The following is a 114305-nucleotide window of genomic DNA, read 5'->3' on the forward strand; positions in this document are numbered from 1 at the left end:
GCCAGTTACCACTTCAGCCGATTTACGGCTTATATTTTTTGAAATACAGATTTTGGCGGCGATATCAAAGATTTAAGCGCCGCGGATCGGATCGACGATAATAAGATCCGGATCGATGAATTGAACTTCAATCGACATGACAATTACGGCATAAACCGACAGCAGTTGTTCAATTAATTGATCCAATACTGGCAAATTCTTTATTAAAGAAAATAAATATAAGAATGATGCCTAGGAGCGAAACATCCGCCACAACCGCCATTGTCATAATGTTTGCATCGAAATCAACCCTAACGGCATATTTAATTTTATTGATAATGGGATAGGCTGACCGATCGCATCGGCCATCCGCTCAGGATCAGAGCAAGGGGAAGCGCTTAGCGACAACTTGGCTTGAAAGGATGCTTCGGCGCGCCGCGGGGAGAGATAGGAGAGAAGAAGGGAAGCAATGCGTACGCCGGAGAACGGACGATAAAATGAAGCGCCGCCCCATGAGCGAGGCCGGCGCTGTTCCTCATGTCACAGGGCGGCAAGCGCCCATCCCCGCGTTGACGCGCGCCAGCCCAGGACGGGCGGCGCGCGGACTTTGAACCGCTGCTTACTCCGCGGCGGCCTGGGCGCGCAGCAAAGCCGCCAGTCTAGCGATGCCTATCTCGATACGCTCTGGAGAAGCATGACTGAAATTCAGGCGCATATAGCCGAGGTTCTCTTCCGGCTCCGGAAAAAATGCTTCGCCCGGCATGAAGGCGACATTCTGCTGCAAAGCCAGCGGCAGCAGCTTGCGGGTATCCATGAGCTGCTTCAGCTTGAGCCAGAAAAACAAGCCGCCCCGTGGCAGCTGCCAATCGGCCAGATCGCCGAAATGGCGCTGCAGCGAAGCCTGCATCGCGTCGCGTCCGGCACGATACACCTCGCGCAACCCCAGCAAGCGTTGCTCATAGCCGGGATCCCGCAACTGGCGGGCAATGAACCACTGCGCCGGACGGTTGGTGTGCAGATCGGTCGCCTGCTTCAGCCGCATCAAGTAGGGGTACAGCTCCGGCGAGGCAATCAGGAAACCGACGCGCAAGCCGGGCGCCAGAGTTTTGGAAAAGGAACCAGAGTAAATCCAAGGCGCGTTCTTCAAATGGCTGACCAACGGCGCCGGCGCCTCGCCGTCGTAACTGAGGGCACGGTAAGGATCGTCTTCGATCAAGGGCACTCCAGCGGCGTCGATGGCGGCCGCCAGCGCTTGCCGGTCTTCGGCGCTGTAACAGCTGCCCGCCGGGTTCTGAAAACTGGGAATCAGGTAACAGCAGCGCGGCCGCGCCTGTTCCAACGCAGCGGCCAAGGCCTGCGGCTCCAGCCTGCCGTCCCGTTGCCCCACCGCGTGAACACGGGCGCCGAAGAGCTTGAAAGCCTGCAAGGCGGCTAGATAAGTCGGTCCTTCGGTCACAACCGGCGTGCCGGGATCGATGAATAGCTTGGCGCACAAATCGATGCTCTGCTGCGAACCAGACAGCACCAACACCTGCTCAGCCTTGCAGCTTATGCCCATGCGCCGCGCCTGCTCCGCGATCAGCTCGCGCAACTCCGGCTCCCCTTCGCTAGCCCCGTACTGCGCCATGGCCGCCGGCATCCCGGTAAAATCCAACGGCGGCAGGCACTGGCTGGCCGGCAGGCCGCCGGCGAAAGAGATCATCTGCGGCTGTTGCGCCGCCGCCAGTATTTCCCGGATCAGCGAGCCGCTGAGCCGTTCGATGCGCTCTGAAAACATGGTACTCTGCATAGGCTTGTCCGCAGCTTTCTTACTAATGTCAATAATATTGACTCAATCTACCGACCACAGCAGGTTCCGTCAACATGGCTGACCTATCTCCGTCCGATGACATGCGCGCCGCCATGGAAGCCTTCTTCCATGCCTACAAAGCTTTCACCGATAAACCGGATGAAATGCTGGCTAAACGCGGCCTGGCCCGCGTGCACCACCGCATCCTTTTCTTCGTCGCCCGCTACCCCGGTTTATCGGTCAAGGATTTGCTGGCCGCGCTGGGCGTGACCAAGCAGGCCATCAACATGCCTCTGCGCCAACTGCTGGAAATGGCGCTGGTGCAAAGCGTGGCCGCGCAGCACGACAAGCGGGTCAAGCAACTGACGCTGACCCCGGAAGGACGCAAGCTGGAGGAAGCCCTTCACCGCGAGCAGCTGAAATTGCTGCAAGCGGCGTTTGAGCAAACCGGCAAGCCGGCCACCGCCGGCTGGATGCAGATCAACCGCACCCTGGCCGCGCAATCGCGGCCCGACGACGCGCCTCCGCGCGGCAAAACTTGACCCTGTAGCCGCTTCATGGTTTGCAATGCGCTGGCGAGGCCGAGCCTGCGCATTTTCCTGACCCACCGCGCCGCTCCGGCGCGCCAAGGAGCACGCCATGAATTGTCCCAGTTGCCAAGTCACCCTGCTGATGGGCGAGCGTCTGTCCGTCGCCATCGATTACTGCCCGCAGTGCCGCGGAGTCTGGCTGGCCCCCGGCCAGCTTGAGCGCTTATTGCAAACCCAAACTCCCGCCGCCTACGCCCCGTCCGCGCATGCTCGCGGCCATGACGACGAGCGCCGCCGCGGGGGTCACCACGACGGCAAACACGGCTGGCTGCGCAAGCTATTGGACTGATTCCGCTCCGCCAAATAAGAAAACGGCCCGGACTGATGTCCGGGCCGTTCTCCCTCGCGTTTGCGAAAATCTCAGTCTATGCGTTCATAACGCACTTCCAGCACCTCGATGTCTTCATCGCCGTCCGGCCCGCGGAACAACACCGAGTCGCCCTCGCGCGCCTTCAACAGCGTCCGCGCGATCGGCGAGATCCAACTGATATGGCCGCGCGCCAAATCAATCTCGTCGACCCCGACGATGCGCAACAATTGCTCGCTGCCGTCGCCGCGTTCAATCAGCACGGTGGCGGAGAAAAATACTTGGTCGGTCGCCTCCCGGGTTTCCGGATCCACCACTTCGGCGATTTCCAGACGCTTGGTCAGAAAGCGGATGCGGCGGTCTATCTCGCGCAGGCGGCGCTTGCCGTACAGATAGTCGCCATTCTCCGAACGGTCGCCATTGCTGGCCGCCCAGTTCACAACCTGCACCATCTCCGGCCGCTCGCGGTTGACCAGGTGATAAAGCTCATCCTTCAAGCGCTGCCAGCCGCCGGGCGTGATGTAGTTCTTAGTGGAGGCGGGCAAGCGCCGCTCAGCCGGAAGATCCTCTTCCGCCTCGTCGTTTTCCTTGGTAAACGCCTTGCTCATCTTCGTCCATCCATCCATGAAAAACGCCAGCCTCAACGGCCGGCGGCGGGTTCCAACAAGGCCAGGCAATGCGGCAGCAAGCCCTTGGGCTTCAGCTTGACCCGCCGCAGTTGCTCGCGGTCCAGCCACTCAAGCTCGTAAAGATTGTCGGGCCCCATCTTGGCCAACTCCGGCCCGCCCAGTTTGAGCTCCCCGGCGTGGCTGGCCGCCAGGAACACGTGCTCGACCCTATCCTTGGCGTCCAACACGCACAACCTGCCGCCCAGACGAACGTTGAGCCCGGTTTCCTCGCGCGTCTCGCGCACGCAGGCAATGGCGGCCGTCTCGCGCCGCTTGATGCCGCCGCCCGGCAAAACATAGTAGTCCTTGCCGGGTTTGACGCGATGCATCAGCAAGATGCGGCCGCCGTCGACGATGGCGATGGCGGCGCGCTGACGCTTGCCTATCGCCGGCGGAGCCGGCTCAACCGCCGGCGCCGCGCCGCGCAAACGCGACCAGGCGCGGGCAGCCAGGCTCCACAACATGGCGCGCACGCTCAGCGGTGCGCCTTGGCCGAGGCCTTCTTGACCGGCGCCGCCTTCTTGCCGCCGGTGACGGTCAGATTAGACCACTTCATCACCGCGGCCACCTCAGCGGAGTTCAGCTCGTAAAACTGACCGCGCTTCAAGCGCGGAGGCAAACCGATATTGCCGAAGCGCACGCGGATCAGCCGGCTGACCGTCAAGCCGAAGTGCTCGAACATGCGACGCACTTCGCGATTGCGGCCTTCCTTGATCACCACGTTGAACCATTGGTTGGCCGCCTCTTCCGGGCCGCCTTTCTGGAAGACGCGGTCAAAACGCGCTTCACCGTCTTCCAGTTCCACGCCGGCCACCATCTGCTTCATGATTTCCGGCGTCAGTTCGCCCAACACGCGCACCGAGTACTCGCGCTCCACTTCGAAGCTGGGGTGCATCATGCGGTTGGCCAGTTCGCCGCTGGTGGTGATCAGCAACAGACCCGAAGTATTGACGTCCAGACGGCCTATCGCCACCCAGCGGCTGGACTTGGCCTGCGGCAAACGGTCGAACACCGTGACGCGGCCTTCCGGATCGTCACGGCTGACGATTTCGCCTTCTTCCTTGTGATACATGATCACGCGCGGCAGACGGTCCGGCCATTTCAACTTGATCTGGTCGCCCTTCACCATCACGCGGTCGCGCGGACCGACGCGGTCGCCCAGGCTGGCTTTCTTGCCGTTGACGGTGACCTGGCCGGCTTCGATCCATTCTTCCATTTCGCGACGCGAGCCGACGCCGGACGCCGCCAGCGCTTTTTGCAGTCGCACCGGTTCGATATCGTCCAGATCCACGCGGACTTCGCGCAAACGCTTGGCCTTGTCCTTGATGTCTTGGTTGGGGCTGCGCAAACGCAGTTTCTTGGCTTTTTGCACCAGTTGCTTGCCGCCGTCGGGCTTGCCCTGACGCGGCGGCGCGCCGTTCTTGCCCGCGGCCGGCTGGCCGGCCGGCGCGGCGGCGTTTTTGTTGCCGAAGCGGCGTTCGTGATCCAGCGCCACATTGCCGTTGATATCCCCGTTGCTGTCGCGCTGGTAGACGGGTTTGTTGCGGCCTTGCGCTTGCTGCATCCTTTGCTGTTCCTGCTCGCGGCGGCTCAGTTTGAACAGCGGCGTGCCCTCGTGCATCAGCGGGTTGCCGTAGGCGTCGCGCGGGGTGCGGCCACCCTGGCCGCCCTGGCCGCCGCTGCGGCCTTTGCCGCCGGGCTGGCCCTGACGGCCACTGGGATCCGCCTGGCCGCTGCGGCTCTTGATCAGGCCGCCTTGGGTCTTGCCGCGCGGCTGAACGCCGCCGTTGGCCGGCTGGCGCGGTTGGGAAGTTTCGCGACCTTTGACACGCGCCACCGGCTGGCGGGCGTGATTGCGTTGTCCTTTAGACATATGTGCTTTGCTCTTTCCGTGCGAGCAACCTGCAGAATGTCGATGTTATTCTGCGATGGGCTCGAAATTATCCGCCTCATCGTCGAGGGGGATGTCGTCTGTGGCCGCTGCCGGGCCTTGATCCCGAGGCGCCGCCTCGGGCACTACCAGGCTTCCCAGCTCTGCCAATGGCGGCAGATCCTTGAGCGAGACAAAGCCCAAGTCGTCCAGGAATTTTCGGGTAGTGGCATATAAGCCCGGCCTGCCGGGTACGTCCTTGTGGCCGATGACTTCGATCCAGCCGCGTTCCAGCAGAGTCTGCATCACGCCGGTGGACACCGATACGCCGCGTATCGCTTCGATATCGCCACGGGTCACAGGTTGTTTGTAGGCGATGATCGCCAAGGTTTCCATTACCGCGCGCGAGTAACGCGGCGGCTTTTCCGGGTTCAAGCGGTTCAAGTATGGCGTGAACTCCGCTCGGGCGCGAAAGCGCCATCCCGACGCCAATTTGACCAGTTCGACGCCCTTGCCTCTCCAGTCGCTCTGGATATCGTCGAGGATGTCGTTGATCAACGCGGCTTTCACCTCTTCGGTGAACAGCTTTTTGAGCATGGCAACCGACAGAGGTTCCTGCGCGGTCAGTAACGCCGTCTCCAGCACGATCTTCAGGTATTTTAGGTCGGTGATGGTGGACATTGAGCCGTGAAGCCGAAACACGTTTGCGCAGGAAACCGGACATTCTACATGAACTCTCCGTCCGGAGCTAAATTAATCCTTCCGCCATGTCGTCCCAAGCCGCCAGCGCGGTCAGGCTGTAACGCCGGAACGCTCGCCCTCCGTTCTCCATCGTTTCCAGCAACTGGCCGCCGCAGGCTTCCACCGTGCGCACCGCGGCAGGCCGGTCCGCCGGGCAAACCAACACCCAATTCCCATGCGCGGGCTTCTCGCCCAGCGTCTGCACATATTGCAACAGCACCCGGCCGTAACCATGGCCTCGCCAAGCCGGCAGCACTTCGAAAGCAATATGGCCGATGCGCTCCACAATCAGCGCGCTGTCCGCCAGCCGCTGTCGGATCGCACCGATGATCTCGGTGCGGCCGTTGATCAGAAACCAGGTGCGGCACGGCACCCAGCCTTCGGGCAGCGCTCGCCCTTCGGCGTGTTGCAGCAATTGTCCAAGCCAGGCGTCCGGGTCCGATCCGGCGCGGCGGTAATAATCCAGCCCTTCCTCATGACAGGCCAGGAAAAAAGGACGATAGGCTGGCAGATGTTTCTGGTCGGCCGCTTCAATGTGCATGGCATGCTCTCGCAATGGATACCTGTATCCTAATCGCTGCCGCGCCAACATCAAGTGCAAATCGGCGCGCCCCCACTTTCAAACCAGCGCTATCCTCACGTAAATGGGCTGATACGGCGCCTCCTGGCTGACCTTGACCAAGCCCTCCTTGACCAGCTCCAGCACCGCGATGAAGTTAACCACCAGGTGGGCGACGCCCTTGTCCGCGTCGAACAGCTCCTCGAAAGGCACGTACTCGCGGCCGTCCAGGTAGCGCAGAATCCAGCTCATCTGCTCGCGCACCGACAATTCATCCTTCTCCACCTTATGGTGGCGGTGGTGGCGCGCGCGCGACAGAATCGCCATCCACGCTTGGCGCAGATCCGCCGGGCTGACGTCGGGCAGCCGCTGCTCGGCAGACTGTTCGATCAAGACCGCCAGCCAGGCGAAGTCTCGATCGGCCTGCGGCAACTTGTCCAGCTCCAGCCCCGCCAGCTTCATCTGCTCGTACTCCAGCAAGCGGCGCACCAATTCGGCGCGCGGATCATCCGGCTCGCCCTCCTCGTCCAACTGCGGCCTGGGCAGCAGCAGCCGAGACTTGATCTCGATCAGCAGCGCCGCCATCAGCAGATATTCGGCGGCCAATTCCAAACGCCCATCGCGCATCGCATCGATATAGGCCATGTACTGAACGGTGATCTCCGCCATCGGAATGTTCAGCACATCCAGGTTCTGCTTGCGGATCAGGTAAAGCAGCAGGTCCAGAGGGCCTTCGAAACTGTCCAGAATCACTTGCAGCGCGTCCGGCGGGATGAATAAATCCTGCGGCACTTCCAGCACAGGCTGGCCGAACACGTGCGCAATCGGCACGCTGGGCGGCAATTCCGGCGCGGTCAGCTGAAAATCGTCGGCCGAAGATCCGGCCTCGGGAAGGGGGGGCTTGCTCATGGCGGCAAGGATACCAGCACTGGCCGGCTGCGTGGCGGAACTTGCCCGCCGCCCTGCCCGCCGTTCAAGCCTGCGCGTCGGCGGGCAGCAGCTCGTCTATCTTGATCTCCACAAATTGATAATGCGCGGTCTGCTGCAATAAGCGCACCGCGCGCACCCGACATTCGCCATCGGCGCCCCGCAGATGAAACGGCCGTAAAGCCTGATATAAACGGCCCGGCAACACCAAAATGCCGGAGTGGCGGAAATGCCGCTCGGCCTGCATGCGCAACGCCGGCTCGAAGCCTCCCGCCGCGTGGCTGGTGACCGCGGCGACTTCAACCGCCTGCGGTCGTTTGCCGATGAACTCGACCCCGCACTCGGTCTGCATGTCCTCCCCCCCGAAGCTGACCCAGCGCACTAGGCCCAATTGCCAGCCGAAACCGCGGCGGCGCAACATGACCACCTCGCCGGCGCGCAAGGGTTGTTGCAAGGACTCTCCCTGCAGCAACAGGCCGGAAGCGCTGAGGTTGCTGATCTGCAAACGGCAGGGCTCCAGTTCTCCGTCAGCCGGCTCGCCGGCGGCCAGCCGCCAGCAACGCGGCAACAAGCTGACCAGCTCGACGGTTTCGACGCTGAGCCGGCGCAGCCTGACGTGCCGCCGACGAGGCGGCGCCCCCCACTCCTGACGCAAACGCGCCAGCAACCAGGCTTCGTGGCCGCCGTCCAATCCCTGTCGCTGGCGCTGGCGGCTCAATTCATCCAAGCGTTCCAACAAACGACCGGCGTCCAGTCGCCACCACACGCCGTCGCCGTCCAGATCCAGCTCGGCGCAGAAGCGCGCCGGCCGGTCGGCGTCGGCGCGGAAAGCGAGCGCGCCGTCGTCCCCCAGCGGCTGATCCAACTGCTCCACGCGCAGCAAGCCGGCATGCTGCTCCAGCCATTGCAGCAGCAAGGCGATCTTGGCCGTCTCCAGCCGGTTGCTGGCGGTCAAACCCAACAACATCAGCCGGCGGTAGCTAAGCCCAGGCGCCGCCACGCCCCCCGCCGCCTGCCGCCCCTCCCAGCCCTGGGCCAGCGCGTAGGCGTACAAACGGTGGCAATCCCGCCAGAAGCCCTTGTGCAACGGCGCGTAGCTGCGCGCGTGCAGCGCCAGCAAATCGTAGCCGCTCGCCAACGCCAGTTGCAGAGCCTCCAACCGCGGACGAGAACTGGAAAAACGGCCGGCTTCCTGCGCGCTGAATGCCTGAGCCAGCAGCTTGCACTGCTCATGCCATTGCCGCAGCAATTGGCGGGCCGATTGCAATGCGGCGCGCGCCTCCGGGGTGCAGGACAATTCCTGCCGCGCCGCCGCGCGCTCCAGCCTGGCAACCAGCGCGGCCAACGGCGCCCGCAGCGCCTGCAAGAGCTGCAGGCGTTCCGCCGGCGCCAGGGCCGAGCGCCGCCATTGCTCCAGCCACTGGCCGGCCTTGTCCGCGGCGAGGGCGGCCGGCTGCGCCGCCAGCGTCTCCCATTGCGCCTGGACCGCCTTGAGGTCCAATGTCAGCCAGGGGCCTTCCGGCAAGGCGTGAATCAGCGACAGTTCCATCATGACCAAGTCATAGCGAGAGAGAAGCCGCCGATGATACGCCCAGCCATGATTTTTGGCGCGGCATTATTGCCAGCGCAAAAAAAATGCCCCGCGCGCGGCGGGGCATTCCGATCGGAGCGGTCTCAGGCTTAAGCCGACAGCTCCAGCATCAGCTTGTTGATGCGCTTGACGAAGGCCGCCGGGTCTTCCAGCTTGCCGCCTTCGGCCAGCAAGGCCTGATCGTACAGCACCTGGGCCAGATCGCTGGCGCGGGCCTCGTCGGCCTCGTCGGCCAGTTTTTTCACCAGCACGTGCTCGGGGTTGATCTCCAGCGTGGGCTTGCTAGCCTCCACCTTCTGCCCCGCCGCTTTCAACATGCGCTCCAAGTGGGCGCTCATATCATGCTCGCCGGCTACCAGGCAGGCCGGGCTCTCGGTCAGGCGGGCGGTGGCGCGCACTTCCTTGACCCGGTCGGCCAAGGCTTTCTGCACTTTCTCCACCACCGGCTTGGCGCTTTCCTCCACCTGCTTTTGCGCTTCCTTGTCGGCTTCGTCTTCCAGCGCGCCCAAATCCAGCGCGCCCTTGGCCACGGACTGCAGCGCCTTGCCGTCGAACTCGAACAGCGAGCCCACCACCCACTCGTCTACGCGATCGGTCAGCAACAGCACCTCGACGCCCTTCTTCTTGAACACTTCCAGGTGCGGGCTGTTCTTGGCCGCGGCCAGGGTATCGGCGGTGATGTAGTAGATCTTGTCCTGGCCTTCCTTCATCCGGGCGACGTAGTCGCTCAGCGTCACCGTCGGCTCAGTGCCTTCGGACGCGGTGGAGACGAAACGCAGCAGCTTGGCGATACGTTCCTTGTTGGCCATATCCTCGCCGACGCCCTCTTTCAGCACTTGGCCGAACTCTTGCCAGAACTCGGCGTATTTTTCCGGCTGATTGGCGGCAAGGTCTTCCAGCAGGCCCAGCACTTTCTTGACGCAGCCGTTGCGGATGGCGTCGATGTCCTTGCTTTCTTGCAGGATCTCGCGCGACACGTTCAGCGGCAGGTCGTTGCTGTCTATCACCCCGCGCACGAAACGCAGGTAGTGCGGCATCAGCTTCTCGGTGTCTTCCATGATGAAGACGCGGCGCACATAGAGTTTGACGCCCTGTTTGCGCTCGCGATCGAACAAGTCGAAGGGCGCGCGCGACGGGATGTACAACAGTTCGGTGTATTCCTGGCGGCCCTCAACGCGAGCGTGGCTCCAGGCCAGCGGGTCGGTGAAGTCGTGAGCCACATGCTTGTAGAACTCCTTGTACTGCTCTTCGCTGATCTCGCTCTTGCCGCGGGTCCACAGCGCGGAAGCGGAGTTCACGGCTTCCATCTCGTCGCTGACGATGACTTCGCCGTTTTCGCCGTAGCTATTGCCCTTTTTCATCTCAATCGGGATCGAGATGTGGTCGGAGTACTTGCGAACGATGCCTTTCAGCTTCCAGTCGTTCAGCAGTTCGTCCTCGCCCTCCTTCAGGTGCAGCACGATTTCCGTGCCGCGGCCGGCCTTCTCCACTTGCTCCAACGTGTATTCGCCGGCGCCCTCGGATTCCCAGCGAGTGGCGGAGTCGGCGGCGTCGCCGGCGCGGCGGGTGGTCAGCGTGACTTTATCGGCCACGATAAAGGCGGAGTAGAAGCCGACACCGAACTGACCAATCAGGTTGGCGTCTTTCTTGGCGTCGCCGGACAACTGCTCGAAAAAGGCCTTGGTGCCGGACTTGGCGATGGTGCCGATATTGGCTATGACTTCGTCGCGGCTCATGCCGATGCCGTTGTCGGCGATGGTCAGCGTGCGCGCCTCGGCGTCGTAGCCGATGGTGATCTTCAGCTCAGGCTCGTTTTCGAACAGCTCGGGCTTGGCCAAACCTTCGAAACGCAGCTTGTCGGCGGCGTCGGAAGCGTTGGAAATCAGTTCACGCAGGAAGATCTCCTTGTTGGAATACAAGGAGTGGATCATCAGCTGCAGCAGCTGCTTGACTTCGGTCTGAAAACCCAGGGTTTCTTTCAATGCGCTCATGGTGACTTATCACAAGAGTTGGTCAACGATGCGCATCAGATAAGGGCTGTCCCGGACTTTTCAATACCCCTGCCCTCAACACAGGATCGCTCCCCCGCGCGAACATGAAAAAGCCCCGCGGGGGACCACGGGGCTGGTTTGGCGTCGAGGCCGCCGGGCGGGCTCAGGCGCGCTTGTCTTCGCGCAGCGCCGGCGGCAACGCAAACACCGTGTTCTCCTCCACACCGTCCAGCTCGCTGACGCTGTCCGCGCCGAAAGCCTTGATCTGGTCTATCACCGCCTGCACCAGCACCTCCGGCGCGCTGGCTCCGGCGGTGACGCCCACGCGCCGCTTGCCGGCGAACCAGGCTTCCTCCAATTGACCGGAGTTGTCCACCATATAGGCGTCCACGCCCTTGAGCGCGGCCACTTCGCGCAAGCGGTTGGAGTTGGAGCTATTGGGCGACCCCACCACCACCACGATGTCGCATTCGTCGGCCAGCACCTTCACCGCGTCCTGCCGATTTTGAGTGGCGTAGCAGATATCGTCTTTTTTCGGGCTGGAGATCTCCGGGAAACGTGCCTTCAACGCGGCGATGATGTCGCGGGTCTCATCCACCGACAGCGTGGTCTGGCTGACGTAGGACAAGGCCGCCGGGTTGCGCACCTGCAAACCGGCGACGTCGGCGACGTTTTCCACCAGATACATGCCGCCGTCCACCTGGCCCATGGTGCCCTCCACCTCGGGGTGGCCGGCGTGGCCGATCATAACGATCTCCATGCCCGCCTTGTTCATGCGCTTGACTTCGACATGCACCTTGGTCACCAGGGGACAGGTGGCGTCGAACACCTGCAGGCCCAAAGCCGCGGCCTCTTCGCGCACCGACTGCGGCACGCCATGAGCGGAATACACCAGGGTGCTGCCTCTGGGCACATCCTTCAATTCCTCAATGAACACCGCGCCCTTGGCGCGCAGGTTCTCGACGACAAAACGGTTGTGCACCACTTCATGACGCACATAGATCGGCGCGCCGTACAGTTCAATCGCCCGCTCGACGATGGCGATGGCCCGGTCCACGCCTGCGCAGAAACCGCGCGGGTTGGCCAGCATGATGGTCTTCGTCATCACAAATCCTTGCTCAAGCCGCTGCGCTCAGGCGCGCGGCTTTCTGAAACTATCCAGCACCATCAGGGCGGCTCCCACGCAAATGAAGGAGTCCGCCAGATTGAAGGCCGGGTACGACCAGCTGCTGTAGTAATGCACCTGGATGAAATCGATCACATGGCCGTGGACGATGCGGTCGATCACATTGCCAAGCGCGCCGCCCATGATGAAAGCCGCGGCCAGATTCATCAGCCCGCTAAAGCGGTTCTTGAAGATATTCCAGCCCAGCCAGCCGGACACGGCGAAAGCCAGGCCCGAGAACAGATACTTCTGCCAGCCGCCGGCGTCGTGCAGAAAGCTGAACGCCGCGCCCGGATTGTACAGCAAGGTAAAACCGAAAAAGCCGGGAATGACTTCCCGGACTTCGCCGTACTGGTAATTGCCGTTGAAATAGATCTTGGACAATTGATCCAGCAACACGATTACCGCCGCCAGCGCAAACCACTTCGGCCATTGTTTGGCCTTGGGCATAGTCATTGCAGATTCCATCAGACCTTTCCACGACGCGAAGCGGAACTCCGCGCACTCTATATCAAAGCGCCGGAAGTCGGGAATGCTGAGCGCTCCCATCCTTCCGGCCCAGCCGTGCCGCCGCGTCGTCGACGCGGATCAGGCGAAGCGGCGCGTCTCGCCCTTGCCGTCGATATTGTCCACGCAACGACCGCACACCGCGCCGTGGCCGGCATGGCTGCCGACGTCTGCGCGGTAGTGCCAGCAACGCTCGCACTTCTGCTGCGTCGACGACGCCACGCTGACGCGGGTTTGCTCGCCTTGCTTGACGCTGGCTTTAGAGACAATCAGCACGAACTTGAGTTCATCGCCCAAGGCGTTCAGCCACTGCAACAGCTCGCCGTCGGCTTCGATCTCGATCTCCGCCTGCAAGGAGGAGCCCAGCTGATCGGCGCTGCGCAGCGCTTCGATCTGCTTGTTGACCTGAGCGCGCAGTTCGCGAATGGCCAGCCACTTGGCGGACAAGGCCGCTTCGCGCTCGGCGGACTGGGCCGGGAATTCATGCCAGACGTGATACAGCGGCGACTCTTCCTCGCTGTCCACCAGCACGTTCCACGCCTCGTCGGCGGTGAAGCACAGGATGGGCGCCACCAGTAGCAGCAAACTGCGGGTGATGTGGTACAGCGCGGTCTGGGCGCTGCGGCGCGCATGGCTGTCCGCCTTGGTGGTGTACAAACGGTCCTTGATCACATCCAGATAGAAGGCGCCCAGATCCTCGGAGCAATAGCCCACCACTTCCTGCACCACATGGTGGAAGGCATAGCGCGAGTACAGTTCACCCGCCGCCTTCTCCTGCACTTCACGGGCGCGCAGCAACGCGTACTGGTCCAGTTCCACCATATTGGCCAGCGGAACGGCGTGTTCAAGCGGGTCGAAATCCGACAGATTGGACAGCAGGAAGCGTATGGTATTGCGCAGACGGCGATAGCTTTCCGTTGTGCGCTTCAAGATTTCCTGCGACAGCGACATATCGCCGGAGTAGTCAGCGCTGGCCACCCACAGACGCAGGATGTCGGCGCCCAAGGTGCCGCAGATCTCTTCCGGCGCAATGCCGTTGCCGCGCGACTTGGACATCTTGTAGCCCTTGTCGTCCACGGTGAAGCCGTGGGTCAAGAGCTGCTTGTACGGCGCGCGGCCTATGGTGGCGCAACCGGTTTTCAGCGAGGACTGGAACCAGCCGCGATGCTGGTCCGAGCCTTCCAGGTACAGGTCCGCCGGCCAGGCCAGCTCCGGGCGCTGCTTCAGCACCGCGAAGTGGGTGGAGCCGGAATCGAACCACACATCCAGAGTGTCGGAGAGCTTGCGGTATTGCTCGGCTTCTTCGCCCAGCAACTCCTTGGCGTCCAGGCTGAACCAGGCTTCGATGCCCTGCTGTTCAATGCGCAGCGCCACTTCTTCCAGCAGTTGGACGGAACGCGGATGCAGCTCGCCCGACTCCTTGTGGATGAAGAAAGTCATCGGCACGCCCCAGTTTCGCTGGCGCGACACGCACCAGTCGGGGCTGTTCTTGATCATCGCGTCCAAACGCGCGCGGCCCCAGGCCGGGAAGAACTCGGTGGCATCGACGGCGCGCTGGCTGATCTCGCGCAGCGTCTCGCCGCCATTAGCCTGGCGGTCCATGCTGATGAACCACTGCGGCGTGGCACGGAAGATGATCGGCGTCTTGTGGCGCCAGCAATGCGGATAGCTATGCTCCAGCTTGGCCTTGTGCACCAGCGTGCCGCGCTCTTCCAGGGTTTCGATCACGCGCGGGTTGGCGTCCCATACCAGCATGCCGGCGAACAGTTCGGTGGTGCTCTTGTAGCGCCCGTCGTCGGCCACCGGGTTGGCCACCGGCAGTTTGTACTGCAAGCCGGCCTGGAAGTCTTCCAGACCATGGGCCGGCGCGGTGTGCACCAAGCCGGTACCCGCGTCGGTGGTCACGTGGTCGCCCAGAATCACCGGCACCTGGCGGTCGTAGAACGGATGGCTCAACTGAATCCGCTCCAGCGCCTCGCCCTTGGCTTCGCCCAGCACGCGGAACTCTTCGATGCCATAGCGCTTCATCGCCGACTCGACCAGATCCTTGCCCAGGATCAGCTTGCCCTTGGGGGTGTCGATCAACTGATAATCCAGATTGGCGCCGGCGGCGACGGCCTGGTTGGCCGGCAGCGTCCACGGCGTGGTGGTCCAGATTACGGCCATCGCGCCGGAAGCGTCGGCATCGAAGGCGGCCGAAGCCTTGTCGGCGTCAAGCACCTTGAAGCCGACATCGATCGCCGGCGACACTTTGTCTTCGTATTCCACTTCGGCCTCGGCCAGCGACGAGCCGCATTCGATGCACCAGTGCACCGGCTTCTCGCCCTTGCTCAGATAGCCGTTCTCGAAGATCTTGCCGAGGGTCCGCACGATATCGGCCTCGGTCTTGAAATCCATGGTCAGATAGGGATTGTCCCAATCGCCCAGCACGCCAAGGCGAATGAAGCCCTTCTTCTGGCGCGCCACCTGCTCTTTCGCGTATTCGCGACACAGTTCGCGAAACTTGGCGGCGGGAATGTCCTTGCCGTGCAGCTTCTCCACCATCAGTTCGATGGGCAGGCCGTGGCAGTCCCAGCCCGGCACATAAGGGGCGTCGAAACCGGCCAGCGTCTTGGAGCGGACAATGATGTCCTTCAACACCTTGTTGACCGCGTGGCCCAGGTGGATGTCGTTGTTGGCGTACGGAGGACCGTCGTGCAGGATGAACTTGGGACGGCCGGCGGAGAGCTTGCGCAGCTTGTCGTAGCGCTTCTCTTCCTGCCAGCGCTTGACCCAGGCCGGTTCGCGTTTGGCCAGATCCCCGCGCATGGCGAAGGGTGTATCCAGCAGGTTTACGGTTTTACGATAATCGATGCTCATGCCTGCTCTCGCTGCAAACTTGTCAAATAGGTCTTGGCGCTGCCCGCGTCTTTTTCAATCTGAGCGGTCAGCGCCGATAAATCATCATACCGCGCCTCGTCGCGCAGTTTCTTCAGGAATCGCACCGTCAGCCGCTGCCCGTAGAGATCGCCGGCGAAATCGAACAGATGCACTTCCAGTTTGTAGTCCGGTGTGTCGCTGACCGTCGGGTTCAAACCCAGACTGGCCACGCCGCCCAACACGCCGTCGGCGGTTTCCGCCTGCACGACGAATACGCCCTGCAAGGCCGGACGCAAATGCGGCAAATGGATGTTGGCCGTGGGAAAGCCTATGGTGCGGCCCAGCTTCTTGCCATGCACCACACGACCGGAAATCTGATACTCGCGCCCCAGCAGGCTTTCCGCGCCGCTCAGGTCGCCTGCGGCCAGCCGCTCTCGCACCAAGGTGCTGGAGGCGCGTTCGCCCATGGCCAACACCGTCGGCATCGCCTCGGTGACGAAATGGGGACAGGAGCTCAGCATCTCAAAATGGCCCTGCCGCTTGGCGCCGAACTGGAAGTCGTCGCCGATCAGCAAATACTTGGTCTGCAGCCCCAGGACCAGAACCTTGTCGATGAAATCCGACGCCGACATGCCGGCGAAGCCGCGATTGAAGCGATAGACGAACACATAGTCGACCAGGCCCAGCCGCTGCAAGAACGCCAGTTTGTCGCGCAGCGTGGACAAGCGGCCCGGCGGATTGTCGCGCGCGAAGAACTCCCGCGGATGGGGCTCAAAGGTCAACAGGGCCGTCGGCAGGCCTCGGGCGTCGGCTTCCAGCCGCAGACGCTGCAGCATTTTCTGATGGCCAAGGTGCACGCCGTCGAAATTGCCGATGGTCAAGGCGCAGGCTGGCAGCTGATAACGCCGCGGATCTCCAAAAAATACCTGCATGTGCTGGTCTTATTGCGTCCTGAAAACCTTCGATTGTATCTGCCAGCTACGGATAGCGTCCATACATGAAACGCAATTGGGCCGGCAACGACAAACAGAGCCGGCTATCCGCGGTACTATGCAAAAAGCCCCGCAATCTTGCGGGGCTTTTTGAACAGAGCAGCTAATCGAGATTACTTCTTCTCAACCAGGGACTCTTTAACCGCGTCGATGGTCAGCTCAACGCGACGATCAGACTCGATGCATTCCTTGATAGCCAGGTTCTGCTTGGAACCTTTCTTCTGGTATTTCGGGAATTTGGCCTTGCACTCGGCAGTCATCTTGGCTTCGGCGGCGCCGCGACCTACGGAGGTCACTTTGTCGGCCGGAACGCCGGCGGCTACGAAGTAGCCTTTAACTGCGTCGGCGCGCTCTTGCGACAGACGGTTGTTGTAAGCGGCGGAACCCATGAAGTCGGTGTAGCCAGCAACTTCAACGGACTTCAGGTAGCCTTTGCCAGCATTGGCTTTTAGCTTTTCAACCAGCGGGTCCAGTTCGTTCTTGGCGTCAGCGCGCAGCTTGGCCTTGTCGAAGTCGAACAGCACTTTAGCGGACAGGGTGACTTTTTCTTTTTCGGAAACCAGCACCGGCTTCGGAGCTTCTGCTACCGGCTTGGCAGCTTCGCGATCGCCACATTCAACCAGGCCGTCTTTAGCCTTGTCGAAGAAGTTGGTTCTCCAGCACTCGCCATAGTTGTTGCGAGTCACGGATTCGGTGGACTGGTCAACGGCATAGCCAGGTTTAGCAGCAAAAGCGCTAGCGGAAACCAACAGAGCAGCAACCAGGGCGCTCAGTTTCAGCTGTTTAGTCATGTTATTCCCTCTTTAATCTATAAAATGGGTAGCAATGCGGGCTGACGCAAAGACCACACGAACAATTTTACTGCAAACAACAGGGTGATCTGCAAACTGTGTTTATGCAGTTAACCCGCACTATAGAAACGCTGCAACCCCATGTCAACTTAGGACGCCACAGATTGAGAGCAATCCGTTGCAAAAAAACGTCAAAAAAAGCGTTTTTTTGTGGCCTCTGTCTCGCATAAACCACACATTACAGCGATGTGACGCGCCTACGAAACAGTGGCAGCGGATTCAGCACAGTAGCCTGATAGTTTTCGCTAAAAGTATTAAAACCATCCAGCGAAGATTCCAGCGCCTTGCCGTCCTTAATGGCGAATGCATCAAAACCGACTTGCGCCATGGAGTGCAGTAAGTCTTGCCAGACATCCCCAATCGCGCGCAGTTCCCCACGGTAGCCGTAACGCTCACGCAGCAAGCGGGCATGACTGTAGCCGCGGCCATCGGTAAAGGCCGGAAAATCGACGGCGATCAGCTCCAGCTCTGGCAAATCGGCCAGTAGTCGCGCGGGATCCTCGTCCGGCCCTAGCCAGACGCCCACCCGCGCGGCATGGCTGCGCCAGAACGCGCGCCGCTCCAGCCAATCGGATAGCGGCACGATCACATTGCCGCCCGCCGCGGTTTCCGGCAACTGGCCGTTTTCATCCTGGCGCAGCAGATTCCAATCGTCCGGCCGGACTTGTCCCTGTTTAATGATGTTTGGCATATACCCGCTCCTTGAAGGGTTCGATGCCGATGCGGCGCACGGTTTCGATGAAGCGCTCGCCCGGACCGCGTTGTTCCAGGTAGACGCTCATGATGGTGGTGAAAGCCTTGGGCACGTCGGCCTGGGCGAACGAGGGCCCTATCACCTTTCCTATGCTGGTGGCGCTGCCCTGGCTGCCGCCCAGCGTGATCTGGTACCACTCCTCCCCGTTCTTGTCGACGCCGAGGATGCCGATGTTGCCGATGTGGTGATGGCCGCAGGCGTTCATGCAGCCGGAGAAATTGCAGTCAATGTCGCCGAGGTCGTACAGATAGTCCATGTCCTCGAAGGTTTGCTGAATCGCCTCCGCCACCGGGATAGAGCGCGCGTTGGCCAGCGAGCAGAAGTCGCCGCCCGGACAGCAGATGATGTCGGTGAGCAGGCCGATATTGGGGGTGGCGAAGCCGTGCTCGCGCGCCAGCAGCCACAGCGCGTGCAAATCCTTCTCCGGCACGTCCGGCAGCACCAGGTTCTGTTCGTGGGCGACGCGCAGTTCGCCGAAGCCGAAGCGGTCGGCCAAATCCGCCGCAGCGTCCATCTGCTCCGCGCTGATGTCGCCGGGCGGCACGCCGGCGCGCTTCAGCGACAGCACCACCGAGCGATAGCCCGGCCGCTTGTGGGCGCGGGTATTGCGCTCCGCCCAACGGGCGAAGCCTTTGTCCTCTTCGAGCGGAGCTCGCAGTTCGGGGGGATTGGCCGGCAGCGTCTGATACGGCGGGTCAGTGAAGAAGCTGGCGTAATGCGCGACATCCTCGTCACGCAGGGTGGCAGGACCGCCCTTGATATGCAGCCATTCGTCCTCGACCTTGGCGGCAAAACCCTCCACCGTCATCGCCTTGACCAGAATCTTGATGCGCGCCTTGTACTTGTTGTCGCGACGGCCAAAGCGGTTGTAAACCCGCAGCACCGCGTCCAGATAGGTCAGCAGGTGCGGCGTGGGCAAAAAATCCTTGACCACGTCGCCGACGATGGGGGTACGCCCCAGACCGCCGCCCACCATCACTCGGAAGCCCACTTCGCCGGCCTCGTTGCGCACCACGTGCAGGCCGATGTCGTGCACGCGGGTGGCGGCGCGGTCTTCCACGCTGCCGGACACCGCGATCTTGAATTTGCGCGGCAGGAAGGTGAACTCGGGGTGCAAGGTGCTCCACTGCCGAATGATCTCGCACCAAGGCCGCGGGTCCAGCAGTTCGTCGCCGGCCACGCCGGCGAAGGCGTCGGTCGTCGTGTTGCGCACGCAGTTGCCCGAAGTCTGGATCGCATGCATCTCCACCGTGGACAGCTCTTCCAGGATATCGGGCACCCGAGCCAGCTCCGGCCAGTTGAACTGAATGTTCTGGCGGGTGGTGAAATGGCCATAGCCCTTATCGTAGCGGCGGGCGATGTCGGCCAACTTGCGCAGCTGGCCGCTGCGCAGATGGCCGTAGGGAATGGCGACGCGCAGCATCGGCGCGTGGCGCTGCACGTACAGGCCGTTCATCAGGCGCAGCGGGCGAAACTCGTCCTCGCTCAGCTCGCCGGCCAGATAGCGCCGGGTCTGATCGCGGAACTGGACCACGCGCTCGCGGACGATGCGGTGATCGACTTCATCATATTGATACATGGTGCTCTTTCAGACGGCGCTATGCCGGACGTTTCAACGGGCTGGCCTTGACGTGCAGGCCGCACTCCTTGGAATCGGGGTTTTCCCACCACCAGCGTCCAGCTCGGACATCCTCCCCCACCGAAATGGCCCGGGTACAGGGCGCGCAGCCGATGGAAGGATAATGGCGGTCATGCAGGGCGTTGTAGGGCACTTCGTGCGCGCGCAGGTAGTCCCAGACATCACGCTCGCTCCAGTCCAGCAGCGGGCTGAATTTTTGCAGGCCGTTGTCGGCGTCGTATTCGCTGACCTGCAGGTCCTGACGCGTCGGCGACTGTTCGCGCCGCAACCCCGTGATCCAGGCGGACCGCCCGGCCAGCGCGCGCCGCAGCGGCTCCAGCTTGCGTACCTGGCAACAGGACTTGCGCGCGTCCACGCTGCGGTAAAAGCCGTTGATGCCATGGAGACCGACGTACTGCTCCACCGCGGCGGCCTGAGGGAAATACACGGCAACTGGGTGGCTGGGGTAGCGCTCTTCCACCCGTTGCATCAGATCGTAGGTTTCCGCCGGCAGGCGGCCGGTGTCCAGGCTAAAGGCCGCTATGCCCAGACCCAGACGGGCGATCAGATCGGTCAGCACCATGTCCTCCGCGCCGTAGCTGTTGGCCAGCACGGCGTCCGGATGCGCGGCGGCGATCGTCCTGAGGCAGGCGACGGTGGCGTCCAGTTTTGCTTCCAGGCTCATCAGAGACTCCAGGCAGGAAATTTCATGACAATCCTACCCAAGCCGCTTATAAACTGAAAAGAATATTGTGTTAGTATTTAATTACTACAGGTTTTATAGAGGATGGCGTCGCATGAAGCTGCAACAACTGCGTTACTTGGTGGAGGTGGCCAAGCAAGGGCTGAACGTCTCGGAAGCCGCGGAAAAACTGCACACCTCGCAGCCGGGCATTTCCAAGCAGATCCGGCTGCTGGAGGATGAGTTGGGCATCCAGGTCTTCATCCGCAACGGCAAGCGGGTGGTTTCAGTGTCCGAGCCGGGCAAAGAGGTGCTGCGCATCTCGGAGCGCATTCTGCGCGAAGCGCAGAATCTGAAACGGGTGGGCGACGAATTCTCCAAAGAGGCGGAAGGCGCGCTGACCATCGCCACCACGCACACCCAAGCACGCTACGCGCTGCCGCCGGCCATCGCCGAATTCGTTCGACGTTACCCCAAAGTGAGGCTGTCGATCAAGCAGGGGAGCCCCACCCAGATCTGCGAAATGGTGGTGTCCGGCGAAGCCGACCTCGCCATCGCCACCGAAGGCATCGCTTTGTACAAAGAATTGGCGATGCTGCCCTGCTACGAATGGAACCGTTCCATCGTGGTGCAGGAAGGACATGAGCTGACAAAGTTGGATCGCCCGTTGACGCTGGCGGACATCGCCCGCTACCCCATCGTCACCTACGACTTCGCCTTCGCCGGCCGCTCCAAGATCAACAAAGCTTTCGCCGACCAGGGCCTGGCGCCCAACGTGGTGCTGACCGCGATCGACACCGACGTGATCAAGACCTATGTCGGCCTGGGACTGGGCATAGGCATCATCGCCAGCATGGCTTACGAACCGGAGCGCGACGTCAATCTGCAATTGCTGGACGCCAGCCATCTGTTCGAACCGTCCACGACCAAGATCGGCATCCGCAAGGACGCCTATCTGCGCGGCTTCGCCTACACCTTTATCGAGCTGTTCGCGCCGCATTTGCACCGACGCGAAGTCGAAGCCGCTCTGCTGGCCCGGGACCCGGACAGCGAGGATTGAAGCCTCCGTGGCCCGACAAAGCAAAACGCCCCGATATCGGGGCGTTTTCACGTGCGGGCGCGAAGAATTCAGAGCGTCAGGCCGCCAGTCACTTCGATGGCCGCGCCGTTGATGTAGCTGGCTTCGTCGGACGCCAGGAAGGCGTAGACGTTGGCGATCTCGGTCGGATCGGCCATGCGCCGCATCGGCACTTTGTCCTCCATCGCCTGAATCACCTTCTCCGGCATCGATTGCAGGATGGGGGTGGCAACGAAGCCCGGGCACACCGCGTTGGCGCGAATGCCTTTTTTGCCCAATTCCTTGGCCCAGGTTTTGACGAAGCCAATGACGCCGAACTTGGACGCAGCGTAGTTGGTCTGGCCGAAGTTGCCGTAGACGCCCACCACCGAGGACGCGTTCAGAATCACGCCGCCGCCCTGCTCCACCATGGTGTCGATCACCGCGCGGGCACAGTTGTAAACGCCTTTCAGATTGATGTCGATCACCTTGTCGAACTGGTCTTCGGTCATCTTCATCAGTTGAGCGTCCATGACGATGCCGGCGTTGTTGACCAGAACGTCGATGCGGCCGCGGCGGTTTTTCAGATCAGCAACCATGTCCGCGATCTGACCCTTATTCGTCACATCCACCTTGTAGCCGATGGCTTCGCCGCCGGCCTGCTGCAACTCCTGTACCACCGCGTTCACCGCGTCCAGATTGAGGTCGCAAACGGCGACGACCGCGCCTTCTTTAACGAATTTCTCGGCTGTCGCCTTGCCGATGCCGCTGGCGGCGCCGGTGATGATGGAGACTTTACCTTTCAAGCGCATGGATTTTCCTTACTGACTTTGTAGATGACAGGCAATCCGCCCAGAGGCCGGACTCACAACTCCACCATCGACCACCTATGGCCAAACACCTGTTTTTATTGGTTATTTTTTAAAGCAAAAAGAAAAGCGGAAGTTTGTGCGCCGCAGCCATTGCAGTGCACAAGACGCACTGCAATATAGCGCACTCACTCCCGCCGGTAAAGCAACTGCTCTACAGGTCAGTTACCAAGTGTAACCGACCATAAGCAGCAACTTACTCCAGGCCTTTGCTGGCCAAGTAGTCTTCGTAATTGCCGGTGTAGTAGTCGTACCCGCCCTTGCCGTCCAGCTCCAACACATGCGTCGCCAGCGAGCTGACGAACTGACGGTCGTGGGAAACGAAGATCAAGGTGCCCTTGTACTTCTCCAGCGCCATGTTCAGGGATTCGATCGACTCCATGTCCATATGGTTGGTCGGCTCATCCATAATCATCACATTCGGCTTTTGCAGGATCAGCTTGCCGTACAGCATGCGGCCCTTCTCGCCGCCGGACAGCACGCGAACCGGCTTGCCCACCTCGTCGCCGCCAAACAACAGACGGCCCAGCGTGCCGCGGATCACCTGCTCGTCGTCGCCCTCCTGGCCCCATTCGCGCATCCACTCGGTCAGCGTCATGTCGCTGTCGAAATCGGCCTCGTGGTCCTGTGCGAAATAGCCCACCTGAGCTTTCTCCGCCCATTTGATCGAGCCGTGGTCAGCGCTCAGGCCTTCGGCGAACTGCGCGTCAAAGGCGCCGGCCAGCAATTTGACCAGCGAGGTCTTGCCCGCGCCGTTAGGGCCGATAATGGCCAAGCGGGCCCCTGCCTCGAGGATCAGGCTCAAATCCTTGAACAGGACTTTGGTATCGTAAGCCTTATTGAGGTGATCCACCTCCACTGCCTGACGGTGCAGTTTGAACTTGTCGTCCATTTCAAAACGAATGAACGGGTTTTGACGACTGGACGGCTTCACTTCCACCATTTCGGACTTCAGCTTGTCCACCTGCTTCAATCGGCTAGTCGCCTGGCGCGCCTTGGACTTGTTGGCGGAGAAGCGGGCCACGAACTCCTGCAGTTCCTGGATACGTTCCTTGGCCTTGCTGTTGGACGACAACTGGCGTTCACGCGCCTGGGCCGACGCGATCATGTAGTCGTCGTAATTGCCCGGGTAGATGCGAATGGTGTTGTAGTCCAAATCCGCCATATGGGTGCACACCGAATTCAGGAAGTGACGGTCGTGCGAAATGATGATCATGGTGGAGTTGCGCTCGTTGAGCACGTTTTCCAACCAGCGGATGGTGTTGATGTCCAGGTTGTTGGTGGGTTCGTCCAGCAACAGGATGTCTGGATTGGAGAACAGAGCCTGAGCCAGCAAAACACGCAATTTCCAGCCCGGCGCCACTTCGCTCATCGGGCCGGCGTGCTGTTCCACCGGAATGCCCACGCCCATCAGCAGTTCGCCGGCGCGCGCCTCGGCGGTGTAGCCGTCGTATTCGGCGAACTTGGCTTCCAGTTCGGCCGCGTGCATGTAATCGTCTTCGCTGGCTTCCGGGTTGGCATAGATGGCGTCGCGTTCGCTCATCGCCGCCCACATTTCGGAGTGCCCCATCATCACCACGTCGATGACGCGCTGATCTTCATAGGCGAACTGATCCTGGCGCAGCTTACCCAGGCGCAGGCCGTTCTCAATGGCCACCTCGCCGCTGGTCTGCTCCAGGTCGCCACCCAGAATCTTCATAAAAGTGGATTTGCCGGAACCGTTGGCGCCGATCAGGCCATAACGGTTGCCTTCGCCAAATTTGACGGAAACCTTTTCGAACAAAGGTTTGACGCCAAACTGCATGGTAATATTGCTTGTGGTAATCACGCTTAGGGATCCTTCAGCCAAATAGCCGTAAGTATCGGAAAAACGTGGGATTCTAGCACAGTGCAGGCGTTTTCCCGAACCGTCCGTCAAGGAAACGCCGCCTACCTTTTGCCAGCTTCTCGAATTCCGCTACAATCGTAAGCCTTGTTTTCTATTCCCTGAGATAGGCTGAACTATGCTTACCGGCAGCTTGGTCGCCCTGGTCACCCCGATGTCCGCAGACGGCTCGGTCGACTACGAGGCACTGCGACGACTCGTCGATTTCCATATTGAGAATGGCACCGACGGCATTGTCGCGGTTGGCACCACTGGCGAATCCGCCACATTGAACGTGACCGAGCACATCGCCGTGGTCAAGGCGGTTGTCGAATACGCCGCCGGCCGCGTCAAAGTCGTCGCCGGCGCCGGCGGCAACTCCACGGCCGAAGCGATCGAACTGAGCCACTTGTCTCAGGAGGTTGGTGCCGATTACGTGCTGTCGGTTGTACCTTATTACAACAAGCCCACTCAGGAAGGTCTTTACCAGCATTTCAAAGCCATCGCCGACTCCAGCAAGCTTCCGGTCATCCTTTATAACGTGCCCGGCCGCACCGTTGCCGACATGAGCAACGACACCGCGCTGCGCCTGGCCGCCCATCCCAACATCGTCGGCCTGAAAGACGCCACCGGCGACATCGGCCGCGCCTGCGATTTGGTTATGCGCGTTCCGGAAGGATTTACCCTCTACTCCGGAGACGACGCCACCGGCATGGCTTTCATGCTGTGTGGCGGCCACGGCGTGATCTCGGTCACCGCCAACATCGCCCCCAAATTGATGAGCGAGCTTTGCAAAGCCGCCACCGGCGGCAACGCCAAGCTGGCTCGCGAGATCAACGACAAGCTGCAAGGCCTGCACAAGCAACTGTTCATCGAACCCAACCCGATTCCGGCCAAGTGGGCGTTGACGCGGATGAACCGGATTCCCTCCGGCATCCGCCTACCGCTGACCCCGCTCTCCATCGGCGCGCAAGCCTCCGTGGAAGCGGCGATGAAACAAGCCGACATCCTTTAACCTTTCCCCTGCCGAAACGATGGGAGACCGCATGAAACGAACCGCGCCCGCCGCGATTCTGCTGGCAACCGGCATTATCGCCGGTTGCAGCTCGCAACAGCCGCTAACCAAGAAGCTGGACTACCAGTCCGACAAGCCTAAAGCCGTCAACACTCTGGAAGTGCCGCCCGATCTGACCGCGCCGCAAGTCCAGAATAAATACACCATCCCCGGCGCAGCCAGCGCCGCAGCCCAAGGCGCCAAAGCCGACTCTCAGGCCCAACAGCCGGCGGCAGGCAGCTCGGTCGCCCTGAACCGGCTGGACAACGTGAAGATGGAGCGGGCCGGCACCCAACGCTGGCTGGTTGTATCCGGCAAGAGTCCGGAACAGCTATGGCCGGCTTTGAAAGCTTTCTGGCAGGACAACGGCTTCGTCATCAAGAGCGAAGATCCGGCCGTAGGCGTTATGGAAACGGACTGGGCGGAAAACCGCGCCAAGCTGCCCAACGACGGCCTGCGCAAACTGCTTGAAACCGTCGGCCTCGGCAGCGTCTACTCCACCGGTGAACGCGACAAGTTCCGCATTCGTCTGGAAAAGACCGCCAACGGCACCGAAGTCTACTTCTCCCACCGCGGCATGGAAGAAGTCTATGCCGACACGACCAAGACCAACACCATCTGGCAGCCGCGCGCTACCGACCCAGGCCTGGAAGCCGAGTTGCTGGGCCGCTTCATGATGAACTTGGGCATGGCCGAGGACAAAGCTCGCGAACAGGTCAAACAGACGCTGAGCGCGCCGACCAAGCCGCAAACGCCCATCGTCGACGGCCAATTGGTGCTCAGCGATGAGTTCGACCGCGCCTGGCGCCGCGTCGGCTTGGCGCTGGATCGCGTCGGCCTGGTGGTAAGCGACCGAGACCGCTCCCAAGGCGTTTACTTCGTCAAACCGGCCAAGAGCGAAACCGACAAGAACGAATCCGGCGGTTTCTGGTCCAGCCTCGCCTTCTGGAAGAGCGATGACGGCAAGTCCGCCAAGCCCACCGAGCAGGAATACCGCGTGCAAATCAAGGAAACCACGCCGGGCTCCAGCACAGTGTCCATCCAGGACAAACAGGGCAAACCTCTGTCCGACGCATTCAGCAAGGCCGCGCTGTCGAAACTGCAAACCGAGCTGCAATAAGACGCGAAGTCAGCGCGTTCTTACAAAGAAAAAGCCCGCTGCCGCGGGCTTTTTCTTTGTACCTTAATTATCAAACGGCCAATCAATTAATCCGACCATAGATAATCAGACGAAATGTAACACTTTGTAGCGAACAGACAATTGTGTTGTTTTCATGTTGCAACACCCCTTGTTCCATTTGCTACAGATACAAAAAAACCGGCCATAGCCGGTTTTTTTGTCGCAGGCCAAGAATTACTTGGCAGCGGAAGCCTCTGCAGCCGGAGCGGAAGCAGCAGCCGGAGCGGAAGCTTCAGCAGCCGGAGCGGATGCCGGAGCGGCAGCCGGAGCGGATGCTTCAACAGCAGGAGCGGAAGCTTCAGCCGGAGCTTCTGCTTTCTTACCGCAAGCGGACAGGGCTACAGCCAGCAGGGCAGCAACGAGGAGCGACTGTTTCATTTTTTCATTACCTTTGAGGATAAGTTGAACAAGACGTCAGTTATCGCACGGTCTTCGAAATAAGCCGGGCGACTGAAAATCCATCAGTGCGCAAATTGTATCACGAAAAAAAAGGCTGTATAGGGGGCAAAATTCCAAAAAAACACCTTTGCCTATAATCCTCTTCCGCAAAGCAGCATAGCCACAAAAACGGGCGTTTACCCCTGTCGTTGAGGCCAGAATTTGTCGATACCACTTGCGCATCCGAACAATTTCTGTGGTTATTTTGCTACATTCGTCGCCAAATGCCAATAGCCTGCCAGGTATCCCTCGTACAAACATTCCTGCATGCCAGGTCCAAGTGCCGCGCCGGCTATGCGCCTGGCATTGGCGAAGGCGCGCCAGGCCGCGAAATCCCTCTCATCCGCCTCCAGTCTCTCGCCATTGCAATAGAAACTGTCGCCACAGAACAGAATCTGACTCTTGCGATCCAGCTCCAATCCACGCTCGGCCGCCTCGCCCTCGAACTCTCCTTCGTCCAACTCCTCTTCCGGCGCCTCGTAAAAGACATGCGCCTTGGGTTCGGTCAGATAGTGACCCAAAAAGTCGCCCACCGCGGCCTTGTCCCAACGGATCTGCTCCAGCAGCCGGCTAACCTGCTCCACCATCTCGTCGCTTATTCGCGCCGGATCTTGCTGCAGCGTGAGGTCAGGGTCGGCGTATACGCCTTCCGCGCAAATGCGGTCCTGCAGATGCACCAGGAATTGTGTCGCCAGTTCCTGCGCCGGCGGGGCGCGAAAACCGATCGAATAAGTCATTCCAGGGTCCAACGCCACACCGTGATGCGCGCACTTTGGCGGCAGGTAGAGCATGTCGCCGTGCTCCAACACGAACTCCTGCTCGCAACGGAAATCCTTCAGCACCCGGATCGGCGCATCTTCGATGAAGTCGTCGTCGTGCTGAGTCGAGATCTGCCAACGTTTGCGCCCGCCCACTTGCAGCAGGAACACATCGTAGGCGTCGAAATGCGGACCCACGGTACCGCCCGGCGGCGCGTAGCTGATCATCAAATCGTCCAGCCGCGCGTAGGGAATGAAATTGAAGCGCCACAGTAGCTCGTCGATGTGCGGCAAGTGCTGGTTGACGCCCTGCACCAACAAGGTCCAGTCGGTCTCCGGCAGGCGGCGGAAGCGCGCAGAACGAAACGGCCCGCGCTCTAGGCTCCAGCGTCCGTCGCGGCATTCAATCAAACGCGACTCAGCATCTTCGCGGGTCGCCAACTGCGACAGCACCGAAAAATCCGCCAGCGGCCCCACCTCGGTCAGGGCGCCGCGAATCAGCAAAGGCTTCTTGTGCCAGTACTCGGCGAGGAACTGTTCGGGCGACATCCCGCCCAGCAAAGTTGTTGTGTTCATGGCAGTTTCACGGGCTGAAACGCCCGGCAATGGTTTACAATATGGGATGCGCGCAATGGCGGCGCATCTGAAAATCGTTTTCGATGGCCGGCTTGCGCCGCCATCTGCTTTATTGACCTTCCTTCACGGATCCGCACTCATGCAAATCTCCAAAAACACCGTCGTTACCCTCCACTACGAGATGTTCGACGCTGACAACAACCTCCTCGACAAAACCGAAGAGCCGATCAGCTATCTGCATGGCGGCTACGACGGCATCTTCCCGCTGGTGGAAGAAGCTTTGGAAGGCAAGGCCGTTGGCGATTCCATCGACGTCAAGATGACGCCGGACGACGCTTTCGGCGACCCGGAAGAAGAACTGATCCGCCTGGAAGACCTGGACGTGTTCCCGGCTGACGTCGAAGTCGGCATGATGTTCGAAGCCGACGATCCGGAAACCGGCGACGTGCTGCTGTTCCGCGTCACCGACATCGCCGACGGCAAGGCAGTTGTCGACGCCAATCACCCGCTGGCCGGTCAAAGCATCCGCTTCGCCGCCAAGGTAGTGGAAATCCGCGCCGCCAGCGCCGATGAAATCAGCCACGGCCACGCCCACGGCGAGCACGGCCACCATCATTGATCAGGCAGCCAGTCAAGCCGGCATTGTAATACTTTTGCCGGTTCGCCGGCCTGATTTCGACAAAGGCGGCCCATTGGGCCGCCTTTGTCATCCTGCGCGCGGAATCCGCCTCGCTATCTCTAACGAGCGCGCCTCCAGCGCCGGCAGCCAGCAACAAGCACCAGCGCGCACACCGCCAGCCTCAAGCCGTACTCCTCATGGCTGCCGGGCTTGTACAACAACCACAGCAACTGCAGCACCAGAGCAGGCAGCATCAACGATTGCAGCCGCGCGCTCAAACCCGCCGCCCCCCCATGGGGCCAGGCCCAGCGACAGGCGCCCCACATCGCCGCCCAACCCAGCAAGGCGCCCACGACCACGTCCAACGGCCAATGCACGCCTATCGCCAACCGCGACAACATCACCAGCACCACCGCGACCGTGAGCAGCGCTCCGCGGCGCAGCATGCCGGAATAGTAAAGAAAGCTCGCCAGCGTGGCGGAAGCCATCGCGTGGCCGGAAGGAAAGGAGCCGTTGCCGGGCAAGTCGTCCAGCAGCCGCACCGATCCCGGCGGCAACACCAGCGGCGGCCGCGGCTCGGCGAACCCCGCCTTGAGCGCGATGGCCAGAAACACGCCCGTCCCGCAGCCGACCAGCAAGGCAGGCAGCTTGTCCGGCCGCCGCCAGCTCAAGGCCAGCAGCAGGACCAGCACCGTGGGCCAGTCTCCCAACACGCTCAGCATGCGCCAGAACGCGCCGGGCGCGATGCGGCCGGCTTCGTGCAAGATCAGGAAAAGTTCGCGGTTGGAGGCGGGCGACAGCGCCAGCAGAATAGCCAGCGGCGACAACAACAACGCCGGCCACAGCCGGCGCAAACAGGACCACTTAAACCACATCAGTCAGCTTTCATCGTTGCAAGGGTGATTCGATCCAGACCCGCCAGATCGACAATGGTTTCCGCTTGCAGCAAACCCGCTTCGGTGAAAAGCCGGCGCACCGCCTCGCCCTGATCGTAGCCATGCTCGACAATCAGCCAGCCGCCGGGCGCCAGCCGACTCGGCGCGTCGGCGGCGATGGCGCGCAGACAGGCCAGGCCGTCGGCCTCGTCGGTCAAGGCCATCCGGGGCTCGAAACGCACGTCCCCCTGCCCCAGATGCTCGTCGTCGCGCCGGATATAGGGCGGATTGGACACGATGAGATCAAACACCGCGTCCGCCGGCAGCGCCTGATACCAACTGCCCTGATAAAAATCGACGCGCGCGCCCAGACGCTCGGCGTTGCCGCGCGCGACGGCCAGCGCCTCGGGCGACAGATCGACAGCGCTCACCCGCCAAGCCGGCGCTTCCAGCGCCAAAGTCGCGGCGATGGCCCCACTGCCGGTGCCCAGGTCCACCACGCGGGCGGCGCCTCGGCCGGTCCGTTCCAACGCAGCCTCGATCAAATGCTCGGTTTCCGGCCTGGGGATCAGCACCTGCGGCCCCACGGAGAAATCGCGGCCGTAGAACTCGCGCCGGCCGATCAGATAAGCCACCGGCTCGCCTGCGGCGCGGCGCGCCCCCAGCGCGCGGAAACACGCTTCCTGTTCCGCGCTCAGTTCCTGCTCCGGATAAGCGGCGATGCGGGCGTGGCTCAGTTCCGGCGCCGCCTGCTGCAACAGCATGCGGGCCTCCAGACGGGGCAAGGGGTATAGGCGCAGCGCCTCGGCTATCGTCAACATGGTCGTCACAACAGGAACAGGGTGGCGAGCCCCAGGAAAATGAAAAAGCCGCCGGAATCAGTGCAGGCGGTGATCAGCACGCTGGAGCCTAGCGCCGGATCGCGGCCGGAGCGCTGCATCAGGCAGGGGATCAACACCCCCATGGTGGCGGCCAGCATCAGGTTGAGCAGCATCGCGCCCAGCATTACCAAACCCAGCGAGAAGCTGCCGTACAACAACCAGGCCACGCTGCCTATCACCCCGCCCCACAACACGCCGTTGATCATGCTGACCCGCAGCTCCTTGCGCCACAAGCGCCAGGCCTGGCTCAGCTGCATCTGCCCCATGGCCAGCGCGCGCACGATCATGGTGATGGTCTGGTTGCCGGAGTTGCCGCCGATGCCGGCAACGATGGGCATCAAGGCGGCCAAGGCCACCAATTGGGAAATGGAGTGTTCGAACACGCCGATCACGCGCGAGGCGACGAAGGCGGTACATAGATTGATCGCTAGCCAAGCCCAGCGGTTCTTCACCGAATCTATCACCGGCGCGAACAGGTCTTCTTCCTCTTTCAAGCCGGCCAGGTTCAGCACTTCGCTGTCGGACTCTTCGCGGATCACGTCCACCATCTCGTCCACGGTCAGCCGGCCAATCAGCTTGCCGGCCTCGTCCACCACCGGCGCGGTAATCAAGTCGTAGCGCTCAAAGGCCAGCGCAGCGTCGGCGGCGTCTTCGTCCGGGCTGAAGCTGACCAGTTCGGTGGCCATTACTTCGGCTACCAGCGCATCGGGGTCGGACACCAGCAGTTTACGGATAGAGAGCACACCCTTGAGCAGGCCCAGGTCGTCGATGACGAAAATTTTATCGGTGTGCGCCGGCAACTCGTCGAAACGGCGCAGATAGCGCAGCACCACTTCGCAGCTGACGTCGGCGCGAATCTTGACCAGGTCGAAGTCCATCAGCGCGCCGACCTTGTCCTCGTCGTAGGACAAGGCCGACTGCAGTTGGGCGCGCTCCTCTTCGTCCAGGCCGCCCATTACTTCGTACACCACCTGACGCGGCATGTCCGGCGCCAGTTCGGCCAGTTCGTCCGCGTCCAGTTGCTCAGCGGCGTTGACGAGCTCGCCGTGCTCCATCACTTCGATCAGCGACTCCCTGACCGCGTCGGACACTTCCAGCAGGATGGCGCCGTCGCGCGCGCCGTCCACCTGGTCCCAGACCAGCAGGCGGTCTTCCAGCGGCAAGGCTTCCAGGATATGGGCGACGTCGGCCGGGTGCAGCTGTTCCAGCTTCAGGCGCAGCGCTTCCAGATTGTAATGCGGGGCCAGCGGGTCCGTCGGCGGCTCGGAGGCCTCCGGACGGGATACAAGATCTTCCAACTGCCGCTGGCGCTCGAGCAGGCGCTGTACCAGGGCCAGGCTTTCTTGCAGACGATCGGCGGATTGTTGCTTGAAGGCAACCGTCATGCACGTCTCCTTCCGCCCAGATGGCGCACGCGGCGCGGGCGGTCTGAGGCGGGCTTATTCTCTAACGGTAAATCGGGATTGGATTACGGGGTAACTGGGTAAGTCCATTGCGTAGCCGCCATGCCTCGCGCATGGCGCGCTCTAAAAAGAAAGTCGCGATTGTAACATGCCGCCTGCGCCGCTCCAATCCGCTCTCCGGACGCTCATGGCAGTTCCACATAGCTCATGCGCCGCTGGATGATGCGGGTCTTGCGCGCCAGGCCCGGCGCGGCGCGATGGGTGTCGTAATAGCGCGGATTGGGCACCATCGCCGCCAGCTTGGCCGCCTGCGCCGAGGACAGCCGCGCGGCGCTGCTGCGGTAGTAATGGCGCGACGCCGCCTCCGCGCCAAACACGCCGTTGCCCCATTCGATCACGTTCAGGTAAATTTCGAAGATGCGCCTCTTGTCCAGCACCGCCTCCAGCATCACCGTGATCAAGGCTTCCTCCAGCTTACGCCACGGCGTCTTGCTGCTGGACAGGAACAAATTCTTGGCCAGTTGCTGGCTGATGGTGGAGCCGCCGGCGACGATCTTGCCCTTCTTCAAGTTTTTTTCGAACGCGGCCTCAATGCCATCCCAGTCGAATCCCTCGTGATCGACGAACTTGGCGTCCTCGGATGCGATCAGCGCGCGCTTGAGATTGGGAGAAATCTGCTCGTAACTCACCCATTTGTGGCGCAACTCCGCTTCGGGATCCTCCTGCTGCAGCTTGGCCAGCTGTTCGTTCATGAAGGAACTGGCCGACGGATTGTGGCTGCGCCAATAGACGATATGGCCGAAGATCCACAGGTTATACAGCAGAAAGGCGGCCATCAGGGCCGCCAGCACTTTCAGGAAGAGACGCATTATCTGACTCGCGAAGCGAGCCCCCGCAAGGCGGGGGAATTGGGATTCAAACCGCGGGAGGAAACCGGCGGCGCCGCGCTTCCGGCGCCGGCCCGGCCGGCTCCGGGAAGCGTCAGGCCAGCACTTCGCGCAGCATATTAGTCACTTTGCGGGTGGCCGGCTCCACGCCGCGCCAAATGGAGAAGGATTCGGCCGCCTGCTCCACCAGCATGCCCAGGCCGTCGGCCAGCATGCCGGCGTTTTCCGCCTGCGCGCGCTGCAGGAAGGGGGTCAGGCCCTTGCTGTACACCATGTCGTAAGCCAGAGTGCGCGCGGTGAACAGGCCGTAGGGAATCGGCGGCAGTTCATTGCTGAGGCTGGTCGAGGTGGCGTTGATCACGATGTCGAAGCTGCGGCCCTTCAATTGCTCGTAGCCGATCGCCTCCACCTTGCCCCAGGGCGCGAAGTGGTGCGCCAACGCCTCGGCCTTGATCAGCGTGCGGTTGGCGATGGTCAGGGAGGCCGGCTTTTGCGCCAGGATGGGTTCCAGCACGCCGCGCACCGCGCCGCCGGCTCCTAGAATCAGCACCTTGGCGCCGGCGATCGGGTAGTCCAGATTATCGACGATGTCGCGCACAAGGCCCACGCCGTCGGTATTGTCGCCGTAGATCTTGCCATCGCGGAAGCACAAGGTGTTGACCGCTTCCGCCGCGCGGGCGCGCTCGGTCAGTTCGTTGGCGAAACGGTAAGCGTCCCCCTTGAACGGCAGCGTAATGTTGAGGCCCTTGCCGCCGGCGGCGACGAACTCGGCCACCACGTCGTTGAAACGCCCCAGTTCCGCGAACAATTTGTCGTAAGCGATATCCTGGCCGGTGGCCGCCGCGAATTCATTATGGATGAACGGTGACTGGCTGTGCGAAACAGGATTGCCGATAACGGCGTAACGGTCGGTCATGAGTCAGTTTTCCAAGATTGGGTATGTTTTTGGTATCGGATTAGAGAGTGGCTAACAAAACCCTCGCGCCGCGTCGCGCTTGGCTTTGTTGGCGGCTCTCGCCGCGTCCGCGCCGACGTAGCGGCGGCGCTATGACACTTTGCCGTGGAATACGCCAAACATCAACCACGACATCGCCGCGCAGCTCCCGGTTCAGCCTTGTTGCCAGGGCAGCCCGCGCGCTTTCCAGCCCCCCACGGTGTTGCGGTGGCCTGCGGCGTCCTTGTCGCCTTCAAAACCCTCCAACACGTTGTAGGCCTCGGTGAAGCCGGCGGCGGCTGCCATGCGCGCCACCTCGTCGGAGCGCACGCCGGATCGGCACATCAGCATCAGTACGCCCCCCTTGGGCAACATGCTCTGCAATTGCTCGAGGAAACGCGGATTGGGCTGCATGCCGGGAAAGCTGCGCCATTCCAGCCGCTGGGCATAGGGCACCACGCCAACGAACTGCCATTCCGCCGCACTGCGCACATCCAGCAGCACCGCTTCCGGCATGGCTTGTTTCAACTGATGCGCCTCCTGCGGCGTCAAGGCACCGCGATAGGGCAAGCCCTGTTCTTCCCCTCGGCGCTGAGCCTGCTGCAATAGCTGCGTCATCTGATCCATGCATGCTCTCCTCGCGGCCGGGCCGCTTTGTTTAGCCGCTCCCCCCGATGCTGCGCCGACCGGCCTTAACATCTTAGAACCTGTTCAGCGCAGCAGACATTGAACCGACTCTCAGCGGGGTTTTGTGAGCCGCTCTTGTTACCTTATATACGGATTATCCATATCGACGAAGACGGCCGCAACGCCGTCAACGCCCTATTTTGGTGCATCAACCAGACCCAGGCACCACCCTGGTTCATTCAACTTCGCTAGCGCCCGGTTTTGGGCTATGACACAATGGAATCTCAGCGATTTCAAAGCTGGCACGCTTAATGCTTAAGCGCTAGCCATCCACTCATTCGCACATGATGCATGTAGCCTTTCAGGAGAAAACCATGGCGGTTGCAGACGTAGTCAAGCTGATTACCGAAAATGATGTCAAGTTCATCGACCTGCGCTTTACCGACACCCGCGGCAAAGAACAACACGTGTCGATTCCGGCCCATGTCCTGCTGGACGATCCGGACGCATGGTTCGAACACGGCCACGCTTTCGACGGCTCCTCGATCGCAGGCTGGAAAGGCATCCAGGCATCCGACATGCTGCTGATGGCCGACCCGGCCACCGCCCGCATCGACCCGTTCTACGACGAACCCACTGTCTTCATGCACTGCGATGTGATCGACCCGGCCGACGGCAAGGGCTACGACCGCGACCCGCGCTCCATCGCCAAGCGCGCCGAAGCCTATCTGAAAGCCTCCGGACTGGGCGACACCGCCTACTTCGGCCCGGAACCGGAATTCTTCATCTTCGACAGCGTGACCTGGGGCACCGACATGTCCGGCTGCTTCGTCAAGATCAAGGCGGAAGAAGCCGCCTGGGCCTCCGCCGAGGAGTTCGAGGGCGGCAATATGGGCCACCGCCCCGGCATTAAAGGCGGTTACTTCCCGGTGCCGCCGGTGGACTCCTCCCAAGACATCCGCTCCGCCATGGTGTTACTACTGGAAGAACTGGGCATCCCCGTGGAAGTTCACCACCACGAAGTGGCCACTGCCGGCCAGAACGAGATCGGCACCAAGTTCAGCACGCTCACCCAGCGCGCGGATTGGACCCAGATTCTGAAATACGTGGTGCACAACGTGGCTCACAGCTACGGCAAAACCGCCACCTTCATGCCCAAGCCCATCGTCGGCGACAACGGCTCCGGCATGCATGTTCACCAGTCCATCTGGAAGGACGGCAAGAACCTGTTCGCAGGCGACGGCTACGCCGGCCTGTCCGAAACCGCGCTTTACTACATCGGCGGCATCATCAAGCACGCCAAGGCGTTGAACGCGATCACCAACCCGGGCACCAACTCTTACAAACGCCTGGTGCCGCACTACGAAGCGCCGGTGAAGCTGGCCTATTCCGCCAAGAACCGCTCCGCCTCCATCCGCATCCCGCACGTGGCCAGCCCCAAGGGCCGCCGTATCGAGGCGCGCTTCCCGGACCCATTGGCCAACCCCTACCTGTGCTTCTCCGCGCTGCTGATGGCCGGCCTGGACGGCATCCAGAACAAGATTCACCCGGGCGACGCCGCGGACAAGAACCTGTACGATCTGCCGCCGGAAGAAGATAAGCTGATCCCGACCGTGTGCGCCAGCCTGGACGAGGCCCTGGCCGCTCTGGACAAAGACCGCGAATTCCTGACCCGCGGCGGCGTGTTCTCCAATGACTGGATCGACGCCTACATCGAGCTGAAAATGCAGGAAGTCAACCTGACCCGCATGACCACCCACCCGGTGGAATTCGCGATGTATTACTCGCTGTGATTCGGAAAGACGTCTGAGGACGTCCGAAAAAGTCCACGAAACCCGCACGGCGTAAGGCTTTGCGGGTTTTTTCATGTCCAGCACAATCCGACCAAATTCAGCCAAATCCGGGCAAAATTGCCCCCGTTTTGCCCCCGTTTTACAATCCGGTCAAATTTTGCGAAAAAACGGGGGCAGAAATGGCGCTAACCGAGCTGCAATGCAGCAGGGCCAAGCCTGACAGCAAGGAGCAACTGCTGTCCGACGGCAATGGACTCAACCTACTCATCCGCGTCAAAGGTACCAAGACCTGGGTCTACCAATTCAGGCTCAATGGCAGCAAGTACAAACTCAACTATGGCAACTATCCTGCCATTGGCCTGGCAGATGCCCGCAAGCTGCATGCCTTTGCCAAACAGATGCTCGCGCTAGGCCAACACCCCGCCGAACTGCTGGAGAACGATGAAGCCCGGCGCATGATCCTGGCCGGCCACAGCAGAAGCGAAATCGAGGCAGTGCAATACCAAGCGGCACTGGCATCCCAACAGGCCGCGCGGATGACTTTCTCTCAGGCGGCACAACGTTATAAAGAGGAATGGGTAGACCACAACTGGAAAAGCCCAGACAAAGGCTTTGCACCGGTCCGGCTGCACTTGGAACCCAAAATAGGCAACCTTGCCCTAGACGATATCGACGCCCCCTTACTGCGAGAGCTGCTGTACGACCTGCGAGAGCGGAGGGGCGTGCAAGCCTCGCTCAGCACTCACGGTTGGGCTACGCGCGTTTTTGGGTATGCCCTTGAACACAATTGGTGCAATCACAATCCCGCCCAACAGATCAAAGCCATGCGGATAGGCCAGCGCGGCAAGAGAACGCGCTGGCTAACGGTTCCTGAAATTCGTCGCTATCTTGCCGCGCTATACCAAGTCGATTGCTATCGAGGCTACAAGCTGGCGCTCCATCTGCTGCTGATGCTGGCTTTACGGAAAAATGAACTGGTCGGAGCCAACTGGCGCGAGTTCGACCTTCCGGCCGGCGAATGGCTGATTCCCAAAGAACGGATGAAGGGCAAAAAGGAACATCGCGTGTTCCTGCCCCGGCAAGCCATCGCGATACTGCAAGAGCTGCAGCGGCTAGGAGATAACAGCCCCTGGGTCATGCCAATGCCCACAGACCGCAGACGGGCAATGAATGGCAACAATCTGAATGGAGCCCACGCGGCCGCCATCAATGCGGCAAAGATCGAAGACTACGTGATACACGACCACCGGCACACAGCCAGCACACTGCTCAGGGAAATGGGCAACCTTCCCGAGGTGGTGGAGGCCGCACTCAGCCATGCCATCCCCGGCATTGCGGGCGTCTATGCTCATGCTCAATACAAGGAACAGCGCCTGGCCATGTTGCAATCATGGGCGGACTTCCTAGATAAAACGATGAATGAACAGACCGTAATACAAGCCACTTTCCGTAAGTTGGCATAAGAAGATATGCTATAAAAGTAATCAATAATAGGATGGCAACGTCCGGCCAGGAGCGGTACTTCCTGTGCATGTCCATAAAACGGACATTAACCTTGAGGAAAATGCAATAAAGATAGATGCTTGGCTGTCCGTCTCCTTTTTCGTAAATACGTTATGCGCAGAAAACATAGTGAACTTTTGTGATTTCGATGTTTATTTGGCATTCGCTCAAATTTGCATGGAAGGACGAATGGCACCACCTATTAACAGCAAGTTATTCAGGGAGTATTTAATGCTAATTGAAAGCGCATTTTCGATGCTGCCGGAGTCAGTCGCTGGATACGGTTTTCAGCGCGTGCGAAGGGAAGCAAACGCAGTTGGAAGTTTTTCCTTCTCGCTGCTCAATGCACTTCACGCAAAAAACATTCTTGATCCAATCCAAAGAATTCAACTGGAGAATAGCTATGGAACCAAAACGGTCCCGCTACCCGTAGGCGGAAATAATAGAAGCTGTGACATTTTTCTGGATTATGGCGGCTCAAAACTAGGAACAGCTCGTCTTGCTAACTATGGCTGGCGTTACCGGAACTTCGTTGAAGGCAAGTTTTTTAAGTCATACCGGCAAACCACCAGCGGGCAAGACTCTCGTGCTTCAACTAATTCCGCAGAGACGGTCGCTGACCTTATCCGGTTAATTTCCTTGGTACCAGAGCCTCAAGCACAACTAAATCAGCCCCAAGCAAAAACGTCTTCGGCCCGGTATTTTTTATGTCTTTCGGACTACCCTCCTGCAATATTCATCAATAAATACCTAACTGACCTGCACTCAACCTTTGATAGCCCAAAGAAGAGTGCATCTATCGCCTTGGATCTAACAACTGGAAAAGCTTCTAACGCGTTCGCAAATAGCGTTGGGGTAGGGTTCAACTGTCTTAACATCAACGTTTCACATGCAACTTGTTTTTCACATTATCCGCTCGATCCGACAGCCCCCGATTCTATTTGGATGCTGCTTATTAGAATTGACAGTGCTTCAATCACAATGACTACTGGTGGAGTTGTGCAGTCATTTAGTCTGGAGCTAGACCGAAGTATTACACAATCAAATCCAGGAGCCTATTCTACTATTCGTAATTTCGTGGCCACCAACATCAAGTAACGGCTAGAAAATCCTTCAAACGGACACCATGTAGGTGGCGCTCAAGTCGAACACGTCCTGAGTGTCCGCTTCTACCAGCGGATAACTTCCGCTTTGGGTCGATTCCTGCCATTCCATGCTAACGTTCAAGTTACACCACCTACTTGCCACATAAACGCCCGATGCTAAACGCTTCCCTGCAATGAGCTGTCGTTCAACATCATGCAGGTTTACCGCGCCTGGCAGCGCTACGTGGAGCTAACGGCTTCTTTTTGCCCTCAACCCCCAGCGCGCGCTATCGAAGCCCCGCCTCGCCCCCGCACTTCATAGGCCGCTAATCATGCAGCTGCATGAACCCGTGCCAGGCCCTTGCCGTATGGCCTGGCACGCCCTTGTCCCCCTGCCCGGATTCATGCGTTTTCATGCACGCTATGCATGCAGTCGCCGTGTTCGCTGACCGTCCCCGCTTCGCGTTTTCCTGCTGTCCCCCGTTTCCTTGCCGCTGAGTGCGTCCTAGTCCGTCCACCGCCATCCGATGCCGTTCCGTGGCGGGCCATTTTGCGCCCGCGTTCCGGTTTTCCCGCCCATCGTCAATAGCAAAATCCGCCTTTTTTTGGCATTTCAAATTTTTTTGTTGTGTGGGAGCGCGGCACAACCCAACCCCCAAACCCGGTTTGTCATTTCTGAAATACTGCGTTCGCTGATCGGCGTATCCGATGCCATCCACTGATATCCACCTCCACCGACAAGGACGCTTCATGACCGCTGTTGCCGCTTCGCCCTCTTCTCAACCGCTGCGCTTTCTGCGCTTGCCGGAAGTCATCGCCACTTGCGGCCTGTCCCGCTCGTCGGTGTACGACGCCATCAAGCAGGGCCGCTTCCCGGCTCCGGTGCCGCTGGGCGGCAAGAGCGTGGCCTGGCTGTCCTCTGAAATCGAGAGCTGGATGGCTGGACGCATCGCAGCCCGCCGCGCCTAACCCCACAACCTCCCGGACTCAGACCATGCATATCCAGAACCCCACCACCCAAACCCGCCTCGCCGCCGCCGTGGCCGAGCTGGCCGAACACCAGACCGCCTTTGAACACGCGCTCGACGCCTGGCAGCAATTGACCAGCCAGACCACGCGCCGCGAGCACACTGCCGCCGCGCTGCGCATGGAGGCCGAGCAGGCGCGCAAGGATTGCCGTCAGGCGATGCGCTCGACCTTGGGCATTCCCACCAAGGCAGTGCGTGAGTTGAAGCACAAGGAGATGGCCAACCTGGAATTGGCCGAAGAAACACTGAAGATCGCCGAGGAAGAGAAGATTCAAGCCGAGATCCAGCATGAAGCGCTGTTCGAGCAGCGCAAGGCGCTGGCCGAGGCGCGCGAAGCGCTGCAGCGCCAGTACTGGGACGCGGTACTCGACGACCACCTGCCCCAATGGGGCGAGCAACTGCCGGTCCTGACGCTGTTGCTGACCCAAGCGCCGCCGGCCTGCATCGAGCGTGTGTTCGGCTGCGCCGACTGGCACCGCGAAGAAGAGCAAGTCCATGCCGTGCTCAAGCCCGGCGCGCTGCAGCAGACGCTGTGCAACGCTTCGCCGGCGGCCCCGGACGACCTGCTCGCCCGCTTGAACCAACCGCTGCCGCCGCTGGCCACCCCGCCGCTACAGCAACACAACGTGATTGCCCGGCAGCGATACCAAGCCCAGCGCGACGCGCAGTATCAAGCCCTGATCAACCGCTAACCGAGACGAGATATGCAGAACCCCACCCGCCACGCGCTAAACCAGTTCATCGACCGCTATTACCACGAGCTGGAGCAGTACCGCGCCCAGGACAGCCTGTTCGCCACCCCGACGCCCCAGGCGGCGCAAGCCCGCCTCAACGCGCTGAAGGCCCGCAGCCGGCTGCTGTCCGCCATCAACCTGCTCGGCGTCTCCGAGATCCGCGGGCAGGCCAAGCACTTCGAACTCGCCGGCACCTTGGCGGCCACCGTCGACACCCAGCGCCATGAACGCCAGCCGGCCGGCAAGACCTGGCGGCCGGCGCAGTACCACTGCCAGCAAACCAACTTCGACGCCGCTTTCAGTTACGACACGCTGGACGCCTGGTGGAGCGAGAGCCAGACGCCGGCCGGCTTTGAAGCCCACGCGCGGCAGGCGCTGGAACGCCGCATTCTGCTGGACCGCATCATGATCGGCTTCCACGGTCTGCAGCGCGCGCCGAACTCGAACCGAGAGACCCATCCGCTGTTGGAAGACGTCAATATCGGCTGGCTGCAGCAGATCCGCGAGCAAGCGCCGCAACACTGGATCGAGGGCGCCCGCATCGGCGAGAGCGAACGCTTCCGCTCGCTGCATCGCCTGGTGCGCTATGCGCTCAAGCAACGCCTGGCGCCAGCGTGGCGCGATGACCCCGGCCTGGTGGTGCTGGTGGGCGCGGACTTGCTGCCGGATGCGGTCTGCGACGCGAATCCCCAGGACGACCTGGTGTTTCACAAACAGCGCCTGGGCGGGCTGCAAGCGGCGACGGCCGCCTTCTTCCCCAGCGACAGCATCTTGATTACCCGGCTGGACAACCTGTCGCTGTACTTCAATCCACACGCCAGCCGCTACCACTACCACGAAGAGCCGTCGCTCAACCGGGTGGAGTTCTACCACTCCAGCCACGACGCCTATGTCGTCGAAAACCTCGCCGCTTGCGTGTTGATTGACACGGTTGAAATCGTTGACTGAGGAGACTGCATCATGGCCTTCCCTTGCCCCTTGTGCGGCGCGGTGTCGCGGGTGCGGACCAGCCGCATGCTCAGCGCCGCGACCAAGGAGATTTACTACAACTGCAGCAACGATGACTGCTGCCACCAGTACAAGACGCTGGAAGGCGAGCCGATCACCCTGGCCCAGCCCATCCACGGCGGCGCGCGGATTCCGCCGGAGCGGCTGCGCCCCTTGCCGGGCCTGTCGCCCTCGCCTCGGCAAGCGCTGATCGTCACGCCCGGCCGCGTGCGGCATCGCGTCCTGGACTAAGCGCCATGGCTCGCCGGCCGGCGGGCCATGTAGTCCCCCTGAAATTGAACTTGAATAGCGTCGGCTGAAATGGATTTAATTCACTTATTTAATATTGAGTGGCGGCTTCATTTTTATGCCCGCTAAAACCCGGCCCCATTCCCGATGACTCTGCTCCACGCTTTAGAAATATAACTCCCGATGAACTGCGCGAACCCGACACCCCACCCCCGCCAGCGAATTGACAAGCCCGCTCGATTGCTGCACCATCTTTACATCGCATTCAAAACAGCGACCGGGCTTGGCGGCCCGAACACTATGGCGGACAGCCGCCTTTTTATTATCGCGGCTATTTTTACGTCCGTTAGAAACACCATTGGTGCGTCCATTTCTATGGCGGGCAGTGGTGGGGGCGTGCTTGCACGCGCCGGTTCCATAGTGCCGGTCCGCCAACCCTATCATCTGCCTGTCTCCTCGCTTGGCGGCGAGGAGTTGGGCTTAATCGCACACTATGGAGGCATCCATGCCTAAGCTTTCCCGCGTCTTATCTCGCTTATTCCCCGCGTCCGTTATCCCTGTTTCCGTCTTGCCCAACGAAGCCGAAGCCCGTGCGCTCGCCGCCTTGCTGGTCGCCCAGGGGCAACGCGCCTTGATTCATCGCACCGCCGCCGGTTTCGCCGTGGAGGTGTTGGCATGAACGCCCTGATCCTGTCCGCCGTCCATCACCAACTGGCCCAGCTGCAGCAGCTGGCCGACACCCCCGAACATGCCGCGCTACGCGAGCCGCTGAGCCAGCTGGCCAGCCTGTGCCGCCGCATCGAACACACCGTCAGCGCCGGCGTCTCTCGCCTGACGCGCACCGGCGACGGCCTGCAGGGCCTGGTCGAGCTACTGGACCACGCCGAGAACCAGCCATTGCCGGCGCAACGCCTGGCCGGGCTGCTGGCGCCGCTGCAGCAACAAGTCATCGACGCCAGCGCCGACATCGGCCAACTGCTCTAAGGACAAGACCATGCATGCTAGAAACCCTCTCCCGCGTACCGGGCGAGACGCCCCCGGCTTGTCTGGCGGCGCGCCGACCGCCCTGGGCCAATGGTTCGACCAGCTCAAGGCGCAGATCGACTTGCACGACCTGGCGGCCCGCCTGGGCCTGAAGCGTCAGGGCAAGGGCAACTATCACAGCCCGTACCACCCGGACAGCCAAGCGTCGCTGTCGATCTTCGCCGACGGCCGCGGCTGGAAGGACTGGAGCGGCGACGCCGGCGGCAGCTGCATCGACTTGCTGCGCTACTGCCAGCCGGAACTCGACACGCCGTTGGCGGCCGCGCGCTTGCTGGGCGACTGGTACGGCCTGCCGCAACCGAAACCCGCAATGAAGGACAAGGCCGTGCCGGTGCGCAAGTCCACCCTCGACTACATCGGCGAGCGCTGCCTGGCCCAAGCCGATGCGGCCATCGCCTATCTCACCGGCCGGGGCATAGACGAGGCAGTGATTCGTCGCGCCCTGCGCTGCAAGACGCTGGGCTGGAACGATTGGCACAGCGCCAAGATCGCCGCCGGCGAAGTGGGCCACGGCGGCGCGGCCGTCGCCTTCCTGGTGCGCAGCGGCGGCCGGCTGGCGGCGGTGGATCTGCGCTATGTCGATCCCGCCTTGAACGGCGGCGTGAAGACCCAATGCCAAGGCGCGCGCGAGGGCCACGGCTGGTGCAGCGACCCGCAACGGCTGCAGCGCGCCCGCCTGGTCTATCTGGTGGAAAGCCCAATCAATGCGCTGTCGGTGGAGAGTTGCACCCCGCCGGACGTGGCGGCGCTGGCGCTGCGCGGCGTCGGCAACGTGGACAGCCTCGATTGGACCGTATTGCGCGGCAAGGCGGTGCGGGTGGCGCTGGACCATGCCGACCCGGTCAACCCGACCAGCGGCGTGCGGCCGGGGCTGGCGGCGGCCTGGCGCTTGTCGGAGAAGCTGACGGCGGCCGACATCGGTCATCTGCTGGTGGACATGCAGGACTGGGACGAAGGCGAAGACCTCAACGACGTGTTGCGCCAGCATGGTTCCGACGTGCTGCGCGGCCGGCTGCGCAAGCTGGAGGCGTGGCTGTTGCCCGGCATGCCCGGCGGCGGCGAACGGCTGGAGGGCACGCGACAGGTGCAACTGCCCGGCCATGACTGGGCGGTGTACTGGCGTTTCCGGGTGAAGGAGGACTTCACCCAGTACGTCGACGAGTTCAAGACCGACGACGACGGCAACCGTTCGGAGACACTGGGCGACCTGTGTTCCTTCCGCGTCGCCAGCCTGTCGCGGCTGCGCATCCAAAGCCACCTGGCCACCATCAGCGGCGCGGCCGACCATCAGCCGGAAACGGTGTTCGGCGTCAGCGCCCAGCTGGCGCGCCATGGAGTGACGCTGCAGCGCGAGGTGGCCACCGACGACAAGCTGTACAACCTCGAATGGTGGAAAAGCCGTTTCGGCGCGATCTGGAAGCCGGCGCAGTTCCAACGCCTGGTCAACCTGATGGAGCGGGCCGCCGACCTGGGCGCGCGCGACGTGGTCAACTTTGTTGGCCTGGCGTGGAAGGCCGGCGCGCTGACGGCGCAGGAGGGGCAAGACTGCTATTTCGTCGAGCCGCAGAAGCAATGCCTGTACTACAACCTGACGTTTCCGCGCGGCACGCAACAACAGGCGCGGACGGTGATTCAAGCCTATCAGGACACCTTCCGCGACAATGCGGCCGCCATCCCCCTGGTGTGGGCCCTGGGCGCGCACCTCAAAACCTTGCTCGGCTTCTATCCGCACTTCCAGATGCAGGCCGAGAAGGGCTCGGGCAAGTCCAAGCTGCTGGAGAGTCTGCAGACCACCCTGGCGTTTCAGGTGCTGTCCGGGCAGATGCTCAAAACCGACCACCGCCGCCGCGCCTCGGTGTCGTTCACCTCGCAGCCGGTGGGCTGGGATGAATTCTCCAAGCTACCCAAAGCGGTGCTGTCGGATATCGACGCGCTGCTGCAGTCGACCTATCGTTTCGAGTTCACCCGCGTCGGGGCCAGCCTGACGCCGTATCTGATGTGCGCGCCGGTGCTGCTGGCCGGCGAGGAAGTGGACGTGCAGAGCCTGCAGTCCAAGCTGTGCCGCAGCAGCCTGTCGGTGGCGCGACAAGGCGCGCTGATTCCGCATGATCTGCCGGCCTTCCCGCTGTGGGCCTGGCTGCAGTTTCTGGCCGAGGTCGAGCCGGCCCGGCTGCGCGACCTGCACCGCCATTACCTGGGGCTGTGCGAACGCCACAGCCGCGCCCCCACCGGCGACGCCACCGCGCGGCGGATGATGGAGAACTACGCCGCCCTGCTGTGCAGCTGGGCCTTGCTGTGCGAGTTCGCCGACCTCGACCCGCAGCAAGGCGGCTTCATCGAAGACCTGCTGGCCGAGATGAACAGCCACATCGTCGACACCGACGGCAGCCGGCTGCCCTGGGTGTGGATCATGGAAATCCTGCTGTCCGAGCTGGAAGCGCGGCGCTTCGACTACCCGCACTGCTGGGACCGGGTCAAACTCCCTGACGACCGCAGCGAGATGGCGCTGTTCCTGCGGCCGAATCACGTGATGGACCATCTCTCCACTGCGCCGCATCTGCGCGCCAAGTTCGACGCGCTGCCGGTGAAGACGGGCCGCATCTTCAAGCATCAGCTGCTGCAAAGCCCGGTGGTGCTGGCCGACGGCGTCGAGAAGACCATCCACGGCCGCCGCCAGGGCCATCTGACCGCGATCAGCCTGCCGCAACTGGAAAAGCTCGGCCTCTACGCCGCGCCGGACATCCAGCCCTAACCTCCCCCCCGGCTCTCCTCGACAGCCCGCCTTGTGTGGGCTGTCACGCATTCCCCCGCTCAAACTGCAAAATGGCGGAGCCTTTTACACACCAAATATGACATTGACACAACACTTTCGACGAAAACGGCCGGAAATCGCCGGTTTCCGCGCCATTGGGTAGGGGAGGATGTAAAAAAATTCCGTGGATTGACCCCGTCTCACGACCTAAGTCATTGATTGTTGAGAACAACCCATCCACGGTTTACCCTCCGAAATCCACGGTTTCCCCTCAAACTTCCACGGTTTGCCCCAATTCTTCCACATCGGGGTTTTACTCTTTTATGGCCTCTAAGTACTTCTTCTTATTTAAAAAACAAAGAGATAGAGATAAAAAGCAATGAAAAAGGAAGGAAGGGGCCATCCACGGTTTCGGAGCGCTGCTTAAAAATTAATCCACGGGTTTGGCAGCGGAAGTCGTGGAAATGGTGGATTCGCCCTTCCCTTCATCGCATTGATTTTATTGAAGTTTATGCGGCATCCACGGAATCGGTGGGTGAGACCGTGGACAAACCGTGGATGAAAAGCCGTTACAGGACAACAACTTAGGACTCAATCCACGGTTTCGGGGGGATTTTAGGTGTGTGTGTCTGGCTGAGCGGCGAGAAAGACGCGGTTTACAATCAACTGCTAACGACCAAGAGCAGGCGTTACCAAATTCAACCGAAGAAAGTATTGAACACGTTCGGTAAAATCAGATGGATCAATAATTTAAACTAACACCAAGGGCGCTTATGATTGATATTTTTTATAACGCAATCATTTCATCTTTCTCTTCAATTGCTGTTGTATCTCTTCTAGCTTTTCTAGTAAAAAATTGGTTTATAGAAAGACTCAAGGCCAGTGTTGGATATGAATACAGTGCGCAACTGGAAAATCTGAAATCCGAGCTGAGCATGAAGAACAATGGAAGTATTGAGTCTCTTAAGCATGAAGTGGCTAAGGAATTTTCTGCCATATCAATGGCGCACAAAACTCTAGAAGGCAGCATTGCTATTTCACAGCAGAAGAAGGTAGAGAGTGTGGAGAAGCTATGGAGTGGAATTGTGGCATTGAAAAATGCTACACCATCTGCATTTACTACTGTTGACATTTTACTTGAAGAAGAGTTCGATAAATTTAATTGCACAAAAATTAAAGATGCACAAACCTTTAAAACAGGAGAAATTTTTGGAAAATTAATATCACTGACAAATACTGATGGGACAGCTGAATTAACTCGCCTCCATGTCGGGGAAAAATTGTGGTTCCTCTTTTTTGCATACAGGGCACTATACCTTAGATTATCTTTTGAGATATCAGAAGGCATTAAAAAAAACTCACTTAGCCCATGGTATAAAACTACTGGCATGAGAAAAATGTTGGAGAATTTTTTCAAACAAGAAGATCTTGACAAGATGGACGCTATGGAACTGAGCAAATTCTCATATTTAACAACCATCTTGGAGGGTAATTTTTTAGATGAAGCAAGGCGTATTGTATCTGGCCAGGATGTGAGTGGGGATGCGATAAAATACGCAATGCTTTTAAGAGAATATTCTAAACCATACGAAAGTACTTAAAAAATGATATTGAGTTAAATTGACTTAATCATGATTGTGCGGATAAAAAATACAGTAAAACCTAGTCGATACTTTCTACACTGCTGACGGTAGGTTTAGCCAACATGCTATCAGTGGGCTGACATTATGAAGGGGAGTTCTAAGCGGGTATTGCAATAGCTGGGGATGATAGCTGGGTGCAGCAATAATGCTGCGGCTTGCTGATTTTATCGCAATCAAACCGCCCAACTTCAGCCTTCTTATCTGGCGAATTCGTGCTTCAGACCTAGAGCTGTCACTGCCCCCTGTGGCGAAGTGCTGCCAGCTTAGCTCCTCATTAACTGTCACACAAAACGTAAGAAATTAGGCAAGCAGTAAAATGGCCATGCTATCTGCTAGATTAGCGGATACGGGCATTGATGTCCGTTTAAATGCTATTTGACGTCTTAGCAACTAGGAGTAGCTATGTCAAAAGAAGAGAAAACCAAAGTCTGCTTTGTAATCGCACCGATAGGCCCCGACGGCTCGGCCGATCGAGTCAGATCAGATCAAGTACTCAAGCACATTATCGGTCCATCAGTAAGAGAGTGCGGATACGAGCCAATCCGTGCCGATCACATCTCAGAGCCAGGTCTCATTACGTCTCAAGTCATCCAGCACATCGTCGAAGACCCTCTTGTCATCGCAGATCTAACAGGGCGCAATCCAAATGTTTTCTACGAGTTGGCGCTGCGCCATGCAATCAAGAAGCCGATAGTCCAAATAATTCATGCCGCCGAAACAATACCGTTTGATGTTGCGGCAAGTCGTACCGTTCATGTAGATCATAGGGATCTAGACAGCGTTGCGAAGGCCAAGGAAGAGATCACAAAACAAATTCGACATGTCGAGAACTATCCTGAGGATGTTGATACCCCAATCTCCGTAGCGGTGGAGCTCCAGTCACTTCGGAAAAGCGACAACCCGTTGGAGAAGAGCTACGCCGAGATTCTTGGGATGCTTACCGATATTCGAGCAGGGATGTCCGACATGCGAGACGGAGTACGCGGTCGTCTCATGTTCGGGCCAGTTCTGGAAGATCTCATGCTTTCTTTCGACCGCCTAACCCGCGTTATGGAGTTTGAGGATGGACAGCCACTCAGTCCCGAACAAGCCGACATTTTGCGCTCGACTGTTCGACGGCTGGAGCGACCAATCGAACACCTGTGTATGGAGTCAGGAATGCCACCAGATATTTTCATGCGCAAGATTCGCTCTCGTAGGGGAAAGGAGTGAGACGTCGCCCCCTTCTTTCCAGAGAACGGCCCTGGACAACTTCTGAATACGAACGTTACGTTTATTCAGTCTGCCACGCGCACCTGCCTTTACAATATGCAGGCTTCGGCAATGACTTCGGGCCACGATCTCTCAGAGCCTGTTCACGATCTCGCGAGCAAGCGCGAGACAAGGCGAAAACAAGCGAAAAAGCGGAATGTACAGAGCACTTTGAGCTTGTTTTTAACGCTGTATCGCTGCAGCACAGCAGATCGTAAACAGGATCTCAGATGAAATTCAATACGTTCCTGGCTTGCTATGTAGTTGGTCGCTCAGGGATGGTGGTGGCAAAGTCACAAACATGCCGAAAGATTGCTTGATATTAAATTTTCTAAAAAAATAGTCCAATAATTTCAATGACTTGAACGATTTTTTCAAGAGAGACTTTGGCAAGACAGACTTGAACTGCACTAGCTCAGAGCTCTCGCACCAAAACAGTGCAACACGCGAATCTGCCCCCGTTTTGCCCCCGTTTTCTCAAAATTCACCGTAACCAATTGATTTTAAATGACACAGATATTACTCGCTGAACGGCGCGACGAAAAACGGCAGCCCCTGGGCTGCCGTTTTCATATATGACTTGTCCGGCGGATTTGCATATCATTGCAGTGCTTAAACCCGGAACTCGACACGCCGCCCATGAAAACTCTATCGCTTTGTCTGATGCTGTTGCTGAGCGCCTCTGCTCAAGCCACTGTTTACAAGTACGTGGACAAAGACGGCAACGTCACTTTCACCAATGTGCCGATTCGCGGCGCGCAGGCAATCCGGCTCAATCCGCTCTCTTCCTATCCTAGCCAACACAAGAAAAACAATGCCCCCGGCAACAGCAGCGGCGGGAACGGCGACGCCAAGCCCGCCGGCAGCTACCCCAGCGTCGACCCCGGCACCCAGAAGCAGCGCGACAACGGCCGCCGCAAGATCCTGGAGCAGGAGCTGGCCAATGAGCAGAAAGCGCTGACCGAAGCGGAAAAAGCGTTGGCCGACGGCAAAGCCACCCGCAACGGCGACGAAACCCGCAACTACCAGAAATACCTGAACCGGGTGCAGAAGCTGCAGGACGAAGTCACCGACCGCCAGAAAAACGTGGAAGCCTTGCGCCGCGAGTTGGGGCAGAACTAGTTTGACGCACCACATTGGTGCATACTGACGATGAATGGGCCATTCCCGGGCGCGCGGGCATGGCCCGAATTTTGCTCAGCCTGCGCAAGCCCTTCGCCCCAGCCTACAGGACACACCGCACCATGCCGCCGACCAGCTTCGCCGGACTAGAACTGCTGGACACCCCCGTGCTGATCGTCGATCCCGACGGCGCGCTGTATTTCGTCAATCCCGCTTGCGAAAACCTGCTGGCGCTCGGTAGCCGCGAATTGCTGCGCCACAGCCTGTTCGATCTGTTCCAGCCCTGCCCGGCGCTGCGTCAGGCGCTGTCCACCGCGCTGCGCCACAACGCCAGCTTCATCGAACACGACTTGGAACTGGTCCCGCAGCACAGCGAGCAGCCGCTGCACATCGCGTTGTCGGTCGCACCGGTGGACGCGGACGGCGGGCTGGCGTTGATCGAGCTGCGGCCGCTGGATCAGCAGTTGAAAATCGCCAACGAAGAGCGCCTGCTGCTGCAACACCAGGCCAACCGTGAACTGATCCGCAACCTGGCCCATGAGATCAAAAACCCGCTGGGAGGCATTCGCGGCGCGGCGCAGTTGCTGGAGCACGAACTGCTGGATCGCCCGGAGCTGAAAGAATACACCGCGGTGATCAAGGAGGAGGCGCTGCGGCTGCAATCGTTGGTCGACCGGCTGCTGGCGCCGCACCGCAGCCATGTTCGCGGCGAGATCAATATCCACGAAGTGCTGGAGCGCGTGCGCAGCATCGCGCTGGCGGAATACCCGCAAGGCCTGCAAATTCGCCGCGACTACGACACCAGCCTGCCGCAGTTGGTGGCAGACAAGGAACAACTGATCCAGGTGGCGCTCAACATCGTCAAGAACGCGATCCAGGCGATGAGGGGCCGCGGCGAACTGGTTCTGCGCACCCGGGTGGCGCGCCAGGTGACGCTGGCGCGCAAACGCCACACCCTGGCATTGAAATTGCAGATCATCGACGACGGCCCCGGCATCCCCGACGAGATCAAGGACCATGTCTTCTACCCGCTGGTCACCGGCCGCGCCGAAGGCACCGGCCTGGGCCTGACCCTGGCCCAGGCCTTCGTCCACCAGCACGGCGGCAACATCGAATTCGACTCCCGGCCGGGACAGACCTGCTTCACCGTGACGCTGCCTTTCGCCACGGACTGAGCCGGCCCGCCCACAAACACATTGCCGCCGCCCGCTTCGCCGGCGGCGCCGAGCACAAGGATTTCGCGATGAACCAAGCGGTATGGATTATTGACGACGACAAGGCAATACGCTGGGTGCTGGAAAAAGCGCTGGGACGCGCCGGCATCGGCTTCGACAGTTTCGCCAGCGCCGACGACGCGCTGAACGCGCTGTACGACCGCGCTCCGCAAGTCATTATTTCGGATATCCGCATGCCGGGCACCGACGGGCTGAAATTCCTGTCCAAGGTCAAAGCCGAGCACCCGGCGCTGCCGGTCATCATCATGACCGCGCACTCCGACCTGGATTCCGCGGTGGCGGCCTTCCAGGGCGGCGCCTTTGAATACCTACCCAAGCCCTTCGACGTCGATCAGGCGGTGCTGCTGATCGAACGCGCGCTGGCGGAAAGCCGCCCGGACATCGCGGTCAGCGATCATCAGGAGGCGATGCCGGTGCTGCTGGGCCAGGCTCCGGCGATGCAGGACGTATTCCGCGCCATCGGCCGGCTATCGCAGTCCAACGTCACCGTGCTGATCACCGGCGAATCCGGCACCGGCAAGGAGCGCGTGGCCGAAGCCCTGCACCGCCACTCTGTGCGCGCCGGCAAACCCTTCATCGCGCTCAATACCGCCGCCATCCCCAAGGACTTGCTGGAGTCGGAACTGTTCGGCCATGAGAAAGGCGCGTTCACCGGCGCGCAAGCCACCCGCCGCGGCCGCTTCGAGGAGGCCGAGGGCGGCACGCTGTTCCTGGACGAGATCGGCGACATGCCCACCGAGCTGCAGACCCGTTTGCTGCGCGTGCTGTCCGACGGCCACTTCTACCGCGTCGGCGGCCACACCCCGATCAAGGCCAACGTCCGTGTCATCGCCGCCACCCACCAAAACCTGGAACAGCGTGTGCGCGACGGCCAGTTCCGCGAAGACCTCTACCACCGCCTGAACGTGATCCGCCTGCGGCTGCCCCCGCTGCGCGAACGGCGCGAAGATATCCCGCTGCTGGCCCGCCACTTCCTGACCAAAAGCGCCACCCAGTTGGGCGTGGAGCCCAAGCGACTCAGCGATGCCGCCATGGAGGTAGTCAAACACAGCCTGTTCTCCGGCAATGTGCGCGAGCTGGAGAATCTGTGTCAGTGGATTAGCGTGATGGCGCCCGGCCAAACCGTGGAAGCGGCCGACCTGCCCCAGGAGCTGCGCGATCCCTCCGCCGGCGCCCGCCATCCCGGCGGCGCCGAAACCGGGCAACTGGACTGGCCGCAATTGCTGGCGGAGGAAGTCAGCCGCCGTCTGCGCGCCGGCGAGGTCGGCATCATCGACGAACTGACTCGCCGCTTCGAGATCAGTTGCATCCGCAGCGGCCTGGCCCACACCGGCGGCCGCAAAGTGGAAGCCGCTCACCTGCTGGGCTGGGGTCGCAACACGCTGACTCGCAAGATCCAAGAGTTGGGTTTGGAAGCTCATGCGGATGAAATCCATGACAAGGCCGATCTCGGGCTCATAAAATGAATCCATGATCATTCCGCAAGGACCTACCCATGCCCAAGTCCACGCTAGCGCTGCTCACCCTGCTGGCCGGCGGGTGGGTCCATGCGGCCCCCCTCTTGCGCATCGTCGTCGGTAGCGCCGAACCCGCCCCCTTCATCCAGCATACCTCCACACAACTATCCGGCCCCGTGATCGACCTCACGCGGCAAGCGGCGGAACATTGCGGCCTGAACGCGCAGTTCCGACAACTGCCGGCGCGACGGCTGTTGCGCGGCCTGGCCCTGAACCAGGCCGACGCCGCCGCCATGCTGTCCTTCCAGACCGACCGCGCCAAACAGATGCTCTACCCAATGCGCGACGGGTCAGCGGACAGCCGGCTCAGGCTGACGGCCCTCTCCTACGTGCTCTACGTTCCTCAAGATTCAACGCTGCGTTGGGACGGCTATCGGCTGGACCTGCCCGAGGACGACAGCGTCGGCGTTAATCGAGGCTGGTCCGTCACCCGCGTGTTGAAGGCCCGCCGAATTCCCACCGAGGCCGGCGCGGATCTGGAGGAGAATTTCGCCAAATTGCAGGCGGGCCGCATCGCCGCCTTCGCCATGCACGAGCCCGGCGGCGACGCTTATCTGGCGCAACACCCGCAGCTGCGCATGAAAAAACTGCTGCCGCCGCTAAAAACCGAAAACAATTATCTAGTGTTCGCCAAAGCTTACGGCCAGGCGCATCCGGAACGCATGCGCTGCGTCTGGAGCCAATTGCCGTCGCTGCGCCGGCAACTGGACCTGCCCTAAGAATGTGTTTACGATCTCGCGAGCTAATGCGAAAGCGGCTGAGTAGAACGGAATGGTCAAGTGGCACATGAGCATTTCGAAGACGCCGCTCATCGCGCAATCCCTCCACCAACGCGCAGCAGATCGTAAACAGGCCCCAAGTCAAGCCGCGCCCAGCGGCGTCAGCCCTGGCAAGGTGGCGAAACTCTGCTCCCTCACCGTGGCCAGAAAATCCTGCATATAGGCCAGGCCGCCGTCGTCGCCGCGCACCGCGGCGTACAACTCGCTGCTCAAGCCGCGCTCGCCTATCGGCCGCGCCACCACGTAGCCGCGCTCCAGATAGGGCTTGACCGCCCAGTAAGGCAAGGCCGCCACCCCGCGGCGGCTGGCCACCAGCTGGATGATGGCGATGGTCAGTTCGCTGCTGCGCCGCGCCGGATTGACGCCCGCCGGGCGCAATACCTTGCGCACCAGGTCCAGCATTTCGTCCGGCACCGGGTAATGGATCAGCGTTTCTCCGGCAAAGTCCTCCGCCAGCCAGCAGCGCTTGTTCGCCAGCGGATGATCCCGCGCCACGATGCCCACCATTTCATAAGCGAACAGCGGCTGGTAATCGATGCCGGCCTGCGGCTCCGCCTCGGATACGATGGCGAGATCCGCCCGGTGGCTCAGCAACAGGCTAACCGGATCGGTGTGAAAGCCGGACACGATATCCAGCTCAACGCCCGGCCAATGCTGACGAAACGCGTCCATCGCCGGCATCAGCCAGTCAAAGCAGGTATGGCACTCCACCGCCACCCTCAGTTCGCCGACCTCCCCCTGCCGCAGACGCGCCAGATCGCGCTCCGCCGCGGCCACCCTGGCGTTCAGATCATGCGCCAGCGCCAACAGCCTTTCCCCGGCGGCGGTGAAGCGCAGCGGCTGGGTCTTGCGCTCGAACAAGCTCATGCCGTAGCCCTGCTCCAACTGTTTGAGCTGGTGCGAAAGCGCGGACTGGGTCAGGAACAAGCGACTGGCGGCCAAGGACACGCTGCCGGTTTCGGCCAGCGCCAACAGGGTGCGCAGATGTCTAATCCCCAGAAAGCTCATTATGAATTCATTTCATGTTAAATGGCAAAATAATGAGTTTGTATCATACAACAGCTTGCGTAATGCTAGGGACATCACGAACGAAGGAGTCCACCATGACCACCCTGCACCTGCTCGGCTTTCCCCGCATCGGCGCCAAGCGCGAACTGAAGACCCTGCTGGAAAACTACTGGAAAAACGAAATCGACGAAGCCGCGCTGCTGGGCGGCGCGCGTGAACTGCGCCAGCGCCATTGGCTGTTGCAAAAAGGTGCCGGCGTTGAATTGTCCCCGGTAGGCGACTTCTCCTTGTACGACCACGTGCTGGACGCGCAACTGCTGGTGGGAGCGGTGCCGCCGCGCTTCGGCTTCGACGCCTCCAAGCTGAGCACAGAGCAGTATTTCCAGCTGGCGCGCGGCAATGCCGGCCAGCCGGCGCTGGAAATGACTAAATGGTTCGACACCAACTACCACTACCTGGTGCCGGAATGGCATGCCGACACCGCATTCCAAGCCCAGCCTGAGCGCTTGCTGGCGCAAGTTCGAGAAGCCCAGGCGCTGGGCCTGCGCGCCAAGCCGGTGCTGCTGGGGCCGCTGTCGCTGCTGTGGCTGGGCAAGGCCAAGCACGCCGGCCTGGACAAGCTGTCCCTGCTGCCCGCCCTGCTGCAAGCCTACCGCGACTTGCTGGCCGCGCTGGCGGCGGCGAAAGTGGAATGGGTGCAGATCGACGAACCCATCCTGACCCTGGATCTGCCGTCGGAATGGCTGGCCGCCTTCGAACCCGCTTATCGCCAATTGCAAGACTCTCCGCTGCGGCTGCTGCTGGCCACCTACTTCGGCAGCGTCGCCGAGCATGCCGAACTGCTGCAACGCTTGCCGGTGGCCGGCCTGCACCTGGACTTGGTGCGCGCGCCGCTGCAACTGGCGGCTTTCGCCGAGGGCTGGCCGCAAGACAAGGTACTGTCCGCCGGCATCATCGACGGTCGCAACATCTGGCGCGCCGATCTGTCCCGCGTGCTGGCCAGTCTGCAACCCCTTGCGGCCGATTTGGGCGAGCGCCTGTGGATCGCTCCCAGTTGCTCGCTGCTGCATACGCCCTTCGACCTGGCCGCGGAAACCCAGCTCGACGTCGACGTCAAAACATGGCTGGCCTTCGCGGTGCAAAAGCTTAATGAACTGAAAGTGCTGAAACGCGGCGTGGAGCAAGACCGCGAAGCCATCGCCAACGAACTGGCCGGCAGCGACTACGCCCGCCAGCAACGCGCCGCCAGCCCGCTGATACACCGCCCCGAAGTCCAGCAGCGCCTGGCCACGCTGCCGGCCAACGCCGACCGCCGCCACAGCGCCTATCCCGTTCGCGCCGCCGCGCAGCAAGCCTGGCTCAAACTGCCGCTGCTGCCCACCACCACCATAGGCTCCTTCCCGCAAACCGCATCCATCCGCGGCGCTCGCGCCGCCTTCAAACGCGGCGAACTGCCCGCCGATGCCTACCGTCAGGCAATGCAGCAGGAAATTGAACTGGCGATACGCCGCCAGGAGGCGCTGGACATCGACGTGCTGGTGCACGGCGAGGTCGAGCGCAACGACATGGTGGAATACTTCGGCGAACAGTTGTCCGGTTTCGTGTTCACCGCCGGCGGCTGGGTGCAAAGCTACGGCAGCCGCTGCGTGAAGCCGCCCATTTTGTTCGGCGACGTGGCGCGGCCGCAGCCGATGACCGTGGAATGGGCGGAATACGCACAAAGCCTGACCTCCCGTCCGGTCAAGGGCATGCTCACCGGACCGGTCACGATCCTGCAATGGAGCTTTGTCCGTGACGACCTGCCGCGCGACGAAGTCTGCCGTCAGATCGCCCTGGCGCTGAACGACGAGGTACGCGACTTGGAGACCGCCGGCATCCGCGTGATCCAGATCGACGAGCCTGCCATCCGCGAAGGACTGCCGCTGAAGCGCGCCGATCGCGCCGCCTACCTGGACTGGGCCGGCCATGCCTTCCGGCTGTCTTGCCACGGCGTGGCGGACTCCACCCAGATTCACACCCATATGTGCTATTCCGAGTTCGGTGACATTCTGCCGGCCATCGCCGCGCTGGACGCGGACGTGATCACCATCGAAACCTCGCGCTCGGACATGGAGCTGCTGCAGGACTTCGGCCACTTCCGCTACCCCAACGCCATCGGCCCCGGCGTCTACGATATTCACAGCCCGCGGGTGCCGCCTGAGGCTGAAATCCAGCAGCTACTGGAAAAGGCGCTGCAAGTGATCGAACCGGAAAAACTGTGGGTCAACCCCGACTGCGGCCTGAAAACCCGCGGCTGGCCCGAGGTGGAGGCGGCCCTCTCCAGCATGGTCAAGGTCAGCAAGACGCTGCGCAGACGTCTGGCTCAGGAGGCCGACGCCACCGTCTGAAACGTTTGAGACTGACAAGAAAAAGGCCCCTCGGTCGAGGGGCCTTTTCGCGTGCCGACTCAAGGCTGCAACATGCCGGGCGTCATCATCGCCTTCAAACGCGTCTGCTCGATGCCGTGGCGGTCGCGGTGACTCAACCACCAGACCGATCCCTTCTTCACGCTCCACAGTTGCTGCTGCTCCGACAGCAGGGTGGATGCCAGCCAGCCGATATAAGGCTGATGGCCAACCAATACCACGGTGCGGTTCGCCTCCGGCCAGCCTATCGCCTCCAGCACCTCTTCCGGCGACGCCGTCGGATTCAACGCCGGCACCGTCTGAAAGCTTTTCGCCAGCAAGGCCGCTGTCTGCTGCGAACGCTTGGCCTCCGAGGCCAGCAGCAGATAATCGCGCGGCAGGCGCACCCGCAGCCAAGCTGCCATCTGGCTTGCCTGCTGCTGCCCGCGCCGCGTCAGCGCCCTTGCCAGATCATCGGAGCCGTCCTCCGCCTCCGCGTGGCGCCACAAAATCAAATCCATACACACCCCTCGTTAAAATATTTTCAATCCAGACGCAAGCGGGCCAAGTCGAGCGCCCGCCCCAGGCGGGATGCGCGGCTTGGCGCGACTACGAAATAAAAGCCGCCGGCCCGCTACAAGGGAAACAGCGCCAGCAACACAGGCACCAACAAAGCGGTGAACACCCCGTTCAAGCCCATTGCCAGGCCCGCGAAGGCGCCCGCTGTCTCCGACAACTGAAACACCCGCGCCGTTCCAATCCCATGCGCGGAAATCCCCGTGGCCACGCCCAGCGCCATGTCGTTGCGCAGACGCAGACCGTTGAACAGCGGCCGCGCCGCCACCGCGCCAAAAATGCCGGACAGGATCACGCACATCGCCGCCAATTCCGGCACCCCGCCTATGCTTTGCGACACGCTCATCGCAATCGGCGTGGTCACCGCCCGCGTGCTCAGGGATAGCAGCACCTCATGCGGCAAACCAAATAGCCAACCCAAGCCCACCGCGCTGACGACGCCGGTGACCCCGCCCAAGGCAATGCTCAAGGCCAGCGGCCCCGCCGCGCGCTTGAGCCGGCTCAGGTTGCCGTACAAGGGCACCGCCAAAGCCACCGTCGCCGGACCCAACAACATTTGTATCCACTGCGCGCCCTGCATGTACTGGCGGTAATCGGTGCGCGTCAGTACCAGCCAGCCCAACACCAGCAATACCCCGATCAACACCGGGTTGGACAGCGGATGGCCGCGACAGCGGCGATTAAACGCCAAGGCCAGGCGGTAAGCCAGCAAAGTGACGAAAACCCCCGTCAACGGCGACTCCCGCAGCGCGGACAACACGTCGGCGCTAATCATCTCCTCCTCCGCCCCGCCGCCCCAGCATCCAATGCAAAGCCAGCCCCGGCACCAGCAAGGTGGTGAGCGTCGACAAGGCCAGCACCGCCGCCAGACGCGCGCCGTAATCGGCCAATAGCGTCTGGTAGGCCAGCACCGCTCCGCCGGCCGGGATGAACAGCAAGGACATATGCGCAAGAAAGCGCGGCACATGGGTCTGCAGCGTCGTCGGCACTCCGCGACGCGCGCACAAGGTGGCGAACAATAGCAACATCCCCATGACCGGCCCCGGCACAGGCACGCCCAAACCGCGCACCAAGACTTCTCCCGCCAATTGATAGCCCAACAGCCACAGCGCCGTCTCCATCATGTGATCTTTCCTCCTTCCGCCTTGATGACGTCATGATAATGCCCCGGCTCGCGCTTGGGGATAGACAGATGGACTCGCATCGCGCCGCAGAAGGGCGGGACAAGCCCCCGCCGGCTTTGGCATAATGCGCGCCATGTCCCATCCCCCTCTCTGGCTGCCTCAGCCGCCCGCGCTGTCCGCCGCGGCGCAATCCTGCCTCACCGAAGCCGGCTCGCTGACCGAACGGCTGCAAAGCACTGGTCGCCGCTTCGCCGTGCGCGTGTTGCGGCAAGGTCCCGACGTCTGCCTGGAAGACGAGGCGCCGCAGCTCGGCCTGGCCGCCGGAGCGCCGCTGCAAGCGCGCGAGGTGGCTCTGACCCTAGACGACATCCCGGTGGTGTTTGCCCGCAGCGTCACCCGCCTGGACTGCGCGGCCTGGCAGCCCATTCTAGACCGAGGCAGCCGCTCCCTGGGTCTGACATTGTTCGGCGGCCTGCCGGAATTGCTGCGCGACCCGCTGCGCTATCGCCTCATTGCCGCCGATCATCCGCTGTTCGCGCCGGCGGCCCAACTCAGCCCGCACCCCAGCTACCCGGCGCGGCGCTGCCGCTTCCTGCTGCGGCAAGCGCCGCTGCTGGTGTGCGAACTCTTTTTGCCGGAGCTGGAGAATTTCTTGCTATGAACGCCGCCCGCCTTAATGAACGCTTGACCGTTTACATGCAACTGATGCGCATGGACAAGCCCATCGGCACCTTCCTGCTGCTGTGGCCGACGCTGTGGGCGCTGCTGATCGCCGGCCAAGGCCGGCCCGACCCGCTGATCGTGCTGATCTTCATCATCGGCACCTTTTTGATGCGTTCGGCCGGCTGCGTGATCAACGATTACGCGGACCGCGACTTCGACGGCCACGTGGAACGCACCCGACAACGGCCGTTCGCCCGCGGCGCGGTTGGCAAGAAGGAAGCCTTGCTGCTGGCCGCCGGCCTAGCGCTGCTGTCGCTGCTGCTGATCCTGCCGCTGAACAGCCTGACCCTGCTCTTGAGCGTGCCGGCGCTGTTCATCGCCGCAAGCTACCCTTTCACCAAGCGCTTCTTCCCGGTGCCGCAAGCCTATCTGGGCCTGGCCTTCTCCTTCGGCATTCCGATGGCCTTCGCCGCCCAGACCGGCGCCGTTCCAATGCTGGCCTGGCTGCTGCTGCTGGCCAACGCTTGCTGGACGCTGGCCTACGACACCGCCTATGCCATCAGCGACAAGCCGGACGACCTCAAGATCGGCATCAAGACCTCGGCGATCACCTTCGGCGACTACGACGTGCCGGCCATCATGCTGTTCCACGCCGTCTTCCTCGCGCTGATGGCCGGCATCGGCCGGCACCTGGCGCTGAGCTGGCCTTTTTACCTGTCCCTGCTGATCTCCGCCGTCTTGATGGCCAGGCAGTACCTGGACATCCGGGAACGCGACCGCGCCGCCTGCTTCAAGGCTTTCCTCGACAACAACCGTGTTGGCGCGGCCATCCTCGCCGGCGTGGCGCTCAGCTACTGGCTGCCGTAAAACCCAATGCCATCATTTTTCGGCGCGACGACATTATGTGAATCTTTGTGAACTTTTCGAAAAGGGTTTAATCCCAGAAAAGGCATATTCCACCCATTTGGAATTGCAGCCGACATGCACCACCGGCTTCACACAAGAAAGGACATATCATGAAACTGATTTCCGCTCTGATCGCCGCTGCTTTCGCCACCAGCGCCCTGGCCGCCACCCCGGCGTCCGCGCCCGCCGCCGAAAAGAAAATGGAGCACAAGGCCGAACACAAGCAGGCCGCCAAAAAGCACCACAAGAAGCACGCTTCGGCCCCCGCGCACCACAAGAAATCCGGCCACAAGCATTCGGGAAAGAAAGCTGAACACAAGGCGGCTTCCGCCGCCAAGTAATTGACCGCCGGGCCGCCGGCCCAGCGCAAAAACGCCGCGGCTCATGGCGAGCCGCGGCGTTTTCATATCCGGGTACGATCATAGGGCCGGCCAGACGCCGGCGCGGGCCTCAGCCGGGCGGCGACTTATTCGCCGAAGCCACAGAACACCTCGCGCATCATCTTCAAGACCTCCAGCGTGCGGATGTCGCCAACGCGGTAATAAACGCGGTTCGCGTCCTTGCGCGTGCGCAACACGCCCTTGTCGCGCATAATGGCCAAATGCTGAGAAATATTGCTCTGCGACGTGCCCACCTGCTCGACTATATCCTGCACGCTCACTTCCTGGTCTTCCAGCACCGATATGATCTTCAAACGCAGCGGGTGCGACATGGCCTTCATCGCCCTCGAGGTCTGCTCGATCTGGTCATCGTTGAACAGCAAGGCTTCTCTCCCTGTAGAGTCATTTTATTTAGTCTGACTGCGGTACAATACTACACAAAATCCAATACCATCAAGATTTTCTAATATTCAGAATGTGAATGCCATGAAATCCATCAAACCGGTGTTGTTGTTGATTCTCGACGGTTTTGGCCATCGCACCGAAGGCGATGACAACGCTATTCTTCATGCCTCGATGCCTAATTGGCATCGTCTGCGCCAAACCTTCCCCTACGGCACCATCAACGCCTCGGAAAACTTCGTCGGCCTGCCATCGGGCCAGTTCGGCAATTCCGAGGTGGGCCACCTCAACATCGGCGCCGGCCGCGTGGTGCAACAGGACATCAGCCGCATCGACTGCGACATCGAAGACGGCCGCTTCGCCGCCAATCCCGCGCTGGTTTCCGGTATCGCCAAGGCCAAGGACTCGGCGCTGCACATCATGGGCCTGCTGTCCGATGGCGGCGTTCACAGCCATGAAAACCACATTCATTCGCTGATCCGCGCGGCCCAGGCCGCCGGCGTCGCGCGCATCCTCGTGCACGCCTTCCTGGACGGCCGCGACACGCCGCCGCGCAGCGCCAAGACCTATCTGGAGCGGCTCGACGCGGTGCTGGCCGAATGCCCCGCCGCGCGCCTGGCGTCCGTGAGCGGCCGCTACTGGGCGATGGACCGCGACAAGCGCTGGGAACGCGTGGAGCCAGCTTACCGGCTGCTGGTGGAGGGCGAAGGCCTGTACCACGCCCGCAGCGGCCTGGAAGCGCTGGAAGCCGCCTACGCCCGCGACGAAAACGACGAATTCGTCAAGGCCACCGCCATCGGCGAAGCCGCCAAGATGCGGGACGGCGACGTCGTGGTGTTCATGAACTTCCGCGCCGACCGCGCGCGCCAACTGGTCAGCGCGCTGACCGACCCGGCCTTCGACGGCTTCAAGGCGCGCCAGCCCAAGTTCGCCGACTTCGTCACCCTGACCTCCTACGGCGAAGCCTACAGCCGCCTGTCCATCGCCTACCCGCCGCAGAAAATCAGCAACGGCTTCGGCGAATACCTGGCCAGCCAGGGCCTGAAGCAGCTGCGCATCGCCGAAACCGAGAAATACCCGCACGTCACCTATTTCTTCAACGGCGGCGAGGAGCAGGTCTATCCCGGCGAGGACCGCATCCTGGTGCAGTCGCCCAAGGTGGCCACTTACGACCTGCAACCGGAAATGAGCGCCGGCGAAGTCACCGACAAAATCGTCGCCGCCATCGCCTCCGGCCAATACCAAGCCATCATCTGCAATTACGCCAACGGCGACATGGTGGGCCATAGTGGCATCTTCGACGCCGCGGTCAAGGCGGTGGAAGCGCTGGACGGCTGCATCGGCCGCTGTGTGGAAGCGATGCGCGCCGCCGGCGGCGAGGTATTGATCACCGCCGACCACGGAAACTGCGAACAAATGTACGATGCCGAGCACCACCAGCCGCATACCCAGCACACCTTGAGCCCGGTGCCCTTCCTCTATGTCGGCCGTCCGGCCCGGATCCGCTCCGGCGGTTCGCTGCGCGACATCGCGCCGTCGCTGCTGGCGATGATGGGCCTGGAACAACCGGCGGAGATGAGCGGTCAATCGTTGATCGAATTTCAATAAGACCCGCCGCCGCCGGCTCCGCCGGCGTCATCGACCCAAGCGCGCCGCCCGCGGACGGCGCGCTTGTTGGTCCGCGGCCCAAGTAGAAAGCATATTCCCGGCAATGAAACCTTATGTCCTGATGGCGGCCTTGATCGCCGGAGCCAGCCACGCCGCGCCTCCGGCTTCCGCCGCGCTGTCCACCGCCCCGCACCAGCAAGACCTCAAATCGGTGCGCAAGGAAATCGATACGCTGAAAAAAGACATCGCCCAAAAACAGGCGGTGCAAAAAGAGGCGCAATCGGCGATCAAGGAGTCGGAACAAGCCATTAGCCAGACTACCCAGGCACTGGTGAAGCTGGAGAAAAAACAAAGCAGCTCAGAGCAGCAGCTAGAGGCGCTGCGCGCCCAGATCAACGCCAGCCGCAACAGCCTGGCCGCGGTGCGCCAACGGGTAGGCCAAATGCTGGCACGCCAGTACAAGAGCGGCCAGCACGACGCGATGAAGCTGATGATGAACGCGAACGACCCCAATCAGAGCGCTCGCGACCTCGCCTACTATCAACACATTGCCCGCGCCCAACAGCAGCTGGTCGCCCAGTTGATCACCCGCCAGCACGAACTGGAAGCGCTGTCCTTCCAACTGGAACAGGAACTGGCCCGCCTTAACTCGCTGTCTAACCGCAAGAGCCAGGAAAAGAGTTCATTGCAGCAGGACAAGGCTAGCCAGCAGCAAGAACTCAACAAGGTCACCGGTGAAATCAAGACCGGGCAGAGCAAACTGAGCCAGCTGCAGGAAAACGAAAAACGCCTGACTGGCCTGATCGCCCAGATCAATCGGGAAATCCAACGCCGCCGCGCGGAAATCGCGCGCAAAGCGGCTGAAGAGCGCAAAGCCAAGCTGGCCGCCGCCCGCGAAGCGGCGCGCAAAGAGAACGAGCGCCGCCGCAAGCTGGCTGAAAACGCCAAGAAACAAGGCAAGCCTGTGCCGGAGGAAGCCAAGCAGACCGTCACTGTGAAAGAGGAAGCGATCACCGACGTGGCCGACGACAGCGCCGCCGGCCGCGCCTTCGTCAGCCTGCAGGGCAGAATGAAAATGCCGGTGGCCGGGCAATTGGTCGGCCGCTTTGGCAAACCGCGCCAGCAAGGCGTCAGCTGGAAAGGCGTGTTCATCCAGACCGCCAACGGCACCCCGGTGCGCAGCGTGGCCGACGGCACCGTGGTGTTCGCCGATCAATTGCGCGGCTTCGGCAATGCGATTCTGGTCGACCATGGCGGCAATTACATGACGGTCTATACCGGACTATCGGTGATAGGCAAATCCGTGGGCGGCAGCGTCAAGGCCGGCGACACGATCGGCAACACTGGAACACTGGACAGCGGCGAATCCGGCCTGTACTTTGAAATCCGACACATGGGACGCCCCCTAAACCCGCAAGCCTGGGCGCGCTGAGCCAGGCAACGGAGACAGATAACAAACATGAGCAGCCAAAGAATGAAGAAGATTGCCTGGCTAGTGGCCGGCGCCATGGCCGGCGGCGTGCTGACGCTCAGCATGCAAGCCTTTGCCGACAAGGGCGAATCCCCGCTGCCGCTGAGCGAGCTGCGCACCTTCGCCGAAGTGTTTGGCCGCATCAAGCAAGACTACGTCGACCCGGTGGAAGACAAGAAGCTGATCACCGCGGCCATCAAGGGCATGCTGACCGGCCTGGACCCGCACTCCGACTATATGGACCCGGAAGCCTTCAAGGAACTCAAGGAAGGCACTCAGGGTGAATTCGGCGGCCTCGGCATCGAAATCGGCGCCGAGGACGGCTTGGTCAAGGTGGTGTCGCCTATCGAGGACACCCCGGCGCAGAAGGCCGGCATCAAGAGCGGCGACCTGATCATCAAGATCGACGACACCCCGGTGCGCGGCCTGTCTCTGACCGACGCGGTGAAGAAAATGCGCGGCAAGCCGGGCACCAAGGTCACGCTGACCATCGCCCGCAAAACTGAAACCAAGCCCCTGGTGTTCACGCTGGCGCGCGCGGTGATCAAGACCAAGAGCGTCAAATACAAGCTGCTGGAACCGGACTTCGGCTATGTGCGCATCACCCAGTTCCAGGAGCACACCTCCGAGGACCTGGCCGCCGGCGTGCAGGCGCTTTACAAGGAAAACAAACAGGCGCTGAAAGGCCTGGTTCTGGATCTGCGCGACGATCCGGGCGGCCTGCTCAACGGAGCGGTTGGCGTGTCGGCCGCCTTCTTGGCCAAGAACCAGTTGGTGGTCTACACCGAGGGCCGTACGCCGGACGCCAAGATGCGGCTAACCGCCAATCTGCAGAACTACGCCCGCCCCAACGGCAGCGACCCGCTGGCCCGGCTGCCAGTGGAAGCCCGCAATGTGCCTCTGGTCGTTCTGGTCAACGGCGGCTCCGCCTCGGCGTCGGAAATCGTCGCCGGCGCGCTGCAAGACCACAAGCGCGCGGTGTTGGTGGGCACACAAACCTTCGGCAAGGGCTCGGTGCAATCCATCATGCCGCTGGGCAACGCAGGCGGCATCAAGCTGACAACCGCCCGCTACTTCACGCCGAACGGCCGCTCGATCCAAGCCAAGGGCATCGTGCCCGACGTGGTGGTGGAAGACGGCACGCTGACCGCGGCGGAGCAAGCCATCCGCGTGCGCGAAGCGGACCTGGAAAACCACTTGGCCAACCCCAACGGCGAGGACAAGCCGGCGCCCAAGAGCAACGCCAAGCCCGCGCCAGCGCCGCAACCCGCCCCCGCCCCCGCCAAGCCGGACGACGGCAAGGACAAGGCCAAGCCGGAAGAAAAGAGCCAGTTCGGCCCGCGCGACCCCAACCCCAAAAACGACAACCAGCTGTCGCAGGCGCTGAACATCCTCAAGGTACAGCAGATCCTGCAGAAAAAAGGCAGTTGACCCCGCCTCCGCAGCCACAACGCGCCCCTGGTTTCGCCAGGGGCGTTTTTCATGCGCGCGCTATATTGTCCTCCTGCAAAACACCGTCATTCCTGCTACGCTATCCGGCTCAACCCTAGTTTTCCGGCCGGAGCCGCTGACCCCATGCTTACCCGCGAATTCGTGCTTTCCTTTCGCGAAGCCGCCCCCTATATCAACGCCTACCGCGGCAAGACCTTCGTGCTGGCCGTCAGCGGCGAAACCTTGCAAGACGGAGAATTCGCCAGCCTGGCGCAGGACATCAACCTCTTGGTCAGCCTGGGCGTGCGCATCGTGCTGGTGCACGGCATCCGTCCGCAGATCGAGGGCCTGTTGAAACGCCACGGCATCGCCCGCCTGTTCCACCGCGACCGCCGCGTCACTGACGCCGCCACCATGGACGTGGTCAAACAAGCGGCCGGCGCCACCCGCTGCGACATCGAAGCACTACTGTCCATGGGCATGCCCAATTCTCCAATGCACGGCGCCCATCTGCGCGTGGCCGGCGGCAACTTCGTCACCGCCCAGCCTCTGGGCGTGCTCGATGGCGTGGACATGCAATACACCGGCCAGGTGCGCCGCGCCGATGGCGCCGCCATCCGCGCCCGCCTCGACCATGGCGAGCTGGTGCTGCTGTCCCCCATCGGCTATTCGCTGACCGGCGAGGCCTTCAATCTAACCATGGAAGAACTGGCCACCCACGTCGCCATTACCCTGAAAGCGGAAAAACTGATTTTCGTGATCGAGCAGCGCGGCGTGATGCTGGACGAGGAACTAATCAGCACGCTGACCGCACAGCAGGCCGAAGACCTGCTGGCCTCCGGCCGGCTGCAGGATGACGTCAGCGCCTACCTGCCCTACGCCATCCGCGCCACCCGAGAAGGCATTCCCCGTGCCCACTTGATTAGCCGTCACGCCGACGGCGCGCTGCTGGTGGAACACTTCACCCGCGGCGGCAATGGCACCATGATCGCCCGCGACCCGCTGGTGCGAGTGCGCAACGCCAGCATCGAAGACATCGGCGACATCATCGGCCTGATCCAGCCGCTGGAAGAGCAAGGCGTGCTGGTCAAGCGCAGCCGCGAGCATCTGGAGGTGGAGATCGGCGAATATTCGGTGCTGGAGCACGACGGCAAGATCTATGGTTGCGTGGCCATGCACCCCTTCCCCGACGCCGGCACCGCCGAACTGGCCTGCCTGGCGGTGGCTCAGGACAAACGCGACGGCGGCTTTGGCGAGATGCTGCTCAAACACGTGGAATACCAGGCCCGCACCCAAGGCTTGCAGTCGCTGTTCGTGCTCACCACCCAAACCGCGCACTGGTTCGTGGAGCGGGGCTTCGCCGAAGCGGACAAGAGCGCGCTGCCGCTGGCGCGGCAGCAGTTCTACAACTATCAGCGCCGCTCCAAGGTTTTCGTCAAGGTCTTGTGAGTCCAAGAAACGGTTCCAAAGCCGCGCCGTGGTTGGAAGCATTTCATCTCTGTGACACAATATTGAATTAACCTTTTTCCGATATTTTAAGGATTGCGCCATGAGCAGAACCGTCAATTGCGTCAAGCTGGGCCGCGAAGCCGAAGCCCTCGACTTCCCGCCGCTGCCGGGCGAACTGGGCAAGCGAGTGTTTGACAACGTCTCGAAAGAAGCCTGGCAAGGCTGGCTGCGCTATCAGACCATGCTGATCAACGAAAACCGCCTGAGCCTGGCCGACGCCCGCGCCCGCCAGTATCTGGCCGCGCAGTTGGAAGCCTACTTCTTCGGCGACGGCGCCGACGCTCCCGCCGGCTACACTCCGCCGCAGAACTAATCGCCATGCCCAGCCCTCCAAGCGAGGGCTTTATTTTTCCCTGAACTCTCCACTGTTGGCTTGAACCTCGTATGTCACACACGCAAGACCTGCTGATCAACCGCGAACTTGGCCTTCTAGAATTCAACCGCCGCGTGCTGGCCCAGGCGGAAGACGCCAACCTGCCGCTGCTGGAACGGCTGAAATTCCTGTGCATCGTGTCCTCCAACATGGATGAGTTCTTCGAAGTGCGAGTGGCCTGGCTGCAGGAAACCGCCGTGGCCACGCCGGAGCGCATCCTGGCGGACGGCACCACGCCTGAGCAGGCGCTGGCCAAGGTGGCCACCGCCGCGCACCAACTGGTGCGCGACCAGTACGCCGTGATGAGCGAAGTGCTGTTTCCGGCGCTTCGCGAGGAAAACATCATCTTCCTGCGCCGCAACGAATGGAGCCCCGCGCAACAGCAATGGGTGAAGGACTTTTTCTTCCGCGAGTTGATGCCCATCCTCACCCCCATCGGCCTCGACCCGTCCCACCCCTTCCCCAAGGTGCTGAACAAATCCTTGAACTTCGCGGTGGAGCTGGAAGGGCGCGACGCCTTCGGCCGCGCCTCCGGCATCGCCATCGTCCAGGCGCCGCGCATCCTGCCGCGGGTGATCAAATTGCCGGCGGACGTCAGCGACGGCCATCGCCACACCTTCGTCTTCCTGTCCTCCATCCTCCACTCCCATGTGCATGAGCTGTTCAGCGGCATGGCGGTCAAGGGCTGCTACCAGTTCCGCGTCACCCGCGATAGCGAGCTGACAGTGGAAGACGAAGACGTGAAGAACCTGCGCACAGCCTTGCAGGGCGAGTTGCGCCAGCGCCAGTTCGGCGACGCGGTGCGGCTGGAGATCGCCGATACCTGCCCGTTGCATATGGAAGAATTTCTGCTGACCCAGTTCAACCTGAAGCCGCGCGACGTCTACCGCGTCAACGGCCCGGTCAATCTGGTGCGGCTGATGCAGGTGCCGGACCTGGTGGATAGGCCGGACCTGAAATTCACTCCCTTCATCCCCACGCTGCCGGAGATACTGCGCAAGAAGACGCCACTGTTCGATGCCATCCGCAAGGGCGATATTCTGCTACACCACCCGTTCCAGAGCTTCCAGCCGGTGATTGACATGCTGACGCTGGCGGCTTCCGATCCGCATGTGGTGGCCATCAAGATGACGGTGTACCGCACCGGCACCGACTCGGTGCTGATGGAATCGCTGATCGCCGCCGCCCGCGCAGGCAAGCAGGTGACCGTGGTGGTGGAGCTGATGGCGCGCTTCGACGAAGAAGCCAACATCAGCTGGGCCAGCCGGCTGGAGGACGCCGGCGCCCACGTGGTCTATGGCGTGATCGGCTACAAGGTGCACGCCAAGATGCTGATGGTGGTGCGCCGCGAAGAACACGGCCTTCGCCGCTACGTCCACTTGGGCACCGGCAACTATCACCCTCGCACCGCTCGCCTCTACACCGACTTCGGCCTGCTGACCTGCAATGAACAGATCGCCAGCGACGTCAACGATATCTTCGTACAGCTGACCGGCCTGGGCCGCGCCAGCCAGCTCAAGCTGCTGTTCCAGAGCCCGTTCACGCTGCACAGCATGGTGATGGAGGCGATAGACCGCGAAATCGCCCACGCCCAGGCCGGCAAGCCGGCGCAGATTATCGCCAAGATGAACGCCTTGCTGGAAAGCCAGGTGATCCACGCGCTGTACCGCGCCAGCCAGGCCGGGGTCAAGATCCAGCTGATCGTGCGCGGCGTGTGCGCGCTGCGGCCGGGCGTGCCGGGGCTGTCCGAGAATATCAGCGTGCGCTCCATCGTCGGCCGCTTCCTGGAACACCCGCGCGTGTTCTACTTCCACAACGACCGCAAAGAAGACCTGCTGATCGCCAGCGCCGACTGGATGGGCCGCAACTTCTTCCGCCGCATCGAAACCTGCGTGCCCATTGTCGACGCCAAGCTCAAGCGCCGGGTGATCAAGGAGGCGCTGCGCCTCTATCTGGACGACAACGTCAACGCCTGGGACATGCTGCCGGACGGCGGCTACAAGCGCCGCACCTCCCGCGGCAAGCCGCATTGCGCGCAATTGCAGCTACTGGAAGAGTACACCCGCTGACACCCGGCCCGCGGCCACGCCGCGGGTGCCTCCCCCGCAAGGACCACCATGGAAATCGCCGGCTACAGTCTCGCCGCCCTGCTCATCGTCGCCGGTCTGGCCGGCACCATGCTGCCCATCATTCCAGGCCTGCCGCTGATGTTCGGCGGCTTGCTCCTGGCCGCCTGGCTGGACAACTTCAACCACCTGGGCGCGATCAGCCTGATCATCATGGCCCTGCTCACCGCGCTGGGTCTGGTGATAGATTTCTTCGCCGGCCTGCTTGGCGCAAAAGCCAGCGGCGCCAGCAGTCAGGCGTTGTGGGGCGCCTTCATCGGCGGCATCGTGGGCATGTTCTTCGGCCTGGCGGGCGTGCTGCTCGGCCCGCTGGTCGGCGCCGTCATCGGCGAGTTCATTGCTCGCAAGGATGCCTTTCAAGCAGGCAAAGTCGGCATCGGCACCTTCATCGGCTTCATCGTCGGCGCGGTGGCCAAGGTAGCCTGCGCTTTCGCCATGCTGGCCACGGCGGCGCTGGCGCTACTGTTCTAGCGGCCGGCTCCGCGGCCGCGCGGCTGGCCTAAACCGGGGGATTTGGTAGAATCCCGGTTTATCCCCTTCAATCCAGCGTGAATACCGATGGCACAATATGTAATGTCCATGCTCCGCGTGAGCAAGATCGTTCCGCCCAAGCGCCAGATCATCAAGGACATCTCTCTGTCCTTCTTCCCCGGCGCCAAGATCGGCCTGCTGGGCCTGAACGGCGCGGGTAAATCCACCGTGCTGCGCATCATGGCCGGCGCGGACAAAGAATACGAGGGCGAGGTGCAACACCTGGCCGGCGTCAAAATCGGCTACCTGCCGCAGGAACCGCAGCTGGACCCCGAAAAAACCGTGCGCGAGGAAGTGGAAAGCGGCATGGGCGACGTAATGGGCGCGCAAAAGCGCCTGGAAGAAGTATACGCCGCCTACGCTGAAGCGGACGCCGACTTCGATGCGCTGGCCGAAGAACAGGCCAAGCTGGAGGCCATCATCGCCGCCGGCGCCAACGACAACGTCGAACACCAGCTGGAAATCGCCGCCGACGCGCTACGCCTGCCGCCGTGGGACGCCAAGATCGGCCCGCTGTCCGGCGGCGAGAAGCGCCGCGTGGCGCTGTGCAAGCTGCTGCTGTCCAAGCCCGACATGCTGCTGCTGGACGAACCCACCAACCACCTGGACGCGGAATCGGTGGAATGGCTGGAGCAATTCCTGGTGCGCTTCCCCGGCACCGTGGTGGCCGTCACCCACGACCGCTACTTCCTGGACAATGCCGCCGAGTGGATTCTGGAACTGGACCGCGGCGAAGGCATTCCGTGGAAAGGCAATTACTCCAGCTGGCTCGAACAGAAGGAGGCCCGCCTGGCGCAGGAAGCCAAGAGCGAAGGCGCCCGCATGAAGGCGATGAAGCAGGAGCTGGAATGGGTGCGTCAGAACCCGAAAGGCCGCCAGGCCAAGTCCAAGGCGCGTTTGGCCCGTTTCGAAGAGCTGTCCAGCTACGAAACCCAAAAACGCAACGAGACCCAGGAAATCTTCATCCCCGTGGCCGAGCGCCTGGGCAATGAAGTCATCGAGTTCAAAGGCGTGTCCAAGGGCTTCGGCGACCGCCTGCTGATCGACAACCTGAGCTTTAAAGCTCCGCCGGGCGCCATCGTCGGCATCATCGGCCCCAACGGCGCCGGTAAATCGACCTTGTTCAAGATGATCGCCGGCAAAGAACAGCCGGACAGCGGCGAAGTCAGCATCGGCCAGACCGTGCAAATGGCCTTCGTCGAGCAGACCCGCGAGGGCCTGGACGGCGACAAGACCGTGTTCGAGGACGTAGCCGCCGGCGCCGACATTCTCACCGTCGGCAAATTCGAGATGTCCAGCCGCGCCTATCTCGGTCGCTTCAACTTCAAGGGCGCCGATCAGCAGAAGAAAGTGGGCATGCTTTCCGGCGGCGAACGCGGCCGCCTGCACCTGGCCAAAACCCTGCTCAAGGGCGGCAACGTGCTGCTGCTGGACGAACCGTCGAACGACCTTGACGTGGAAACCTTGCGCGCGCTGGAAGACGCCTTGCTGGAATACGCCGGCACCGTCTTCGTGATCTCCCACGACCGCTGGTTCCTGGACCGTATCGCCACCCATATTCTGGCGGCGGAAGGCGAGTCGCAATGGACCTTCTTCGACGGCAACTATCAGGAATACGAAGCCGACAAGAAGAAACGCCTGGGCGAGGAAGCCGCCAAGCCCAAGCGTATCCGCTACAAGCCGATCACCCGTTAAAACAAAGCCCGGGTTCTCCGGGCTTTTTTCATGCGCTCACAGCGTCTTCAGCCGTCCGCGGAACTCATCCAGCCGCTGGTAGCCCTTGGCCTGCATGATGGCGACCAGCTCCGCCTCGATACGATCGAAAGCGCTGACGCCCTCCTCGTGCAGGCAGGTGCCCACTTGCACCGCGGTGGCGCCGGCCAGGATGTGCATGAAGGCCTCGGCCCCGCTCTTCACGCCGCCGCAGCCGATCACATGCTTGTCGGCCAGCAGCACGGCGAACTCGCGCACATTGGCCAGCGCCGTCGGCAGCACGTAATCGCCTCCCAGGCCGCCCAGCCCGCCCTTGGGCTTGATCACCGCCGACTCGCTGTCCAGATCTATCACCAGGCCGTTGCCCACCGAGTTGATGCAGGTGACGAAGCGCAGCAGCGGGAAGGCGTTCAACACCGCGGCCATGGCGGCGAAGTGGGCCGGGTCGAAATACGGCGGCAGCTTGACGCCGAACGGCCGCGCATAGCGCCGGCTGATCGCCTCCAGGGCCTCGGCGCTGGCGGCGAAGTCATAACCCAACTGCGGCTTGCCCGGAAGATTGGGGCAGGACAGGTTCACCTCCGGCAGGCAGGGCAGCTTGAGCGCCGCCAGTTCGGTCAGGATGGTCAGGGTGTCGTCCAGCGTCATGCCGGACACGGACAGGAACAACGGTTTGGCGTCGTCGTAAGCCTGGGCGTAGTCCAGGTAATAACGGTAGCCCTCGTTGGGCAGGCCCATGGAGTTGATGCTGCCCAGCGCGGTGCGTCGGTAACGCGGCTCCGGATTGCCGGCGCGCGGTTCCAGCGTGCAACTCTTGGTCACCACCGCGCCGGCGGCGGAACGGCGCACCTGCTCCAGTTCCTCCCGCGTGCGGCAATAGACGCCGGAAGCGTTGAACAAGGGGCTGGACATCTTCATGCCCAACCAGGAAACGGATAGATTCAGCGACATCGCGCCCTCCGGCGAATTCATCTGCCGGCGATGATAGACGGAGGCGGTCCCAGCCATGCTGCGCCATGTCAAAACCCGCGCGGTCGCCGCAAAAAAACGGCCGCCCGAAAGGCGGCCGTCTCAAGGTCAAAATACCCTGCGCTTACATTTGCGACTGAATATAGTTCTGCTCGCCCACCATATCGATCAGGCGCAGCTGCTGCTCCAGCCAGTGAGCGTGATCGTTCTCGGTTTCTTCCAGCAACACCATCAGTTCCTGACGCGTCACGTAGTCCTTCACGCTCTCGCAGTGGGCCACCACTTTTTTCAACAGGTTGCCGACGCGGTATTCCACTTCCAGATCGCTGGCCAGCATCGCCCGCACGTTCTCGCCCACCACGATGGGCACGCGCTTGGCCACATTGGGCTTGCCTTGCAAGAACAGGGTGCGCGCGATCAGCACCCGCGCGTGCGAAAGCTCGTCCTCGCGTTCATGGTCGATGCGCTCGAACAGCTTGTGCAGACCGAAGTCCTTGTACATCTCGGCGTGGATGAAATACTGGTCCGCGGCGGATAGCTCTTCCGCCAGCAGTTCGTTCAGCAACTCGATGGTTTTGGGATCACCTTGCATAACGACCTCTTGTTGTTGTAGTTCAATGACGCCGGCTATCCGCCGGCGCGAACGGAATTCGCGAACCATTCATTCTAAGCTCTCAAGGCCACAGATGCACGCTGGCTTGATAAAACACGAACGACAACAGCCAAGCCAGGCTCACCGACCACGCCACCGCCATCGCGGTATAGGACTTGCTGCGCGACTCGCGGTACATCGCCGCCACCGTGGACAGGCAAGGCACGTAGATCAAGGTGAAGATCAGGAAACTCATCGCCGAACGCCAGTCCAGATGTTGCAGCAAGACAGCGCCCAGACCTGCCTCGGACACCCCGTAGATCACAGCCAGGCTGCCCAACAGAATCTCCTTGGCGATGAAACCGAACAGCAAGGCCGCCGCCAGTTCATGGCGAATGCCGATCGGGTCCAACACTGGAGCCAACAGGCCGCCCAAGACGTCGGCCAGCGTCTTGCCATCGCCGGCCGGCACATGAGTCAACAACCAGACCAACACCACCCCCAACAGGATGAAGCTGGAAGCCAGCTGCAGGAAGGCCCGCACCTCGCCCACCGCCCGGCCCAGCAAATGGCTCAAGCCGGGCAGCCGATACGGCGGCACTTCCAACAAGAAGGCTTCGCCCCCGGCGTAGCGACGCTTGAACACCCAAGCGGTGAACACCGCGACGGCGAAGCTCATCAGATAAAGCCCCATCAGCACCCACGGCGCCTGCGCCGCAGTGAACAGCAGCCCGGCGAAGAACACCACCACCTGCAGCCGCGCCGAGCACAGCGAGAACGGAATCACCAGCATGGTCAGCAGCCGCTGTTTGCGTTCGCGCATCACCCTGGTGCCCATGATGGCCGGCACATTGCAGCCAAAACCCATCAACTGCATCACGAAGCCGCGGCCATCCAGCCCCAATCGAGCCATAAAGGCATCGGTCAGATAGGCGGCGCGCGCCAGATAGCCGGAATCCTCCACCATCGCCATCAGTACGAAGAACACCAGCAAAATGGGCGCGAAGGTCAGTACCGTCGACACCCCCTGCCAGATCCCGTCCAGCGCCAGGCTCTGCACAATCTCAGGCAACGGCGCGAGCAAGGGCGCCAGCGCCTGCTCCTTGACCCAGTCCAGCCCGGCCCCGGCCAGCTCCTGCAAAGGCGTGCCGATCTGATAAGTCAGATTGAACAACAGCGCCATCAATGCGAAGAACAGCGGCAAGCCCAGCCACGGATGCATCAGCCAGTGGTCGATCTTTTCGGTCAGCCGCGCCGGCAGCATAGCCGGCAAGGCCCAGCAACCGTCCAGCAAGCGTTTGGCCTCCGCCATCGCCGCCTGGGTACCCGGTACCGCGTCCAGCCCCGCTCTCACGGCCGGAGCCTCGTCATTGGCCAGTCGGTTCAAACTCGCCATCAGCGGCGGCCAGCCTTGCATATGCCTGGCCGACACCAGCGATACCGGCGCACCCAGACGTTCCGACAAACACTCCACATCCAGGCTCACGCCCAGCGCCTTGGCCTCATCCGCCATATTCAGCACAACCTGGCAGTTGAGACCGCTGGCCAGCACCTGCAAGGCCAGCGGCAACTGCCGGTCCAGCTGGCTGGCGTTGAGCACCAGGATGGCGCCGTCGAAAGCGCTGGCCTGCAATACGTCGCGCACCACCGCCTCATCGTCGGAATAACCGGTCAGATCGTTGACGCCGGGCAGATCCACCAGTTCCACCATGTGGCCGCCCAACAGCAGGCGGGCGCTGCTCAATTCTATGGTCAGGCCCGGCCAGTTGCCGACGCGCTGCGACATGCCGGTGAGACGGTTGAACAAGGTGGACTTGCCGGTGTTAGGCAAGCCGATCAAGGCAAAGCGCTTCATGCCTCCATCCTCGCCAGGATGGAGCGCGCCAGGCTGCGGCGCAATAAAAAGCGGGTGGCGCCCACATCCAGCAGCAGCGGCCCGCCCAGCGGCGCCACCCTGCGCACGTAAAAACGGCTGCCTGGCGCCAGGCCAAAGGCGGCGACGCGGCGGAAGGCCTCTTCGGCCAGCTCCAGCCGCTCGACCACGCCGTGGCGGCCTGCGGGGAATGCATCCAGAGTCAACATGATGATCCGATCAAGAACGAGAATGGTTTGCATTAGTATATCCAGCCCATTCGCGTCGATCTGCGGCAAATCGCCGCAATTCCAGCCTCGCTTGACCTGTGTCAATGGCGCCCCGCTCTCGCCGCTACGCGCGGATTAGCCATAGCCGCATGCCGCGCTTGCGGTTAAAATCGCGGACAATCAATCGACAAGCTACGGGCCAAAGACAATGAGCATCAAATCGGACAAATGGATTCGCCGGATGGCGGACGAGTACAACATGATCGAACCCTTCGAGGCCAACCAGATCAAGATGGTGGATGGCCAGAAGGTGATCTCCTACGGTACCTCCAGTTACGGCTACGATATCCGCTGCGCCGACGAATTCAAGGTATTCACCAATATCAACAGCACCATCGTCGACCCTAAAAACTTCGACCCCAACTCCTTCGTGGAAGTCTCCGGCAAGGGCTATTGCATCATCCCGCCCAACAGCTTCGCGCTGGCTCGCACCGTCGAATATTTCCGCATTCCGCGCTCGGTGTTGACCGTATGCCTGGGCAAGTCCACTTACGCCCGTTGCGGCATCATCGTCAACGTCACCCCGTTCGAGCCGGAATGGGAAGGTTACGTAACCCTGGAGTTCTCCAACACCACGCCGCTACCGGCCAAAATCTACGCTAACGAGGGCGTGGCCCAGGTGCTGTTCTTCGAATCCGATGAAATCTGCGACGTGTCCTACAGTGACCGCGCCGGCAAATACATGGGCCAGGTGGGCGTGACGCTTCCGCGCCCCTGAACCGCTTCCCGCCTGCAAAAAAGGGATGGCCAAGCCATCCCTTTGTCATTTAAACAACGCCAAATCCGTCCTCGCAATTTCACCTTAATGTTCTAGGATAAACAGAGGGTTAGCTGACTTTCCCGGTTGGTCGGCCCTTGTACAGCAATTGATTTCTTCTTGGGGCGTAGCGGTTCCCCCTTGCCGTTGCGCCCCTTTTTTTATCTCCCTGCCCAATTGCCCTTCTTCCGGTTTCTTGCCATGATCTTCGCTTTGGCGAAGGGCGAAAATATGCCGGACATATATGATTTTTCCATTGAGACTTTAAACGGGCAGGCACTGCCGCTGGCGGGCTATCGCGGCAAAGTGCTGCTGTTGGTCAACACCGCCAGCGAATGCGGCTTCACCGCGCAATTGGGCGGCCTGGAACAACTGTACCAGCGCTACCGCGATCAAGGCCTGGAAATCATCGGCTTTCCCTGCAATCAATTCGGCGGCCAAGAACCGGGGAATGCTTCCGCCATCGGTCAGTTCTGTCAAAAGAACTTTGGCGTCAGTTTCGCCTTGTCCGCCAAGATTGATGTCAACGGAGCGAATGCGCATCCGCTATGGCGCTATCTCGCCGCCGCCAAGCCTGGTCTACTGGGCAGCCGGCGCATCAAATGGAATTTCACCAAGTTTTTGATCGATGGCGAGGGGCGCATCCGCGGGCGTTTCGCCCCCTACGTCAAGCCAGCGGCGCTGGAACGCGTGATCGAAAGCCTGCTGCCGACATCCGCCGCCTGAACCGAGTTCAGCTCAACTCGCCGGACACGTAGAACCAGCGGCCGTCCTCGCGCGCAAAGCGGCTGCGCTCGCGCATGCGCTCGGCCTTGCCGCTCACTTTGTAGCGCGCGGCAAACTCCACCCACCCTTCGGTGTCGGCCTCGGCGCCGGCCTCTGTCGCCAGTACCTCCAGGCCCAGCCATTTGACCACGCCGGCATCCGCGGCCAGGTCCAGCGCCTGCGGCCGGGTGCTTGGATGCCAACTCGCCAGCAGATACGCCTCGTCGCCGCGCGCGTAAGCGGTATAGCGCGAACGCATCAAGGCTTCCGCCGTGGGCGCAGGTTCGCCGCCCTCGCTCAGATAACGGCCGCAACAGACCGCGTAATCGCCGCCCAGTCCGCAGGGACAGCCGGCCGCGTCCGGCTTGGCTTTCTTGCCCATGTTCAAGCTCCCAAGGCCGGCAAGCCGTAGAGTTTGAGCAGGAAGTTAGTGAACGCGGGATCCGCCGGCTTGGGATTCATCTTGGGCCAGCGCCTCATCCACTCCCGTAAACGCTCATCCATCTTGGCTCGGAACGTATCCTGATCAATGCGCCCCGCCTCGCGCTCCACCGTCAGATAGCGGTACATGGCGAAGGTGTTGTCGTCGACGGGGTTGGCCCCCACCGCCTTGAGCCGGAATGCGCCCAACTGATCAGCAGCCGCCAGCCTGGTCAGTTCGCCGCTCTTGACCTTGTCTGCCAAACGGTTGGCCTCACGCAACAAAGCGTCCGACTTGGCGCTGGGCGCCGGAGCCGTCTGCTGCCGGCCCTTGGCCGGAGAGGAAGGATGCGAACTGATGGGCGCGCCCAGTTGTTGCAACGCGCTGCAAGCGGACAAGCTCAGGGCCATGGCGGCCCACAAGAAAAGACGTTTCATGCCGGGTATTCTACTCCTGTCCTGATTCGGCGCCGCCGCGCGGCGCGTTCTGCTGCGACCGCCTCGCCGGTGCCAATGTTCCGCCTCGCCAATGCAAAACAGCCTGACAAACGGATCTGTCAGGCTGTTTACGTTCTTGCCACGAGGCCGCGGCACGCTTATTCCGCGGCGTCGCCAGCGGGTTCGGCCGGAGCCGCAGCAGCCGGGGCCGGCTTGGGCGCGGACATTTGTTCCGCCGCCTTTTTCTCTTCCGCGCTCACCTCGCCCACCGGCTTGTTGGCCAGATCGAAACGCTTGCCGCCGCGCGCCAGTGACTTGACGTAGCGCGGCTTGCGACAGTGATTGGCCACTACGCGGGAGATCAGCGTCGAGTCGAACTGCGGCAAAGCCGCGATCAGGCTCTCATGGATGCCCAAGGCCAGCGGACGAAACTGGCGGAAAACGTCGAACTTGCTGTAGACATGATCCGCGATCATCTCGGTCTGCTTTTTCTTGGACAGACTTTGTACAGCGGACTTAAGTGCAGCACCGAGTGCCGTTTCAGTATTTGGCTTCATGAACTTCTATCTAGATCCATTGATGCAAAAGCAGCGCATGCTGCCTAATCAAGCGAAGCGCTGCAACCAGCCGCCCGACCAGCTTGACAGCCGGCGAAAAAATGACGACATCGTAATCAGGCTTGACCAACACGTGCAGACAAGACGTCTGCGCGCCGTGAAAAATCGCCGATCATGGCGGGTGTCCAGGAGCCATACCCAAGCGGCGCGGCCTACCAGGACGGGTATGCGGCCCCCGTACCCATCGGCCCGCCCTGCTTGCCGACGGCGAAGCCGAAGCCGACTTGACGGCAATGAATGAAAGCGCCAAGCGGAATCCTCCGGGCACTCCATAGCCGGGCTGGCGCTCACGAGGGTGGGAGAGTACTAAGTAATGCCCCTTTATGTCCAGCACTTGACGCCAATTGCGGCGTTTCCACCCCTATCCGTCTTTCTTTTGCCACTTTCCCCGCGCCAAACCGGCCTCCGGGCCTCAAACACGCTCTACGCGGCTCACAGGCAAGCGGCGGGAAAGCGGCGGTTCAAGCTGTCCCAATCCGTCGCCGCGTCCGGTCCGGCGCTCGCCACCACACAGGCGGCCAGCCGATTGCCCAGATCCACCGCATAATGCAGCGGCCAGCCGCTGGATAAACCGGCCAACAAACCGGCGCAATGCGCGTCGCCCGCGCCTATGGTATCCACCACCGACACTTGGTAGCCAGGCAGATGCCATGGCTCGTCGGTGCCCGGACAGACCCAGGCGCCATCCTGACCCAAGCGACAGATCAGCGTCAGTTTGTAGTCCTTGGCGAAACGCTGCGCAGCCGCCACCGGATCGCCCTGGCCGCACAATATGGCGATCTCGTCCCGGTTCAACGTCAATAAGGTTTCCGTGCCGCTCAAGCTGGACAGAAACGCCGGCTCCAGCAAGGCGACGCGCGGACCGGGGTCGATCACCCGCAACTGTTCCGACGGCAAGGCCAACAGCCAGGCGCGCAGAGCCCGCCCGCCTTCTCCCGCCAGTTCATAGCCGTTGGCGTACACCAAGGCGTCGGCGGGCAATGGCAACGCGTCCAGTTGCTCGCGACTCCACTCCCCTTCGCAGCCGGTGATGGAGATGAAGCTGCGCTCCCCGCTGGGCTCCACCATGGCCACGCACCAGCCATTGTCGCGATTCGCGTTGCGCAACAGCACCGGCAGTCCCAACTCCCGCATCGCCCGGTCTACCGCCGCGCCCCAGGGCCCGTTTCCCACCGGCATGCCGTTGATCACAGGAGCGTTCAACTGACACAGCGCCCTCGCCACATTGAAGGCGCAGCCGCCGATTTGGCGCTCCTGCTGCAAGGCCTCTACATCGCCGCCGCTTCGCGGCAGTTCCGGGAGAGTCAGCACCACATCCCCAACGGCGCCGCCCAAAGCCAGAATCGCCTTGATCGGATGATAACTTGGACACGGAATGGTCATGCGCGTCGCTCCTTCAGCAACAGATACAATCCATAAGCCAGCAAGCTGGTTCCAAAAGACACAAACAATCCAAGGCTGGAATCCGCGAAGACCCCCACCGCCAACGGACCGTCGACAAAGCCGGTCTTGCTCACCAGCAGACCGCAGGCGGCGCCCAGCAGCCAGCACAGCAACGGCCCGCCGCGGAAGGCCTGCCGCCCATCGCCGGACAAGGCCACATCGTCATAGCCTTGACGATGACGCAGCAGCAGGTAATCCAGTACGAACACCGCCTCCCAGGCCGCCAGGAACACGCCGCAAAACAGCAAGAAGGAAATGAAGGGCCCCAGGAAATCGCTGGATACGAACAAAACGTAAGCGGCGATCGCCAACACGATAAGCGCATTGATGGAAACCGCCTGTGCCTGCCTGACCTTGACGCCTATGGTCAACAAATTGAGGCTGGCAGAATACAGACTGAGCACCGCCATGGTCACGATGCCCGCGGTCGCGGTCAGCAGATAGGGCACCGCCATCCAGGCCGGCAGCACCGCGCCTATCTTGGCGATGGGATTGGCCGCGCTGGCCAGGTCTGGAATCTGCGCAGACAGCAGCACGCCGGTAAAAATCAGCAGCATCAAGGGCAGCGATGCCCCCGCCATCACCGCCCCGAAAATGCCGCCGTTGGATGAGCCGGACCGCTGGTAACGACTGTAGTCCGCGCCGGCGATCGCCCAACTAATGCCGGTGCCTGCGGCGATCACCGATACCGCCGGCCAGAAGCCGGTCAGCCAGTCGCCGTCCGGCCGCGCCATGATGGCGCCCCAGTTCGCAGTCGACGCCACGTACAGGATCACCACCAGAGTCATGCTGCCGAAAATCCGGCTCAACCAGCTTTGCATCCACACCACGGTTGCCTGTCCCAGCAGGCTGACCACGATGGTCAAACCGATGAACAAGAACAAACACACCGCGGTCAGCAGACGGCTCTCCGCTATGCCCAGCGCCTGGCACAGCGCCGCCAGCGTCAAAGCGCCGGTCACCACGTTGACCGCCTCCCACCCCATCAGATTGAACCAGCTGAAGGCGGTAGGCGCGGCGTTGCCGTGCAGTCCAAAGATGGCCCGCGACAAGGTCAGCGTGGAAGTGCGGCCGCGCCGGCCCGCGATGCTGGTCACCCCCACCAGGGCGAAACTGGCCACCCCCAGCGCCGCGGCCAGTAAAGACTGAAAGAAGGACAGCCCGAAGCTGGTGACGATGCCGCCGTAAACCACGCCCAGAATGCCGATATTGGCCGCCAGCCACACCCAGAACAACTCAACGGGCCGGCCCTTGCACTCGTGCTCCGGCACCAAATCTATACCTGAGTTCTCCAGTCGCCAGCCCTCTACTGCTTGTACATCGCTCATCTGCTCACCCCCTAAACCGCAATGCGCTCAAAGCCCGCGCGTAAGATTCGAAATCAACGCCATTCACTTTCCGGATGCGCTCCCGCCATTCGGCGGGCAACGCGTCCGCGCCTCGCAAGGCGCCGCATACCGCGGTGGCCATCGCGCCGATGGTGTCGGTGTCGCCGCCCAGATTGGCCGCCAGCACCGCGCAACGGCGTGGGTCGCCTTGCGCGCAATCCACTAAGGCCAAGGCGGTCGGCACCGACTCTATCGTGTCCATGCCGGCCCCCAGCGTGCGGTACAGCTCGGCAACCACGGCCGCATCGCCCCGCCCCCGCAAACGCGCCGCCAGTTCGAATCCCCAATCCAAACGCCGGCTCAGCAGAGGACTGAAAGTGGTGACGCGCTCCAGCTGCGCCTGCTCGGCGACCCCAGGCAGTTCTGCCTTGATGCAGGGCCAATCCGCCCCCTCCACCGCTCGGGACACAGCCCAAGCAATAGCCGCGGCGCCGGCCACCGCGATATCGGACTGATGGGTGGGGCTGCAGCTTAGCCGCACCGCATGAATAAAAGCCTCGCGGTTCCCGCTGGGCAATAAGCAGCCCAAGGGAGCCACTCGCATCGCCGCCCCGTTGGTAATGCCGTTGGCACCCAGCGAGTCGATGGACCGGCCGGACAAAATCGCCCTCAACGCGGCCTTCGAACTGGGTCCTAAAATGTTCTTGTTGAAGGCGTCGACGCACTCGGCCCAAGCGATGATGTTGGCGGCGATGCGCTCCGGCTCAACCGCGCCGTCGGCGGCAATCAAGGCGTCCATCAAGGCAATGGCCTGCTGGGTGTCGTCGGTGAATTCCCCGGCGACAAACTCGGAAGCGGCGAAGTTCTCGGCAGGGCCGGGCAGGAAGTTGTCGATCCAACCAAAGAACGTCTGCACCTGCCGTTGCGGCCACAGCTCGGAAGGCATGCCCATCGCATCTCCCACCGCCTGCCCGTAAAGAGCCCCAAGAATGGACTGGTAGCCCTTGCTAATCATTGTCAAACCACTTCTCTCCGCCTGGATGCCAACGCCGAAGTCCGTTTAAGGCCCTGCTTATGGTCTGCTGCAAGCGAGCGATACGGCGCTGAAAACGGCTTCAAAATACTCATGTACCGTCTGTACACTCCGCTTTTTCAGCCGTTTTCGCCTTGTCTTGCCCTTGCTCGCGAGATCGTAAACACGTTCTAAGGACTTTGATTGGCATCGTATGATAAGTCCAATGCAAATCCAATAGCACATAACCATACTATTGATCAGGGAAGCATGCCAGAAAGCTTGAGCCGCTCTCCCCATGCCTTCCGGCATTGATTTAGACTGGAACGCGCACGCACAGGAGCTTTCATACGATATGAGCGATATTCTGGAATGCTTGGTCGCCAGCCTACGGCAGCCTGGCACTATGCCGCGTTATCTGATGATCGCCGACGCGCTGGAACAAGCCATCCGGCGACATCAGTTGGCCGAAGGGACTTTCCTGCCGACAGAGCGGCTGATGGCGGAAAAACTGGGGCTGTCGCGCGTCACGATCAGCAAAGCGATGGCGGAGCTGGAGCGCAAGCGGCTGATCACGCGCCAGCAAGGCCAAGGAACACGCGTCGCGCAGGCTTTCCTCTACTCGCTCAATGACAAAGGTGGCTTCACCGAGCAAGTGCTGCGCAGCGGCGGCAGCGTGGCCAATCAATGGCTGCTGCGGCAGCGTGAACGCGCGCCGGCCGCCATCGCCGGTCTGCTGCGGCTGCCCGCCGGCGCGGACATCGCCAAGCTACGCCGCCTGCGGATGATGGACGGCACGCCGGCTGCGCTGGAGACCACCTACATCCCGCTGACCTATTTGCCGGAGCCGGAGCGTCTCGAACACTCGCTCTACCAGTGGTGGGAACAGCATGGCGTGGAAATCGGCCATAAGCACTTCCGCCTGGCCTCCTGCCCGGCAGACCCAGACAGCGCCGCCCTATTGCATGTCCAGACCGGTACGCCGCTGCTGCGCATCCAGCAGACTAGTTTGAACTCGGCGGAACAGGTATTGGAATTCAGCGAAGTTTTGTGCCGCAGCGATCTCTATGAATTCGAGGTGCGGCTTTAAGAGAGACCGAAAAAAACCCGCCCAGCGCCTGGCTGTGCGGGTCGTTTTCGTCTCGTGGACGGTTTGCCATAGTGGTGCCCCGGGCCGGAATCGAACCGGCACGACCGAAGTCGAGGGATTTTAAGTCCCTTGTGTCTACCAATTTCACCACCGGGGCGGGCAAAGAGACGGCGATTCTATCCCAGAGCCGGCCCGCTGGCAAACAGGGATGGCGATCAAAGCCGTGGCACGCCGCTACGGAGAACTGCGGACTTGATTCCAATCCGGGATATAAAGAGAAAAAACCACTCTGAGCTTGGCGATTACGAGTGCGGGCCAAACAAAGCAAAAGCCCCGCAAGTCTTTGACTTGCGGGGCTTTAACTGGAGGCGGGGGTCGGAATCGAACCGGCGTAGACGGATTTGCAATCCGCTGCATAACCACTTTGCTACCCCGCCGTTACCGGCGAACTGTCAGCTTACGCTGACCGTTATGAATTTGGAGCGGGAAACGAGGCTCGAACTCGCGACCTCAACCTTGGCAAGGTTGCGCTCTACCAACTGAGCTATTCCCGCAGGGTACGACAACAACAAATATCTATACGCTGGAGCGGGAAACGAGGCTCGAACTCGCGACCTCAACCTTGGCAAGGTTGCGCTCTACCAACTGAGCTATTCCCGCGTCGCACAATGCTATTGCAGAAGTTTTGGAGCGGGAAACGAGGCTCGAACTCGCGACCTCAACCTTGGCAAGGTTGCGCTCTACCAACTGAGCTATTCCCGCGTCGCATAACGCTATTGCAGAGGATTTGGAGCGGGAAACGAGGCTCGAACTCGCGACCTCAACCTTGGCAAGGTTGCGCTCTACCAACTGAGCTATTCCCGCATTCAAAACTGCCGCAATACTTCTGCTTTCTCTTCGCTGCTGCTGGAGCAGCGCTGAGAGATGCGAATTATAAGGATTTATCAGGCACTGTCAACACTTCAAACATCAATTTTTTTCCCGGAAAACTCCTTGGCGGCCATCCGAAGATAATAAACCATTGACCACAAAGTCAAAATCACCGCCAAAACCATGAAGGCGTTGCCCAAAATTAATGTGGAGACGCCGGGAAGCAGCGGCCCGGCATAGAGCAGCAATAGAATCGCCACCATTTGCGCCGTGGTTTTGAGCTTACCGATATAGGCCACCGCCACACTCTTGCGGGTGCCCATTTCCGCCATCCATTCGCGCAGCGCGGAAATCGCGATCTCTCGGCCGATGATGATCATCGCCATCCAGCCCTCGGTGCGCCCCATCTGCACCAGCAGGATCAAGGCCGCGGCGACGATCAGCTTGTCCGCCACCGGGTCTAGGAAGGCGCCGAAGGCCGAGGTCTGCCCCAGCTTGCGCGCCAGGTAGCCGTCCAGCCAATCGGTGATCGCCGCCAATGCGAAGATGGCGGCGCCTACCTGATTACGGCTTTGCAGCAGCAGAACGGAATCCGGCAAAAAGAAAACCGCTACGCAGATAGGGATCAGGGCAACCCTGAGCCAGGTCAGGAATATCGGCAAATTGAAGGGCATCGGTGTCAGTAATCTTATTGTTTGCGGCTCGGTCAAAAACTGCGCGTTCGCCCCAAGCCACAACGGGACGCACAGCGATGGTTACAGTGTATAAACGATGGCGCGCCGGCAATCAATGCAGCGCGTTGTAAATCTTCTCCGCCAGCGTGCGACTGATGCCGTCCACCTGAGCCAGATCGTCCATGCTAGCGGCGGCCACGCCGCGCAGGCCTCCAAAACGCATCAGCAGCTGTTGCCGCCGCTTGGCCCCCACCCCCGGAATCTCCTCCAATGTGGACGCGGTGCGCGCCTTGGCGCGCCGCGCGCGGTGGCCGGTGATAGCGAAGCGGTGGGCCTCGTCGCGCACCGTCTGGATCAAATGCAGCGCAGGATGGTCCTGCCTCAACTGCAGGCTCTTGTCCAGATACGGCAGGATCAACGTTTCCAGCCCCGGCTTGCGCTCTTCTCCCTTGGCGATGCCGACGATGGGCAGGTTCAGGCCGATTTCGGCGAACACCTCCAAGGCCACGCCCACCTGCCCTTTGCCGCCGTCGATGAACACGGCATCCGGCAACTTGCCCTCTCCCGCCGCCAGCTTGCCGTAGCGACGTGACAGAACTTCGCGCATCGCGGCGTAATCGTCGCCGGGCTTGGCGGTTTCAATATTGTAGCGCCGGTATTCGCTTGGCTGCATCGCGCCCTTGTCGTAGATCACACAGGAAGCCACCGTGGCTTCGCCCATGGTGTGGCTGATATCGAAGCATTCAAAGCGGCCTGCGCCCTCCAACTCCAATACCTCGTTGAGCTGGGTCAGCCGCTGGTTCTGGGTGGCTTTGCTGTTGGCCCGCTGCATGATGGCCAGCTCGGCGTTCTTTTCCGCCATTTCCAGCCATACCCGCCGCTCCCCTATGGGGTTGCTGGCGATGGCCAGCTTGCGCTCGGCTTGCCGCTCCAGGTGCTGACGCAAGGTATCGGAAATTTCGCCGTTGATGATGATGGCCGGCGGCAAGGGCGCGCCCAGATAATGCTGGGCCAGGAAGGCCTCCAGGCTGTCCGCCAGTTCGCCCTCCTCCCCGCTGACCGGGAAAAAGCTCTTGTCGCCCAAATGACGGCCGCCGCGAATCATCACCAGATTGACGCAAAGCATGCCTTCCCGCTGTGCCGCGGCCACCACGTCGCAATCTTGCTGGCTGGAGTTACTGGAAACGAACTGCTTCTCCTGCACCCGCGCCAGCGCCTGAATCTGGTCTCGCAGCTCCGCCGCCTGCTCGAACTCCATCGCCTCGGCCGCGGCCATCATGCGCTGGGTCAAACCGTCGATCAGCTCGCTCTGGCGGCCTTGCAGGAAAGCCACCGCGCTGGCCACGTCGCGCGCGTAGTCTTCCTTGGAGACATGATCGACGCAAGGGCCGGAACAGCGCTTGATCTGATACAGCAAACAGGGGCGGGAACGGTTGGCGAACACCGCGTCTTCGCAGGTGCGAAGCCGGAACACTTTTTGCAGGATCTGGATGCTTTCGCGCACCGCGTAGCCGTTGGGATACGGGCCGAAATACTGGTTCGGACGCTTGGGGTCGCCGCGGTAATAGGCCATCTGCGGAAATGCGTGGCCGGTCAGCATCAGATAGGGATAGGACTTGTCGTCGCGGAACAGAATATTGTAGCGCGGCGTCAATGCCTTGATCAGATTGTTCTCCAGGATCAGCGCTTCCGCCTCTGAGCGCGTAACCGTGGTTTCAATATCGGCGATCTGGCGCACCATCAGCTGGATGCGCGGTGATTGGTCGTTCTTCTGAAAGTAAGAGCTGACCCGCCGTTTCAAATCGATGGCTTTGCCGACATAAAGCACGCCGCCCGACGCGTCGAGCATTCGATACACGCCGGGCAGATTGGGCAGGGAGGCCAGTACCGCCTTGTAGTCAAAAACCGGTTTCGCCACTTATTTTCCACACCAGGTCTGCACATTGGCCTGCGCCTGGGCGATCAGCTCATTGCGCTGCGCGTCGGTGGCCAAGGCATTGGAACCCGGCATGCGGATGCGGCTATTGGTCTGCACCGAGGCCAGCTGATTGCGGGCGTTCTGGCAGTTCTGCTCGCGGATCTTGGCGTTGGCCTCCGCGACCTTGGCGTTCTCCGCGGCGATCTTGGCATTTTCCCCGCTCGCATCCTTGCCCATGGCCTTCTTGCTTTCCTTGGCCGGGGCCGGGGCCGAGGCCGGCGACGGCGCGCGCGTATTCATGCGGCGGGCGTTGGCGCTGGGCGGCGGCTGATCCGAATACACGGTTTTTCCGGCTTCGTCCTTCCATACGTAGACTTCCGCGCTGGCGGCGGAGGAGCCCAGCAAAGCCAGCAAAAAGGTCCATACTAAGGTTGACTTCATCATCGACTCCCTGACCCGAATTGCGCTGCAGATACTCAAATTGTAAGGCCTGCGCGGCCGGCCGGCAAAAAGGTAACAGGGTTGCGGGCGGAAAGCCCGTTTTTTTGCAATAGCGGCAATGCCTCGGTATAATGCCGCTTTGCCGCAAAGGAAACGCCAAGATGCGTATCATCGAGAAAGCCTATACTTTCGACGACGTTCTCCTCGTCCCGGCCCACTCTGAAGTTCTGCCGCGCGACGTAGTCCTCTCCACCAAGCTTACCCGCAACATCACCCTGAACCTGCCCTTGGTGTCCGCCGCCATGGACACGGTGACCGAAGCCCGTCTTGCCATCGCCATGGCTCAAGAAGGCGGTATCGGCATCGTGCACAAAAACATGGACCCCGCGAAACAAGCCAGCGAAGTGTCCAAGGTGAAACGCCATGAAAGCGGCGTGGTCAAGGATCCCATCACCATCGCCCCGGACATGCTGGTGCGCGACCTGGTGCTGCTGACCCGCCACCACAAGATTTCCGGCCTGCCAGTGATCGAAAACGGCAAGGTGGTCGGCATCGTCACCAACCGCGACTTGCGCTTCGAGACCCGCCTGGACCAGACCGTCGGCTCCATCATGACCCCGCGCGAGCGTCTGATCACCGTCAAGGAAGGCGCCAGCATCGACGAGGCCCGCGAGTTGATGCACACCCACCGCCTGGAACGCGTGCTGGTGATCAACGACGCCTGGGAGTTGAAGGGCCTGATCACGGTCAAGGACATCATCAAGACCAGCGAGCACCCCAACGCCAATAAAGACAGCCAAGGTCGCCTGCGCGTGGGCGCGGCCGTCGGCACCGGCGGCGACACCGAAGAGCGCGTGATCGCGCTGGTGAAGGCCGGTGTGGACGTGATCGTGGTCGATACCGCACACGGCCACAGCCAGGGCGTGATTGAGCGCGTGCGTTGGGTGAAGAAGAACTTCCCGCAAGTGGACGTGATCGGCGGCAACATCGCCACCGCCGCCGCCGCGATGGCGCTGGTTGACGCCGGCGCCGACGGCGTCAAGGTCGGCATCGGCCCCGGCTCCATCTGCACCACCCGTATCGTAGCCGGCGTGGGCGTACCGCAGCTGACCGCCATCCACAATGTATCCGAGGCGCTGAAGGGCACTGGCGTGCCGATGATCGCCGACGGCGGCATTCGCTTCTCCGGCGACATCTCCAAGGCGCTGGCCGCAGGCGGCAACTGCGTGATGCTGGGCGGCATGTTCGCCGGCACAGAGGAAGCCCCGGGCGAAGTCGAGCTGTTCCAGGGTCGTTCCTACAAGTCCTACCGCGGCATGGGCAGCTTGGGCGCGATGAGCCAGGGCTCGTCCGACCGCTACTTCCAGGATAATGAAGGCAATGTGGAAAAGCTGGTGCCGGAAGGCATCGAAGGCCGCGTGCCGTACAAGGGCTCCATCGGCCAGGTGATCCACCAGTTGGTGGGCGGCCTGCGCTCCTCGATGGGCTACCTTGGCTGCGCCACCATCGCCGACATGCACGCCAAAGCGGAGTTCGTGGAAATCACCTCCGCCGGCATTCAGGAATCTCACGTCCACGACGTGCAGATCACCAAGGAAGCGCCGAACTACCACGTATCCCGTTAAGACCCGACGTCGTCTGGCACCCTTTACGGCAAAACCCGCGCCAAACGGCGCGGGCTTTTTCATGGCTGAGCCACAAACGCGGTCAGAACGTGTTTCCGATCTCGCGAGCTAAGGCGAGACAAGGCGAAAACGAGCGAAAAAGCGGAATGTACAAGTGGTACATGAGCATTTTGAGCTCGTACTCACCGTGCAACGCTTCACGACGCGCAGCAGATCGTAAACAGGTTCTCAGGCCAGCGACAACATCAGCCGAGTGCGCAAGGCCGTGGGCGGATTGTCGTACGGCGAATTCAAATACTCTTCCACGCACGGCACGCCGCCAAGCGCGCGCCCGCTGTCGGGCAACCAGTGCCGGTACAGCCAGGACCAGACCGTCGACAGCTCCGCGTACGGCCCAAGATGCGTCACGCAAGCGTACTCTCCGGCGGGAATCTCCCCCCATTCAAACCCATCCGGCAGCGGCCGCTCCTCCCAGGAATCCGGCACAGTCACGCAGGCGATGGAGCGCAGCTTGGCCTCCTCCGTCTGTTCCGTGTCATCCAGATACATCCCGAATATGCGACCTGGCGCGTCGCCGACTGCGCAACCCGGGCTGATGGCCTGCAAAGCGCCGAAAGCTTGGCCGATTTCCATATAACTGCCGACATGGCGGCGCATCAGCACCTTCAGCCCCTTATCTTGCTTGAGCAATGTCACTTCATGCATAACGGTCTCCCAGTCTTGCCTAGAAATGAACGCTCTGCGCTGGCGATAGCGGCCCGGACTCTCACCGTAAGCCCTGGCGAAGGCCCGGACAAAGGCCGCAGTGCCGCCGTAGCCGGCGCGCGCCGCCACCCTCGACAAAGGCAGCGAGCCGCCGTTCAACTGTCCGGCCGCACGATGCAGCAACAACCGCTGCCGGGTCTCTCCCACCGTTTCGGCCATCAGGCCGCGATACACGCGGTGAAAGTGAAAGGGCGACAAGCAGGCCTCCTCCGCCAACCTTTCCAGCGGCACCGGCCCATCCAGATGACGCCACAAGTAGTCCAGCACTCGCAGCATCCGCCACAAATACGGCGAATCCGGGCCGCCGTTGCGATAGAGCGTTCTCATGAAGTGAGCTTATCCCGCATCGATTGATTCGTTTTGCTGAGTTGGCTGTTGCAACAGCAGCCATTGCATGCTTTGGCACACATCCACCACGAAATCCCACACCACGCGGTAGCGCAGCGTTCGGCGGATGTCGCTGCGGCCGCTGATCCAGTAAGAGCGGATGATGCGCAGCTCCGGCAGCAGTTGACGCAGCCGCGCGTCGTCGTAGGTCAGATAATACGGTAGCACCGCAATGCCGCCGTCGGCCAGCGCCGCCTGCTGCTGGCCCACCACGCTGGTGCAGCGCAGATTAATCAGCGGGTTGCGGCACAGGCCGCGGTGAAACATCAGTTCACGCGAGAACAGCAAGTCATCGACGTAGCCGACGATGGGATGCCCGGCCAGGTCCTCGCGCTCGCGGATGGGCTCATGCGCATCCAGGTAGGCCGGCGTCGCGTACAGGCCCAAGCAGTAATCGGTCAGCTTGCGCGTCACCACCATATTGGCCTGCGGCCGCTCCAGCGCGATGGCGATGTCCACCTCGCGGTTGGTGATGCTGACGAAGCGCGGCACCGACACCAGGTCGATCTCCAGCGCCGGATAGAGCGCCATCAGCCGCGGCAAGTGCCGCGACAAGAATAAGGAACCCAAGCCTTCCGGCGCGCCCAAGCGCACCAGGCCGGCCACCTCCACATGCCCCACCCTCGCCTCGTCCTGCATCCGGGACGCGGTGTTTTCCAGTTGCTCCGCCAGCGGCAGCAGCTGCCGGCCGGCCGCGGTCAATAGATAGCCGTCCGGTTGCTGCACAAACAGCGGCTGGCCCAACTGCCGCTCCAACTGTTCGATATGCCGGGCCACCGTCGCATGCGTGGTGCGCAGCTGCCTGGCCGCCGCCAACAGCTTGCCGCTGCGCTGCAAGGCCAGAAAATAACGGATGTCGTTCCAGTCGAACATCGCCCCCTCCCCCGCGTTTATGGTGCGCTTGCACACAATGATGACAAGCTTCAATTGCACCGCTGTTAGAAAACTAACAGCCATTGTTCCGCTCTGGCTATTCCCAGCCCGACCCGGCTTGATCTTATATGGTGGCGATACAGACGTCATAGGAAAGCGCGGCATGCAGGCATTGGCGGACACATTCGACTACATCATCGTCGGCGCGGGCAGCGCCGGCTGCCTGCTGGCCAACCGCCTGTCGCTCAATCCGCGGCACCGGGTGCTGCTGCTGGAGGCCGGCGGCGAGGATAATTATCCGTGGATACACATCCCGGTGGGCTACCTCTATTGCATCGGCAATCCGCGCACGGACTGGTGCCTGCGCACCGCGCCCGAGCCCGGCCTGGGCGGGCGCAGCCTCAACTACCCGCGTGGCAAAGTGCTGGGCGGCTGCTCCTCGATCAACGGCATGATCTATATGCGCGGCCAGGCCGCGGACTACGACGGCTGGGCAGCGCAGGGCTGCCCCGGCTGGAGCTGGGACGAAGTGCTGCCGGACTTTTTGCGCATGGAGGACCACTTCGACAGCGCCCGCGCCCAGCACGGCCACGGCGGCGAATGGCGGGTGGAACGGCAGCGGCTGTCCTGGGAAATTCTGGACGCCTTCCGCGACGCGGCGGAGCAAAGCGGCATCGCCCCGGTGGACGACTTCAACCGCGGCGACAACGCCGGCTGCGGCTATTTCGAAGTCAACCAGCGCGGCGGCCTGCGCTGGAACACCGCCAAGGCCTTTCTGCGCCCGGCGCGCCAGCGCCCCAACCTCACCGTGCTGACCCACGCCGAGGCGGAAACCCTGCTGCTGGAGGACGGCCGCGCCGCCGGTATGGTATTCCTGCAACACCGGCAGCGCTGGCTGGCGCGCTGCCGCGGCGAAATCATCCTGGCCGCCGGCGCCGTCGGCTCCCCGCTTTTGTTGCAGCGCAGCGGCATTGGTCCGGCCGCGCTGCTGCAAGAGCACGGCGTCGCCGTGCGCCACGCGCTGGCCGGCGTCGGCGCCAATCTGCAAGACCACCTGCAGCTGCGCATGGTGTTCAAAGTCAGCGGCGCGCGCACGCTGAACCAACTGGCCAATAGCTGGGCCGGCAAGCTGGCCATGGGCTGGGAATACCTGTGGCGGCGCAGCGGACCGCTGGCGATGGCCCCCAGCCAGCTGGGCGCCTTCGCCAAGTCCGATGTGGAGCAACCGCGCGCCAACCTGGAATATCACGTACAACCGCTGTCGCTGGAACGCTTCGGCGAACCGCTGCATCCCTTCCCCGCCTTCACCGCCTCGGTATGCGATCTGCGCCCGCTCAGCCGCGGCCGGATCGCCATCGGCGGCGCGGGGCTGGATGCCGCGCCGCTGATCCAGCCCAACTATCTCAGTCACCCGCAGGATCGCGCCGTCGCGGTGGCCGCGCTGCGGCTGACCCGACGCATCGTCGCCGCGCCGGCGCTCACGCGCTACCGGCCGGAGGAATACCTGCCCGGCCTCGCCGCCCAGAGCGACGAGGAACTAGCCGCCGCCGCCGGCCGCATCGGCACCACCATTTTCCATCCGGTAGGCACCTGCAAAATGGGACAGGATACCGACGCGGTGGTCGATGCCAGACTGCGCGTTCACGGACTATCCGGATTAAGAGTGGCGGACGCCTCCATCATGCCCTCCATCACCTCGGGCAACACCAATTCGCCTACGCTGATGATCGCGGAGAAAGCCTCCCGCATGATTTTGCAAGACCGCCCCGCGCCGGACTGAGCGGCGCTGCGCAACATCGCCCCCCCCCCAAACAGAGGAAGCCCACTTCCCGACCCACAACTTGTCGCAAAGCCACACCAAGAGGAGACAGCACCATGAGCAGCACCCTGACGCCCGCCGCCACGGCGGGACACACGATCAGCAGCTCCGAGCGCAAAGTGATCTTCGCCTCGTCGCTGGGCACCGTTTTCGAGTGGTACGACTTTTTCCTGTACGGCGCGCTGGCCGCGGTGATCAGTAAACAGTTCTTCGCCGGCGTCAATGAAACCACCGCCTTCATCTTCGCGCTGATGACCTTCGCCGCCGGCTTCCTGGTGCGGCCGTTCGGCGCGCTGCTGTTCGGCCGGCTGGGCGACATGATAGGCCGCAAATACACCTTTCTCGCCACCATCCTGATCATGGGCGTCTCCACCTTCCTGGTGGGCCTGCTGCCCGGCTACGCCAGCATAGGCATCGCCGCGCCCATCCTGCTGGTGGTGCTGCGCATGTTGCAGGGCCTGGCGATAGGCGGCGAATACGGCGGCGCGGCCATCTACGTGGCCGAGCATGCGCCGGACCACAAACGCGGCGCTTACACCAGCTGGATCCAGGTCACCGCCACTGCCGGCCTGCTGCTGTCCCTGCTGGTGATCCTGGCCTGCCGCAAACTCACCGGCCCGGCTTTCGACGACTGGGGCTGGCGCTTGCCCTTCCTGCTGTCGCTGGCGCTGCTGGCCATCTCCACCTGGATACGGCTGTCGATGCACGAGTCGCCGGCCTTCCTGAAAATGAAGGCCGAGGGCAAACACTCCAAGGCGCCGCTGACCGAGTCCTTCACCAACTGGAAGAATCTGCGCATCGTGCTCACCGCCCTGTTCGGCATCAACGGCGGCCAGGCGGTCACTTTCTACTGCGCGCAGTTCTATTCGCTGTTCTTCCTCACCCAAATCCTCAAGGTCGACTCACAGATCGCCACCCAGTTGCTGGTGGCTTCCCTGCTGATCGCCGCCCCGCTATTTCTGTACTTCGGCTACCTGTCCGACCGGATCGGCCGCAAGCCGGTGATGTTGACCGGCCTGCTGCTAGCGGCTCTGCTGACCTTTCCCGCCTTCAAATGGCTGACCGCCTACGCCAGCCCGGACATTGCCCACGCCGCGCGCCAAGCGCCAGTGGTGGTGGTGGCGGACCCGGCCAATTGCCGCTTCCAGTTCGATCCGGTGGGCAAGGCCAAGCTCAGCAGCAGCTGCGACCAGGCCAAGGCCCTGCTGGCCAAGAACGGCGTGCCTTACCAGCGCCAGGCGGCGCCCGCCGGCGGCGAAACCCAGATCAAGGTGGGCGAACAGACGCTGACCGGCTTCGACAAGGCCCAACTGCTGGCCGCGCTGAAGCAGGCCGGCTACCCGGACAAGGCCGACCCGGACAAGATCAACTACCCGATGGTGGTGGCGGTGCTGGTGCTGCTCAGCCTGATCGCCGCCATGGTCTACGGCCCGCTGGCCGCCACCATGGTGGAACTGTTCCCCACCCGCATCCGCTACACCTCGATGTCGCTGCCCTACCACATCGGCAACGGCTGGATAGGCGGCCTGTTCCCCACCGTGGCGTTCTCGCTGGTGGTCTACACCGGCGACATCCTCTACGGCTTGTGGTATCCGGTCATCGTCTACAGCGTCAGCTTCGTGGTCTGCCTGCTGGGCTTGAAGGAGACGCACCGCGCCGACATCCATCAATAAGACCCGCTAACAAAACCCCTGATCCCGCGTTGCGCCTCCTTGTCGTACTACGGGTACTGCCTGCGTCGGCGCGCCTTGGCTCAGGTGCGCTGTGCGGTTTTGTTAGCGGCTCTAATAGCCATCCCGCAGGCCGCGGCGCCGGCGTTTGATTGAGCGCTCACGCTGTCACACCATCCAAACACGGCGAACCTCCCGGTTCGCCGTGTTTCTGGGTAGACTGGGGCTTTCGTCCCACCGCCCGCGCCGCCATGCCGATTCAACGTCTCAGCCAGTCCGAAACCCTGATCCTCAACCGCCACCGCTATCATCTGCGCCGCTGGGGCCCGCGCGACGCGCCGCTCCTGGTGCTGCTGCACGGCTGGATGGACAGCTCCGCCACCTTCCAATTCCTGGTGGACGCGCTGCCGGACGGCTGGCAAGTGGCGGCGCCGGACTGGCGCGGCTTCGGCGACAGCGACTGGAACGACGGCAGCTACTACTTCCCCGACTACCTGGCCGACCTCGACGCGCTGCTGGACGCGCTGTCGCCGCAACAGCCGGTCAAGCTGCTGGGCCACAGCATGGGTTCGATGATCGCCGGCATCTACGCCGGCATCCGCCCCGAGCGCGTAGAAAAACTGGTGCTGGCCGAAGGCTTCGGCCTGGCCGCCACCAAGCCGGCGGAAGCGCCGGGCCGTTACGCGCGCTGGCTGCGCGAAACCCGCGACGCGCCGGAGTTCGGCGATTTGCAGTCACTGGACGCCGTGGCCGCCAAGCTATTGGAGCGCAACCCCAGGCTGATGCCGGAGCGCGCCCAATGGCTGGCGCGCGAGCTGACCCGCCAGCGGGACGACGGCCTCTACTACCGCGCCGACCCGCGCCACAAAATGGTCAACCCGGTGCTATACCGGCTGGAAGAAGCGATGGCCTGCTGGCAGCGCATCAGCGCGCCGGTGCTGTGGGCGCTGGGCGGCGACACCGACGACCACCCGCTGGCCAAGAGCGTGGCCGCCAGCATGCCGCAGCGGCGCGCCTGTTTCGCCAAATTGCAGGAAACCGTGATCGCCGACGCCGGCCACATGCTGCAATGGGAGCAGCCGGAAGCGCTGGCGGCGGCGATCCACGCGTTTTTCAGTCAGCCCCAATAAGAGCCGCTAAGAACCTGTTTACGATCTGCTGCGCGTCGACGATACGGCGTTGAACCCCGCTTCGAAATGCTCATGTACCACGAGTACATTCCGCTTTCTCAGCCGTTTTCGCCTTGTCTCGCCTTAGCTCGCGAGATCGTAAACACGTTCCAAGAAAACCTCGCAGAGAACCTGAGCCAAGGCGCGCCGACGCAGAAAACGAAGTTTCTGCGAAGCTACAGCACCCGTAGTACGACAAGGAGGCGCAACGCGGGATCAGGGGTTTTGTTGGCGGGTCTAAAAAAGCGCGGCCAAGCCGCGCTTTTCATGATTGACCTACCCAATCACACGCCTAGATAACGCCGCTCCAGATGCGCCTTGAAGTGCGCCGGGTTCAGTGTCTCTCCGGTGGCGCGCCGCACCAGTTCGTCCGTGCTCCAACGGCTGCCTTGGCTCCAGATATTGGCGTTCAACCAATCAAAAATAGGCTCCAGATTGCCGGCCGCCACCTTCGCGTCCAGCTCCGGTTCAGCGCGGCGCAGGCTGGCGAAATACTGCGCCGCGTACATCGCACCCAGCGTGTAGCTGGGGAAATAGCCGAAACCGCCGTCGGTCCAATGGATGTCCTGCATGCAGCCGTTGGTGTAATTGCCGCGGGTGTCCACGCCCAGATAGGCCATCATCTTTTCGTCCCACAGCGCCGGGATGTCCTCGGCCTCGATCTCGCCGTCCATCAGCGCGCGCTCGATCTCGAAGCGCAGGATCACATGCGCCGGATAGCACAGCTCGTCCGCGTCCACGCGGATGAAGCCCGGCTGCACCCGGCTGTACAGACACTGCAGATTCTCCAGCGCAAACGCAGGTTGCTCGCCGAAATGGCTGCGGATCAGCGGCGCGATCAACTGCAGGAAGGCCGGGCTGCGGCCCAGCTGCATCTCGAAGGACAGGCTCTGACTTTCATGGATGCCCATGGAGCGCGCGCGGCCCAGCGGCTGCTCCAGCCAGTCCTTGGGCAGGTTCTGCTCGTAACGGGCGTGGCCGGTTTCGTGGACGATGCCCATCAGGCTCTGGACGAAATCATCGTCGCGGTAGCGGGTGGTGATGCGCACATCCTCCGGCACCCCGCCGCAGAAGGGATGGCTGCTGACATCCAGCCGGCCGCCATCAAAATCGAAGCGCAGCAGTTTCATCGCCTCCACGCCCAGCGCGCGCTGCCGCTCCACCGCGAACGGCCCCAACGGCTCGATCACCGTTTCCGACGCCTGCTTGGCGCGCGCGCGGTCGATCAGGCCCGGCAGCCAGGATTTCACCTCGGCGAAAATGCGCTCGATCTCCGCGCTCTTCATCCCCGGCTCGTACTTGTCCATCAGCGCGTCATAGCGGCTGCCGCCGCTGGCCTCGGCCAGCAGACGACCCTCCTCGCGCGACAGCTTGACCACCTCGCGCAGGTTTTCCAGAAAACCCTTCCAGTCGTTGGCCGGGCGCTGGCTACGCCAGGCGTGCTCGCAGCGTGCGCCGGCCAGGGTCTTGGCCTCCACCAGCGCCGCCGGCAGCAGATTGGCCTGCGCCCATTCGCGGCGCATCTCGCGCAGATTGGCCCGTTGCAGCTCGTCCAGGTTTTCCTGCTCCGCCGCGTCCAGCTGCTCCTTCAACTGCGGCGCGGTGATGATGCCGTGGGTTAGCACCCCTAGCTCCGCCAGCGCGGCGGCGCGGGCGTCGTTGCCCTTGCTCGGCATCATCACCGCCTGGTCCCAGCCGGCGATGGCGCCAAGGTGACCAAAACGGTGCAGGCGAGCGAAAGTGTGGGTCAATGCCTGGTAGGCGGATGTGTGTGCCATCTTGTCTCCTCATCTAGTCGTAAAAGCATGATGCCATCAGACTATTTGATCTGACAACTTTCGCCCCAAAACCCGCCAAAGCCGCGTATTGACAAGCATTTTGATTTTGTACATTATCAACTCTCCATGACAAGCATGAGGTAAATTCATGCCATCCATCGCCGCCCAACTCTTTCTCGCCTACCAGGACCGCGACTGGGAGCGCGCGCGCCGCCTGCTGCGCGACGACGCCGTAATGCTGTGGCATTGCAGCGGCGAGTGCTTCCGCGGCGCGGACGCCATCGTCCACGTCAACCGCGTCTATCCGGAGGGCTGGAGCATCCGTCTGCTGCAAGACAATCTGCTGGCAGACGGCCGCTGGCATGTAGTGGCGCAGGTGGACCACGGCGAGTCGCGCTTCTTCGCCAACTCGCTATTCACGCTGGAGCACGGGCTGATCAGCCAGATCGAGGAATACTGGGCCAGCGCCGAAGCGCCGCCGGCCTGGCGCGTGGGCTTGCCGGGCTGGGCCAGGCTGGAAGCCGCGCAACCGGCCTGATCGGCGGAAGCCATGGCCAAGATCGTCGACAGGGACGGAAACCAAGGGAGACGCCATGACTGTTGAGAGCTATATCGCCCTGCGGGGCCACACACCGGAGCACACGGACCCCATACGCTTGGCCAAGGGCGCCCCGCTTCGGGTAGGCGAAAGGTACGAGGGCCTGGAAGGCTGGGAGAACTGGTACTTCTGCGAAACGCCGGAGCAAGCCGCCGGGGGCTGGGTGCCCGGCCAACTGATCGAATACATCGACGGCAAAGCGTTTGCCCTTGAAAGCTTCTCCACCCAGGAGCTGGCTATCCAAGCGGGCGAACGGCTGCTCGGTTCGAAAACCCTGAACGGCTGGTTGTGGTGTCGCCGGCTGGATGGCGAGGCATTCGGCTGGGTGCCGCTTAATATCCTGAAAGCGCAGTAAGGATCTATTTACGTTCTTTTTTGCAAATACGCTGGGGGTTAGATACGCAGGAAACCAAGTATCCGACTCGCCCCGGGTCCCTTCAAGCCTGCCGTTGGGTGGCAGGCCCGAGGTCTTAAGCGGCTGCCCTGTTTGAGCGATTTGACGTTAGCAAATTATCACTGAGCGAATCGAAGATTCGCACGTAGAGAGTTCAGCCGCGCCTCGGGCCTGACGGGCCCCAGCGGGAAGCCGTAGGCCAGGCTTGCAGGGTGGCCTTTAGGAGTGGAGAGGATATTTGGCCAAGCAAATATCCTTTCTCTGCCTTATTCCCTCGCGACGCTGCGCTTGCCTCGCTCGGTCAGTGCAGCCCCGGCAATGAAAATCATCATCCGCGCAGCGGATTCAAACCTAGTACAGATCATGAACAGGCCGCTTGGTAAACGTCTCTATATAGCCGATAACTCCCTGGCTTCAACCGATGGCGCTAGCTTGCCCTCCACGCAGCCATCCTTTAGCTTGGCCTAGGGGCACAAGCTGCCGTACGGCCTAGCCGTGCCGACTAACCTTGGAGGTCGGGTTCCAAACGACAGTCTTGTGTCCCAAATCCTCCCCCACCCCGCCGCCTTGACCCCTCCCACCTCTGCCGCCACAATAGCGCGGTGCCGGCCGAATACCGGCACTGGGTTTGGAACCCCATCTACACGTACGGCGAACTGGCCGCTCTTGCGGCCATTGTTCATGCAGTCTGCACGCCCATAAGGCGGGCGCGGACAGCAAGGACGGCGTTTGCCGTGCCGATTTCGTACGTGGTCGGTGTTCCAACCTTGCAGTCTCGTGCCCGCCAATCCCGATTGGAACCGGGAAGTGGGTTGATCTCACGTAGCAGAATGCAGGAGCAACAATATGTCCCAAACCCTACCCCCTCGCCGTTTCTACCGGCTCAAGCCCCACGAAAACCAGGCGACCCAACTGCCCTTCGTCCGTTATCTGCCGCATCGCGGCCAGCCCCATCACTGGCAGATGCCGCCCGCCGACGACTATGTCGACGCCTGCGCCTATGGCCGCGAATGCGCCGCCCACCTGGCCCAGTTCTTCAAGGACCAGCCGCATAGGCTGAATCAGGGACTGCTCGGCAAGATCGCCCGCGATGTGGATTTCAAGGACCCCGGCCACGCCCGCGGTTATTGGGTGGGCTTTTTCAGCTATGCCGAGCAGTTGATGGCGCTAGGCGCGCTGCGCTGCGACGTGTACGCCCATGTGGACAGCGTGCACGCCTTACAGCAGGCGCAAACGCAGAAGTCGGAACTGGAAGGCAAGGCGCCGTCGCGCAATAGCTAAGAACCTGTTTACGATCTGCTGCGCGTCGACAGGATGGATAGAAAAGGGCGTTGAAATCCGCTTCGAAATGCTCATGTACCATATGTACATTCCGCTTTCTCAGCGGTTTTCGCCTTGTCTCGCCTTAGCTCGCGAGCTCGTAAATAGGCCCTAAGATAGTTCGCAGCAAGCGGGAAGGTTCGCCTTCCCGCCTCAAGCCGCCGGCTGGCCGGCGTTGCGCGCCTGGGCTTGCGGGAATTGATGCCAGTAATAGAAGTATTCGCGCACCAGCATCAGGAAGGTGTTTTTCAGTTCCGCCTCGCGCAGATGCAGCAGCACCGCGTCCACCATCATGCGGAAGCTGTCGCCCTGGATGGGCTGGCCGTCCAATAGATAAAGCAGGGATTTGAGCAGGCGCTCGCGCAGATGGATGTCCGGCTCGGACATGCCGTCCTCGAACAGCTTGCCCAGGTACAGGCCCAGCGACGGCGGAAAGCGGGAAAAACCGTCGCGCTCCATCCGCGTCAGCAAGCTTTCCCAATCCGCTTCCAGCCATACCCGAACATTGCGCACCGAGAAACCGCTGCGCGCGGTGATCTCCACCACTTTCTTGGTATCGCCCAGCCAGAAATAATAGAACTCGCGAGTACAGGTCAGCGCCAGCACCTGCTCGTCCGGCGCACAGGTCTGCAGCAAACGTTCACAAGGGCCGCGGAAGCCTTCCGCGCTGCGCTCGACTCCGTCCAGCCAGGGCAGCAGCAGTTCCAGAATGCGACGCCGCTCGTCCACGACCTGGGCCGGCGCGCCCTGACGCGCCAGCAATCGCATATAAGCCTCCAGCGCCGCCTTCAAATCGCTCATGCCCTTCCCCAGCCCTCCCGAATGTCGTTCCGGTCTTACCCTTCCCCTCGCCGCTCGCGCTCTTCGGCACTACGGGCGGACTGTTCTTATTTTCGGACAGAAATGTTGCAGACTCCAGACGGGATTCACAGCGGCGCTGGCGTTTTCCCAAGAGCGGCCAAGAAAACCAGCTTCACGGCGGAGACAAGGCGCGCCGACGCGGGCCGTGCTTGAATACGGCCAGTCGGCGCAATGCAGTATCAGGGGGTCGCCGTTCTCAACGCGGCGAGAGGGGGGCCGGCGTCAGGCTCAGGCGCAAATCCGCGCCCACCATGCGCGCGTCGCGGATGCTTAGCCGCTGCTTGTCCGCCAGGTCCTCCAAGGGCGGCCAGGCGAACAGGCCCCGCGCGGCGTCGCCGGCCAGCGACGGCGCCAGGTAGAGCACGATCTCGTCCACCAGCCCGGCGCGCAGCATCGCGCCGTTGAGGCCGGCGCCGGCTTCCACCATCAGCATATTGACACCGCGTTGCGCCAAGGCCGCCAGCAAGGCCGGCAGATCGGCATGGCCATCGGCCTGCCGCGGCAGGGTCAGGATGTCCGCGCCGGCGCGGTAGGGCCGCAGCCGCGCCTCTGGGTGATCGCAGGTGGCCAACAAGGTGGCGCCGCCCTGGTAGATGCGCTGTTCCGGCGCGGTGCGCAGCGCGCTGTCCAGCACCACGCGCAGCGGTTGGCGCTCGCAGGGGACTTCGCGCACCGTCAGTTGCGGATCGTCGGCCAGCACGGTGCCGCTGCCGGTGAGCACCGCGCAGTGTTCGGCGCGCAGGCGATGCACGTCGCGTCGCGCCTCCGGGCCGGTGATCCACTGGCTTCGGCCGTTGAGCAAGGCGGTCTTGCCGTCCAGCGTGGCGGCGGCCTTGAGCATGACCCAGGGGCGGCCGCGCTCGACGCGCGACAGGAAGCCGCGATGCACTTGCCGCGCCTCCGCCTCCATCAGCCCGGCGTCGGAGTCGACGCCGGCGGCGCGCAGCATGGCCAGGCCGCGGCCGGCCACTTCGTGGTAGGGGTCCACCATCGCCGCCGCCACCCGGGCCACGCCTTCGTCGATCAGGCGCCGCGCGCACGGCGGGGTGCGGCCGTGGTGGCTGCAGGGTTCCAGCGTGACATAGGCGGTGGCGCCGCGCGGGGACAGGCCGCGCGCCAGGCAGTCCTTGATCGCCTGGATTTCCGCGTGATCGCCGCCCACCTGCAGGGTGGCGCCCTCGCCGATCACCGCGCCGTCGCGCACCAGCACGCAGCCCACACCCGGATTGGGCGCGGCGCGGCGGGTGGCCGCGGCGGCCAGCCGCAACGCGCGCTGCATGTAACGATGGTCATCGGCGGAATAATTCATGGTTCAACACGTCCATTCATGAGCCAGCAGGCTGTACTGCCTGGCGTCGCAATAGCGGCCCTGCAACAACAAATACTCGCGCAGCACGCCTTCGTAACGAAAGCCCAGCCGTTCCGCCACCGCGCAGCTGCGGCGGTTGTCCGCCGCCGCGTCTATCGCCACCCGGTGCAGGCCCAGCGGGCCGAAGGCCTCGGCCAGCAGCAGGCGCAGCGCCGCCTGCATCACGCCCTGCCCCACCTGGCGGCTGTCCAGCCAATAGCCGACAAAGGCGTGGCCGTTCAAGGCGTCGATGGCGTGCAGATCGCAGACGCCGGCCAGTTCGCCTCCGCGCAGCACCAGCCAAGTATAGGCCTTGCCGATCTGACGGCCGACGGCGGCGGATTCCAGGAAGGCGCGGGAGTCGGCCTCGGAACGGGTCAGCGGCTCCCACGGCATCCATGGCCGCAACGCGTCGCGGTTGGCGTTGATCAAGGCGAACAGCGCCGGCGCGTCGGACAGCTCAGGCGCGCTCAGCGAAACATGGGCAGGCAGGGGTTCAGACATGCAGGCACCCGCAATGACGGAAGAATGGAGCAGTCTACTCCAGCCTCCCGCCGGGAGGTCAATGCGAAGACTTCTGGATTTCCTTGATCGCGTCGGAAAACTCGGACACGTCCTGAAAACTGCGGTAGACCGAGGCGAAACGCACATAGGCCACCTTGTCCAGGCGGGCCAGTTCGTTCATCACCATTTCGCCGATCTCGCGGCTGGACACTTCCCGCTCGCCCAGTTGCAGCAACTTGTGACAGATGCGGTCTATCGCTTCGTCCACCAGCGCGGTGGGCACCGGGCGCTTGTGCAGCGCGCGCAGGAAGCTGGTGCGAACTTTCTCGATATCGAATTCCGAACGATGGCCGGCGGTTTTCACCACCTGCGGCATGCGCACGTCGGCGGTTTCAAAGGTCGTGAAACGCTTCTCGCACACCGGGCAGCGCCGCCGCCGCCGGATGCTGCTGCCGTCCTCACTGACGCGGGAGTCGATTACCTGAGTATCGGCATTGCCGCAGAACGCGCATTTCATGACTTAATCCTAAGGGTTCCAATGTATGGATGTTATCAGCAATGCGCGGTCAAGTTAATGCCGCTATCGTCCACCCATGAAAAAGACGCCCCTAGGGGCGTCTTTTTAAGAACCTGTTTACGATCTGCTGCGCGTCGGCGATACCGCGTTGAAAACGGCTTCGAAATGCTCATGTACCACTTGTACATTCCGCTTCCTCAGTCATTTTCGCCTTGTCTCGCCTTAGCTCGCGAGATCGTAAACACGTTCTACGGCCGAGGCAAGCGCGGCTTATTTGGAGTACACCGGGAAACGGTGACACAGCGCGGTGGCTTGCTCCGCTACGCGGGCGATCAGCGCGTCGTCGTTCGGGTTGTCCAGCACGTCCGCCACCAAGTTGGCCACCTGGATGGCTTCGGCTTCCTTGAAGCCGCGGGTGGTGATGGCCGGGGAGCCGATGCGGATGCCGGAGGTCACGAACGGGGTTTCCGGATCGTTCGGAATCGCGTTCTTGTTCACGGTGATGTGAGCGCGGCCCAGCAGCGCGTCGGCGGCCTTGCCGGTCAGGCCCTTGGCGCGCAGATCCACCAGGAACACATGGCTCTCGGTACGGCCGGATACGATGCGCACACCGCGCTCGCCCAGGGTCTTGGCCATGATGGAGGCGTTCTTCAGCACTTGCTCCTGATACACCTTGAACTCGGGCAGCAGAGCTTCCTTGAAGGCCACCGCCTTGGCGGCGATCACGTGCTCCAGCGGGCCGCCTTGCAGGGTCGGGAACACATTGCTGTTGATGCTCTTCTCAAACTCGGCCTTGGCCAGGATGATGCCGCCGCGCGGGCCGCGCAGGGTCTTGTGGGTGGTCGAGGTCACGAAGTCGGCGAACGGCACCGGGTTCGGGTAGACGCCGGCGGCGATCAGCCCTGCGTAGTGCGCCATGTCCACCATGAAGTAAGCGCCGCATTTCTTGGCGATCTGGCCCATGCGCTCGAAGTCGAAGCGCAAGGCGTAAGCGGAAGCGCCGCCGATGATCAGCTTGGGCTTGGTTTCCATCGCTACGCGTTCCATGTCGTCGTAGTCGATTTCTTCCTTGTCGTTCAGGCCGTAAGCAACGATGTTGAACATCTTGCCGGACAGGTTGGCCGGGGAGCCGTGGGTCAGGTGGCCGCCGTGGCCCAGGTTCATGCCCATCACGGTGTCGCCCGGCTTCAGAATGGAGAAGTACACCGCCTGGTTGGCTTGGCTGCCGGAGTGCGGCTGCACGTTGGCGTATTCCGCGCCGAACAGCTGCTTAACGCGGTCGATGGCGAGTTGCTCGACCACGTCCACATGCTCGCAACCGCCGTAGAAGCGCTTGCCCGGGTAGCCTTCGGCGTACTTATTGGTCAGTTGGGAGCCCTGGGCTTCCATCACCGCGGGGCTGGTGTAGTTTTCCGAGGCGATCAACTCAATGTGATCTTCCTGGCGTTGGCACTCGGCCGCAATGGCGGCGGCGAGTTCGGGGTCGAATTTGGCAATCGTCTGGTCAGCAGCGAACATCTTTGACTCATCCATCAAAGGGTTAACGATGCGGGCATTCTACACGAAATGCCGAGGCGAAAACCTTAACGTGAAGCAATTGCCGCGAAGGGAAAAACGGGCCTCTCCAGATGCGCGCAACCAGTTCAAAATCTTGCGAGCCAGTGCGCAGCCGGCTTTGAACCGCTTGTCCGGGCAGGGTGTAATCAAAATCGTAGAAGTGCTCGCCGGCGGTGATGGTGATGCGCAGGCGGCCGCTGATTCCGCTCAGTTCTCCGGTGCCGGAATCCGGCGTCACCATGATGGCTTGCTCGGCGGCTCCGCGCGTCATAGTGGCGCTGTGTTGCAGCACGAAGCCGCCCTTGCGGCCGTGCAGGTTGCCTTGCACCCGCTCCATGGCGACATAGCCGGCCGAACCCGGCTCCGCGCTGCGGAAGCTCAGCATCTCGCCCTGGCTGACGGCGTCCAGATCGCCGTGAAAGCGCTTGTCAGCCACAGGCGGCCAAGACCGCTGGCGGCGGCGGTCTCGCTCAAGGGATCCGGGGCGAGCTTGACGTCGAAACGACCGCTGGCGGTGGCTTTCATCATCTGTCCTCAAGGCGGGTGCCTCGGGCGCGGCAGTCGCTTGTCATGATAGCGCAGCCGGCCCGGAATGCGCGCCCTCTCACTCGCGGCTATCCACCAGGATCAGCTCGGCGTCCTCGCCGGCGACGATGCGCAATAGCGCCTCGTCCTTAATCGCCGCGCCGTCACGGGCCTGTAGCGCCACGCCGTTGACCTCCGCCCGGCCGCGGGCCAGCACCAGATAGCCGCGGCGCTCTGCGCCCAGCCGGTAGTCGATGCTTTCGCCGGCCTTGAGCGTCGCCCCCAGCACCCGGGCGTGGGCGCGGATGGGCAAGGCCTGCTCGTCGCCGTCCATGCCGCTGGCCAGCGCGACGAAGACGCCGGAGCGGTCCGCCTTGGGAAAAGGCTTGCTGCCCCAGGACGGCTCGCCGCCGCGCCGCTCCGGCAGGATCCAGATCTGAAAAATGCGGGTGTCGACGGCTTCCAGATTGTATTCGGAATGGACGATGCCGCTGCCGGCGCTCATCACTTGCACGTCGCCGGCCTCGGTGCGGCCCTGATTGCCCAGATTGTCACGGTGGCTGATCGCGCCTTCACGAACATAAGTGATGATTTCCATATCCGCATGCGGATGTGGAGGAAAGCCGGTGCCCGGCGCGATGGTGTCGTCGTTCCACACCCGCAGCGCGCCCCAGTGCATGCGCGCCGGGTCATGGTATTCGGCGAAGGAAAAATGGTGTTTGGCGTCCAACCAGCCATGGTGGGCTCCGCCCAGGCTGGCAAAAGAGCGATGTTCTATCATGCGGTCCTCCCGTATTGTGGCGAGGCGCCGCCTGCACGGCGACGCGTCTGATGCAGCCACTATACGTAACGGTCCCAAGGCTGTTAACTAGGCGAATCGAATAGCATTCTTTCCATTTTTGAAATCTTGAATGCGTAACAATGTTATTCAAGCATTAAAATTGGAATCAATCTAACCCGCCGTCCACCCTAATATGAAACGACTCCCCGATCTGGAAGCCTGGGCGATTTTCGCCAAGGTGGCGGAATGCGGCTCCTTCGCCCGCGCCGCCGCGGAACTGACGCTGTCCCAGGCCACGGTGTCCAAAGCCATCACGCGCCTGGAAGCCCGAATGAAGACCATGCTGTTCCACCGCACCTCGCGCCGCATCGCGCTGACCGAGGCCGGCCACGCCTCGCTGGAACGGGCCAGCCGCATCCTAGCGGAGGGCGAGGCGGTGGAAGCGGACATCGCCGAGCAATCCACCAGCCTGCGCGGAGCGGTGCGGGTGACCGCACCGATGTCCTTCGGCCTGTCCCACCTGGCGCCGCTGCTGCCGGAGTTCATGGCCCGCCACCCGGACGTGGAGCTGGATTTCCACTTCAGCGACGAGCAAGTGGATCTGGTGGCCAAGCGGCTGGACCTGGCCCTGCGCATCGCCTCGCTGGCCGACTCCAGCCTGCTGGCGCGCCGACTGTGCGCAGTGCGCATCCTTCTGGTGGGCTCCCCGGCGTATTTCGCGCGCTATGGCCGGCCCCGCCATCCCCGCGAGTTGGCCGAGCACCGCGCGCTGTTGTACAGCAACGCGCCCGGCGGCCAGTTCTGGCGCTTCCGCCACGCGGATGAAGGCGAGTTCGCGCTGGAAATGCCCTCGCCGCTGCGGGTCAACAACGCCGAGGCATTGACGCCGGCGCTGCGCGCCGGCCTGGGCCTGGCGCTTCAGCCGGAATTCCTGGCCTGGCAGGATGTGCAGGCCGGCGAACTGGAAACCGTGATGATGGATTGGCAGGTGGACCCGATTGCGCTTTACATCCTGACGCCGCCGGGCCGCAACCGGCCGGCGCGAGTGCAGGCCTTGATCGACTATCTGGCGGCGCGGCTGGCCAGCGCGCCGTGGGCGCGCCGTCAGCAGGAAACGGAAGGCTGAATCTTTGATGGCAAAGCGTCATAGCAGGCTGACAAGCCCGAATGGACAGTCCAGCGCTTCAACGACAAAAGCCCGGCAGGCTAACGCCTGCCGGGCAAGTCCCAAAGGGACTTAAACGTATGCGAAGCTAAGCGTCACGGCCTTATTTGCCCTTGCACGCGCCATGCATATTGGACGCGCCACGCTCACGCCATGCGCCCCACAGACCATCCGAACCCGGTGCAATGCCCCGAATCTCCCAGCCGTTCATCCATTCCTTGCCCTTGTAAGTCACTTTGGTGCAAGGAGTCTTGTAAACCATGGCCGCATCCCAGTTGTCCCCTGTCGGCGGCTTGCCGCCGTCTTCTTTGGGCTTAATGCTCATCGTGTGGCTAACGCGGTGCTCCTTGCCGTTCTCCTTATCCTTTACCGTCAAGGTGACTTGGTAAGCCGTCTCTTTCTTCACATCCGGCGCGGTGAACGCGACAGCGCTGGCGCTGGTATTGCCCATATTCAGCGCAGGGGACGCTGTCCACTGATAGCTGAGCGCGCCGTTGTGCCCGGTCGAGCCGCCGCCATCCAGCCGAATGCTCTTCCCGGCGGTATAGCTGGGTTGGCCACCGCTGATCCTTGCCACCGGGGCATTGCCGTTGATGTCTTTCTTAACGGTGACAGCATGGCTGGTTTCATGCTTTTTATTCAGAGAGTCGGTGACTGCCAGTTTGAAGCTATACACCTGCCCCGCCTGAGCCCCCGCCGGCACAATGACCTGGACTTTCTGGGCGTGGTTGCCAGGCAGAAACTTCAAACCGTGGCTATTGCTCCACAGGTATTTCAGTTCGCTGCCAATGGAGTTTTCCGCGGACAAGGCCAGGGTTTCCCCCGCCTTTACCGTCGCGTCGCCGCTGATACGGGCCTGGGGCGGCGTATAGCCATCATCACCCTTCACCTGCAAGGCATGGACAGCCGTGGCGCTACGGCCCTTGCTGTCGGTGACGGTCAGTTTTACCTGGTGCCATCCCAAGGCAACACTCGTGCCCGCATGCACGATGACTTTATCCTGATTGGGTAGCAGCAATAATTGACTATCGTTGCTCCATTGGTACTTCAGCTTGTCCCCAGTGGAAGCCTCTGCGCTTAAGATGGCGCCCCCCTCTTCTTTCATAATTTCGGCCGGACCAGAAATCTCCGCCTGAGGCGGTACCGTGGGTTCACCATTGTCATTACCATTTCCCGGAATGGTATTATTGACTTTGATCAGATAGTTGTTGGCCAGCACGCCATTGGTCGCCTTGGCCTTAAAACCTAGCCAAGACTTGTGTGGTCCTTGCGACGACACATCCAGGTTGTCGCCGGCAACATAAGTGACGCTCAGCGTTTTACTACCCGCAATGGCTTGTTGCAGATTGTAGTGCTGCCCATTCACGCTCTGGCTGACCCGGTAAACAATCTCATAGGTTTTTCCACTCTGAATGTCTTGCGATGCGGCGGCAATCTTGGTGTAGGTCTTTTCATGCCCCAGCCAGCGACCGGACAAGGCTTCAAAAGACAGCATGTCGCTGAAACGCTGCCCCAAGACTGGAAGCTGTTCCTTGCTGACACTGACTTGGGCCAAGTTCAACTTACCCATGCCTACCACTGCCTGGTTTTGCTGCGGGGTGACATAGGGTTGAATGGCCTGCCACAAGGTTTCTGCGGTAACCGCTCTATTGACCTCATTACCCGCAGCATAATGTAAGCCAACCGCCTTGCCGTTATTCTGTGACACCACGGGGGAGCCGGATGAACCGGGCATGGTGTCACAATTATGTCCGATAGTCGAACCAACTTCTGTCACTTTGCAGTTAGCTTTGGCTTTGGTATAAGCAATCGTTTGATAATATCGTCGCCCCTCCGGCAATTCAAGACGGCCATGCTGAGGAATATAAAGCGGGCTATTCTGTGTCGGATTCCTGACATCCAGTTCCAAACCACCAAACAGGGTTTTTACCTTAGCATGCTGATAATCGAAAGCATCAAGGGTAAATAAAGTATAGTCATTTCTACCACTCCCACCTGTTACCAGCAGCTTGTCCGGCTTGATTTTAAGCACATGGGCGGGTTCGCTGGTTTTACAACCGGAGGTGATGTATTGAAAACGAGCCTCTCCCCCCCTACTCAAGTTCTCCTGATTATTCACAACATGGTGGTTGGTCACCATGAAATTGTCATTCCCCAAGGACCAACTAGTTCCCGTCGAACCACCCGCCGCCATATGGACGGTGGCCAAGCTGGCATGATTCCATTCTGGCTTCTTTGCCGTGACACACGGGGTCAGCTCGCGCTCATCCTTGCCCCCAATAATGGCATAGCTCGATATGTTGCGATTTGAATTTTCCGGCGGGCTCTCCCAGTGCTCTAGAACCACCGCATCGTCGGGACCAGGCGCCGTCCCAGCGGGGTAGATGATACGGATGCGGGCATATTCGCCGCTAATGGATACGGAGGCGAATAGCTCGCCATCTCTTAGCTCGCCAAAATCTTTCTGTCCATACAAATACACTTCTTTTTGACCCGGATCGGACACTTCGATATAAGCCTGCGGCGGCAGCTTGATCTTGGAGAAGTAGGGAGTGACCGATTCCATACCCGGCGCGCCGACCTTTGTTTCAGCGGCATAAACGCCTGATTGAGCGCTTCTGCCTGCTTGCAGTAGTTGTCGCTGAACCACATGCTTGTTCATTTTTAATGCAACATCTGACAAGATCTTCTGGTCGGCTTGCGAATTGTTCCCATGATCTTGGGCGAATGCAGCAGCGGACAGCAGTACTCCCGCCATGATATTTAATTTAAATATTAACTGAGACATGTTTTATCCATGATAAAAATCACTGGTCTAAATGTATTTTCTGAGCGCGCCCACCCGAATCGCCCTGCCTATGGCAAAGCTAGATCATGGTAAAGCGCGGTCACTCAGCAATCGACAATCTTGAAAAATGTATGAATAAGCGCATCGCCAAGGTGGCAAATGCGAGGCAAGCCTGGCTGGCTGCAGTCTGGATGGCGGGGAGTGAGGGTCACGGGCTATGGCAGGCTGAACAAAATAAAACCCCGCCGCGGCGGGGTCTTCGGCGCGGCCGATAACGATGGTTTACAAATCGTCGGCGGTAAAGAACAAGGGCACGCCGTCCTTGCTATCCGGGTGCAGTTCCGGCAACACATGCACTTCGCGCACATGGCATTCCGCCATCAGTTCGCGGAAGCTTTCTTCGATCAGTTGCACATTGTCCAACGCCGCCAGCGGCCAGACAAAGGCTTCCCAATTACGCTCGTCGCCTTCCGCGGACAGAGAGATGTGCAGCTCGCCGTTGTCGTGAGCGGACAGGATGGCCACCGGCTCCTTGTTCAGTTCACGCAAGCGGCGGATCTGACTGCTGGCGAATACCTGCATCGCCACCTCGAAACGGGCGTAGTTGCCGGCCACCATCGCCTGCATCGCCGGCATCGGCGGACGAGCGATGGGGAACAGCGTCACGCCGTCGGCCTTCAATTGCTCGCCCAGGAACTTCATCAACGGCATGCCCCAGCCGCCCACCGCGCCGCCCAGGCGCAACGGCGGTTCCGCGCCTTCCGGCTGAATCGCCACGCCCAACAGGTAGCGCAGGAACACGCCCTCTTCCTTCACCGTGATCGGCGCCGGCTGTTGCGGCAGCTGCGCGCGGGCATGGTCCGGATCGCGGCTCAGCTTATAAAGTTGGGCGGAATCCAAGCCCACCACGCTGTCCGGGTGCAAGAGCGCACCGCCCAAGGCAACGTCGGCGTCGCCGGCGAACACGCCGTGATCGCGCAGCAACTGGTTCAGGCCGGCCGCGTCGGCGATCTCGCCGGGCAGCGTGGTCTGGTTCTTGCAGCCGGCCACCAATACTATAGGCATGGCGAAGATGATGGCGCGGCCGCCGCCGGCGTTTTCCACCGCGTCGCGCAGCGCGTCCCACACCAATTGATAGCATTGCTGCGACGGCACCATGGCCAGCGCCACGGAAATGGACAGCAGCTCGCCGCGCGCCAGCATTTCGGCCATGGCGTCGCGCACCGCGGAGAACCACATTTCCCGATCAGACTCGGTCTTGGCGTTCAGCGCCGACTGTGCATTGTGAATCAGCATATTGGTCAGCGCCACTTGCGGGTGGTACTGGCGCGGATCGGGAAGGGTATGGCGTACGGCGTCCATGAAAGGGAATCCTGCTGCAATCGGAAAACCGCTATTTTGGCACAGCTGCGGCGGCCATGGTGCGCCGCGACAGCGGCGGCCCCGGCCGAGATGTACCAGATGCGCGACAGAAAATTATAATTTCACACATTTGCGAAAAACAACATGTTGACACTCGATACCGCAATCTGGATAATTCGTTCTCGTTGAGATGCAGCAATTGCTTCTTGATAGTTTCTCCTCTATTTCTCCTTTGTAGACTTGGCGCGGACCTAACGGTACCGCGCATTTTTTTTGCCTTTCCCCCTGCCATCCCCATGCTAAGCATTTGCTAAGCTTCTGTTAAATAATCAAATTATTAAAATCCGTGTAGCAAGGAAACTTGCCGGTCTACACCTTGCGGCCTCGTCGCGCCCTCCCTCCTCTCCCGTATCGGCTCCGTCTTGATCCCTCCCCACTTTAGTCAAAAATAATGCCATTTAGATTTATACAGACGAAGCATATGACTAATGACATTAGAACGGATTTCGTTTGTGAAAATTTAGGAAAACACACAGAGGGGAACTGTTGGATTCGAAAACAAATGAACAAGACTAAGACGCCGCCGGAAGCCGGGAGGCGAGGGAGAGGCGAGGTTGCGCCGGTGAAAAACGACGACGAGCGAATGAGAACCAGATGGTTGCTGCGCCACAAAAAACAATGGGCCGCGCGGCAAAAAACCGCACGGCCCGAATCCTATCCGGAAACCGGTTAAGAAAATATGACAAATATCAACGGCTGCCTGTTCTTCAAGCATTGTCACTTGCCTCAATAGGCAAGTCCGCTTGTCTTCCTCGCAATGTAATGCGCGAACAAGGCTTGCCATGATGTTTGTCGGCGGCCGTACTCTCATCGGCCCCCTTCCCCTTCTTAAGGAGGAGCACGATGTATCTCGATTACGCGACGATACTGGCTTACGCGCTGGCGATGGCGGGGCTGGGTTGGTGGGGCATGCGCCAGGCACGGACCCGTGACGACTTTGCTGCTGGCCGGGCGACGCCTGGGGCCGACACTGTATCTCGGCACCTTGTCCGCAGTGGTGCTGGGCGGGGCTTCCACCCTAGGCTCGGTGCGCCTAGGCTATCAATACGGTATTTCCGGCCTGTGGCTGGTATTCATGTTGGGCCTGGGCATTATGACGCTCAGCCTGGCGTTTGCGCCGCAGATCGCCCGCATGCGGGTATTCACCGTCACCCAGATTCTGGAGCAGCGCTATCAGGCTTCGTCCCGGCTGATGGGCGGCGTGGTGATGATAGGCTATGACCTGATGGTGGCTGTAACGGCTACCATCGCCATCGGTTCGGTGACAGAGGTGATGTTTGGAATACCCCGTATTCCCGCGATTCTGTCCGGCGGCGGATTGGTGATTTTCTATTCGGTGATCGGCGGCATGTGGTCGCTGACCCTGACCGATATCGTTCAGTTCGTGATCATGACTGTTGGCATCTTTGGCGTGCTGCTGCCGACCAGCGTGAACGGAGCCGGCGGCCTGGAGACGATGCGGGCGAGTTTGCCTGCGGACTTTTTCGAACTCGGCGCGATTGGCCTGGACACCATTGGCGCTTATTTTCTGCTGTATTTCTTCGGCGCGCTGATCGGCCAGGATATCTGGCAACGGCTGTTCACTGCCCGCAGCGAACGAGTGGTGCGTTACGCCGGTCTGGCCGCCGGCGTTTATTGCATCTTCTACGGCGCCGCCTGCGCGCTGATCGGCGCCGCCGCCCGGTTACTGTTGCCGGAACTGGAAGTGGCGGAAAACGCCTTTGCCGAGCTCACTCGCAGCGTGCTTCCTTCCGGACTACGCGGCCTGGTCGCCGCCGCCGCGCTGGCCGCGATCATGTCCACAGCCAGCGCCTGTCTGCTGGCTGCTGCCACGGTGTTGAAAGAAGACGTGTACAGCCGCTTCCTGCGGCGCGGCGGTGACAGACACCTGGCCGACAGCCGCTGGATCACCTTGGCACTGGGCCTGGTCATGCTGTTGCTGTCCTGCCTGGTCAACGATGTGATCGCCGGCCTCAGCATCGCCTACAACTTGCTGGTGAGCGGCCTGCTGGTGCCTATTCTCGGCGCCCTGCTATGGCGCCGCGCCTCCGTTCAAGGTGCCATGGCCGGCATGCTGCTTGGCTGTCTAACCGTTGTCGCGTTGATGATCTTCGATGGTTTGGCTGCCAATACTCCGATCTATTACGGCCTGGCAGCCAACTTCCTGAGCTTTGTCGGCGTCAGCCTGATGACCCCGGCCGCGCCCTCGCTAAGCGTCGGAGAATAATCCCAACCCAGGAGGTTTCCCATGTCCATTGCCTATCCCCAGCCCATCGACGCCGCAGAGGTTCCCCGCTTCGCCGGCATTCCAAGCTTCATGCGCCTGCCCATCTGCAGCGACCCCGCTCAGCTCGACGTCGCCCTGGTCGGCGTGCCGTGGGATGGCGGCACCACCCATCGCGCCGGCGCCCGCCATGGTCCGCGCGAGGTACGTAACCAATCCAGTCTGATGCGCCGGGTGCATCCGGTCAGCCGCCTTGCCCCTTACGAATTGGCCCGCGTAGGCGATTTAGGCGACGCGCCGGTCAACCCCATTGATCTGATGGACTCGCTTCAGCGGATTGAGGTTTTTTTCCGTCAGATCCGCCAGGCCGGGGCGCTACCGCTTGCGGTGGGCGGCGACCACTTGATCACCCTGCCCATCTTCCGAGCGCTCGCGCAGGACCGGCCACTCGGCATGGTGCATTTCGACGCGCACTCCGACACCAACGACAGCTATTTCGGCCAGCAGCGCTACACTCACGGCACGCCGTTTCGCCGCGCGGTGGAGGAAGGCTTGCTGGACCCCAGGCGTACTGTTCAGATCGGCATCCGCGGTTCTATCTATTCAGCGGAGGATGAGGACTTCGCCAAGGCCTGCGGCATCCGCGTCATCCATATGGAGACCTTCGCCGAGTTAGGCATTCAGGCAACTCTGGCCGAGGCCCGCCGCATCGTCGGCGACGGACCGACTTACATCAGCTTCGACGTTGACGCGCTGGATCCGGCCTTCGCCCCCGGCACTGGCACGCCGGAGATAGGCGGCCTCAGCAGCCAGCAGTCGCTGCAACTGCTGCGCGGTCTGAACCTGGTCGGCGCCGACGTGGTGGAAGTGTCGCCTCCGTTCGATGTCGGCGGCGTCACCGCGCTGGTTGGCGCCACCCTGATGTTCGAACTGCTGTGCCTGCTAGCCGAGTCAAGCCGCACGACCGGCTTGCTTGCCGGCGCGGAAGGGGCTTCGTAAACTCGGGGCGGCGGGCCTCTGGCCCGCCTTCTGTTCGATCCCACGCTGCGGGAGGCCCGATGCTAGGCAATATCTCGGATCTGGATCTACGCCTGTTGCGAATTTTTTGCAGCATTGTCGAGGCCGGCGGCTTTACCGCCGCCCAAGCCAAACTGAACACCGGTCTGCCACGCTTGAGCGTGGCGGTGCGAGATCTGGAACTGCGCTTGGGCTATTCGCTGTGCCGGCGCGGCAACGGCGGCTTCCAATTGACGCCAGCCGGCCAGGCGCTCTATCAGGCTACTCAGGGCCTATTGCGCGAGATCGAGCAGTTTCGAGAACAAGCCAATGCGCTGGGCGGGCCCTGTCGCG

104 protein-coding genes and 6 tRNA genes (1 of these 110 running past the window's edge) are annotated in these 114305 nt (G+C 61.7%); 48 read left to right on the forward strand and 62 right to left on the reverse strand.

Annotated features, from left to right (window positions below):
- Positions 1–598: 598 nt before the first annotated feature.
- Positions 599–1756, reverse strand: coding sequence for an aminotransferase-like domain-containing protein (locus tag GYH29_RS17015; protein ID WP_043591018.1), 1158 nt, complete (start codon positions 1754–1756; stop codon positions 599–601).
- Positions 1757–1842: 86 nt separating this feature from the next.
- On the opposite strand from GYH29_RS17015, the gene GYH29_RS17020 reads away from it, so the two are divergent.
- Together GYH29_RS17020 and GYH29_RS17025 are read left to right on the forward strand one after the other, a co-directional pair.
- Complete coding sequence (locus tag GYH29_RS17020) at positions 1843–2310, forward strand: MarR family winged helix-turn-helix transcriptional regulator (protein WP_039755609.1); 468 nt, start codon at positions 1843–1845, stop codon at positions 2308–2310.
- Between the two features lie 97 nt (positions 2311–2407).
- Positions 2408–2647, forward strand: a complete 240-nt coding sequence (locus GYH29_RS17025) for a TFIIB-type zinc ribbon-containing protein (RefSeq protein WP_161524169.1) — start codon at positions 2408–2410, stop codon at positions 2645–2647.
- Between the two features lie 71 nt (positions 2648–2718).
- On the opposite strand, the gene greB is transcribed toward GYH29_RS17025, so the two are convergent.
- From greB to GYH29_RS17105, 16 genes are all read right to left on the reverse strand, one after another.
- Entirely contained in the window at positions 2719–3273 is a 555-nt protein-coding gene (gene greB, locus GYH29_RS17030; RefSeq protein WP_043591017.1) for a transcription elongation factor GreB, read from the reverse strand.
- Between the two features lie 32 nt (positions 3274–3305).
- The gene (locus tag GYH29_RS17035) at positions 3306–3797 is read right to left on the reverse strand and encodes an NUDIX domain-containing protein (protein WP_019102632.1); all 492 of its coding nucleotides are present in this window, start codon (positions 3795–3797) and stop codon (positions 3306–3308) included.
- A gap of 11 nt (positions 3798–3808) precedes the next feature.
- Positions 3809–5206, reverse strand: a complete 1398-nt coding sequence (locus tag GYH29_RS17040) for a pseudouridine synthase (RefSeq protein WP_019102633.1) — start codon at positions 5204–5206, stop codon at positions 3809–3811.
- Positions 5207–5251: 45 nt separating this feature from the next.
- On the reverse strand, positions 5252–5884 hold the full coding sequence (gene scpB / locus GYH29_RS17045) for an SMC-Scp complex subunit ScpB (protein WP_019102634.1): 633 nt from the start codon (positions 5882–5884) through the stop codon (positions 5252–5254).
- 67 nt (positions 5885–5951) lie between these two features.
- Positions 5952–6485, reverse strand: coding sequence for a GNAT family N-acetyltransferase (locus tag GYH29_RS17050; protein WP_052052006.1), 534 nt, complete (start codon positions 6483–6485; stop codon positions 5952–5954).
- A 78-nt stretch (positions 6486–6563) separates the two neighbouring features.
- Positions 6564–7412 carry a segregation and condensation protein A gene (locus GYH29_RS17055; protein WP_081574691.1) on the reverse strand — a complete coding sequence of 283 codons (849 nt, stop codon included), beginning with the start codon at positions 7410–7412 and terminating at the stop codon, positions 6564–6566.
- A 64-nt stretch (positions 7413–7476) separates the two neighbouring features.
- Entirely contained in the window at positions 7477–8982 is a 1506-nt protein-coding gene (locus tag GYH29_RS17060) for a hypothetical protein (RefSeq protein WP_043591015.1), read from the reverse strand.
- 128 nt (positions 8983–9110) lie between these two features.
- Complete coding sequence (htpG, locus tag GYH29_RS17065) at positions 9111–11012, reverse strand: molecular chaperone HtpG (RefSeq protein ID WP_081574692.1); 1902 nt, start codon at positions 11010–11012, stop codon at positions 9111–9113.
- Positions 11013–11175: 163 nt separating this feature from the next.
- Positions 11176–12117, reverse strand: coding sequence for a 4-hydroxy-3-methylbut-2-enyl diphosphate reductase (ispH, locus tag GYH29_RS17070; protein WP_118268176.1), 942 nt, complete (start codon positions 12115–12117; stop codon positions 11176–11178).
- 27 nt (positions 12118–12144) lie between these two features.
- Entirely contained in the window at positions 12145–12633 is a 489-nt protein-coding gene (gene lspA / locus GYH29_RS17075) for a signal peptidase II (protein WP_039755611.1), read from the reverse strand.
- Between the two features lie 132 nt (positions 12634–12765).
- Positions 12766–15543 carry an isoleucine--tRNA ligase gene (gene ileS / locus GYH29_RS17080; RefSeq protein WP_019102642.1) on the reverse strand — a complete coding sequence of 926 codons (2778 nt, stop codon included), beginning with the start codon at positions 15541–15543 and terminating at the stop codon, positions 12766–12768.
- Positions 15540–16475 carry a bifunctional riboflavin kinase/FAD synthetase gene (locus GYH29_RS17085; RefSeq protein ID WP_161524170.1) on the reverse strand — a complete coding sequence of 312 codons (936 nt, stop codon included), beginning with the start codon at positions 16473–16475 and terminating at the stop codon, positions 15540–15542. The genes ileS and GYH29_RS17085 overlap by 4 nt, the downstream gene beginning before the upstream one ends.
- Before the next feature lie 173 nt (positions 16476–16648).
- A complete protein-coding gene (locus GYH29_RS17090) occupies positions 16649–17326 on the reverse strand; it encodes an OmpA family protein (RefSeq protein ID WP_019102644.1) in 678 nt (225 codons plus the stop codon).
- A gap of 238 nt (positions 17327–17564) precedes the next feature.
- Positions 17565–18077: a DUF934 domain-containing protein gene (locus tag GYH29_RS17095; protein WP_019102645.1), complete on the reverse strand. Its 513-nt coding sequence runs from the start codon at positions 18075–18077 to the stop codon at positions 17565–17567.
- Positions 18061–19719, reverse strand: coding sequence for a nitrite/sulfite reductase (locus GYH29_RS17100; RefSeq protein ID WP_043591013.1), 1659 nt, complete (start codon positions 19717–19719; stop codon positions 18061–18063). Before GYH29_RS17100 ends, GYH29_RS17095 begins: the two co-directional genes overlap by 17 nt.
- A 19-nt stretch (positions 19720–19738) precedes the next feature.
- Positions 19739–20443 (reverse strand): phosphoadenylyl-sulfate reductase, encoded by a 705-nt coding sequence (locus GYH29_RS17105; RefSeq protein WP_118268179.1) that lies wholly within the window; start codon positions 20441–20443, stop codon positions 19739–19741.
- Between the two features lie 112 nt (positions 20444–20555).
- On the opposite strand from GYH29_RS17105, the gene cysB reads away from it, so the two are divergent.
- A complete protein-coding gene (cysB, locus tag GYH29_RS17110) occupies positions 20556–21500 on the forward strand; it encodes an HTH-type transcriptional regulator CysB (protein WP_019102648.1) in 945 nt (314 codons plus the stop codon).
- Positions 21501–21568: 68 nt separating this feature from the next.
- On the opposite strand, the gene fabG is transcribed toward cysB, so the two are convergent.
- Entirely contained in the window at positions 21569–22309 is a 741-nt protein-coding gene (fabG, locus tag GYH29_RS17115; protein ID WP_019102649.1) for a 3-oxoacyl-ACP reductase FabG, read from the reverse strand.
- 253 nt (positions 22310–22562) lie between these two features.
- The gene (locus tag GYH29_RS17120) at positions 22563–24194 is read right to left on the reverse strand and encodes an ABC-F family ATPase (protein ID WP_039755612.1); all 1632 of its coding nucleotides are present in this window, start codon (positions 24192–24194) and stop codon (positions 22563–22565) included.
- 175 nt (positions 24195–24369) lie between these two features.
- On the opposite strand from GYH29_RS17120, the gene dapA reads away from it, so the two are divergent.
- A complete protein-coding gene (gene dapA, locus GYH29_RS17125) occupies positions 24370–25245 on the forward strand; it encodes a 4-hydroxy-tetrahydrodipicolinate synthase (protein ID WP_081574694.1) in 876 nt (291 codons plus the stop codon).
- Between the two features lie 31 nt (positions 25246–25276).
- Positions 25277–26404, forward strand: coding sequence for an outer membrane protein assembly factor BamC (gene bamC, locus GYH29_RS17130; RefSeq protein ID WP_019102652.1), 1128 nt, complete (start codon positions 25277–25279; stop codon positions 26402–26404).
- A 698-nt stretch (positions 26405–27102) separates the two neighbouring features.
- Here bamC and GYH29_RS17140 read toward each other — a convergent pair.
- The gene (locus GYH29_RS17140) at positions 27103–28236 is read right to left on the reverse strand and encodes a ribosomal protein uL16 3-hydroxylase (RefSeq protein WP_019102653.1); all 1134 of its coding nucleotides are present in this window, start codon (positions 28234–28236) and stop codon (positions 27103–27105) included.
- A 139-nt stretch (positions 28237–28375) separates the two neighbouring features.
- Here GYH29_RS17140 and GYH29_RS17145 point away from each other — a divergent pair, with 139 nt between their 5' ends.
- Positions 28376–28855 carry an FKBP-type peptidyl-prolyl cis-trans isomerase gene (locus GYH29_RS17145; protein WP_019102654.1) on the forward strand — a complete coding sequence of 160 codons (480 nt, stop codon included), beginning with the start codon at positions 28376–28378 and terminating at the stop codon, positions 28853–28855.
- Between the two features lie 119 nt (positions 28856–28974).
- Here the strand turns inward: GYH29_RS17145 and GYH29_RS17150 are convergent, their stop codons facing one another.
- The 6 genes from GYH29_RS17150 to GYH29_RS17175 form a co-directional block, all read right to left on the reverse strand.
- Positions 28975–29730 (reverse strand): phosphatase PAP2 family protein, encoded by a 756-nt coding sequence (locus GYH29_RS17150; RefSeq protein WP_019102655.1) that lies wholly within the window; start codon positions 29728–29730, stop codon positions 28975–28977.
- Positions 29730–30551, reverse strand: coding sequence for a peptide chain release factor N(5)-glutamine methyltransferase (gene prmC / locus GYH29_RS17155; protein ID WP_174243646.1), 822 nt, complete (start codon positions 30549–30551; stop codon positions 29730–29732). Before prmC ends, GYH29_RS17150 begins: the two co-directional genes overlap by 1 nt.
- Before the next feature lie 5 nt (positions 30552–30556).
- Positions 30557–31996 carry a magnesium transporter gene (mgtE, locus tag GYH29_RS17160; RefSeq protein WP_019102657.1) on the reverse strand — a complete coding sequence of 480 codons (1440 nt, stop codon included), beginning with the start codon at positions 31994–31996 and terminating at the stop codon, positions 30557–30559.
- A gap of 203 nt (positions 31997–32199) precedes the next feature.
- On the reverse strand, positions 32200–32883 hold the full coding sequence (mtgA, locus tag GYH29_RS17165; RefSeq protein ID WP_081574695.1) for a monofunctional biosynthetic peptidoglycan transglycosylase: 684 nt from the start codon (positions 32881–32883) through the stop codon (positions 32200–32202).
- Positions 32884–32995: 112 nt separating this feature from the next.
- On the reverse strand, positions 32996–33817 hold the full coding sequence (gene aroE / locus GYH29_RS17170; RefSeq protein WP_019102659.1) for a shikimate dehydrogenase: 822 nt from the start codon (positions 33815–33817) through the stop codon (positions 32996–32998).
- Positions 33818–34009: 192 nt separating this feature from the next.
- Positions 34010–34462, reverse strand: a complete 453-nt coding sequence (locus GYH29_RS17175) for a rhodanese-like domain-containing protein (protein ID WP_019102660.1) — start codon at positions 34460–34462, stop codon at positions 34010–34012.
- A 374-nt stretch (positions 34463–34836) separates the two neighbouring features.
- Here GYH29_RS17175 and glnA point away from each other — a divergent pair, with 374 nt between their 5' ends.
- The 16 genes from glnA (at position 34837) to GYH29_RS17250 (ending at position 53124) form a co-directional block, all read left to right on the forward strand.
- Positions 34837–36255: a glutamate--ammonia ligase gene (glnA, locus tag GYH29_RS17180; protein WP_043591002.1), complete on the forward strand. Its 1419-nt coding sequence runs from the start codon at positions 34837–34839 to the stop codon at positions 36253–36255.
- Positions 36256–36434: 179 nt separating this feature from the next.
- Positions 36435–37718, forward strand: a complete 1284-nt coding sequence (locus GYH29_RS17185; RefSeq protein WP_118268182.1) for a tyrosine-type recombinase/integrase — start codon at positions 36435–36437, stop codon at positions 37716–37718.
- A gap of 229 nt (positions 37719–37947) precedes the next feature.
- On the forward strand, positions 37948–38856 hold the full coding sequence (locus GYH29_RS17190; RefSeq protein WP_161524171.1) for a hypothetical protein: 909 nt from the start codon (positions 37948–37950) through the stop codon (positions 38854–38856).
- A gap of 737 nt (positions 38857–39593) precedes the next feature.
- Positions 39594–39812, forward strand: a complete 219-nt coding sequence (locus tag GYH29_RS17195; protein ID WP_081557029.1) for a helix-turn-helix transcriptional regulator — start codon at positions 39594–39596, stop codon at positions 39810–39812.
- A gap of 25 nt (positions 39813–39837) precedes the next feature.
- On the forward strand, positions 39838–40563 hold the full coding sequence (locus tag GYH29_RS17200) for a hypothetical protein (RefSeq protein ID WP_161524172.1): 726 nt from the start codon (positions 39838–39840) through the stop codon (positions 40561–40563).
- A 12-nt stretch (positions 40564–40575) separates the two neighbouring features.
- Entirely contained in the window at positions 40576–41553 is a 978-nt protein-coding gene (locus GYH29_RS17205; protein WP_161524173.1) for a P2 family phage major capsid protein, read from the forward strand.
- Between the two features lie 12 nt (positions 41554–41565).
- The gene (locus tag GYH29_RS17210; protein ID WP_161524174.1) at positions 41566–41844 is read left to right on the forward strand and encodes an ogr/Delta-like zinc finger family protein; all 279 of its coding nucleotides are present in this window, start codon (positions 41566–41568) and stop codon (positions 41842–41844) included.
- Positions 41845–42346: 502 nt separating this feature from the next.
- Positions 42347–42520, forward strand: coding sequence for a hypothetical protein (locus GYH29_RS24610; RefSeq protein WP_166454161.1), 174 nt, complete (start codon positions 42347–42349; stop codon positions 42518–42520).
- A complete protein-coding gene (locus GYH29_RS17215) occupies positions 42517–42825 on the forward strand; it encodes a DUF1484 family protein (RefSeq protein WP_019100693.1) in 309 nt (102 codons plus the stop codon). Before GYH29_RS24610 ends, GYH29_RS17215 begins: the two co-directional genes overlap by 4 nt.
- A gap of 10 nt (positions 42826–42835) precedes the next feature.
- Positions 42836–45637 carry a toprim domain-containing protein gene (locus GYH29_RS17220; protein WP_161524175.1) on the forward strand — a complete coding sequence of 934 codons (2802 nt, stop codon included), beginning with the start codon at positions 42836–42838 and terminating at the stop codon, positions 45635–45637.
- Between the two features lie 773 nt (positions 45638–46410).
- Positions 46411–47238 (forward strand): hypothetical protein, encoded by an 828-nt coding sequence (locus tag GYH29_RS17225; protein ID WP_161524176.1) that lies wholly within the window; start codon positions 46411–46413, stop codon positions 47236–47238.
- A gap of 444 nt (positions 47239–47682) precedes the next feature.
- Positions 47683–48492, forward strand: coding sequence for a hypothetical protein (locus GYH29_RS17230; protein ID WP_161524177.1), 810 nt, complete (start codon positions 47683–47685; stop codon positions 48490–48492).
- 678 nt (positions 48493–49170) lie between these two features.
- Positions 49171–49653 carry a DUF4124 domain-containing protein gene (locus GYH29_RS17235; RefSeq protein ID WP_039755391.1) on the forward strand — a complete coding sequence of 161 codons (483 nt, stop codon included), beginning with the start codon at positions 49171–49173 and terminating at the stop codon, positions 49651–49653.
- 59 nt (positions 49654–49712) lie between these two features.
- Complete coding sequence (gene glnL / locus GYH29_RS17240; protein ID WP_232060415.1) at positions 49713–50828, forward strand: nitrogen regulation protein NR(II); 1116 nt, start codon at positions 49713–49715, stop codon at positions 50826–50828.
- Positions 50829–50896: 68 nt separating this feature from the next.
- The gene (ntrC, locus tag GYH29_RS17245; RefSeq protein ID WP_019102296.1) at positions 50897–52354 is read left to right on the forward strand and encodes a nitrogen regulation protein NR(I); all 1458 of its coding nucleotides are present in this window, start codon (positions 50897–50899) and stop codon (positions 52352–52354) included.
- A gap of 29 nt (positions 52355–52383) precedes the next feature.
- Positions 52384–53124 (forward strand): substrate-binding periplasmic protein, encoded by a 741-nt coding sequence (locus GYH29_RS17250; protein ID WP_161524178.1) that lies wholly within the window; start codon positions 52384–52386, stop codon positions 53122–53124.
- Positions 53125–53265: 141 nt separating this feature from the next.
- On the opposite strand, the gene GYH29_RS17255 is transcribed toward GYH29_RS17250, so the two are convergent.
- Positions 53266–54192: a LysR family transcriptional regulator gene (locus tag GYH29_RS17255; protein WP_043590999.1), complete on the reverse strand. Its 927-nt coding sequence runs from the start codon at positions 54190–54192 to the stop codon at positions 53266–53268.
- Between the two features lie 95 nt (positions 54193–54287).
- Here GYH29_RS17255 and metE point away from each other — a divergent pair, with 95 nt between their 5' ends.
- Positions 54288–56579: a 5-methyltetrahydropteroyltriglutamate--homocysteine S-methyltransferase gene (metE, locus tag GYH29_RS17260; RefSeq protein WP_161524179.1), complete on the forward strand. Its 2292-nt coding sequence runs from the start codon at positions 54288–54290 to the stop codon at positions 56577–56579.
- Positions 56580–56638: 59 nt separating this feature from the next.
- On the opposite strand, the gene GYH29_RS17265 is transcribed toward metE, so the two are convergent.
- The 3 genes from GYH29_RS17265 to GYH29_RS17275 form a co-directional block, all read right to left on the reverse strand.
- The gene (locus GYH29_RS17265; protein WP_043590995.1) at positions 56639–57097 is read right to left on the reverse strand and encodes a SixA phosphatase family protein; all 459 of its coding nucleotides are present in this window, start codon (positions 57095–57097) and stop codon (positions 56639–56641) included.
- Positions 57098–57210: 113 nt separating this feature from the next.
- Entirely contained in the window at positions 57211–57927 is a 717-nt protein-coding gene (locus GYH29_RS17270) for an LrgB family protein (RefSeq protein WP_043590992.1), read from the reverse strand.
- Positions 57920–58276, reverse strand: coding sequence for a CidA/LrgA family protein (locus GYH29_RS17275; protein ID WP_161524180.1), 357 nt, complete (start codon positions 58274–58276; stop codon positions 57920–57922). The genes GYH29_RS17270 and GYH29_RS17275 overlap by 8 nt, the downstream gene beginning before the upstream one ends.
- A 133-nt stretch (positions 58277–58409) precedes the next feature.
- Between GYH29_RS17275 and GYH29_RS17280 the strand changes: the two genes are divergently transcribed.
- From GYH29_RS17280 to GYH29_RS17290, 3 genes are all read left to right on the forward strand, one after another.
- The gene (locus GYH29_RS17280) at positions 58410–58937 is read left to right on the forward strand and encodes a chorismate--pyruvate lyase family protein (RefSeq protein ID WP_232060416.1); all 528 of its coding nucleotides are present in this window, start codon (positions 58410–58412) and stop codon (positions 58935–58937) included.
- Positions 58934–59806 carry a 4-hydroxybenzoate octaprenyltransferase gene (gene ubiA / locus GYH29_RS17285; protein ID WP_043590990.1) on the forward strand — a complete coding sequence of 291 codons (873 nt, stop codon included), beginning with the start codon at positions 58934–58936 and terminating at the stop codon, positions 59804–59806. The genes GYH29_RS17280 and ubiA overlap by 4 nt, the downstream gene beginning before the upstream one ends.
- Before the next feature lie 149 nt (positions 59807–59955).
- The gene (locus tag GYH29_RS17290) at positions 59956–60186 is read left to right on the forward strand and encodes a hypothetical protein (protein WP_019103844.1); all 231 of its coding nucleotides are present in this window, start codon (positions 59956–59958) and stop codon (positions 60184–60186) included.
- 125 nt (positions 60187–60311) lie between these two features.
- Here GYH29_RS17290 and GYH29_RS17295 read toward each other — a convergent pair whose 3' ends face one another.
- Positions 60312–60608, reverse strand: coding sequence for an ArsR/SmtB family transcription factor (locus GYH29_RS17295; protein ID WP_019100570.1), 297 nt, complete (start codon positions 60606–60608; stop codon positions 60312–60314).
- Positions 60609–60711: 103 nt separating this feature from the next.
- Between GYH29_RS17295 and gpmI the strand changes: the two genes are divergently transcribed.
- The 8 genes from gpmI (at position 60712) to ettA (ending at position 71371) form a co-directional block, all read left to right on the forward strand.
- Positions 60712–62235, forward strand: a complete 1524-nt coding sequence (gene gpmI, locus GYH29_RS17300) for a 2,3-bisphosphoglycerate-independent phosphoglycerate mutase (protein WP_043590989.1) — start codon at positions 60712–60714, stop codon at positions 62233–62235.
- A gap of 103 nt (positions 62236–62338) precedes the next feature.
- On the forward strand, positions 62339–63667 hold the full coding sequence (locus GYH29_RS17305; RefSeq protein WP_039753911.1) for a murein hydrolase activator EnvC family protein: 1329 nt from the start codon (positions 62339–62341) through the stop codon (positions 63665–63667).
- A 27-nt stretch (positions 63668–63694) separates the two neighbouring features.
- Entirely contained in the window at positions 63695–65137 is a 1443-nt protein-coding gene (locus tag GYH29_RS17310; protein ID WP_232060417.1) for a S41 family peptidase, read from the forward strand.
- Positions 65138–65281: 144 nt separating this feature from the next.
- Positions 65282–66586, forward strand: a complete 1305-nt coding sequence (argA, locus tag GYH29_RS17315) for an amino-acid N-acetyltransferase (protein WP_019100566.1) — start codon at positions 65282–65284, stop codon at positions 66584–66586.
- Positions 66587–66686: 100 nt separating this feature from the next.
- Positions 66687–66959 carry an oxidative damage protection protein gene (locus GYH29_RS17320; protein WP_019100565.1) on the forward strand — a complete coding sequence of 91 codons (273 nt, stop codon included), beginning with the start codon at positions 66687–66689 and terminating at the stop codon, positions 66957–66959.
- Between the two features lie 71 nt (positions 66960–67030).
- On the forward strand, positions 67031–69088 hold the full coding sequence (ppk1, locus tag GYH29_RS17325) for a polyphosphate kinase 1 (protein ID WP_043590986.1): 2058 nt from the start codon (positions 67031–67033) through the stop codon (positions 69086–69088).
- Between the two features lie 48 nt (positions 69089–69136).
- Complete coding sequence (locus GYH29_RS17330) at positions 69137–69616, forward strand: DUF456 domain-containing protein (protein ID WP_019100492.1); 480 nt, start codon at positions 69137–69139, stop codon at positions 69614–69616.
- 87 nt (positions 69617–69703) lie between these two features.
- Entirely contained in the window at positions 69704–71371 is a 1668-nt protein-coding gene (gene ettA / locus GYH29_RS17335; RefSeq protein ID WP_039753826.1) for an energy-dependent translational throttle protein EttA, read from the forward strand.
- A 36-nt stretch (positions 71372–71407) separates the two neighbouring features.
- On the opposite strand, the gene GYH29_RS17340 is transcribed toward ettA, so the two are convergent.
- From GYH29_RS17340 to GYH29_RS17355, 4 genes are all read right to left on the reverse strand, one after another.
- Positions 71408–72340 carry a dihydroorotate oxidase gene (locus tag GYH29_RS17340; RefSeq protein ID WP_052052005.1) on the reverse strand — a complete coding sequence of 311 codons (933 nt, stop codon included), beginning with the start codon at positions 72338–72340 and terminating at the stop codon, positions 71408–71410.
- Between the two features lie 142 nt (positions 72341–72482).
- On the reverse strand, positions 72483–72950 hold the full coding sequence (gene bfr / locus GYH29_RS17345) for a bacterioferritin (protein WP_043591049.1): 468 nt from the start codon (positions 72948–72950) through the stop codon (positions 72483–72485).
- 82 nt (positions 72951–73032) lie between these two features.
- On the reverse strand, positions 73033–74805 hold the full coding sequence (gene feoB, locus GYH29_RS17350) for a ferrous iron transport protein B (protein WP_043590983.1): 1773 nt from the start codon (positions 74803–74805) through the stop codon (positions 73033–73035).
- Positions 74802–75065, reverse strand: a complete 264-nt coding sequence (locus tag GYH29_RS17355; RefSeq protein WP_043590981.1) for a FeoA family protein — start codon at positions 75063–75065, stop codon at positions 74802–74804. Before GYH29_RS17355 ends, feoB begins: the two co-directional genes overlap by 4 nt.
- A gap of 175 nt (positions 75066–75240) precedes the next feature.
- Between GYH29_RS17355 and dcd the strand changes: the two genes are divergently transcribed.
- Both dcd and GYH29_RS17365 read left to right on the forward strand, forming a co-directional pair.
- Complete coding sequence (gene dcd, locus GYH29_RS17360) at positions 75241–75810, forward strand: dCTP deaminase (RefSeq protein WP_019100498.1); 570 nt, start codon at positions 75241–75243, stop codon at positions 75808–75810.
- A gap of 270 nt (positions 75811–76080) precedes the next feature.
- The gene (locus GYH29_RS17365; RefSeq protein ID WP_039753837.1) at positions 76081–76575 is read left to right on the forward strand and encodes a glutathione peroxidase; all 495 of its coding nucleotides are present in this window, start codon (positions 76081–76083) and stop codon (positions 76573–76575) included.
- 7 nt (positions 76576–76582) lie between these two features.
- Here the strand turns inward: GYH29_RS17365 and GYH29_RS17370 are convergent, their stop codons facing one another.
- The 6 genes from GYH29_RS17370 to GYH29_RS17395 form a co-directional block, all read right to left on the reverse strand.
- Positions 76583–76996: a YchJ family protein gene (locus GYH29_RS17370; RefSeq protein ID WP_019100500.1), complete on the reverse strand. Its 414-nt coding sequence runs from the start codon at positions 76994–76996 to the stop codon at positions 76583–76585.
- Positions 76997–76998: 2 nt separating this feature from the next.
- Positions 76999–77472, reverse strand: a complete 474-nt coding sequence (locus GYH29_RS17375; RefSeq protein WP_019100501.1) for a putative periplasmic lipoprotein — start codon at positions 77470–77472, stop codon at positions 76999–77001.
- Positions 77473–77630: 158 nt separating this feature from the next.
- The gene (locus GYH29_RS17380) at positions 77631–78029 is read right to left on the reverse strand and encodes a ProQ/FINO family protein (RefSeq protein WP_039753830.1); all 399 of its coding nucleotides are present in this window, start codon (positions 78027–78029) and stop codon (positions 77631–77633) included.
- Positions 78030–78521: 492 nt separating this feature from the next.
- Positions 78522–79472, reverse strand: a complete 951-nt coding sequence (locus GYH29_RS17385; RefSeq protein WP_019100503.1) for a PfkB family carbohydrate kinase — start codon at positions 79470–79472, stop codon at positions 78522–78524.
- The gene (locus GYH29_RS17390; protein ID WP_161524181.1) at positions 79469–80860 is read right to left on the reverse strand and encodes a purine-cytosine permease family protein; all 1392 of its coding nucleotides are present in this window, start codon (positions 80858–80860) and stop codon (positions 79469–79471) included. Before GYH29_RS17390 ends, GYH29_RS17385 begins: the two co-directional genes overlap by 4 nt.
- Positions 80861–80864: 4 nt before the next feature.
- Positions 80865–81875, reverse strand: a complete 1011-nt coding sequence (locus GYH29_RS17395; protein ID WP_161524182.1) for an ADP-ribosylglycohydrolase family protein — start codon at positions 81873–81875, stop codon at positions 80865–80867.
- A gap of 352 nt (positions 81876–82227) precedes the next feature.
- Here GYH29_RS17395 and GYH29_RS17400 point away from each other — a divergent pair, with 352 nt between their 5' ends.
- On the forward strand, positions 82228–82962 hold the full coding sequence (locus GYH29_RS17400; RefSeq protein WP_161524183.1) for a GntR family transcriptional regulator: 735 nt from the start codon (positions 82228–82230) through the stop codon (positions 82960–82962).
- 72 nt (positions 82963–83034) lie between these two features.
- Here GYH29_RS17400 and GYH29_RS17405 read toward each other — a convergent pair.
- From GYH29_RS17405 to GYH29_RS17445, 9 genes are all read right to left on the reverse strand, one after another.
- A tRNA-Leu gene (locus GYH29_RS17405) sits at positions 83035–83119 on the reverse strand.
- 206 nt (positions 83120–83325) lie between these two features.
- A tRNA-Cys gene (locus GYH29_RS17410) sits at positions 83326–83399 on the reverse strand.
- A gap of 41 nt (positions 83400–83440) precedes the next feature.
- Positions 83441–83516: transfer RNA gene (locus GYH29_RS17415), tRNA-Gly, on the reverse strand.
- Between the two features lie 30 nt (positions 83517–83546).
- A tRNA-Gly gene (locus GYH29_RS17420) sits at positions 83547–83622 on the reverse strand.
- A gap of 26 nt (positions 83623–83648) precedes the next feature.
- Positions 83649–83724 (reverse strand) — tRNA-Gly (locus GYH29_RS17425).
- Between the two features lie 26 nt (positions 83725–83750).
- Positions 83751–83826: transfer RNA gene (locus tag GYH29_RS17430), tRNA-Gly, on the reverse strand.
- A gap of 98 nt (positions 83827–83924) precedes the next feature.
- Positions 83925–84506, reverse strand: coding sequence for a CDP-diacylglycerol--glycerol-3-phosphate 3-phosphatidyltransferase (pgsA, locus tag GYH29_RS17435; protein WP_019100077.1), 582 nt, complete (start codon positions 84504–84506; stop codon positions 83925–83927).
- Between the two features lie 112 nt (positions 84507–84618).
- The gene (gene uvrC / locus GYH29_RS17440; RefSeq protein WP_161524184.1) at positions 84619–86424 is read right to left on the reverse strand and encodes an excinuclease ABC subunit UvrC; all 1806 of its coding nucleotides are present in this window, start codon (positions 86422–86424) and stop codon (positions 84619–84621) included.
- Positions 86425–86865 carry a DUF4124 domain-containing protein gene (locus GYH29_RS17445; protein WP_161524185.1) on the reverse strand — a complete coding sequence of 147 codons (441 nt, stop codon included), beginning with the start codon at positions 86863–86865 and terminating at the stop codon, positions 86425–86427.
- A 161-nt stretch (positions 86866–87026) separates the two neighbouring features.
- Between GYH29_RS17445 and guaB the strand changes: the two genes are divergently transcribed.
- On the forward strand, positions 87027–88490 hold the full coding sequence (guaB, locus tag GYH29_RS17450; protein ID WP_019100074.1) for an IMP dehydrogenase: 1464 nt from the start codon (positions 87027–87029) through the stop codon (positions 88488–88490).
- 228 nt (positions 88491–88718) lie between these two features.
- Here the strand turns inward: guaB and GYH29_RS17455 are convergent, their stop codons facing one another.
- The gene (locus tag GYH29_RS17455) at positions 88719–89582 is read right to left on the reverse strand and encodes an AraC family transcriptional regulator (RefSeq protein WP_019100073.1); all 864 of its coding nucleotides are present in this window, start codon (positions 89580–89582) and stop codon (positions 88719–88721) included.
- 9 nt (positions 89583–89591) lie between these two features.
- Complete coding sequence (locus GYH29_RS17460) at positions 89592–90515, reverse strand: LysR family transcriptional regulator (protein WP_019100072.1); 924 nt, start codon at positions 90513–90515, stop codon at positions 89592–89594.
- 163 nt (positions 90516–90678) lie between these two features.
- On the opposite strand from GYH29_RS17460, the gene GYH29_RS17465 reads away from it, so the two are divergent.
- The 3 genes from GYH29_RS17465 (at position 90679) to GYH29_RS17475 (ending at position 95134) form a co-directional block, all read left to right on the forward strand.
- Positions 90679–92295, forward strand: a complete 1617-nt coding sequence (locus GYH29_RS17465; RefSeq protein ID WP_161524186.1) for a GMC family oxidoreductase — start codon at positions 90679–90681, stop codon at positions 92293–92295.
- Between the two features lie 95 nt (positions 92296–92390).
- Positions 92391–94007, forward strand: coding sequence for an MFS transporter (locus GYH29_RS17470; protein ID WP_019100070.1), 1617 nt, complete (start codon positions 92391–92393; stop codon positions 94005–94007).
- 248 nt (positions 94008–94255) lie between these two features.
- Positions 94256–95134: an alpha/beta fold hydrolase gene (locus GYH29_RS17475; protein ID WP_043590963.1), complete on the forward strand. Its 879-nt coding sequence runs from the start codon at positions 94256–94258 to the stop codon at positions 95132–95134.
- A 323-nt stretch (positions 95135–95457) separates the two neighbouring features.
- On the opposite strand, the gene GYH29_RS17480 is transcribed toward GYH29_RS17475, so the two are convergent.
- Positions 95458–96951, reverse strand: coding sequence for a carboxypeptidase M32 (locus GYH29_RS17480; protein ID WP_161524187.1), 1494 nt, complete (start codon positions 96949–96951; stop codon positions 95458–95460).
- A 148-nt stretch (positions 96952–97099) separates the two neighbouring features.
- Here GYH29_RS17480 and GYH29_RS17485 point away from each other — a divergent pair, with 148 nt between their 5' ends.
- The 3 genes from GYH29_RS17485 to GYH29_RS17495 all read left to right on the forward strand — a co-directional run bounded on the left by GYH29_RS17485 (position 97100) and on the right by GYH29_RS17495 (position 99224).
- Positions 97100–97489: a nuclear transport factor 2-like protein gene (locus GYH29_RS17485; RefSeq protein WP_052052003.1), complete on the forward strand. Its 390-nt coding sequence runs from the start codon at positions 97100–97102 to the stop codon at positions 97487–97489.
- A gap of 55 nt (positions 97490–97544) precedes the next feature.
- Positions 97545–97904 (forward strand): SH3 domain-containing protein, encoded by a 360-nt coding sequence (locus GYH29_RS17490; RefSeq protein WP_043590957.1) that lies wholly within the window; start codon positions 97545–97547, stop codon positions 97902–97904.
- An 885-nt stretch (positions 97905–98789) separates the two neighbouring features.
- Complete coding sequence (locus GYH29_RS17495) at positions 98790–99224, forward strand: hypothetical protein (protein ID WP_043590955.1); 435 nt, start codon at positions 98790–98792, stop codon at positions 99222–99224.
- Between the two features lie 192 nt (positions 99225–99416).
- Here the strand turns inward: GYH29_RS17495 and GYH29_RS17500 are convergent, their stop codons facing one another.
- From GYH29_RS17500 to GYH29_RS17530, 7 genes are all read right to left on the reverse strand, one after another.
- Entirely contained in the window at positions 99417–100064 is a 648-nt protein-coding gene (locus tag GYH29_RS17500; protein WP_019100634.1) for a hypothetical protein, read from the reverse strand.
- Between the two features lie 256 nt (positions 100065–100320).
- Positions 100321–101433, reverse strand: coding sequence for a bifunctional diaminohydroxyphosphoribosylaminopyrimidine deaminase/5-amino-6-(5-phosphoribosylamino)uracil reductase RibD (gene ribD, locus GYH29_RS17505; RefSeq protein WP_043590953.1), 1113 nt, complete (start codon positions 101431–101433; stop codon positions 100321–100323).
- Positions 101434–101436: 3 nt separating this feature from the next.
- The gene (locus GYH29_RS17510) at positions 101437–101976 is read right to left on the reverse strand and encodes a GNAT family N-acetyltransferase (protein WP_019100636.1); all 540 of its coding nucleotides are present in this window, start codon (positions 101974–101976) and stop codon (positions 101437–101439) included.
- Between the two features lie 58 nt (positions 101977–102034).
- Positions 102035–102493, reverse strand: a complete 459-nt coding sequence (gene nrdR, locus GYH29_RS17515) for a transcriptional regulator NrdR (protein ID WP_019100637.1) — start codon at positions 102491–102493, stop codon at positions 102035–102037.
- A gap of 270 nt (positions 102494–102763) precedes the next feature.
- A complete protein-coding gene (gene glyA, locus GYH29_RS17520) occupies positions 102764–104011 on the reverse strand; it encodes a serine hydroxymethyltransferase (RefSeq protein ID WP_019100638.1) in 1248 nt (415 codons plus the stop codon).
- Between the two features lie 22 nt (positions 104012–104033).
- Complete coding sequence (locus GYH29_RS17525; protein WP_198001592.1) at positions 104034–104486, reverse strand: DUF3224 domain-containing protein; 453 nt, start codon at positions 104484–104486, stop codon at positions 104034–104036.
- Positions 104487–104654: 168 nt separating this feature from the next.
- Positions 104655–105356: a pirin family protein gene (locus GYH29_RS17530; RefSeq protein ID WP_043590951.1), complete on the reverse strand. Its 702-nt coding sequence runs from the start codon at positions 105354–105356 to the stop codon at positions 104655–104657.
- Between the two features lie 193 nt (positions 105357–105549).
- On the opposite strand from GYH29_RS17530, the gene GYH29_RS17535 reads away from it, so the two are divergent.
- The gene (locus GYH29_RS17535) at positions 105550–106482 is read left to right on the forward strand and encodes a LysR family transcriptional regulator (RefSeq protein ID WP_019100641.1); all 933 of its coding nucleotides are present in this window, start codon (positions 105550–105552) and stop codon (positions 106480–106482) included.
- A 142-nt stretch (positions 106483–106624) separates the two neighbouring features.
- On the opposite strand, the gene GYH29_RS17540 is transcribed toward GYH29_RS17535, so the two are convergent.
- Together GYH29_RS17540 and GYH29_RS17545 are read right to left on the reverse strand one after the other, a co-directional pair.
- The gene (locus tag GYH29_RS17540; protein WP_043590949.1) at positions 106625–109309 is read right to left on the reverse strand and encodes a trypsin-like peptidase domain-containing protein; all 2685 of its coding nucleotides are present in this window, start codon (positions 109307–109309) and stop codon (positions 106625–106627) included.
- Positions 109310–109591: 282 nt separating this feature from the next.
- Entirely contained in the window at positions 109592–110671 is a 1080-nt protein-coding gene (locus GYH29_RS17545) for a hypothetical protein (protein ID WP_161524188.1), read from the reverse strand.
- A 988-nt stretch (positions 110672–111659) separates the two neighbouring features.
- Between GYH29_RS17545 and GYH29_RS17550 the strand changes: the two genes are divergently transcribed.
- The 3 genes in view from GYH29_RS17550 to GYH29_RS17560 are tightly spaced (at most 59 nt apart) and all read left to right on the forward strand, a layout consistent with a single transcriptional unit that may run on beyond the window.
- A complete protein-coding gene (locus tag GYH29_RS17550; protein WP_198001593.1) occupies positions 111660–112958 on the forward strand; it encodes a sodium:solute symporter in 1299 nt (432 codons plus the stop codon).
- A gap of 21 nt (positions 112959–112979) precedes the next feature.
- Complete coding sequence (gene speB, locus GYH29_RS17555; protein ID WP_161524189.1) at positions 112980–113954, forward strand: agmatinase; 975 nt, start codon at positions 112980–112982, stop codon at positions 113952–113954.
- Between the two features lie 59 nt (positions 113955–114013).
- Positions 114014–114305, forward strand: partial view of a LysR family transcriptional regulator gene (locus tag GYH29_RS17560; RefSeq protein WP_043590942.1) — the 5' portion only. The gene runs 638 nt beyond the window's last position; 292 of the gene's 930 nt are visible here — the first part of the coding sequence; it begins with the start codon at positions 114014–114016; its stop codon lies beyond the right edge, outside the window.

It is taken from the genome of Chromobacterium haemolyticum (assembly GCF_009936155.1).
GTDB classification, from domain to species: Bacteria; Pseudomonadota; Gammaproteobacteria; order Burkholderiales; family Chromobacteriaceae; genus Chromobacterium; species Chromobacterium haemolyticum.

Coding starts and splice junctions, on each gene's coding strand:
- GYH29_RS17015 (WP_043591018.1), bottom strand. CDS start 1,756: ATGTTTTCAGAGCGCATCGAACGGCTCAGCGGCTCGCTGATCCGGGAA.
- GYH29_RS17020 (WP_039755609.1), top strand. CDS start 1,843: ATGGCTGACCTATCTCCGTCCGATGACATGCGCGCCGCCATGGAAGCC.
- GYH29_RS17025 (WP_161524169.1), top strand. CDS start 2,408: ATGAATTGTCCCAGTTGCCAAGTCACCCTGCTGATGGGCGAGCGTCTG.
- greB (WP_043591017.1), bottom strand. CDS start 3,273: ATGAGCAAGGCGTTTACCAAGGAAAACGACGAGGCGGAAGAGGATCTT.
- GYH29_RS17035 (WP_019102632.1), bottom strand. CDS start 3,797: ATGTTGTGGAGCCTGGCTGCCCGCGCCTGGTCGCGTTTGCGCGGCGCG.
- GYH29_RS17040 (WP_019102633.1), bottom strand. CDS start 5,206: ATGTCTAAAGGACAACGCAATCACGCCCGCCAGCCGGTGGCGCGTGTC.
- scpB (WP_019102634.1), bottom strand. CDS start 5,884: ATGTCCACCATCACCGACCTAAAATACCTGAAGATCGTGCTGGAGACG.
- GYH29_RS17050 (WP_052052006.1), bottom strand. CDS start 6,485: ATGCACATTGAAGCGGCCGACCAGAAACATCTGCCAGCCTATCGTCCT.
- GYH29_RS17055 (WP_081574691.1), bottom strand. CDS start 7,412: ATGAGCAAGCCCCCCCTTCCCGAGGCCGGATCTTCGGCCGACGATTTT.
- GYH29_RS17060 (WP_043591015.1), bottom strand. CDS start 8,982: ATGATGGAACTGTCGCTGATTCACGCCTTGCCGGAAGGCCCCTGGCTG.
- htpG (WP_081574692.1), bottom strand. CDS start 11,012: ATGAGCGCATTGAAAGAAACCCTGGGTTTTCAGACCGAAGTCAAGCAG.
- ispH (WP_118268176.1), bottom strand. CDS start 12,117: ATGACGAAGACCATCATGCTGGCCAACCCGCGCGGTTTCTGCGCAGGC.
- lspA (WP_039755611.1), bottom strand. CDS start 12,633: ATGACTATGCCCAAGGCCAAACAATGGCCGAAGTGGTTTGCGCTGGCG.
- ileS (WP_019102642.1), bottom strand. CDS start 15,543: ATGAGCATCGATTATCGTAAAACCGTAAACCTGCTGGATACACCCTTC.
- GYH29_RS17085 (WP_161524170.1), bottom strand. CDS start 16,475: ATGCAGGTATTTTTTGGAGATCCGCGGCGTTATCAGCTGCCAGCCTGC.
- GYH29_RS17090 (WP_019102644.1), bottom strand. CDS start 17,326: ATGACTAAACAGCTGAAACTGAGCGCCCTGGTTGCTGCTCTGTTGGTT.
- GYH29_RS17095 (WP_019102645.1), bottom strand. CDS start 18,077: ATGCCAAACATCATTAAACAGGGACAAGTCCGGCCGGACGATTGGAAT.
- GYH29_RS17100 (WP_043591013.1), bottom strand. CDS start 19,719: ATGTATCAATATGATGAAGTCGATCACCGCATCGTCCGCGAGCGCGTG.
- GYH29_RS17105 (WP_118268179.1), bottom strand. CDS start 20,443: ATGAGCCTGGAAGCAAAACTGGACGCCACCGTCGCCTGCCTCAGGACG.
- cysB (WP_019102648.1), top strand. CDS start 20,556: ATGAAGCTGCAACAACTGCGTTACTTGGTGGAGGTGGCCAAGCAAGGG.
- fabG (WP_019102649.1), bottom strand. CDS start 22,309: ATGCGCTTGAAAGGTAAAGTCTCCATCATCACCGGCGCCGCCAGCGGC.
- dapA (WP_081574694.1), top strand. CDS start 24,370: ATGCTTACCGGCAGCTTGGTCGCCCTGGTCACCCCGATGTCCGCAGAC.
- bamC (WP_019102652.1), top strand. CDS start 25,277: ATGAAACGAACCGCGCCCGCCGCGATTCTGCTGGCAACCGGCATTATC.
- GYH29_RS17140 (WP_019102653.1), bottom strand. CDS start 28,236: ATGAACACAACAACTTTGCTGGGCGGGATGTCGCCCGAACAGTTCCTC.
- GYH29_RS17145 (WP_019102654.1), top strand. CDS start 28,376: ATGCAAATCTCCAAAAACACCGTCGTTACCCTCCACTACGAGATGTTC.
- GYH29_RS17150 (WP_019102655.1), bottom strand. CDS start 29,730: ATGTGGTTTAAGTGGTCCTGTTTGCGCCGGCTGTGGCCGGCGTTGTTG.
- prmC (WP_174243646.1), bottom strand. CDS start 30,551: ATGTTGACGATAGCCGAGGCGCTGCGCCTATACCCCTTGCCCCGTCTG.
- mgtE (WP_019102657.1), bottom strand. CDS start 31,996: ATGACGGTTGCCTTCAAGCAACAATCCGCCGATCGTCTGCAAGAAAGC.
- mtgA (WP_081574695.1), bottom strand. CDS start 32,883: ATGCGTCTCTTCCTGAAAGTGCTGGCGGCCCTGATGGCCGCCTTTCTG.
- aroE (WP_019102659.1), bottom strand. CDS start 33,817: ATGACCGACCGTTACGCCGTTATCGGCAATCCTGTTTCGCACAGCCAG.
- GYH29_RS17175 (WP_019102660.1), bottom strand. CDS start 34,462: ATGGATCAGATGACGCAGCTATTGCAGCAGGCTCAGCGCCGAGGGGAA.
- glnA (WP_043591002.1), top strand. CDS start 34,837: ATGGCGGTTGCAGACGTAGTCAAGCTGATTACCGAAAATGATGTCAAG.
- GYH29_RS17185 (WP_118268182.1), top strand. CDS start 36,435: ATGGCGCTAACCGAGCTGCAATGCAGCAGGGCCAAGCCTGACAGCAAG.
- GYH29_RS17190 (WP_161524171.1), top strand. CDS start 37,948: ATGGCACCACCTATTAACAGCAAGTTATTCAGGGAGTATTTAATGCTA.
- GYH29_RS17195 (WP_081557029.1), top strand. CDS start 39,594: ATGACCGCTGTTGCCGCTTCGCCCTCTTCTCAACCGCTGCGCTTTCTG.
- GYH29_RS17200 (WP_161524172.1), top strand. CDS start 39,838: ATGCATATCCAGAACCCCACCACCCAAACCCGCCTCGCCGCCGCCGTG.
- GYH29_RS17205 (WP_161524173.1), top strand. CDS start 40,576: ATGCAGAACCCCACCCGCCACGCGCTAAACCAGTTCATCGACCGCTAT.
- GYH29_RS17210 (WP_161524174.1), top strand. CDS start 41,566: ATGGCCTTCCCTTGCCCCTTGTGCGGCGCGGTGTCGCGGGTGCGGACC.
- GYH29_RS24610 (WP_166454161.1), top strand. CDS start 42,347: ATGCCTAAGCTTTCCCGCGTCTTATCTCGCTTATTCCCCGCGTCCGTT.
- GYH29_RS17215 (WP_019100693.1), top strand. CDS start 42,517: ATGAACGCCCTGATCCTGTCCGCCGTCCATCACCAACTGGCCCAGCTG.
- GYH29_RS17220 (WP_161524175.1), top strand. CDS start 42,836: ATGCATGCTAGAAACCCTCTCCCGCGTACCGGGCGAGACGCCCCCGGC.
- GYH29_RS17225 (WP_161524176.1), top strand. CDS start 46,411: ATGATTGATATTTTTTATAACGCAATCATTTCATCTTTCTCTTCAATT.
- GYH29_RS17230 (WP_161524177.1), top strand. CDS start 47,683: ATGTCAAAAGAAGAGAAAACCAAAGTCTGCTTTGTAATCGCACCGATA.
- GYH29_RS17235 (WP_039755391.1), top strand. CDS start 49,171: ATGAAAACTCTATCGCTTTGTCTGATGCTGTTGCTGAGCGCCTCTGCT.
- glnL (WP_232060415.1), top strand. CDS start 49,713: ATGGCCCGAATTTTGCTCAGCCTGCGCAAGCCCTTCGCCCCAGCCTAC.
- ntrC (WP_019102296.1), top strand. CDS start 50,897: ATGAACCAAGCGGTATGGATTATTGACGACGACAAGGCAATACGCTGG.
- GYH29_RS17250 (WP_161524178.1), top strand. CDS start 52,384: ATGCCCAAGTCCACGCTAGCGCTGCTCACCCTGCTGGCCGGCGGGTGG.
- GYH29_RS17255 (WP_043590999.1), bottom strand. CDS start 54,192: ATGAGCTTTCTGGGGATTAGACATCTGCGCACCCTGTTGGCGCTGGCC.
- metE (WP_161524179.1), top strand. CDS start 54,288: ATGACCACCCTGCACCTGCTCGGCTTTCCCCGCATCGGCGCCAAGCGC.
- GYH29_RS17265 (WP_043590995.1), bottom strand. CDS start 57,097: ATGGATTTGATTTTGTGGCGCCACGCGGAGGCGGAGGACGGCTCCGAT.
- GYH29_RS17270 (WP_043590992.1), bottom strand. CDS start 57,927: ATGATTAGCGCCGACGTGTTGTCCGCGCTGCGGGAGTCGCCGTTGACG.
- GYH29_RS17275 (WP_161524180.1), bottom strand. CDS start 58,276: ATGATGGAGACGGCGCTGTGGCTGTTGGGCTATCAATTGGCGGGAGAA.
- GYH29_RS17280 (WP_232060416.1), top strand. CDS start 58,410: ATGTCCCATCCCCCTCTCTGGCTGCCTCAGCCGCCCGCGCTGTCCGCC.
- ubiA (WP_043590990.1), top strand. CDS start 58,934: ATGAACGCCGCCCGCCTTAATGAACGCTTGACCGTTTACATGCAACTG.
- GYH29_RS17290 (WP_019103844.1), top strand. CDS start 59,956: ATGAAACTGATTTCCGCTCTGATCGCCGCTGCTTTCGCCACCAGCGCC.
- gpmI (WP_043590989.1), top strand. CDS start 60,712: ATGAAATCCATCAAACCGGTGTTGTTGTTGATTCTCGACGGTTTTGGC.
- GYH29_RS17305 (WP_039753911.1), top strand. CDS start 62,339: ATGAAACCTTATGTCCTGATGGCGGCCTTGATCGCCGGAGCCAGCCAC.
- GYH29_RS17310 (WP_232060417.1), top strand. CDS start 63,695: ATGAGCAGCCAAAGAATGAAGAAGATTGCCTGGCTAGTGGCCGGCGCC.
- argA (WP_019100566.1), top strand. CDS start 65,282: ATGCTTACCCGCGAATTCGTGCTTTCCTTTCGCGAAGCCGCCCCCTAT.
- GYH29_RS17320 (WP_019100565.1), top strand. CDS start 66,687: ATGAGCAGAACCGTCAATTGCGTCAAGCTGGGCCGCGAAGCCGAAGCC.
- ppk1 (WP_043590986.1), top strand. CDS start 67,031: ATGTCACACACGCAAGACCTGCTGATCAACCGCGAACTTGGCCTTCTA.
- GYH29_RS17330 (WP_019100492.1), top strand. CDS start 69,137: ATGGAAATCGCCGGCTACAGTCTCGCCGCCCTGCTCATCGTCGCCGGT.
- ettA (WP_039753826.1), top strand. CDS start 69,704: ATGGCACAATATGTAATGTCCATGCTCCGCGTGAGCAAGATCGTTCCG.
- GYH29_RS17340 (WP_052052005.1), bottom strand. CDS start 72,340: ATGTCGCTGAATCTATCCGTTTCCTGGTTGGGCATGAAGATGTCCAGC.
- bfr (WP_043591049.1), bottom strand. CDS start 72,950: ATGCAAGGTGATCCCAAAACCATCGAGTTGCTGAACGAACTGCTGGCG.
- feoB (WP_043590983.1), bottom strand. CDS start 74,805: ATGAAGCGCTTTGCCTTGATCGGCTTGCCTAACACCGGCAAGTCCACC.
- GYH29_RS17355 (WP_043590981.1), bottom strand. CDS start 75,065: ATGCAAACCATTCTCGTTCTTGATCGGATCATCATGTTGACTCTGGAT.
- dcd (WP_019100498.1), top strand. CDS start 75,241: ATGAGCATCAAATCGGACAAATGGATTCGCCGGATGGCGGACGAGTAC.
- GYH29_RS17365 (WP_039753837.1), top strand. CDS start 76,081: ATGCCGGACATATATGATTTTTCCATTGAGACTTTAAACGGGCAGGCA.
- GYH29_RS17370 (WP_019100500.1), bottom strand. CDS start 76,996: ATGGGCAAGAAAGCCAAGCCGGACGCGGCCGGCTGTCCCTGCGGACTG.
- GYH29_RS17375 (WP_019100501.1), bottom strand. CDS start 77,472: ATGAAACGTCTTTTCTTGTGGGCCGCCATGGCCCTGAGCTTGTCCGCT.
- GYH29_RS17380 (WP_039753830.1), bottom strand. CDS start 78,029: ATGAAGCCAAATACTGAAACGGCACTCGGTGCTGCACTTAAGTCCGCT.
- GYH29_RS17385 (WP_019100503.1), bottom strand. CDS start 79,472: ATGACCATTCCGTGTCCAAGTTATCATCCGATCAAGGCGATTCTGGCT.
- GYH29_RS17390 (WP_161524181.1), bottom strand. CDS start 80,860: ATGAGCGATGTACAAGCAGTAGAGGGCTGGCGACTGGAGAACTCAGGT.
- GYH29_RS17395 (WP_161524182.1), bottom strand. CDS start 81,875: ATGATTAGCAAGGGCTACCAGTCCATTCTTGGGGCTCTTTACGGGCAG.
- GYH29_RS17400 (WP_161524183.1), top strand. CDS start 82,228: ATGAGCGATATTCTGGAATGCTTGGTCGCCAGCCTACGGCAGCCTGGC.
- pgsA (WP_019100077.1), bottom strand. CDS start 84,506: ATGCCCTTCAATTTGCCGATATTCCTGACCTGGCTCAGGGTTGCCCTG.
- GYH29_RS17445 (WP_161524185.1), bottom strand. CDS start 86,865: ATGAAGTCAACCTTAGTATGGACCTTTTTGCTGGCTTTGCTGGGCTCC.
- guaB (WP_019100074.1), top strand. CDS start 87,027: ATGCGTATCATCGAGAAAGCCTATACTTTCGACGACGTTCTCCTCGTC.
- GYH29_RS17455 (WP_019100073.1), bottom strand. CDS start 89,582: ATGAGAACGCTCTATCGCAACGGCGGCCCGGATTCGCCGTATTTGTGG.
- GYH29_RS17460 (WP_019100072.1), bottom strand. CDS start 90,515: ATGTTCGACTGGAACGACATCCGTTATTTTCTGGCCTTGCAGCGCAGC.
- GYH29_RS17465 (WP_161524186.1), top strand. CDS start 90,679: ATGCAGGCATTGGCGGACACATTCGACTACATCATCGTCGGCGCGGGC.
- GYH29_RS17470 (WP_019100070.1), top strand. CDS start 92,391: ATGAGCAGCACCCTGACGCCCGCCGCCACGGCGGGACACACGATCAGC.
- GYH29_RS17475 (WP_043590963.1), top strand. CDS start 94,256: ATGCCGATTCAACGTCTCAGCCAGTCCGAAACCCTGATCCTCAACCGC.
- GYH29_RS17480 (WP_161524187.1), bottom strand. CDS start 96,951: ATGGCACACACATCCGCCTACCAGGCATTGACCCACACTTTCGCTCGC.
- GYH29_RS17485 (WP_052052003.1), top strand. CDS start 97,100: ATGCCATCCATCGCCGCCCAACTCTTTCTCGCCTACCAGGACCGCGAC.
- GYH29_RS17490 (WP_043590957.1), top strand. CDS start 97,545: ATGACTGTTGAGAGCTATATCGCCCTGCGGGGCCACACACCGGAGCAC.
- GYH29_RS17495 (WP_043590955.1), top strand. CDS start 98,790: ATGTCCCAAACCCTACCCCCTCGCCGTTTCTACCGGCTCAAGCCCCAC.
- GYH29_RS17500 (WP_019100634.1), bottom strand. CDS start 100,064: ATGAGCGATTTGAAGGCGGCGCTGGAGGCTTATATGCGATTGCTGGCG.
- ribD (WP_043590953.1), bottom strand. CDS start 101,433: ATGAATTATTCCGCCGATGACCATCGTTACATGCAGCGCGCGTTGCGG.
- GYH29_RS17510 (WP_019100636.1), bottom strand. CDS start 101,976: ATGTCTGAACCCCTGCCTGCCCATGTTTCGCTGAGCGCGCCTGAGCTG.
- nrdR (WP_019100637.1), bottom strand. CDS start 102,493: ATGAAATGCGCGTTCTGCGGCAATGCCGATACTCAGGTAATCGACTCC.
- glyA (WP_019100638.1), bottom strand. CDS start 104,011: ATGTTCGCTGCTGACCAGACGATTGCCAAATTCGACCCCGAACTCGCC.
- GYH29_RS17530 (WP_043590951.1), bottom strand. CDS start 105,356: ATGATAGAACATCGCTCTTTTGCCAGCCTGGGCGGAGCCCACCATGGC.
- GYH29_RS17535 (WP_019100641.1), top strand. CDS start 105,550: ATGAAACGACTCCCCGATCTGGAAGCCTGGGCGATTTTCGCCAAGGTG.
- GYH29_RS17540 (WP_043590949.1), bottom strand. CDS start 109,309: ATGTCTCAGTTAATATTTAAATTAAATATCATGGCGGGAGTACTGCTG.
- GYH29_RS17545 (WP_161524188.1), bottom strand. CDS start 110,671: ATGGACGCCGTACGCCATACCCTTCCCGATCCGCGCCAGTACCACCCG.
- speB (WP_161524189.1), top strand. CDS start 112,980: ATGTCCATTGCCTATCCCCAGCCCATCGACGCCGCAGAGGTTCCCCGC.